Consider the following 95,209-nt stretch of genomic DNA (forward strand, 5'->3'; position numbering starts at 1 on the left):
ATACTATCAGAGCAAGGATTGCCTCAACTGTAAAATCAAGTTCATCTAACATATGGGTTCTTCCTCGCCTATTCTATTTTCCAACTGCTCTAAATTCAATTCTTATTAGGTTCATCTTTTGTGATGTCAACTTGACAGCCCTTGAACTGCCCAGAATGACTTCTTTCTTACTTGATCAATAAAAAGATTAAAAGGACGGCAACTAAGACCTGACTGACACCAATGGTTCCGCCAAGAGCCATCGCTTTTGGCCCCTCTTTGATTAAGTCTTTGAACTTAACCCGCATGCCAATGCCCGCTAACGCAATAATTTCAAACTGACCACTGACTTTTTTAGCCACGATCGGCACGATGTCTGGAATATTACCAAAAGAAATCACTAGACAAAAAATAAAGAAAACAGTGATGAACCACGGAATCCCCACTTTGGCTTTTTTTCTGTTAGCAGACTTACCAAACAAAGGCCCCTCTGATGTATTCATCTTTGAAAAACTTAAGGCGACTACTACTAATAAAACAATCCGTAAAATTTTAAAAATAGTTGCAAACTGGGTCACCTCTTCATTGACTAACTTACCAGAGGCAATCACCTGCCCGATTGATTGTAACACACCGCCGATCATCGCACTTGTCGGCAAGGTTTGATGCTGATACAATAAGCTAGTAATCAAAGGCAAGGCCACCATTAAGATCGTACCAGTCAAATTCACAATGGTAATTGAAATACCTTTATCTTTCTCGTCGGCTTCCAAAATGGGGCTGACGGTTCCAATGGCCGAAGACCCACATACAGCATTACCGGCACACATTAAGAGTGAAAATTTACGGCCGAACCCAAACCACTGTCCCAGCTTGTATGCGACAATCACGGTAAGAGTCATCTGAATCACAATAAAACTGATGCCACGCCAGCCAACACTCATAACATCAGTAATATTCAAGGTCAATCCTGTTAAGGCAATCGAATATTCCAATAATTTACTTTCAGAAAAGCGAACACCTTTTCCTAAACTCTCACGGTTTAAAAAAGTATTCCCACATAAAATGCCTAATAGTATGGCAAACAGTGCGCCTCCTATCTGTGGCACAAAACTGCCAATCACTTGGGCCACTAAAGCAATTAATAAACAGGCAGCAAACCCTTGCCAACGGTCTTTCACCCATGTTATTATTTTTTTCATCTACAACACTCCCTGAATCACGTTATTAAGCACTTCTCTTCAATGATTCTCAAAAACGACTCACCTAAAGCCTCGCTTTTACTACTAGAATAACATGAGACTGGAATAAAATAAAATTATCACTTATAATACGTCTATAATACCAGCTTATAAAGGAGACTATCATGTTAGATTATCGTTACCAGACCTTCCTCGTTCTCTGTGTCGAACGAAATTACACTAAAGCAGCTGAAAAATTGTATATCACTCAACCTGCAGTCACCCAGCACATTCAATGGCTCGAACAAAAATATCAGACAAAACTTGTCACCTATCAGAATAGAGAGATCCGCTTAACAGAAAAAGGCCAGCTCCTATACGATTATTTACAAAATCTACAAGCTCAAATCAAAAAAATCGAAAGTAATTTAGCCCACAAAGAAACGGCCAACAAAGATCTTAATTTTGCAACAACCCTTTCCATTGGTGATGATTTGCTACCGCGAATTATTCAAGCATTCGCTCAGTCTGATCCTCACCTAAACATTTCTTGTTTAGTTGAAAATACCCAGCAAATTTTACAACAATTACGGCGAGGTGACATCGATTTCGCTTTAGTAGAAGGTAACTTTCCCAAGCAAGAATTCGCTTATTACGAGCTGTCCTCTCAACCATTTATCGCAATTGCTTCAAATCACAGTCACTATCAAACAGGTCAGATCTATGCCTTGGCAGATTTGCTGTCAGAAACCTTGATCACACGAGAAAAAGGCTCAGGTTCACGAAAAATTCTCGATAATTTATTGGCTGAACAAAATTACGCTGTTGACGATTTTTCACGCTTATTAGAGTTAGGTAGCTTAAACAGCATTAAAGAATTGGTCAAAAATAATTTAGGCATTGCCTTTCTCTACGAAGAGGTTGTCAAAAAGGAATTGACCGGCCACGCTTACAAAAAGATTCAGATCGAACGTTTGGAAACATCTCACAGCTTCTATTTTATTTATTTAAAAGCTAGCCTGTTCGAAGGGGAATTCACCCGTATTTTTGAACTAATTAAAGCCTTAGACTAATTCAAACTATCTTTTTAGATTCTGTCTGCGTTATAATAATGTATATCGTATTGATTTATTAATTAGGAGGAATATCCATGACTGAACAAAAATCACCACTTGAAGTCCCTGAAATTATGACTGATTTAAGAAAAGATATTATAAAAGTCCCACCTGTTATCCGTCAGTGTAGCGGTATTCGCATTTTCGGCCGTCGGATTAAGTCCATCGTTTATTCCACTGATATTGCGATTATTCGCAATATTGATGCTGATGCCGTGATTGCAGTCTATCCCTTCACCCCCCATCCCACAATTACTAAAAGCATTACTGAGGCTGCCGATATTCCTGTTTTCTCTGGGGTTGGCGGTGGCTTAACACAAGGGAAACGATCCGTTCAAATGAGTATTTTCGCTGAATCCCAAGGCGCCATCGGTGTGGTTGTTAACGCTCCGACTCCTAAAGAAACCATTCAGGACATTGCAGAAGTAGTCGATATCCCTGTGGTCGGTACCATTACTTCCTTGTTCACCGATGTGGAAGAACGCCTAAAAGCTGGTGTTTCCATCCTCAACGTTAGCGGTGGCAAAGACACTGCTAGCATCGTTCGTAAAATTCGTGAAGATTACCCTAAGATCCCCATTATTGCCACAGGTGGCCCAACTGAGGAAGCAATCCTTGAAACCATCGAAGCTGGCGCCAACGCAATTACTTACACCCCCCCTTCCAACGGCCAGCTATTTAGTAAAAAAATGGATGTTTACCGAGATAAAGAAAAATCAGATGCCAAAAATAACTAAGTTGCCAACAATCTAATCAGCGAAAAAAAACAACCGACAAGGAGGATGCTGAAAAGTCCAAATTTTCTTAACCGAAAATTTGGACTTTTTATTTTTTCCCACTAGTATAGTAAATAATAATAAAATATGAAGGTTCATTTCCACTGGGAACGCTTATTTCAATCTATTTTGGAAACTGAATTTTCCTGATTTTTCTATTTTGTTATTTTATGAGTTTTTCAGCAGCCTCCCGACAAGTCGGTTGTTTTTTATTTAGTATAATCTACGAGTTTGTCTAAGGTATCTGAAATCGCCACAATTTCAATGGCTTCGTCCATCCGACCTAAATCTTTTAAGACAATCCCTTTTAGCATATATAGATCGCTCAAACGGTAATAACTCTTCTTTTTTTGACTCCATAAAACACCTTGTTCAATGTATTCTAAAGCCTCTGAGTATGTTTTTAAATCAACAAAACTGGCTGAAATATTATAAAAGACTTTAATTAAATCAACTTTATCTCGTTTATTAATATCACTGTAAAACTGAGCGATGCTACGCTTCATAAATGATACACCTAGTTCGAATTTACCTTGATTGTAATAAACCCGACCTATCTCACTCAATAGCATCACTTCTATATCAGTAGCATGTTGCTTTTTCCGATTATAAGTATAGTTCAAGCCATCTTGTAAAACAGTCAAGGCTTCAGTTGAACCTGGATTCAAGTAGCTTATGGCACAGCCTTTATAATAGGCGTATTCCTGTAATTCTAGCTTCGTTTTAAAGACAGAATTAGCTTTAGTTTCAATTTCATCGATAGTTTCTGTTAGTTCCGTCATTTTTTTACTGTGCTTGTATTGTTTTAACAATTCCAACCAATTATTGGCCGGTGCCTTAGCTGTTTCTTCACGAGTCAACACATAGTTGACGGAGACATTCAACCTTTCACATAACTTCTGCATAACAAGAACATTAGGCACGACATCATTGTTTTCAATCCGGCTTAACATGCCCTGAGAACAGATATCTTCTGCTAATTCACCTTGTGATAAAAATCGATTTGTCCGTAATTCTTTGATAACAGTTCCATAAGTAAGTGAGTTGTACATTGTTCCATCTCCTTTTTCTGTGTTGTTTTATTTATTACTTCTTACACAGTATAAAATGAAAACAGATGTAACTGGTCTCAGATTTTCAGAAAATAATCACATTTTTTGAGACAAATGCCTTATTTATCATGCTTTTACCAACTAATCGTTATACCTTTTACGAACAAAAATCAGTTAAAACCTTGCAGCTATTAATAGCTTAATTATTCTACACCTTCCGCAAAAAGATCTTTTTATATACAGGTTTATGCAGATATACATAAAAAAAGACGAAATAATCTCGTCTTTTTTTTACTAATTAACTTTCGGAGTAAATTTCGATAAAAATGTCAATTGAACCATCTACGTCATACTTTTCATAGTCCAATCTATAAGCCCGTTTTAACGCACCTTGTTCCTCTAATGCCCAAATAGCTTGCCATGTTTGGTAAACAGCCATCTCTTGAGTTCGATCCACTGGAAACACCCGATAGTTAGCCTTGTCATCAATGACTAGAGACCTGCCTTCAGCACTTCCACTGGCAATAGACAAGGTATAATCACCTTTATAATCACTTTCAAATTCATGATATACCCCATAAAGGTTGCCTTCCTCCCTTAGCTTTCTCTGTGCTTCCGTCCAAACTCGCTGAATCTTATCCACCATCTCTAGATCCTTAAAATTATTTGTACGAACTGCTGCTAATTCATAAATATTCATCTTAAATCACCCTTTCCTTTTCATTATAAAGAAACTAAGCTGACAACAACCTGTCAGCTTAGTCCAAATAATTGTTTGCCATCCGATCAATTGCTTGAATATGGGCTTGCCTTAAAATCTCTGGCGCTAGCACCTTGACAGACGGGCCAAACATCAATAAAAAGGGGACTAAATTTTTCTCTCGGTCTTCCTCAAAGGACACGAGAATGTCGCCGTTGGCTAACACCCTCATGTCCTCCTCTGTAAAGAAGTCAAAAAGTTTCCCAAGCTCTTGGGCTGAAAAAAGACAGACAACCTCCTGTTGGGCCAATTGCTCCACCCTCTGCTTCAAAGACGGAGCCAAACGCCGTTCATCCAAGGTCATTATGTCACGAATACGCGTTAGCTTAAAGGCCCTTTCTTCTTGCCGTAACTCGCAGTAGGCCAATAAATACCAGCTACCATTTGTTAGTCGCAATTGCCAAGGGTTGATGATTCGTGTGGTTTGTTGGCCATTTGCCGACACATAGGAAATACGAATCTTGCGCTCTTTTTCCATCAGTCTCTCCAATAAGCTAAGTTTTTCTTTTGCTTCATCTTCGATTTGTTTTCGGTGCAGGGTGCTCTGCTCTATACTAAGGTGAGGAGTCGCCGGTTCTGTGACTAACAGACGCAACTTATCGCTGATCCCCCGACCTACATCCGTTTCTGTCAACAGCTCCGTCTGTAGGTCCAAAGCTTTGATTAACCAAGCTTTTTCCTCTTCAGAGAAGGTGTAGCTATGAAGTTTAAAACCATCCATTAACTGATACCCACCCTCATTGCCATGAAGCGCAAAAATCGGAAATCCGGCATTTTCCAGAGTTATCATATCCCGATAAATGGTTCTCTTAGACACTTGAAAATGTTGGGCCATCTCCTTAGCTGTCACCTGTTTACGACTTAGAAGCAGTACTACTAAAGCTAATAAACGCTCCGTCTTCATTTCAGACCTCCATCATGTCACTCAACTAGATTCAAGCAAACTTTTCTGAACTTTTTCAGGTAATTTTGCAAAGACCAACTCATAAGAACGCCTTAAATAAGCCAACAATTCTTCTTTACCAAAGGTTGATTGAGCCAACATAATCGAATTCCAATGGGTTTTATTCGTGTAGTAACCTGGTACGATAAAATGATATTGCTCTCGCAGTTCTTCATTCTTTTCCGGATCCCCTTTAACCGTCATAACTACGTCCCCTGTTTTGGTTTCTCCAATCATACAAAAAAATTTATCAATCACCTCAAAGTATTCGCATTCCCAGGACTTTCGATAACTGGTTTTAACCCCGGGCCATTTTTGACTTTCGGCCTGTAAATAACTAATTAAATTTTCCATTAATCAGTCTCCAAATTCGCAAAAAGACTGAGTAAGTTTCCATCAAGGTCCTTAATAATTACATACCGTTGCCCCCAAAAGGCATCCCAAGGCTCTTTGAAAACCTCATAACCAGCCAATTTAATTGCGGCTGTCACTTCATTGACTTCTGCCGGCGTCTCACATAAAAAAGCCAGCTCAATTTTATCTCCTTGGCTTTCTGGTACAAATCCGTAAATGCCGGCAATCATGTCACGAGTATTTAATGAGATTCTAACACCTTGATTAGTTAATTCCACATAAGCCTGCTTCGGGTCACCGATTACCTTAAAACCTAATACCTCATAAAACTCAATCGCTTTTGCCATATCACTGACAACAATCCCTACCATATCTAATCTCATGTTTTCCACCTCTTTCATTATTATGACTATTCTACCTAATTAACTGATCTATGTCTTGGATAATTGCGACACCCTTAACGAATCTCTTTAGGCGTTAACCCACTGATTACCTTAAAACGGCGAGTAAAGTGAGATTGATCGTAATACCCATGGCTTAAGGCTATCTCACTTAAGCTTGTTTCCGGCTTCACCAGCAGACTTTTTAAACTTTTCTGAAACCGTAAGATATCGTGAACTTCATAAGGGGAAAGACCTGTCTCTTCGCGAAATACCCGCTGAATCGTACGTTCTGAATATACTTCTCTGCGAATGACATCTCGGTAATCAATTAATTCCATGCTATTATGAATGATATTTTTAATCAGATCAGATGAATGACTTGCCTTGGTAGTTGATAACTCTCTTAAAAAAAACTCATTGAAGCCACTGATCAGTTCTTCTATCGTAGGGTTCAACTCCATCACCGTCATTAGGTACTTGGAAAAATGCTCAAATCCGTCCCATCCTACTAATAATTGATCCTTTGTTTGACTCAAATTAATAGGCAACCAACTTCTCAATGCACTCAAATGGCATCTAATCCCTAAGATTAGTTCAGCCGATTGACTGACTGACATAAAATAACGGGTATTTGGTCCACTGTAAGCCAAGTTCTTAAGCCCCATATCCACACTAAAAGTCATAATAAAATCAGCACACAAATCAGGAATCACCCGGGATTGAACTTTACCAGTCTGAGGCAAACTCAACCAATAACAATCGATATAAGGTTGGAGCGCCAATGCTGGTTTTACTTCCTGATAATAACTTGCTCCTTCGTGCCAAATAATCGGTTTGAATTCCATCATCCTTCAGCCCCTCTTTTTATTATTATAAACGATATCTGTCTCCTATGCCTACTCAAACCACCTTAAATCTTGCATCTCTAGTTTTTAACTTAATCACCCTTTACGTTTGGCTAATCCCCTTATTTCAATAAAAAAATGAATAAATAACAATTTTTGCTAACATTTACCTTCAATTTAAGGTATGATTAAATTCGGAACAAATCGTGGAGGCTTTTTAGCTACACAATTAGTTCACAAAACGATTATTATTTTGGAGGAATTTATGAAAAAGAAAGCATATCGCAATTCACCAGCATTTATCTTCTTAAGTTGGGGGTCTTTTGCCTTTTTTGTGGCATTGATGATGATTGGTCTCTACACCTTAAAAGAACCATTAATGGTTAAAGGTTACTATTTAATGGGGTCTGTTGGTCTTATCTCCTCTTCTTTCACACTGGCAAAAGTCATTCGTGATAATCAAGAAGATGAAGACCGTTATAATAAGCTATTTCGTGCGACAACCGAAGATGAGGCAGATAAAAAATAAAAAAAAGAGGATTGTGTTCAATCCTCTTTTTTTATAGCATCAGTAAAAAGCCAATAAAATTATTTAACATATGAGCAAAGATGCTGGCTTCAATTCGTTTTGTTTTCCAGTAAATTGCCCCTAATCCCAAAGCCATTATAAAATAAACAAGAAAACTTAAAAGATCATTTGGCATGTGGCTTAAAGTAAACGCTACAGCGCAAACAAAAAAGCCTAACAGTTGAAACTTCTTAAAAATTAATGAAAACACACCTCGAAACATAACTTCTTCGGTGATTGGTGCTAAAATCACAATTGACATAAACATGGTAATTCGCGATGAATTAGCAAAAATCCCTTCCAAGGCTTCTTGGTTAGCAGTATTAAAATCTTGTACGAAATAACCAATAACTTGTTCAACGACGAGAGATATTCCCACTAAGGCAACTCCGTAGAAGACAATCTGAACGATCTCTCTTTTGCTAAAACCAGTAGAAAAGAATTGGACATTCTGGCGTTTAAACAACCACAAAATAAAAACAAAGACCAATGCCTGAAAAAGATTTATGTACCATGGATAATTCAGCTTCTTCATCAACTCATTAACCAGTTCATTTGGATTGATACTCGTTAAATTATCGCTTTCTCTTACTAAATTTTCCACCATTTGGGGAACAATGGCAATCGCTTGACCAACAAGATTTAAAATCCAATAAAGAATCAATAAAAAAATAGCATAGCCTGGTGATAGTTGTTTCATCTTTTGTTGGTTTTCTGGTAATTCTTGTAATAACATCACGTTCACCGTCCTTTACTAAATTATAACTCATTGTTTAGTTCAGAAACAACCGTAAAAAAAGCTACCCCATTACGAGGTAGCTTATTGAGACTATTACATCATACCGCCCATACCCATTCCTGGATCCATACCTGGCATTGCAGGTGCTGCTGGTTCTGGTTTATCAGCAATAACGGCTTCTGTTGTTAAAATTAATGCGGCAACACTTGCTGCATTTTGTAAAGCAGAGCGAGTTACTTTTGTCGGATCAACGATTCCTGCATCAATCATATTGACCCATTCATCTGTTGCAGCATTAAAGCCAATCCCGATTTCGGCTTGTTTTAATTTATCCACAACAACTGATCCTTCATGACCTGCATTGTCAGCAATCTGACGAATTGGTTCTTCCAGGGCACGCAAGACGATGTTGATTCCTGTTTGCTCATCACCTTCTGCTTTTAATTCAGCCACTTTGTGAGACACATTGACTAATGCTGTTCCACCACCAGAAACGATGCCTTCTTCAACAGCGGCACGAGTTGCATTTAGTGCATCTTCAATTCGTAATTTTAGTTCTTTTAATTCAGTTTCAGTAGCGGCACCGACTTTAATAACGGCAACACCACCTGATAATTTAGCTAAACGTTCTTGTAATTTTTCACGATCAAAATCAGAAGTTGTATCTGCGATTTGCGAACGAATTAAACCAACACGATCTTCAATGGCTTGTTTATCGCCAGCACCTTCAACGATAGTTGTATTATCTTTGTCCACAACGACTGTCCGAGCAGTTCCAAGAGCTTCAATTGTAGCATCTTTTAACTCTAGGCCCAAGTCTTCAGTGATTAATGTGCCACCAGTTAAGATTGCAATATCTTCCAACATAGCTTTACGACGATCGCCAAAGCCAGGTGCTTTAACAGCTGCAACGTTGAATGTTCCACGAATTTTATTTAAAACTAATGTTGGTAATGCTTCGCCATCAATATCATCAGCGATGATTAAAAGTGGTTTATTTTGTTGTAAAATTTGTTCTAACAAAGGTAAAATATCTTGAATGTTAGAGATTTTTTTATCAGTAATTAAGATATAAGGGTTGTCTAAAACAGCTTCCATCTTATCGTTATCAGTTACCATATATTGTGACAAGTAACCACGATCAAACTGCATGCCTTCCACTACATCTAATTCTGTTTCAATCCCTTTAGATTCTTCAATGGTAATAACCCCATCGTTGCCAACTTTATCCATTGCCGCAGAAACTAATTCACCAACTCGTTCATCACCAGAAGACACAGCTGCTACTTGAGCAATCGATTCTTTTGAATCAACTTTAACGGAAATAGCGTGCAACTCTTCCACGGCTGCTTTCGTGGCTTTTTCAATCCCACGACGAATGCCGATTGGGTTTGCCCCAGCAGTGACGTTTTTAATACCTTCACGAACGATTGCTTGAGTTAACAAGGTAGCAGTTGTCGTACCATCACCAGCGATATCGTTTGTTTTTGATGCAACCTCAGACACAAGTTTAGCACCCATATTTTCAAAATGATCTTCAAGTTCGATCTCTTTTGCAATGGTCACACCATCATTGGTAATAAGGGGTGAGCCATATGCTTTTTCTAACACAACGTTACGTCCTTTAGGTCCTAATGTTACTTTTACCACGTCAGCTAGTGTGTCTACACCTTTAACCATTGCTGCACGTGCATCTACTGAAAATTTAATATCTTTAGCCATTATTTCTTTCACCTCATCTAAAATTTTTGATTCATTGAAATGTGTTTAATGCTTACTCAACAATTGCCACGATATCTTTTTCGTGAACGATTAAATAGTCTTTGCCTTCGTATTTAACTTCTGACCCAGCGTATTTTTCAAACATCACTTTGTCACCGACTTTAACGGATAAGCTCATTCGTGTGCCATTCTCTAGCACATGACCTTCGCCAACAGCGATTACTTCACCTGTTTGTGGTTTTTCTTTAGCTGCCGAAGTCAATACTAAGCCACCTGCGGTTACTTCTTCTTCTTGACCTACTTCAATAACAACACGATCATTTAATGGTTTTAACACTGTAAATCCCTCCACTTTATCAAGTCTTTAGTTATTCAATTAGCATTTAGCACTCTTTTGTGCTAAGTGCTAACTCACTCTTATATAATACTCATTATTTGTCTTTTTTGCAAGAAATATGGTAACTTTTTCTCAAGAAAACTTCTTTTTCTTTATTGTGCTATACTTTATTTTAGTCAGAAGCACTGTCAGCGCTTCTTCCCTAGGAGGTAACTAGATGACAATCAAACACTATTTTTTTAGCCAGAGCTCGCTATATCTGATTATTTTCTTCAGCCCGCTCTTTTTAAAACCCTTTAATCCCAGCAACAATTTCAATATCACCTTCACCACCATCAGCTATCTAATTGGGGCCGGACTAATGATTTACTTTAGTCCCTCATTAAAGGAAGTGCCAGTTGTTGAGCAAAAAAGGGGGGCGTCGCGAAAAGATATCCTGATTTGGGGAATTTATGGCTTGTTTTTAGCCTTTCTAACTCAGTTTGTCGCCGGCTCAATCGATCGCTTTTTCTGGGAGAGCGGCCAATCACAAAATACTGCCAACATCGCCCAGTTAATTCGTAGCTCCCCTTTTTTCTTAATTGCTGTTTCAATTGCAGGACCCATTATGGAAGAATTTATTTTTCGCCGCAGTCTCATCGGTTTTTTAAGTCAGTATCTTCCAGCGATTATCGGTGCCCTGATCAGTTCAACACTCTTCGCCTTCGTTCATGCTGATGGCCACTTACTCGTTTATTTTTCCATGGGAATGGTTTTTTATTTCCTTTATCAAAAAACCGGCAGCATTTGGACCTCAATTATCGCCCATTGCGCCATGAATTTTTGTGTGATGTTATTGCAATTTACCATCTAAAAAACCACCTACTTGCAATTTCCATTAGCAAGTAGGTGGTTTAAGTTTATGCTTCGTCTTTTTTGGTGTAGTGATTCAAGAAATAAATCAGTGTTTGCAATTCATTGGTCAGATCAATACTTTGAACTTGAACGTCATTTGGTGTTGACAGACGAACAGGCGTAAAGTTCATGATTCCTTTGATACCCGCTTTGATCAACAAGTTAGCTGTATCTTGGGCTGCATTGGCAGGAATCGCCATAATTGCTATTTCAATTTGTTGCTGTTTAATTTGATCTTCCATGTCGCTCATTGGGTAAACAGGAATCCCGTCAACAATCCGTCCAACAAGTTCTTCTTTAACATCAAAGGCCGCACTGATGCGAATGTTGTTATTTTGATGAAAACCATAATTTAGCAACGCATTTCCCAAGTTACCAACACCAACTAAAACAACGTTGGTTAAGCGATCTTCACTCAATGTTTTAGCAAAGAAATCCAGTAAACTTTGGACATCATAACCATATCCGCGTTTGCCTAATTCACCAAAATAAGAAAAGTCACGACGGATAGTCGCGCTGTCTACTTTGACCGCTTCGCTTAGCTCAGTTGATGATACTTTCGTTTTACCTGAGTCTAACAATACTTTTAAATAACGATAATACAGCGGCAAACGCTTCGCTGTTGCTTTTGGTATCACTTGATTCTTCATTTTAATCCTCAATCCTCCTAATTAATTAGCCATTCTTAACAATACTTATGATAAATAAACTCTGACATATGCTAGTTCTTGACCACTACTAAACAAGGTACTCAATTAACAATAGTGGCTTTTACTATCGATTTCACATTATTATAATAACAGTATCTGGCAGGTAAAAGCAATTTTCTTGTTTGGTATTGTGAATAAAAGTTCTTGAGAATGACTTTCATTTCCATTATTTTTCACAAGAAAAGATAAGTATGATAGACTAGTACTATACTATGCAAGCGAGGAAAACAACATGATTTTATTACAAGCTAACCAAGTCGCCCGTCATTTCGGTGCTGACACATTGTTTAACCATATACATTTAGAAATCCAAGACCGCAGTCGCATCGCCTTAGTTGGCCGTAACGGTGCGGGAAAATCAACCTTATTAAAAATCATCGCTGGCATCGACGAACCTGATGAGGGGTCGATTTCAAAAACCAAGCAACTGACAATCGGTTACCTTGACCAGCACACCGGTTTCAAAAGCGACAAGCCTATTTGGGAGGAAATGTTGACGGCCTATGACGGTATCCGAGCGATGGAAGCCCGCCTACGTGAATTGGAACATCAGATAGGCCAACCCGAACAAATGGCCAATGAGGATAACTATCAACGTTTATTAAAAGAATACGATCAACTGCAGCATGATTTTAGCGAACAAAATGGCTATGGTTATGAAGCAGAGATGAAAGCTGTCTTAAACGGCTTTCAATTTGACGAAAGTTTTTACAGCCGACCAGTCAACAGTTTATCCGGTGGTCAAAAAACCCGTCTCGCTTTAGCCAAACTCTTACTTGAAAGCCCAGATTTACTAATCCTCGATGAACCTACTAACCATTTGGACATTGAAACACTGGCCTGGTTAGAAAATTATTTACAAAATTACCGGGGCTCGCTCTTAATCGTCTCACATGACCGCTACTTTCTCGATAAAATCGTCACAGAGGTCTACGACTTAAGCCGCCAGAAAATCACTCATTACAAGGGGAATTACACTCGTTATCTTATATTAAAAGAAGAACAACTCACTCAGGACTGGAAAGCATTTGAGAAACAGCAGACCGAAATAAATAAATTAGAAGACTTTGTCGCCCGCAACCTGGTTCGTGCCAGCACAACTAAAAGAGCCCAAAGTCGCCGCAAACAACTGGAAAAAATTGACCGTCTCGACAAACCCACAGGGGATGAAAAATCCGCTCGCTTTTTATTTGGTATTGAACGGGAATCTGGCAATGTGGTTCTTCACCTTGAACAAGGCGCAATTGGTTACGACCAGACCATTCTGTCAGAACCTGTGGACCTTGACATTCGCAAACGTGAAGCCATTGCTTTAGTCGGTCCTAACGGTGTTGGAAAATCCACCTTACTAAAATCGATTATTAAGGACATCCCCTTTATTAAAGGAGAAGCTCGCTTAGGAACCAACGTTTCCATTGGCTATTACGATCAAGAACAAGCCAATCTCCGATCAAATAAAACAGTCCTACAGGAACTCTGGGATGAGCATCCCACAACACCGGAAAAGGATATTCGCTCGGTCTTAGGAAGTTTTCTCTTTTCAGGTGAAGATGTTGAGAAGACTGTTCCCCTACTTAGTGGTGGTGAAAAAGCCAGATTAGCTTTAGCCAAGCTATCCATGAATAAAGAGAACTTTCTAGTACTAGATGAGCCGACCAATCACTTGGATATCGACAGCAAAGAAGTCTTGGAACAAGCCTTAATTGAATTCACTGGGACGATTCTCTTTGTCTCCCATGACCGCTATTTTATCAATCGAATTGCCACAAAAGTTGTGGAGCTGTCATCTGCTGGCAGCAAGCTTTATTTAGGCGATTACGATTATTATTTAGAGAAAAAATTGGAAGAAACAGAACTAACTGCACTAAAAGCCGCCGAAGCTAAAGGCCTAGGAAACCAACCAGAACTGCTAACAACCCGCAATCAATTCCAACAATCAAAAGATGAGCAGCGTGCGATTCGCAGCTTGACACGCAAAGTGGAGCAGCTTGAAGAAGAGCTCCTAAAAATTGATTCTCACATTGAATTGATTCACACTGACATGGCCAATCCTGAGTATTTTGAAGATCATCAAAAATTATTGGATCTTCAACATCAGATGACTGAACTGGAAAGTAAACAAGGAACACTGATGGACGAATGGGAAACCCTTAGCCTTGAATTGGAAGGCAAACAAACATAAAAACTTGGGGCTGATTCGATCACAGCCCCAAGTTTTTCTATTTATAGATCACAGACCCTCTAGGAGCCCTTCTGATGCTTTTTAAGCCGCTTTTCACGATCATTAAACTTACAGCAGCAAACTCTCTTAACATCGCGCTAGGGAGGTAATAGGCGGCTGTCTGAGAGCCGGTCCCTTTTGCCGATAATCCGACTTCCTTAGCAAATAATTGACTGCGAAAAACATGAAAGTTATTGCTGACAAAAATAGCTTGATATGCCAGAGATTCCTTTTCAATCAACTGTTTACTAAAGAGCATGTTTTCGTAAGTATTGACGGCACGATCTTCAAGGAAAACATCTGTCTCATCAACCCCTTCAAGTACCAGGTAATTCTTCATCGCCTCCGCCTCAGACAGTTTTTCATCGTGGCCTTGACCGCCTGTCACAACAAGCTTGCTTTTATAACCAAAAGCTGATTGCTGTTGATACAATTCAAGAGCACGATCGAGTCGACTCTTAAGTAAGGGCGTCACCTGATGATTGACAAGACCACAGCCTAGCACGATGATATAGTCAGCTTTTTCTGCCTTTGCCTTTCGCTGAGTCACATAAGCCATGATTAAAAAAATCAAAAAACCAATCAACAATATTAAAGCCAAAGTATTGGCAGCCACTGTTAAGATCTGCAAGGAGGCCAAGCCAGTACAGTGAGCCACAACATCACCTAAACTAACTCCCAACAAGCCAACCCCTAGGAGCAAGGCCAAACTATTGCCAAGGGAAACTGATTCACGATGGAACATGAAAGCACCATTAATGGTAAAGACGATTCCCGTGGAAAAAATAATGAATGGACCAAGGACAAAGATCATCACAATGCCGAAAGAAACAACTGTTAAACTGATCACAATCAGCACTGCCAAAAGGCCAAATAGCAACCAACTAGAAACAGTCCATTTTTTTTGATCCTTCATCACATTGTTGACCAAACCACCTGTCATCATTAGGTAAATCGTCCCAGTAATCATTAATCCCATCATTTTCTCCATCTCCTTTAGCTCTTTCCTAAAGTATAGACGAATGAGAAGCTCTTCAACATCGAATCAACTTTCACTTTGCCCGATTGACCTAACAAAATTGTCATGTGGTCTGTAAGTTAGTGTAAATTCACAATTGAATTAAAGCGCTTTATCAGCTAGAATTAACGTATCACTAATTGTGAATAATTGAGCGATCGCAACCTAAGAACTCACTAACAGAAAGAAGGAACCACGATGAAAAAAAGAACCTTATGGATTACTCAAACCGCCCTTTTATTAGCCTTATTAATCGTTGTTCAAGCCGTCACTGCCTCTTTTCGCAATCCTTTGATTACTGGCTCAATGGTCAACTTGTTGCTGATTCTTTCCTTAATGACAGGAGGTCTGAGCTGTGGCTTAACCGTTGCCTTCTTATCCCCAATGCTGGCCTTTCTGTTAAGTATCGGCCCTCCCTTTTGGCAAATTATCCCCCTTGTCGCCTTAGGTAATGGGACTCTAATCTTAGACTGGTACTTAATTGCCGGTAAGCAAACTGACCCCAATTATAAAGCTTACCTCCTTGCCACAATCAGCGCTGCTATCATAAAATTCGCTTTCTTATATATGACCATTGTAAAATTCGTGATGCCTCTATTACTTCAACTACCTGCCGCTAAAATAGCTCTGATTGGGGCGGCTTTTTCCTATCCCCAATTAATTACCGCTTTAATCGGCGGCGGTTTAGCCAGCTTATTGCTGCCAACCTTGAAAAAAGCACTCAAGACATAGTGAGATTAGCCCTCCACCCAGGAAATAGAGGGCTAATCTTGGATTAAAATTCAGATCGCTCTTGATAACTCGTATGCAAAATACGATGAGCTTTTGGACTACCAGGCTCACCTAAAAAATCATTGTAAACCAGCTGAACGATTGGACTGTCATTGGATTTTCGAATTTTTTTAACCTGATCCTCAGCGTAGAGTCCTGCTGCCCTTTTTCGTTTTAAGTCAATAAAATTCCGCACAGAGGCAGGCTGAACCGGTTGACCGCCACCATTAATACAGCCTCCGGGGCACCCCATCACCTCTACAAAGTGGTAAAGCTCCCCTTCCTGGATCCGCCTTAACAGCTTTTTAGCATTAGCCATACCAGAGACAGCCGCTACTCTAATCGAGGTGCCGCTTAAATCATAAGTCGCTTCTTTAATCCCCGCCATGCCTCGGACTTCCTTAAAATCAAAGTCAGTAGACTGACCTGCCAAAACATCACTAGCCGTCCTCAAAGCCGCCTCCATGACTCCTCCTGACGCGCCAAATATATACCCAGCACCAGTCGCTTCTCCAAAAGGATCATCAAAGGTTTGATCCTCCAGTTCCACAAAACGAATGCCTGCTTTTTCAATCATGCGAGCTAATTCTCTCGTCGTTAGGGCTACGTCCACGTCAGAGAAACCAGAGGCCGCTTCATCTTCACGACCTACTTCAAATTTTTTCGCCGTACATGGCATAATGCCCACTACATAAATGTCTTGAGGATCAACTCCAATTTTTTCAGCATACCACGTTTTCGCTAAGGCCCCAAACATCTGCTGAGGTGACTTACAACTGGAAAGATTGGGAATTAACTCAGGATAATAGGATTCACAATACTTTACCCAACCTGGCGAACAAGACGTAAACATTGGGAAAGGGCCTTGATTGTTTACTCGCTCGACAAACTCATTGGCTTCTTCCATAATCGTAAAGTCTGCTGCCACATTTGTATCAAATACTCGGTCAAATCCCAAGGTTCTTAAAGCTGCCACCATTTTCCCTTCGACATTGGTTCCGATTGGCACTCCGAAGGCTTCCCCTAATGTCACCCGAGTAGAGGGAGCCGTTTGAACGATTACATGCTTTCTTGGATCTGCTAAAACTTGCCACACCGACTCTGATTGATCTTTCTCAGTAATGGCACCTGTTGGACAAACCACAATGCACTGACCACAAGAAATACAAGCCACGTCTCCTAAATCCTTGTCAAACGCGCAGCCAATATGAGTCTTAAACCCTCGATTATTCGCCCCAATGACCCCAACATCCTGCCAATTAGAGCAAACAGCCACACAGCGACGACAGAGAATACACTTATTATTATTACGTGACATATGTACTGAACTGTCATCGAATTCATAATCATAGTTTTCACCATTATAATGGTCTTCATCTGCCACATTAAAAGTCTTACAGAGCCGCTGTAATTCACAATTACCACTGCGCGCACAGGACAGACAAGTCTTCTCATGTGTGGATAGGACCAGCTCTAAATTAGTTTTCCTTGACTGAAAAACCCGTTCTGAATTCGTCTCAATCTCCATACCTTCCTTAATCGGATAGACACAGGATGTCACCAAATTTTTAGCCCCGACCACATCGACGACGCACATGCGACAGGCACCTATTTCATTAATCTCTTTCAGATAACATAACGTTGGAATATCAATATCATTAGCACGTGCCGCCTCTAAAATCGTACTGCCTTCTGGCGCCCGGCACTCTTTCCCATTAATTAATACCGTAATCTGATTCACCTTTCTGCCTCCTTAAAACCTTGGATTTACCCCACATTGATTGCATTATAACGACACGTATCCAAACAAACACCACATTTTGTACAGAGTTGTTGGTCAATCAGATGGGGCTGTTTTCTTTCGCCACTAATAGCGGATACTGGACATTGTCTGGCACAAGCCATACAACCTGTGCAGTCTCCTGCCTTAATTTCATAGGAAACCAAATTTTTACAAACGCCAGCCGGACACTTCTTGTCCCGAACATGGGCAACATATTCATCTTTAAAATAACGATAGGTTGAAATAATCGGATTAGGCGCTGTCTGGCCAAGACCACACAATGAGTTTTCACTAACATGATGGCAAAGTTCTTCCAATTTATCTAAATCAGCCATAGTTCCTCTGCCCATGGTAATAGTCTCCAATAGTTCCAACAGACGTTTTGTCCCGACCCGACAAGGAATACATTTTCCACAGCTTTCTTCCACCGTAAACTCCAAGAAAAATTTAGCAATGTCAACCATACAATTTTTTTCATCCATAACGATTAAGCCACCGGAACCCATCATCGAACCAATTTCTATTAAGTTATCATAATCAATAGGCACATCGTAGTATTCAATCGGAATACAGCCTCCCGAAGGCCCACCAGTTTGTGCCGCTTTGAAGGTGCCACCATTAGAAATACCGCCACCGATTTCCTCTACGACTTCACGCAGGGTAGTTCCCATTGGTACTTCAACTAATCCTGTATGCTCGATTTTCCCTCCTAAAGCAAATACTTTAGTTCCTGTAGACCTTGCCGTCCCAATCTCTCCGAACCATTCTGATCCTTTTAAAATAATCTGGGGAATATTGGCATAGGTTTCCACATTATTAACGATGGTAGGTTGTCCAAAAAGACCTTTAGCCGCCGGAAAGGGCGGACGGGGGCGAGGTTCTCCCCGATGACCTTCGATGCTTTCCAACAAAGCCGTCTCTTCTCCGCAAACAAACGCACCCGCCCCTAATTTTAACTCAATATCAAAATTAAAAGGGGAACCCAGTATTCCCTTCCCTAACAAACTAGAATCTCTAGCTTGTTTCAGGGCAATACGCAGTCGAGCCACCGCAACCGGATACTCTGCACGAACATAAATATACCCTTGATCAGCCCCGATGGTATACCCAGCAATCGCCATTGCTTCAAAGACAGCATGAGGGTCTCCTTCCAAAACAGATCGATCCATAAAAGCACCTGGGTCCCCTTCATCAGCATTGCAGATCACATATTTCTGTTCCGCCTGACTTTCAGCGGCAAAGCTCCACTTCAAATAAGTGGGGAAGCCCGCACCACCTCTACCTCTTAGTCCTGATTCTTTCAACAGATTCAACACTTCTTGAGGAGCATACTGATTCAGGACCGTCGCCAGGGCTTGATACCCATCAAAGGCAATGTAATCCTCAATCTTTTCCGGATCAATTCGCCCGCAATTGCGCAACGCAACCCGTTTTTGCTTATGATAAAAAGGCGTATCCATCAAACGATTGAAGATTTCTCCCGTCTGATGATCATGATACAACAAGCGTTCCACCAATTCGCCCGCAATTAAATGTTTTTCGACGATCAACCTCGCCTCCTTTGGTTTGACCTGATGATAAAAAACCCCTTCTGGGTAGACGATCACAATAGGACCTTGAGCACATAAACCAAAACAGCCCGTTGAGACAATCCGAACCTGCTCGGTTAATTGATTTTTTGCCAGTTGCTCCTCTAAGGCTTCTATTAAGGCCTGGCTCTTAGAGGCAATACATCCAGTTCCTGCACACACTAAAATTTCTTTAGTGATGCCATGATCTGTCGTCACTTCATTTAAACGAATGCTGATATTTTTGCGATACTGCTCTTTCAGAGCCGTTAACTGACTCCATTTTTCCATGCTTTCAACTCCTGACTGTTCCATTCTCTTGGGGGGGTTAATCACTCAGCATTTGATAGGTGACTAGCACTTTGTCTCCCCGCTTTTTGTTCAGACGACCAAAGACTTCTTCATTAACTGTTAACACAGGGGCTAGCCCACAGGCGCCAATACAACGACAAGACTCCAGAGTAAACTTACGATCCGTCGTCGTTTCTCCTGAGACTATTTTCAGGGACTGACTGTAACTTTCTAAAATGTCCCCTGCCCCCTTTACATAGCAGGCCGTTCCCATACACACACTGATTGTATACCTTCCTTTTGGGACAAATGAAAATTGTGAATAAAAGGTAGCCGTACTGTAGAGCTGCTCCAAAGGAACCATAAACGCCTTTGCAACTCTTTCCAGCACTTCAATTGGCAAATAGCCGTAAATCCGTTGAGCGTCTTGTAACGCTGGCATACTTGCTCCTGGTTCTCCTTTGAGTTTAGCTAAACAGTCAGCAAATTCTTTTCGTTGGCTAACCGTCTCCACAAAATCAAAGTCCACTTTTAATTGACTCATTAAGGTTTTGCACATCCTTCCATTTTAAGTTAACGCTTACAATTATCATTATAGCAAAACAAAAAAAATTTCATACCTTATTGTGAAAATATTTCAATCTATTTTTTAAAAAAATACCAAATAGACGGTTCTGATCTTGGAAGCAACATCATATTGTGAAATATTCACATTGAAACTACGCTCATGATCAATTACAGAGCTAACAGCCCCTTTTGAAGAGAGTTTATCTCCCAGATTTTAGCAAAATAGAGGCTAGGACTTTGTCCTGGCCTCTATAATGTTTCAAATTAAAAAAATAACTCCCCAGAATTAAGCTTTACTGTTTTTAACAATTTTTTGAATTTCTTTATACATATCTGCCACTTCTGCTAAATCACGAGCATTTGCTCCACTGGCCAATGGATGACCACCACCGTTATGCTCTTTTGCCAATTGGTTAATCGCTGGCCCCTTTGAACGCAAACGTACACGGTAATAACCTTCTGGCTGCTCAACGAAAATCCCCCAAGCAATCACACTATCAACTTGGCCTGGTAATGGGATCAGCGCAGCTGTTTCGGCGTCAGTTACTCCGTACTCTTCTAAGATACTATAAGGAAGTAACACCATTCCAGCTCCATCTTCATCAAGCTCCATCTGTTGCAAGACATAACCAGACAGTTTTGCCACATTTAACGTCGTGTCATTTAAATAGCGATTCAATCGAGGCGCATCAAAATTAAAACGAGTTAACATCGCAACAACTTCAAAGGTATGGGACGTTGTCGCCGGGTACATAAAGCGACCGGTGTCACCCACAATTCCGCCGTACAATAATCGAGCCCCTTCATCTGTCAATGTCAATTCCGATTTAAACTCCTGATAAAAATCAGCAATCATCTCGCTGCAACTGCTTGCCTTTGTGTTAACCCAAGACAAATCCCCATAAGGTTCATCGTTAGGATGATGATCAACTTTAATCAACTTATCTCCTAGATGATATCGATCGTCACTAATCCGCGGCGCATTCGCCGTATCCGTCACAATCACCAGAGCGCCGACGTAACTCTCATCTGCCACCTCGTCCATTTCCGTCATATAACCCAGATCATCAATCGGACCACCTGCCTTAAAGACTTGCTTATCAGGAAAAGACGCCTTGATCATTTCCACTAACCCAGCTTGAGAGCCTAAGGCATCTGGATCTGGCCGCTGATGTCGATGAACGATAATCCGGTCATAGGCTTTGATCTCTGCTAAAATTTCTTGTGTAATAGTCACTTACTCTACCTCTTTTCCCTATGTTTTTTCCATTAACTGACAAATCACAATTGCCTTTGCCACTATCGCATTTTCTAAATACACCTCAATGTCCAATTTAGCGGAACGTCGACCTATTTCCAAAACACGTGGGCGAATATCCAATTCGCTTTCAATTTGAATCAAGCGGAAATAATGTAAATTAACTTGTTCAATCACCACATTTCGGCGCTGGTGGAGGTACATCGTCCGTTGTGAGACATTGCTGATAATCTCACTTAGAACACCAAAAGAAATCGTTCCAACCGTACTGACCATTTGCGGTGTCACAGTAAATGCAAAATGGGCCTCATCGTTTTTAGTCAAGCCTTCGATCGTTGTGATTTCCCCAGAAATCTGATCAGAGATTGTATTGGCAACTTGTGGTTGTCGCTGTGCCAATTGCATAGCCTTCATCACATCTTGTCGTGAAATAATACCAATCAACGACAAATCGTCTTCCACCACCGGCATCATCTCCAAGCCATCCCAAATCATTAAATGACCCACACTGGCGACACTCATATGTTTTTTGACATTATTTGGGTCTTTAGTCATGACTTTATCCAAGGTTTGACTGTCTTGCTTTCCAATTAAGTCCTTAGCCGTAATGATTCCTAGAACACGCTGACTTTTATTCACTACTGGAAAACGGGTGTGGTTAGTCCGGTCCGATAGTTCTCGGTAATCAGCCACCGTATCCGTTGTATACAAAAAGCTAGTCTTTTCTAGTGAGGTAAAAATATCCCCCACTAACATGATATCTTTTTTGATTAGTTGATCGCTCATTGCACGGTTAATCATCGTTGCCACTGTAAAGGTATCGTAAGATGTACTTAAAATGGGCAAACCGACCTCGTCTGCTAAGGCGATGATTTCATCTGTGGTTTCCAATCCACCTGTTATCAAGACTGCTGCCCCACGTTCCAAAGCCAACATTTGGACTTCTTCTCGATTGCCGACAATCATTAAAGAACCAGGCGTGATATAGCGCTCCATGGCATTTTCAGTCATAGCACCAATAATAAATTTCGAGAGAGCTTTCTCCAGCCCGTTACGCCCACCTAAAATATCTCCCTCAATGATTTTTACCACTTCACCAAAGGTTAGTTTTTCAAAATGACTTTTCATTTTCCGTTCAATTCGAATGGTTCCTACCCGTTGAATGGTAGAAACTAATCCGGTATTTTCCGCTTCTTTAATTGCCCGATAGGCTGTCCCTTCACTCACGCTTAGGGTTTTGGCAATGCTACGCACTGATATTCGTTCGCCAACGGGGAGGGTTTCAATATACGCTAAAATTTGATCATGTTTCGTAGCCATTCAATCTCGTCTCCTTTTCTGTGTCACTGTAAAGCTTACTGACTGACTCAGTAACAAAAAAATCTGTCTAATAGACCTATTATATACGTTAATGAGCAAAATAACAAAGACAATGCGCAAATAAGTATAACAGTTTCCTAATCAAGAGTAATACAGTTTTTCACAAAGCTACCCTCGATTGAGCTTGGTCACTTATTTCAGTATGTCATAAACCCACTGTGACTCATCCCTCCAGCCACTCCCTCTAACTCCATGTTTACACCATAATATGTAAAAAAGGAACATTTAACAGCAAAAACATCTATGGTCACTCTTTTAAGAATTGACCATAGATGTTTTTTAAGTACTATATTGTTTCTCTTAAATAATTTTATATACCTGTGACTATTTTACCTGAGGTTCCCGCCTTTTTTGTCTCCCCTTAATAAATCGCCAACCAGTCATAATCAAGGCAAGCAAACAAATCAGGAACGAGACAAAGTAGGTCACTCCCATGCCATAAATAAAGATATCGGGTCTATCGGCTAAATAGGTGGTAACTTTCTCACTCATTTTAGCGGACATGGCACTGTATAAGACCGTCGTAGATAAAGAAATTCCGACGACCATGCCAAAATTACGAGCCAGTGAATTCAGACTTCCGGCAATGCCTAAATCTTTCACTTCAACACTGCTCATGACAATCGTATTATTTGGCGCTTGAAATAAAGCATTACCTAATCCCATCAAAGCTGGAATAATCATAAATAAAAATAAAGGCGTATCGGAGCCAACTAGCATGTAACTAATCTGTGACACCGTCAGCAAGACTAGACCAATTAAACAAAGGATCATCGGTCCAACTTTATCTGACAAGGCCCCACTAATCGGGGCGCCCACTACCATTACCAGAGGAAAAACCATCATAATTAAGCCAGCTTTGCTCGGTGTAAACCCTCGTAAGTTTTGCAAGTAGAAAGGTAAAATCACATTGGCAAAAAAATTACTGACGAAAATCAAAGAAGCCGTCAACAAACTCATAGTAAACATTTTATTCTTAAAAATCGAAAAATGAACCAAGGGATTTTCTACCCTTTTTTCAATGCGATAGAATACCACTAAACTGATTAAGGCGACTACCATCAACCCTAAAATTAGCCCGTGATTGAAACCTATTTCCTGGCCAATAAAGACGCCACCGAAGAAACTCATAATAAAAACGCCAAAGGTCACAAAACCAGCAACATCAATCTTCTTACCAGAGCGAACCGTGTCTTTCGGTAAATAACGCTGACCGATTAAGATGGTGACCAGGCCTACCGGCACATTAATCCAAAATATATAAGACCAGTGTAGCTGATGTAAAATCAACCCGCCAACACCTGGTCCTGTAATGGAGCCTAAGGAGACGAAAGAACCCATTAACCCCAGAGCTTTCCCTCTTTCACTCATGGGAAAAACTTCTGTGATAATCCCTGTCCCTGTTGCCATAGTCATGCTAGCCCCAATAGCCTGAATGATTCTGGCCACTAATAACAAAGTAAGAGAGCCTGGAACGCCACATAAAAGGGATCCCAAAACAAACACCACTGTCCCCCACTTAAAGACAATTACTTTACCGAAGCTGTCGCCAATTTTACCAAACAACAAGAGGCAGGCACAAACTGTCATCAAGTATATAGACACCACCCATTCAGCCTGATTCATCTTGACTCCGATATCAGCTGAGATCGTTGGCAAGGCCACATTCACAATACTGCCATCTAATGTCGACATAAAGGTAAACAGACCAATTGCAATTAAAATAATCCACCGATGATGATAATGCTCATGCTGTGATTCTGGTGTTAATTTTTCCAAACTACCGCCTTCTTTCTTTTAAGTACTACCATGCAATAAATGTTACTGTTCCGACTTTCAGACGACTCAAAAAAAAACTTATTCTCTTCCGGTGGAAGAGAATAAGACTGGCATTATTTCTTGCGTTGACTCGTTTCCATAATCACGGGTAAAATCACTGGCCGGCGTTTTGTTTGTTCAAACAGATAACGGCTTAATTGCTCTCGAATATCCTGTTTCAACTTGCCCCATTCAAAATCATTATTCTTCAAATTTTCCTGAATAATGTCTTCAACAATCGTCGCACTTTCCTTCATCAAGTCTTTACTTTCTTTGACATAAACAAAACCTCTTGAGGTAATTTGCGGACGAGCCACAATCTTTTGTTGCTTACGGTTAATCGTCGTAACAGCGATAAAGACACCATCCTCAGAAAGAATACGGCGATCGCGCAACACAATATTACCAATATCTCCGACACCTAATCCATCAATTAAGACATTGTCAGCATCTGCGGTTCCTGCAATATGCATCCGACCATCTTTGTATTCCAACATATCGCCACGGCCAGTTAAATAAATGTTTTTATACGGAATCCCTAATTCATTCGCCAAATCAGCATGAGCCGCCAACACACGGTACTCACCTTGAATGGGAATAAAGAATTTCGGCTTCATCAGATTCAACATCAATTTCAAATCATTTGGATTAGCATGACCAGACACGCGGAAGTTATCCGAAATAGTCTTAACGGTTCCACCTGCACGGTAAATCATGTCTTCCGTTTTAGCAACGGTTGTTTCCATCGCGATAGACGGTGTGGTCGTGATGTAAACCAAGTCACCCTCTTGAATGTTAATCCCACGAGTACGGCTGCTTGCCATACGTTGAAGAGCTTTGATTGGCTCACCCATGCGACCCGTTTCCAAAATTAATAGTTCTTCTGGTTGATAGTTTTTCATGTCTTTTGCTTCAATAATTAAATCTTCACTGGCTAATGTTAATTTATCCAACTTAATAGCGGTCCGAATAATCCGTTCCAAATCTTCGCCAGTTAAGACAACTTTCCGTAAGGAGCGATGAGCGGCATCCAACACTTGCTGAACACGTTGGATATTACTTGCCACACTGGCCACAATAATCCGACCATCCCAATAACGTAAGGTGTCAAAGACCTCTTCTGAAATTTCACGTTCAGGCACCACTTGAGTGGGATTTTCGGCATTGGAAGAATCACTTAACAGAGCAAGGACACCTTCTTTACCAATTTCTGCTAAACGAGCAAAATCAGTTTGATACATTGGAATCGCGCTGTGATCAAACTTAAAATCACCTGTATAAACAATATTGCCCTCTTTGGTTTTCACTGAAACACCGACTGAATCCGGAATGGTATGAGTCGTTCTAAAGAAGCTAACCGTTCCAAACTCAAAATCAATTTCAGTAAACTCATTGATGACATGGAAATCTTTAAACTGTTTGGAACCTGGATAACTTTCCACGTTTAGCTTCGCTAACTCAATCGTTAACTCCGTTCCGAAAACTGGAACACTAATGCTTTCAAGTAAATACGGTAAGGCCCCGATTGCATCCGCATGGCCATGTGTTAAGAAAACACCCGCAATCTTGTCTTTATTTTCTACCAGATAAGAAAAATCGGGAATCACGACATCGATTCCTAACTGATCATTTTCTGGGTATTTTAGACCACAGTCTAAAATAAAAATCTCTTCTTCCACTTCTACGATGTACATGTTTTTTCCGTTCTCACGGACACCGCCTAGTGGAATAATTTTGATGTTACTCAAATCCTTCACCTCATATGTTCTTCCCAATGATTACTTATTCAGTATCATTAAAATATTTTCTTTTTCTACGGGAGTACAGGCAACCAGAGGTAAACGCAACCCACCAACATCAATGCCACGATGATTTAAGACGGCTTTTACAGGTGCCGGTGAGGGCACTGAAAAGACAGCTTGCATCTTAGGTAACAGTTGAGCGTGAATCCCACTGGCTTCCGCTAACTTCCCTTGCTCTATCAGCTGATACATGGCAAACATCTCATCCCCAATCACATGGCTGGCAACGGAGATAATCCCTTGAACACCCAATGTTTTGGCAGTAAAAGCCATGGCATCATCACCACTGAACAACAGAAAGTCGTCAGGGGATTCAGCTTTAATTAAGGCTAAGGCATCGGCACCGCTGCAATCTTTGGTCCCAATGACATTTGGTAAAGCGGCGAGGCGTAAAGTTGTGGCAACTTCCATGTTAACGCTGGTACGACTTGGCACATTGTATAACATGATAGGCAGCTCACTGGCTTCCGCTACGGCTTTGAAATGTTGGTAAAGTCCTTCTTGGTTGGGTTTGTTGTAGTACGGGACTACCACTAAACCGGCTGTAACTCCATCAATCTTTGCTACTTTTTTTACAAATTCACAGGTCACGTGAGTACTATTGCTACCGACTCCACAAATAATTGGGACACGACCAGCCACAATATTCACTGTTGCTGCAAATAATTCTAAAGCTTCTTCCTGACTCAAGGTTGGTGATTCACCAGTTGTCCCTGATACGACTAAGCCTTCCGTATGATGAGCAAGTAAATACTCAATCAAGTTCGGTAATTTTTTATAATCAACTGCCCCATGATCATCAAAAGGTGTCACCATTGCAGTTAAAATACTAGCTTGTCCTAAATCCATTTTAAGTCCCCCAGTCTTGATTTACGGCACGCGAACTAAATCCAATTGGTGCAGCGTCTCCGCAATTTGCACAGAGTTCCAAGCGGCACCCTTCAGTAAATTATCAGACACAATCCACATGTGGAATCCATTCTCCACATCCAAGTCACGACGGATACGACCGACGAAGGTTTCTTTTTTATCAATACTCGTCAAGGCTTGCGGGTATAGTTGATTGGCTGGGTCATCTTGTAAAACAACACCTGGCGCCTCATTCATAAGCCCCTGAATCGTGGTCACATCTGTCGGTTCTTTTACCTCGATGTAGACAGACTCTGAATGCCCTGATAAAACGGGAACACGCACACATGTGACGGATATTTTAATGCTGTCATCAGACATGATTTTTTTCGTCTCATTCACCATTTTCCACTCTTCGAGAGTGTAGCCAGCTTCACCAAACACGTCAATTTGTGGCAATGCGTTAAAGGCCAGTGGGTAATGTTTTTTGTCACCACCACAAGGTAAAATGTCCGCCCTTACTTCATCTGCTGACTTGCCAGTTAACATTCCAGTTAACTGAGTTTCCAGCTCTTTAATGGCAGACATACCTGCTCCACTAACCGCCTGATAGGTCGACACGATTAAACGATCAAGACCTACTTTTTGACGAATCGGTTCTAAGGCCACCATCATCTGAATGGTGGAACAATTTGGGTTAGCAATAATGCCTTGATGTTGATGTAAGGCCTCTGAATTGACTTCAGGTACAACTAATGGCGTACTTTGATCCATTCTAAAGGCACTCGTATTATCGATCACAACAACACCACGTTTAACGGCTTCTGGCGCGAAGGTTTTGGACAAATCGCCTCCAGCACTAAAAATCGCCAAATCAACACCGTCAAATTCTTCTGCAACTAACTCCCGAATGGTCACAGATTGATTTTTAAATGTCAGTTGTTTTCCAGCAGAACGCTTTGAAGCCAGAAACTTAATCTCCTTAATCGGCAATGAACTGCCTTCTAACATCTCAATAATTTTAGTTCCGACTGCGCCAGTCGCTCCAACAACTGCAACATGGTATTCTCTACTCATACTATAAACTCCTTCATTTTGACAATTTTTCCCGAAAAATCTCATTCTTTATTTTACCACAAAAATCAGGAAATATCTTTAATATTCTCCTTCCTTGCCTTTAAATAGTTCGTAGTATCCCCATCTTTATCCCTAAATCCCCTATTCAACTCAACTAAAGTGACTGATTTCAGCTTTTTTTCAGACCAGAAGCCCACTCAAAAAAAGATGACGAGACAACCCGTCATCTTTCCTTATTTATCACCATCAACCTCTTAACGTTGACTAAAAAATGAAGTATCCGTAAAATAGCGAATACTCATTTGTTCTAATTGACTGGCAGACTCCAAATTATACTGAGAGAGTTGCTGCAAGTCTTCTACCGTCGCACGAATTTTCCCACCAATCACAACCTCATGACTGTCATTGGTATTTGACCCATCACTTAGAATGTCGCCAGTTACTTGGCCAACATTGTTCACTAACTTTCCCACGGCTCACTCCTCCTAATTGAAATGCCTTTTGATAATAATATAACATCAAAAGACTTATATTCCAAAGAAGATGCACTGATAACAGGCTTTTTCGTTTTTTTTTAGTAAAATTGGATAACTAAAGTCATCAACAATTGATCTCTACTCTCTAAACTGAGCATCATACAAGTTTTTATACACATTGCCTAATGCCATTAAACTTTCATGTGTGCCTTCTTCCACAATTCCTTTTTCATTGACCACCACAATCCGTGTAGCATGTTTGATAGTTGCCAAACGATGCGCAATAATCAGCGTTGTACGGCCTTCTGATAAAGAAAATAAAGATTCTTGAATGACTTGTTCCGTTTCCGTATCCAAGGCCGATGTCGCTTCATCTAAAATTAGAATCGGCGGATTTTTTAAGAACATCCGAGCAATCGCCACTCGTTGTTTTTGGCCACCTGATAACTTGACGCCCCGCTCACCAACAATCGTGTCCAAGCCCTCTGGTAAATTATCAATGACTTTTTCCAGATGAGACAACTTGACAGCTTTTAAAATTTCACCCTCAGTGGCTTCCAGTTTTCCATATGCCACATTTTCTCTAAGAGTCCCTGGGAATAAAAAGACATCTTGCTGAACGATTCCAATTTGATCTCGTAAAGAATTTAAGGTCATATCCCGAATGTCAATTCCGTCAACCATAATTTTACCAGAAGTTACCTCATAGAAACGAGGCAATAAATTACATAGCGTCGTTTTTCCAGAACCACTTGGACCGACAAAAGCCACCGTTTCACCAGGGTTAATTTTTAAGGAGATATGACTTAAGACTTTCGTTGAATCTTCGTAAGCAAATGAAACGTCATCATAGACAATCGTTCCTTTTAAATCGTGAACAACTTGGGCATTCGGCCGATCTTGAATGGCTGGCACCTTATCGATTTCTTCAATAAATCGTTTAAATCCCGCAATTCCTTTAGGGTAGCTTTCAATCATGTTATTGACCTTCTCAATCGGTCGAACAAACACATTTGATAGCAAGATAAACGCAACAAATTGACCGTTAGTCAGCTCACCGTTTATAACGTAATAAGCCCCAAAGAAGAGCACGAAGAGATTAATCAAACGAATTAACAGATAATTATAGGCAGAACTTACACCCATGACATTATAGAACTTCAACTTTGATTGACGGTAATTCTGATTCAATGTTTCAAATCGCGATGCCTCATGTTCCTCATTAGCAAAGGCTTGAACCACACGAATGCCACTGACTGATGCTTCTATTCCCGCATTAAACTCACCTAAATTATGATAGATATCCGTATTAACACGGGTCATCTTCTTATTGAAGTAAATAAGGGCTACTGTAATAAAAGGAACCAAGATCGCCGTCGCAATAGCCAATTTCACGTGGGTGTTGAGCATGATCAAAAAGGCCCCGACAAGTGTCATTACCGTAATAAAAATATCCTCTGGTCCATGGTGAGCCACCTCAGATATCTCAAATAAATCTGTAGTCAAGCGACTCATTAATTTACCTGTCTTTTGATTGTCATAATAACCAAACGGCTGACGCTGTAAATGAGCATATAAGTCCCGACGCATATCCGTTTCCATATTTACTCCCAACATGTGACCAAACGTCACCACCACATATTGTAAAGCTGTGTTTACTCCATAAAAAAACAGTAAGGACAAACAAGCCGTTATAATCAAATTCCAATCATTTTTTGGCATGATCTTATCAATGACTTGATTGACGACGATTGGAAATGCCAACTCTAAGGCTCCCGCTACAATGGCACAACTAAAATCTAAAATAAACAACCCTTTATAAGGCCTGTAATAGCTAATAAATCTTTTTAACATTTAAACACTCCTCCCTCACTTAGTTAAACAAAAAACGAGGTCCTTGTAAAGCAAAATAAAAAGACACACAAAATGACCGTCCAATGAATGACCGATTCAATCCGAGTATCTTTCCTTTTCCTATGAATACCTTCAATAGCTATAAGCAGCTATTAATTCATCAAGGAAGGTATCACTATTTTGAATAACCCACTTATCTTTCTTATCTAAATCTACCATTAAGTCAAGATTAACTGTTATTGCATCAGTTTTAGCCTGCTGATTATTAATTAATCTAGTCACAGCTTCAAAACTTACATCATTGACCAACTGGTTAATTTGCTCCTCATTACTATCCGCCGTAAGCTCCGTCATTTTTTTCTGCAACTCTATCTCTAGGCTTTCACTTAGCTGTTTTTCAGACAGTTCTTCTAAACCAATAACCGTCAATTCTATCCTAGCTCTGGTTGTCGTTTCTTCCAAAACGTTTACTTTAAAGGAGGTCTTCTCCTTTAAATTGCTGGTTACTTTATCTCCTAGTTGCGCTAACTGTTGATCATACTCATCTCCTAACTCAAAACTTTCTTTTAAATCAGAGACATAATCGGACATTGGCTCAATATCAACTACTGAACCATCCAAAATAAAAATTTCGTTTAATTTTTCAACATCTTGATCATAAATTAGACTGTCGACTAATTCGAGAGCCGCATCTTTAGCAGCAACTGGTTTCACACATCCAACTAAAATAAATGATAAACTAATAATAATGCCTAATAGTATCTTCTTCATATCTACACTCCTGACTAGCGACGACCTTGATTATACTCTTTTTTTTCTTGAATAATCTGTTGACGTTCGCCTTGACTCAAATTAGGATCGCTAAGCTGCTGGCCGTATTCGCGATTGCGCTCCCCAATTTCACGGCCGCTCTGACTGGCACCTGATGTCACGTCGACTACTTCTGAAGTTTCCGCAGTCTCCACCGCCTGTCCCATTCCTATTGCGGATTGTGTAACGTATTCTGCCTGATCTTGCTCCACTGTAACGTGTTCTGCTTTCTCATTAATAACTTTTTGTTCTGCTAGTTTAGCTTCCTTAATTTGTATTTGTTCAGCCACTCTATTTCTAACTTCTTCACCTGCTTTCTGACGAATCACTTCTAACTTAAGCTGAATTTGATTCCGCCTTAGATCGTTTTTTATTTTAGAGATAGTCTCCTTTGAAACACCTTCACTGACTGAACCCATCATCAGCATTACAATGCTGACAACCAAGGCTCCTATTACAATACTCATTTTTTTCATCACATTCATCTCCTAATTTGAACACTAACTAAACAACTATTATCAATTAACCACTAGCCACCTATTAATCATAAAACAATAGCTGTGCAATATGTACTTTCTTCTAACTTTCTTACCGTATTCTCATTTAGACCTAAAAAATCCACTGATTGCATTTACTCAGTGGATTTTTCTTCTATTTTTATAAGTAATACAAATTTTCTGATGGGTAAATTGGATCACAAGTCACATCGATCCCCAGTTTACGTAAGGTTTGTTCATCGTCTTTGTTAAGCATCACAGTTGAGTGAGCTTGAACACCATCTAATTGCGATAACTGCTCATAGGCTAGCTGCGCCGTTGGATTTGTGACAGCGCTAATTGCTAATGCAATCAACACTTCGTTGGCATTTAAAGCTATTAAACGACTATTCAAATCGTTGACTTTTAACTTTTGAATCGTCTCAAGAATGACCGGCGACAATAATAAAATATCATCTGAGATATTAGCTAGGGTTTTGATTGAGTTTAAAATAGCAGCAGAACAAGAATCCATCAGATTACTGGTTCGGCCAGTAATAACTTGACCATCCATTAACTCAAAAGCTATGACGGCAGGTAAATCACTGTTATCTGTGACATCACGATGCTTTTCAGCATAGATACGCGCTGGAGAAACTGGCACACGGTCTTCTTGTTTTAACTCTAACTCTTCCATGATTAACTTCATGCGATTCAGAATTTCTTCTTCAACTACGCCCTTTTTAAAATCATTTTCCGTAGCAAAATAACGGCGGATAATCTCTTGCTTTGATGCCTCTTGGACAACCTCGTCGTCAATAATTCCAAAACCAACCCGATTGACGCCCATATCCGTCGGCGATTGGAAGACTGATTCTTTGCCAGTGATACGCTCGATAATCCGTTTAATAACTGGGAATGTTTCAATATCACGATTGTAATTCACCGCGACTTTTTTATACTTTTCATAGTGGAACGAATCGATCATGTTGACGTCTTTTAAATCGACTGTTGCCGCTTCATAAGCAATGTTTAATGGGTGTTTCAACGGGACATTCCAAACAGGGAATGTTTCGAATTTTGAATAATCAGCACTGCGCCCTTGTAAATTTTCATGATACAACTGATTTAAACAAGTGGCTAATTTTCCGCTACCAGCACCTGGTGCCGTTACGACTACAATTGGTTTTGTCGTCGGAATGTACTCATTGCGACCAAATCCTTCTGGACTGACAATTTTATCAATATTAGCTGGATAATCTTCAATTGCACTATGCTTGTAAACCTTAATATCCCGACGCTCTAATTTGTTAATGAAAAGTTTGGTCGACGGTTGACCGTTATAACGCGTAATAACGACACTGTTAACAGCCAGCTCATATTCTCTTAATTCATCAATCAAACGTAAAATCTCCATGTCATAAGTAATACCGTAGTCACCGCGGATTTTATTCCGTTCAATATCGCCAGCATACACACAGATGATGATTTCCGCTTGATCTTTCAATCGTTGCAGCAATTTAATTTTTGCATCCTCATCAAATCCTGGCAGAACACGCTTAGCATGTTTATCGCCAATTAATTTGCCGCCAAATTCAAGATACAATTTGTCGTAATCGTTCACTCGTTCAAGAATATACTTTGATTGCTCTTCAATATATATCTGTGGATCAAATCCAAGTTTCTTCATGTCAGGTCCTCCGATAAGTCTTCTTTTCATTTTTACCTTTATCTATTATAAACTATTCTGACCAATTGCCAACCTATTTTCCTTCGAATCTTTTTTCCCAGGCCCCACACCTATGTAAAAGACGGGAGCCTGTCAATAAAGAAAGCCTTTTTTTCCTTCAATTATTTTTCAACCATCGGCTTTAGCTGTGATATAATAAGCGCAAAATAGACTATTGGAGGAATGATATGACTATGACAGAAGGTTACATGCCCTATCTCGGGTACCAAACTTATTATCGGGTGATTGGTGACTTAAACAATGACCAAAAACCACTTGTCTTATTACACGGTGGCCCCGGTTCTGCTCACAATTATTTTGAATTGTTGGATTCATTAGCTAAAGAAGGACGAGCTTTGGTCATGTACGATCAGCTAGGATGCGGTCGTTCTGCCACCCCATCGCGACCTGATCTATGGAAGGCCGATACTTGGGTCAATGAGTTAATTGCTCTTAGAAAACATCTCGGCTTAGATGAAATCCACTTACTCGGTCAATCTTGGGGTGGGATGTTAGCCATTCAATATCTTAGTGATAAGCAACCTGAAGGAATTAACAGCCTGATACTATCTAGCACCCTGCCTTCTGCTGATTTATGGGCTCAGGAACAAATGCGTCTGATCAAGTTTTTACCAGAAGAGGAGCAGCAAGCCATTCATAACGCGATTGCCAGTGGCGATTTTAATCATCCGGACTATTTAGCCGCAAATGATCACTTGATGCTCCGTCATTCTGCCGACCCTGTGACAGAAGAGTCACCAGAACCATTACGACGTGCTAAGGCCTCTGGTCGCGAGTCCTACGTGACCGCTTGGGGGCCTAATGAATTTTACCCTAATGGCACCCTTAAGGGCTGGGATTACCGCCATAAATTACCGGAGCTGAAAATACCTACCCTGATTATAAGTGGTACGAATGACCTTTCGACACCTCTCATCGCTAAAACCATGCTGGATTTAATTCCCAAGGCTCAGTGGGAACTCTTTCCAAGTCGTCACATGCCTTTCGTTGAAGAAAATCAGGCCTACCTTGAGCTTTTAGAGAGTTGGTTGCCGACCTACGATTAAGCGGCTAAAAAAAAGTCACAGCAGAGATGAACAAAGTCAGTCAACAAATCACAGAGCATCCGTCTGGATTGTTGAGTGATTCTGTTTAAAGATTAATTAAATTCAGCTCTTCAACTAACTAATCTGGTCACAATATGTTAAAATCTAAGATGAAATCTTTTAGAACCTACTATGTAGAGTAGAAATAAATAATGAAAGTAGTGACGTTAATGAACATCGGAATTGATAAAATCAACTTTTTCACTCCCAGTCTTTTCGTGGATTTAGTGAAATTAGCCGATGCTAGAGGGATTGACCCGAATAAATTTACAGTTGGTATCGGTCAAAATAAGATGTCGATTAATCCAATTACTCAAGACACGGTTTCCATGGGCGCCAATGCGGCTTTGCCTTTAATCACAGCTGATGAAGCTGATACGATTGATTTAGTTATCTTAGGAACAGAGTCTGCTGTTGATTATTCAAAATCTGGGGCAGTAATCATCCACCAACTCTTAGGCATCCAGCCTTTCGCCCGCTCCATTGAGGTTAAACAAGCTTGCTACGGCGCTACGGCTGGCTTGATGATGGCCAAAGATTATATCAAAACCCATCCGGGACGAAAAGCCTTGGTTATTGGGTCGGATATCGCTCGTTATGGACTTAACACTGCTGGGGAGGTTACTCAAGGGGCTGGTGCTGTTGCAATGATTGTTAGTGAAAACCCGCGAATTCTCCTATTAGAAGACGAATCAGTGGCAATGAGTCAAGATATTTTTGATTTTTGGCGACCTACCTACTCCGATACAGCCATTGTCGACGGGAAGTTTTCAAACGAAGCCTATATCAATTTCTTCCAGCAAATTTGGCAAGAATACACAAAACGTACTGGACTAGGCTTAGACGACTTTACTGCCATAAGCTTCCACCTGCCCTATTCCAAAATGGGACGAAAAGCCCTTAACACGATTTTGGACAGTGCCTCTGAGTCGTCTCAAGAACGCCTGTTGGAAAACTATCAACACAGCATTACTTATACTAAAGATATTGGCAATATTTATACTGGGTCTCTTTTCCTAGGTCTCTGCTCGCTCTTAGATTTTCAGAAAAATCTAAAGGCTGGCGACCGCATCGGTTTGTTTAGTTATGGCTCTGGTGCCGTCGGCGAATTTTTCAGCGGTAAACTGGTGGAAAATTTTAGAGATCATCTCAATACTCAGGAACACACAGCCTTATTCGCTGATCGTCATGAATTAACGATTGCCGAATATGAAGAGGTTTTTAATGAGAGTTTACCTGTGGATGGCTCAAGCCAAACTTTTAGCAATCGCTTTGACCAAGCAGCCATTTATTTGGATGCCATTAGTAAGCACCAACGCCATTACCATAAAAACTAATAATTACAAACGAGAGCCTGACTTAATGTCACCTCTCGTTTTTACTAAGGACTATCAATGAGATGGAGGAATAATATGCGTGAAGTTGTTATTTTAAGTGCTGCCAGAACCCCGATTGGCAAGTTCCGAGGGGTCTTTAATCAAACCTCAGCTGTCGAGCTAGGGGTCGCTGCAGGCCAAGCGGCTATCGAGCGATCCGGTATCCTGTCAGAGCAGATTCAACAAGTTATTTTAGGGCAAGTCCTACAAGCTGGTAGTGGCCAAAACCCAGCTCGCCAAGTCGGCCTAAAACTGGGAGTTCCTCAAACTTCCCCTGCTATGACGATTAATGAAGTTTGTGGCTCAGGATTAAAATCTGTCATCTTAGGCGCTCAAGCCATTCAACTTGGGGGCGTCCAAACCGTCTTAGTTGGCGGTATTGAAAACATGTCCCAGTCTCCTCTATTGCATCAGCGTTTAGGACGTGATGAGGTGGTAGATCCAGAGTCATTGACTGACTCCATGTTTCACGACGGTTTAACCGATGCCTTTAGCCAATTGCCTATGGGCTCAACAGCAGAAGCTGTTGCTGAAAAATATCATATCTCCCGTGAAGCCCAGGATCAATATGCGCTGGCTTCTCAGCTAAAAGCCAGTGCGGCCCAAACTGCTGGACTCTTTGACAAAGAAATCATTCCCGTCACCTTAGCAGATGGGCAAATCGTCAGCCAAGACCAAGGAATTCGTGGCAACAGCACTTTAGAAGGGTTAGCTAAGTTAGCCACTGTTTTTCAGGCAGATGGAACGGTGACGGCTGGGAATGCCTCCACTATTAACGACGGCGCAGCTGCCTTGGTTTTAATGGCGAAAGAGGAGGCAGAAGCTCAAGGACTTCCTTATTTGGCCACTTTAGGAGAGTATAGCGAAATCGGCAATGACCCTACCTATATGGGGTATGCCCCTTATTACGCCATTAAAGAGCTCTTGAAAAAAATGAACCAAACCGTTGATGATATTGATTTATTTGAAATCAACGAAGCCTTTGCCTCTCAATCAATTGCAGTCGTCCGTGATTTACAATTAGATCCAGCTAAAGTTAACCTTACTGGAGGCGCAATTGCCCTTGGTCATCCCTTGGGAGCCTCAGGGGCACGGATTTTAACCACTCTTTTATACGCCTTGGAACGAGAGGATAAAGATCAAGGCATTGCCTCTCTCTGCGTTGGTGGCGGAATTGGTTTAGCCTTAAATATCACTAAGAAAAGATAATAGAGCCCTCACCGCTGGAAGGGTTCTACCGAAGAATTACCTTACCAGAATGACCGGTGAAGAGTTGGAGGAACAAGATGAGTTTTTCTAAATTTTATAATAAAACCCGAGAGGAACGTCTCAACATATTGACAGAAACTGGCTTTCTCTCAGAAGAAAGCAGCAAGCTATTTGCTAATAATTCTCCCTTGGATGAGGCGGTGGCCAATAGTTTAATTGAAAACCAACTGACTCAATTTCCCCTACCAATGGGGGTTGCCTTAAACTTTATTGTCGATGGCAAAGAGGTAGTTGTGCCAATGGTCGTGGAAGAACCCTCTGTGATTGCTGCGTGCAGTAACGGGGCTAAGTTTATGACTCCCAAAGGCTTTACCACGACGATTCACGAGCGGGCCTTAATCGGTCAATTGATTCTGACAGGCCTAGAGGATTTCCCTGCTGCAAAAAAAATAATCGAGGAGCATCAAAGTGAGCTAATTGCCCAAGCAGCACTTAGCCACCCTTCCATCGTTAAGCGAGGAGGCGGTGTCACATCGATTGAAACCCGTATCCTTAACAATCAACAGGGGCAGCCAGAATTTTTAACGATTCATCTAATAGTCGACGTTAAAGATGCCATGGGTGCCAATATTGTCAATACGATCTTAGAAGGCTGTCGTCCACTGGTTGAAAGCTGGATTGGGGGCAGCTGTTTGATGAGTATCTTAAGTAACTTTAATGACCACTCTTTAGTCACTGCCACTTGCGAGGTCGAAACGGAGCGCTTGACGACGGCAACCATGGATGGCCAGTTACTGGCCGAGCGGATTGTGGCAGCGACACGTTATGCCCATCTTGATCCTTATCGGGCAGCTACTCACAACAAAGGGATTATGAATGGGATTGACTCCGTCTTAATCGCCACAGGAAATGATGCACGGGCGATTGAAGCGGGTGCTCACGCTTACGCCAGTCGCCTCGGCCATTATGGCAGCATGTCCAACTGGCAACTTGATGGCACTCGCCTAATTGGCGAATTAACCCTCCCTATGCCTGTGGGAATCGTTGGAGGGGCCATTAGTGTACTACCCATGGCTAAAGCTAACCAAGAGCTCCTAAAGTGCCAATCAGCCGAAGATATAGCAAGAGTTATCCTATCCGTTGGTCTAGCTCAAAATTTTTCAGCCGTAAAAGCTTTGGTTAGTGATGGCATTCAAAAAGGGCATATGAGTCTCCATGCCAAATCATTGGCGATTCATGTTGGCGCCGTCGATCAAGAAATCGATCGCTTAGCAGCTTTATTACGACAAGAACCAACCATGAACTCCGTCGTTGCCAAAAACTTGCTAAAACAACTGAGAGACTAAAAAAACAACAATCGGCTACCACCGATTGTTGTTTTTTCTAATTAAAAGGAAAGCATCTAACGTTCTCTATATCATAGTTTGGCTCCAACTTCACGAGACGTTCAGCTTTTCTTATTAATATGCTTTAGTACGGTCTGCGATTCCTTCAAAATAAGTTACCTCAGAAAAACAAACACTGAAGTCCTCTCCTTGTGGACTACAAGAGTAAAACCCCACTTGCAAACCTCCTTCAAAATGACACATTCTTATAGGTGACCAGTTTTCACCGTCCAAGGACCAAGCGATATAGAGATCATCCTCTATCCGAATCATTCGGAAGTAAGACTGATTCCCCTCTTCAATCTCCTGAGTCGCCCAATCGGAAAAATTATCTTGAGTAACCACCGAGCCTAGTTTGTTTAGCCCATCTGGTATGTATTCGATGGAGGTTTTGACCCAATTGCTACTATCTCCTCGTAACATTAAGCCTGCCTGATCGTAGCGATTGGTAGGTGTCATGATTATTTTAGCCGATAAATAAAAATTGCCTCTAGGTTTTAGTCCGTAAAAATGACCATCATCCCGCTTAAACTGATAATGAGTTTGTTGCCAAAAGTCGGTATTTAGTTTGCTTTTCATGGTCAAGCTTTCCTGACTGGCACTGTAACTAGCTTCTTTCGGCGGGTTTAACCACTCCATTTGGTCGATTAATTGATTCAGTGTTTTCATTGACAGCCTCTTTTCTAAAATGTCTCTGATCCTCATTATAAGCGATTCAGCCCTAAGGTGCCATGAGATCTTTAAGCTAAAGGAGCTGCTTATCCAAATGAGGGGCGTATAAGATAACTTCCGGAACTCCGATAGAACTAATTTTGTTATTGTTAACTAAAGAAGTAAAGGCCCCTTTAGGAATAGCTACAACTAAACGACCAACCCTTACCCCATGCTCTTTAACATACCTCAAAGCACCTTCTGGTTGAAAGCCGTCGTCGGTTGGAAACTCATTTTCCTTATTTTTTGGTACATCAGACTGATGATCTACCAGATAGGTTAGCGCAGAGATAAAATGCTCTCTCACCATCTCTGGATCACTGCCTGAGCTAAGCAGCTTACTGCGAAATAAATTGGGATAGTCTTTATCCAACAACTTTTTTTCGGCATCCCCCAACCCTAAGTCCGTATTAATCATAGGACTACTAAAACGAAACCCAAAATTGGTCTGAGGGATTCCTTGCATGTCTTCAACTGTTTCAACCTTTGTATATAAAGGATGCACGATTTTCTCTTCCTGGATAAAGGCTAACATCTCCTCTATTGATAACGACTGACCAAAATTAATGTCCACCTTAATCCAAGCAGATTCTGGTAAGCCCTCGATCTGAGCGATTTTCCTCTCAACATAAACATTTTTTGGCCCAAAAAAATCGGTGTCCGTCGAAAACATGTCCAAGTCACCTAATTCAATAAAATGTCCCCTTGGACTTAGATTAGTAATTTGCTGACTAGCTTTGATCGTTGTCGTATCAAAGTGCGAGATGTGAGTGAATGAATTAATAGACGTGTTATGGATCTCATACTTACCAATACCTTTCGGCTCGATAAAAATCCCCGTCAGCACATCCCCAGTCGTGTAAACATAGTTATTGGCCCGCTGATAAAGCTCGTAATCACTGGGGCGATCGTTGGTTTTCCCAGCTAAAGGATTCAGATACAACTTATTAATTAAAGGTCCGCCAATCAGCACGATTATCAGCAAGACCACCAGTACAACCGCACCCATAAGAAACCCTTGCTTAATAAATCGCTGACTAACACTTTTTTGAATGGCTCGACTGTCAATCTCTTGACTGATTTCAAGCTCCAGATCTTCCTTGATTTCTTCCGCAAATAAATAATCTTGAATTGCCCTAGCCTTTTCAATATCGGCTTCAATTTCAGTCATCTCTTTTGGGGATAACCAGCCTAACTGATAAGCCTTCAGACGTTCTTCAAACTCCCTTTTTTCCATTTCCCTCCAACCTTTCTTTTAATAATAATCGACCACGGTACAATCGGGTTCTGACTTGACCTGCTGTCAATCTTAAATAGCTAGCGATTTCCTTGCCATCAAGCTCCAAAAAATAATAAAGAATCATCACTTCTCCGTATATCCCTGGCAACTGCTGAATGGCTTCCATCAGTTCCCGTCGCCTTTCCTCTTGGAGCACCTCTTCTAGCCCGTTGACTTCGTGAGCCGGTAGCCGATCAGCCTCATCATAAAAAGTTAGTTTTCGGTCTTTTCTAAACCGATCAATATAACTATTTTTCATGACTCGCATCAACCAAAATTTACAGCGATTGAGCTCAACACTCTCGATATTCAGTAGTAATTTATAAAAAGCATCACTAACCAGCTCTTCTGCTATTTTTTGATTTTTTGTTAGTCCCAGTCCATATAAAATCAAGTCCGAATAGTACCTTTCAAACAACTGACTAATGTGCTTCTCTTTCATTTCTCCCCTCCTTTATTCACAACTTGCTATCCTTTTCACTTACTATACGTTTAATCGGAGAGAATGTCACACCCACTCCAACCTTTCTTTTAACCAGACGTACAAACCTGCCAGAAGCAAAGTAAAAAAACAGCAATGAGATAAATTAATCTCATTGCTGTTGCTGATTATTTAATTTAATCCCGTAAAATAAAGTACAGCGCACCAAACAGTAGCAGGATAATCACTAGCGCCACAAGAGTTGGCAAGAGGATGAACAAGAGCAAAATAAACGCTACTAAAAATAATAACACACTGACTCCCTTCGCTAAGTTAGCTCGACGAACTCTTTTGCCATTAATTTTTTTCGGCAGAACATACAATAAGTGACCTCTAAAGAGCAGCAAGGCTACGCCGGCGATTAGTGCTACTACTGCTAGCATTATCCACTTAAAGGATTTCACCTCAGGTACAGTCTCTTCAGGGGCCGTCAATTCCGGCTCATCTAAAGAAACATTGTTTGCTTTTACCGTGCTCATAACCACGTTCATCAAGCGGTTAGAACTTTTGACAGCAGCATCTTGGGTCGGTGCCCAAATCATCACACCCAAGGCCCCTAAGTCAATCGTATCTTGGACCTTTTTTTGAACAGTGGCCTTACTGTTAAAGAAATAGGTTTCCCCTGCAATTTCAATGCTGTCGCTAGTTGGCACCGCCGGCGATTCTGCGACAATTTTACTGTAAGTCACCACTGCACCATTTTCAGCTTTCCCATAAAAAGGAATCCCACCAACTAATTTGCCCATCTGATCACCACCCATTAGGGTATTCCAGTAATTCAGGCTATTCTTTTGCAAGTCTGCTGGTGAATGATTAGGGGCCCCATCAACTTGAGCATCGTAAGCCATAATGTTGACCCAATCGGCTTCCCGTAAGGCTTCAGGCTTAAAGTGATTCTCCCATCGTCCCGTGGCTTGTCCGTTCGAGGCCACTCCAGTTGGAACACAAATAGATAGCTTAATGTCATCACCTAATGCTTTTTTTAAATTTTTAATAAATTCAACATATTGATCGGCCTGTTCTTCGGCTGGATATTCCCAATCAATGTCGACAGTATCTAATTTATATTTATTGGCAAAGTCTAAAATCTCCCCAATAAATTTACTCTGATTAGCCTCTGATGTGGCTTGAACAAAATAATCACTTAGCCCCCAACCACCAATGCTGACACCTACACGAACATTTGCTTTATGGGCTTCAGTCACGAGTGATTCCAATTGCTCAGAATTACCACTTTCCGTAAACTTCAGACTTCCGTTAGTTTGTGGCACAACCGCAAAGTAATTGACATCTGTTAACTGATTAAAATCAATGGTTGCTTCAATAAATTTAGTATCATAGTCTGGTAAATAACCAATGGTTCTGAAATTAGATTCCGCAGCTATAACTTGAATGGGCGTAGCTAAAAATAACAATTGTACGAAACTCATTATCAATAGCAGACACCACTTAATCCCCATGTGCTTTCTCTTCATACACTACCCCTTGTAAATCGCAAGATTTGCGATTCTTATGATGTAAATCTACACTTGTTCCAAGACATTGCCCAATAGCAATCGTTGTCCTCCTTACATAATATACAATTATCATCTTTTTATCAAAATTATCGCTCTTTGTTATCTTTAAAGCTTGAACAAAAGCAGATGAATCTGCCTAGACTATTTTGCTGGAAATACTAACATTATACTTCAGATTTCCCAACATTCATAGACAAAATCGTCGATAATTGATAACAAGTCGGAATTAACCTTAAAGCCCAGCTAAAAAAATTAGACAACAATCCTTCCGAGATGCTATGATAAGGAAAATAACACAAGCCAAAGACAATAGCCTCACAGACACTCCTATTAAATAACTATTGAATTTAATAGGAGTGTCAATATAGTTCCGATAACAGCAACTGACAGCCCCCGTTTTTATTGACGAACAGGTGTCTTAAATCGGTCTATGTAGTTTTTACGGGATGTCTATTTCTATTTCTGGAGGGAATTTTATGACAATTGGCACTCACTTACACACAATCCGAAATCAGTTTGGCTACACCCAAGAAGATGTCAGCCAATTACTGGGGATTTCGCCTGAAACCCTGAGTCAGTGGGAAGACGACAAACGACGTCCCACTGAAACAAGTCTTGTCACTTTGAGTAGACTCTATCATCTCAATAACCAAGAATTGCTTGACCTGGCATCAGAAGAGCCAAAAGAAAGAGCCTTTCAAAAAGCGTTCGACGTTGTTAATCGCGCCTTCAGCCACTTTTCAAAAGAACAGTCACCTTCACTTGCCAAAGATGACTTATCAAAGATTCTGCAAAAACAGGGCTTGATCGTCCTGCCATGCCTTGCTGAGACCCAGCTGACCAAAGATCTCTTGTCTTCTTTGAAGAACAATTTAAACCTCCGCTACTATTACAATGTCCAATGGCTCTCCCTTAACGCCTTAGAAGCAAGAGAAATTGTCGCCAAAGAAAACATCGACATAATGATTTTCACCCCTGTCACGACTATTTTCACCGAACAACTGGCACAGGCTGCTGATAATTCTCCAGCCTTAATCAGCTTATCAAAAGAGCTTTATCAAGAGCTGACAACAACTTAAAAAAGTGGTTACGACTTTCTGCCGTAACCACTTTTTTGGCTTATACTTCCTCTAAATGTCCCACACTTTCCAGCTGGTCCTTCTTCGGTGTGTGTAACAACAAACAAAAACCAGCTGCAATAAAGGTGATTATCGTAGCCCCGATATAGGCGACTTGGATGCCGTGGATCGTGGCTGCTTGAATACTCGCAGTTGGATTTGCTTGAGCAAATCCAAGTGTCCCGCGACTCATGACAGTCACTAAAACGGCTGTACCAATTGATCCCGCAATTTGACGAATGGTATTATACATGGCAGAACCATGGGCCATCACATCTAATGAAAGAGCATTTAGCGCCTCTGTTTGAAGGGGCATTAGAGCTAACGCCAAGCCAAAAGAACGAACTCCTTGCATGGTTGCCAAATAAACTAGACTAGTCTCCCCAGAAATAAAGGTAAACATAAAGGTTCCAAGGGCCAGTAAAATCAAGCCCACAAAACTTAGGTACTTAGCTCCCATGCGATCATAAAGTGCTCCTGTTATGGGTGACATAAAGGCTGTAATTAAAGCGCCAGGCAGTAAGACCATCCCCGATGTCATGGGAGACACTCCTTGAACGTTCTGTAAGAAAATCGGTAACAGGATCATCCCTCCGTATAAACCCATGATAACCACAAAGTTGGTAATGGTTGAAATGGTGAATAAGCGGTTGTTAAAGACTTTAAAATTTAATAACGGGCTCTCGGTATGTGACTGCTGGTAAACAAACATACCTGTCACTACAAGGCCAATAATAATGTAACCTGCTACGTCAAATGTTCCCCATGATTTATCCCCAGCATTGCTAAAGCCAAGTAATAAGGTACCTAAACCAATGGTGGATAAAATAATTCCAGTCACATTAAATTTTGGAAAGCGCTGGACGCCAAAATTTTTCAAAGCAAAAAAGGCCACAATCACGTTCAGGACGCCCAAAGGTAAAACAATAAAAAAGATTGAGCGCCAGCTGTAGGACTGAACAATCCAGCCAGAAAGAGTTGGCCCAATAGCCGGTGCGAAATTCATCGCCAAACCGATAAAGCCCATAGCCTTGCCTCGACTTTTTAAAGGAAACATGTTCATTACGACCACCGTCATTAAAGGACTGATTGGCCCTGCTCCCAGTGCTTGTATCATTCTACCAGCAATCAGCATCGGATAATTCAATGATAGTGATGCCAGCAAGGTCCCTGCTGTAAAGACGATCATCGATGTTAAATAGAGATGACGGGTTTTAAAACGATCAATCAGGAAAGCTGTGGCAGGTATCATCACCCCACTGATCAGCATGTACCCGTTTGATAGCCACTGGCCTTGAGCCGCCGTAATATCAAAATCCCTCATAATGCTCGGTAAAGCGACATTCATCAGGGTTTGATTTAAAAAACTTAAAAAGGTTCCGAATAATAAAATTACCAGAACCGTAATATCTTGTTTGCTCTGCTTATTTTTCCCCACTTGCTAATCTCCTCTGTTTCAATAAATGAATAATATCTTGTTGCGTCTCATAAAAGGCCAGCAAACGACTTTCTTCTATTTTCCCTAATACAGCAAAATCCTGAATATAACCAGAATAAGTATTGGTTAAGGTCTCTTTGCCACTGTCAGTTAGAGACAACTCCAAGGTTCTTCGACTCTTTTGACTTTGCTCACGTTTCAAATAACCTGCTTGGACCATTTTTTCCACCACTGCAGAGGTAGTGCTGGCACTTAAATTGACCATTTTAGCCACTTCATGAAGGGAAGCTTGGGGGTGCTTATCCAGCATGTCTAAAATAAATAATTGAGTTGTGGAAATATTATAGGTTTTTGACTGCTCTTCCAACAGAGCCTGTGTTTCTTTCCGCAATTCCCTTAGAGACAATAAAATATCTCGAGTTAATTTCTCATTCACGCGATCGTTCCTCCCTAGCCAACAATTCCTTAGCGAACACTTCGTTACCGAATTGTTATTTTAAAAATATACTGCATTTCACAAAAAATGTCAACAGTTGCCACCTACTCTTACCAACTCTGTGAATTTCCCTTTTCAATTAAAAAAACCGAAAAAAAACTCTCCGGTTAATCACTTATTTAAATAGTAGTGTGGCTGACACTGCCTTCTTCCAGCCATCATACAACTGGGTTCGCTCCTCCTGGGCCATTTGAGGATGATACTCTTGCTCTAACTGCCAATTTTTGCGAATATCAGCCATGTCTCTCCAATACCCCGTGGCTAAGCCTGCTAAATAAGCAGCCCCTAAGGCCGTTGTCTCATTTACCTTTGGTCGGCTAATATCGAGATTTAAAATATCACTTTGAAATTGCATCAAAAAATTATTTTTAGCCGCACCACCGTCTACCCTCATACTGGTAATTGGCAAACCAGAATCTTGGAGCATCGTTTCCATCACGTCTTTTGTTTGATAAGCAATTGCCTCTAAAGTAGCTCTAATCATCACTTCTTTTGAGGTACCACGGGTCAAGCCGAAAATCGCACCACGAGCGTCTGAATCCCAATGAGGGGCACCTAAGCCAACAAAAGCTGGCACGACATAGACCCCATCAGAAGATGCCACTTTCGTTGCATAACGTTCCGTGTCTGCTGCTTTTTCAAACATCCGCAAGCCATCACGCAACCATTGAACGGCTGAACCAGCTACGAAAACACTGCCTTCCAACGCATACTGGACTTCATCCCCGATGCTAGCAGCAATTGTCGTCACCAACCCGTGTTCCGAATGAACTGGTTGATTCCCTGTATTCATCAAAATAAAACAACCTGTTCCATAGGTATTTTTAATATTGCCCGCTTCAAAACAGTTTTGACCGAATAGTGCAGCCTGTTGGTCTCCAGCTGCGCCGGCAATCGGAATCTCTTGACCAAACATGTGATAACTTACTGTCGTCCCATAAATCTCTGAAGAAGGTCGAACCTCTGGTAAAATAGTCTCAGGAATATCCAATAGTTCTAAAAGCTCCTGATCCCACTTCAGTTCGTGAATATTATAAATCATCGTCCGAGAGGCATTGGTAAAATCAGTCACGTGAACAGCCCCACCAGTTAACTTCCAAATTAGCCAAGAATCGATTGTCCCAAACAATAATTCACTGTTTTGCGCCCGTTCCCGAGCCCCTTCCACATTATCCAGTAACCACTTGATTTTGGTCCCCGAAAAATAGGCGTCTACTCGCAAACCAGTCTTTTTACTGATAAGTTCTTCATATCCGTCTGCTATTAACTGATCGGCAATGTGACTCGTTTGACGTGATTGCCAAACTAGAGCGTGGTAGATCGGCACACTGGTTTCCTTATCCCAAATCACTGTCGTTTCCCGCTGATTGGTGATGCCAATTGCTTCAATTTGTTGAGGACGAGTGTTTGATTCAATCAAAACTGAGGCTATAACGGCTTGGACCGTTAGCCAGATTTCATTGGCATCATGCTCAACCCACCCTGGTTGTGGAAAATATTGGGTAAATTCTTTCTGGGCGGTATGGTGCACCTCCCCTTTTTTATTAAATAAAATGGCCCGTGTACTGGTAGTGCCCTGATCAATCGCTAATATAAAGCGCTCTTTCCTCATTGCTCAATGTTCCCCCTTCTAAATAATCTCAACGCTTTGTCAGAATCCATTATTAATCCCTATTAACTAAATGATACTATACTTGCCTCAATAAAAGTAATATTATCTGGCTGATTTTTCGATTATTAAATGGACAATAGCCTGTCCACTGAGATTAATTTTTGAGTGAATCCAAGCCATACTTAATTATTTAGTTTGAACTCTCCTGCAAACAATAGTAAAATTATATTGATTGGTCTTTTTAATATTTATTTATTATCCTCTATTAAGGACAGGCTACTCTCTCAGAGCCTAACAGATTGATTAGAAAAGGAGTAACTTCATGGCAAATAGTCGTATAAAAGATTGGGTTTTACGTTTCATCAAAGGGATGTTCATCGGTTCTGGTTTTATTTTACCTGGTATTAGCGGTGGTGCTTTAGCAGCCGTCTTTGGTATTTATGAGCGAATTATCACCTTTTTAGCACATATCACTAAGAATTTTAAAGAAAATGTCATTTTCTTTATTCCCGTTGGGTTAGGTGGTTTATCTGGAGTTTTTCTACTATCCTTTGCCGTTAGTTTCCTCTTGGGCAACTACGAAAGTATCATTCTCTGGTTCTTCGTTGGTTGTATCATTGGAACTGTTCCTGCCCTTTGGAAAGAAGCGGGTAAACATGGACGCAATAACATAGATGTCATTATTATGGCTGTTACCTTTGTCCTTGGTTTAATTTTCTTACTTTACGGAAAAAATTTATTCTCTGGAAGTGTTGAACAAAATTTCTTCACTTGGATGATTGCTGGTGCTTTAATCGGTCTTGGGATCATCGTTCCTGGTCTAAGCCCCTCTAATTTTTTAGTTTATATGGGCATGTACAAAGCCATGTCAGATGGCATAAAGAACGTTGATTTTGGCGTCATCATCCCCATTGGAATTGGCGGACTGATTTGTGTCCTAGCTTTATCAAAAGTAATGGATTACATTTTTAGCAAAGCTTACGCCAAACTATTCCACTTTATTTTAGGAATCGTCTTTGCTTCAACCATTATGATTATTCCTACAGATTACAGCAGCTTCACCCCAGCTAACTACGCCGCAAGCTTCGCCCTTTGTATCGCCGGTGCCGCCCTTGGTTGGTGGATGAGCCGCTTAGAAGATCAATATAAAAACGATTAATCATTTATTTTAATTTAGCGACATGACGATTTCCACTACCGCCATGTCGTTGTTTTTTCACAAATAACAGCCTTCCGCACAAGTCGAAAAGACGCCCAAAACCTACCTCCAGAACAAAATAACCAAGCTTATTTTTCGCTTTTCTGTGAAATAGGCGTTATAATATAATCCATAGTAAGCGCTACCCCCATTTTTTTAGCGTAAAAGAAAGGATGTTTCATATGGAAATTTTCATTGAACTTGCACCAATTGCTGAAGGATACCTTGCCGAAATAGATAAGTTGCCTGATTTTGAACTTCGTGGCAACAATCAAGATGACGTCTTAACCTCTCTACCAGACGCTTTGAGACATTTTATTTCTGAATGGGAAACAGAGACTGACCCTAAAACGCTTAAATATCAAAAGGAATTTCCAATTGTTCAACGAATTAAATCTCGTGGCTTTTATCAGTCAACGATCTATCGGATTAAAGATGTCTTAGAACAAAAACAGTTAGAACAAATCGATTTAGAATTAATACATTGCTTACAGCGGAAAGATTACGAAGCATTAATGGCATAAAAAAAGCAGTTGAGACGTGTCTCAACTGCTTTTTTTAGTTAGTATCAACCTTTGCAGAGATCACTGTCAAGTTACCATTTCTGATTCGAATCTCATCGATTAAGTTTTTTTCATTTTCGATATCTTTGAATTTTACGACATAAGCAAGTTCATAGAGGCTGCCCATATTCGTCGTTTTAACACTTTCCATCGTAAATTCCTGTAAATATTTTTTAAAAAGATCATCAAATAAATTCGGGTAATCCAGCGTTTCGGGAATCATGATTTTGATGACTCGTTTTGCTGTCCGACCACTACCACCAAAGGAAATCGACTGCATCAATAATAATAAAATACTCAAAACCAAGGAGAAGGTAATAACATAAATAATATAACCAAAACCTGTAGCTATGCCAATACCGATGGCCCAAAGAAGGCTCATGGTTTCACGAGATTCACCAGTTTCAACGCTAACTCGCATAATCCCAAAGACACCTAATAAAATAATCGCCCGTGCCACATCGTCCTGAATCAACATCATCATAAACTGAATCAGCGATGGCAACACTAACAGGGCCACAATAAAGTTTTTTCGATAAATGTTGCGATGCATGCATACTAAGGCTACCATTATGCCCAATGCAAATGAGGTCACGGTGCATAATCCTAATTGAATCATATTAATACTATCCGCTTTATCCGCCAACAAACTCACTAACATAATTTTTATTCTCCTTACTAAATAAATGTTCTTTATACGTCACCATCAAACTTGAAAATGAAGATTCATAAAGGCTTAACTCTTCTACTAATTCTCTAAACCACTGAGGATGGCTGCCCTCACTTTTAACCGTCATTAAGACATTTAATGTAGGGTCGACAAACTCGCCAATGTTGCCTTTTTTCAAATCAAAATTTACTGTGCGCCATCGAATATTAAAATCAAAATCCATTTCTAAGCGACCTTTTTTTGTACAAATAGCGCTGATGCGATCGGAGGAAATAACTACTTTAGGCACTAGATTTCTACCAGAAACAAGGTATTCAATCTCACGACTAATTTGTGCTTCTACCCCTTCTTTTAGTATGTATTTCCGATAATCACGCAAGAAACTCTGGGCATTCACATAAGGGATTAGAATATTACGTAGGGATTTGCGACCGTTGAACTCTTTAACTATCTCCATGGCCACCAATGATTCTTTCATCAAACTCTCACTGGTTCTCATTCGAAATAACTCCTGGTAAACTCCCCCATCTTGAACTTCACGCATTAGTTCAAAGTCAGGGGTGTCAAAATAAAGAGCGCTCCGCTCATGGATCCCTTTTTGTTCCTCGACAAGATAGGGATAATTCCGCTTACGTAGTTGACTGTATTGTGCATAACTTAATTTGTATGTTGTCACTACTTTAGGTAGCTTACTCGTTTCAACCGCCATTAGTACCTAGCCTCCTTCTCTCTAGTTCACTGCCCTAGTGCGTTATTCACGGCATTAATAGTATTTTGAATGTATCATCTAAAAATACTATAGCACAAAAACATCAAAAAACAATCGTTTATTGAATATAATAACTAAAATAAACCCATTACATCCCTTTTTGATGCAATAGATTTATCTTTTATTTCTCTCTTAATCGCTCAATAATGTCAATATATTACTAACCTTCCAAACCATATTAAAAAAAACGTCTAAATATTTTTGGCAACAACTGTTCATTAATCAAATTCAAGTGATACCTGATATATATCGTAATCGGATTCTCCGGCTTTAGTAGCTCCAAATCCCCCCTACACCCTGATGCAAAACAGGCAGATATATTTCCGACACTCTTTTGTGAGACATGATTACCTCGTGAAATAGCTGCTGGTAACCGCCTAAGCGAAGTGCTGTTTCCTTCACATCGTACGTTCCTTCATGGACACTGTGATAATAAACTTCTCCCTGGAACCCAGATTCTTCCAAATAGGCGAGACAGGTCAGTAAGTTCATCTGACAAAACATATCTTCGCCAAGCCAAAGAACCACACACTGACAAGTCTGATTAATTAAGAGATCAAGGGTTATCAGCACTACCTCTCGATAACTCTCCAGTGAGACACCATGTCCCGCCGCTCTCAGCCGATTAAACTGTTCACCAAAAATCGGCAGAGTCCCTTGATTGACACACATCGCCTCATTAAAAAGAACATAAGTTGCTGCCCTCATTAACTTGTGGAAGGCAAACTCCTGATACATCATTTGGCCGTTTAGCACATGGAGAACCCGGTTGTCATAAAATCGATTTACGCCTGCTTGTAACTTTTGTGAAATATCCGTCTCGTCCCTCCTCTCTTTCCTTTAAGGAAATTTTGATATAGGTTTGAAGTGGCCGTGGGCGTCCACGAAATGCCCACGGCGTGACACCTAAGACCTCCTTAAACCCTCGAGAAAGGGCAGATTGGGATGTATAACCTGCATGGAAGGCAATCTCAATAATCCGTTGATCCGTCTCTGCCAATCTCTCACTGGTGATATATAAGAGGCGATATCGTTTAATGCTAACACCCGTAATTTGATGAAATTTGAATGAGCAATAATAAGGTGACCCCCCCATACGTTGGGCCAATTTTTCTAAAGTAAAAGCTGTCTTCTAAATGGGTTTCGACCCACTCAATCACCCACTCTACTGATTCTCTATCCATCTCACGTCCTCCTTCTTTGGTTGTGCTTATCGCCACCAGCAATTTGTCTTCTTAATCCAATAGATCGATTGATCATAAGTGAAGAAGCACCTACTAAGACTGACTTAGTAGGTGCTTCTTCAACCTAAAATGATGAACCTGGCTCCTTTAAAAATGCAACTTCTTCATCTGTCGAGGGTCGACCAAGAATTTGATTTCGATGAGGGTATCGGCCAAAGCGCCTTAAAATATCACGATGCCTTTTTTCAAAGGCCAAATTATTTTCCATGCCCGGCTCTGCAAATCGTTTTAATGCTTCTTCGTGAATCATTAATGATTCTGAATGCATCAGTGGCATAAATAAAAATGAACGTTCAATTTGTGACAACTGATCTAATTTTCCTGTAGCTATAGCTTCTTGTGTTAAAACCAACGCCATGCCATCACAAGCAAATGACTGAGGACAATCTCGAAATAAATTTCGGGAAAATTGATCTAAGACGATAATTTCAGCCAAACGACCTTTGATAGACTGTCGCCAATCAACTAATTCCCCCTGGCTGGCTTGTTGATGGCACGTAGCAAATCCTTGACGAATCGTTTCATCAAAGTCTGAGTCCTTTGTAAACCACTGACTTTCTTTTGACTCTGTGAACCAAAATTTTAAGACCTCTTGATAATCCATTTATCAACACTCCTTTCTCTCTGCTCCTTTAGCAAGTGCTAGCTAACTTATTTTTAATCTACTACACCATCTGCAGCAATAATTGGCTGGGCCCCTTTATCACTGATAATCGCCACTAATAAATTATTCACCAGACGAATCTGCTGATCTTGAGATAAGGTCATTCCTTGTCCTGTTAAATGCTGAATCGCTGACTGGGTAATGTCAACAGCACCCTCTACAATTAACTTCCGTGCTTTTAAAATTGATTTCGCTTGTTGCCGTTGCAACATGGCACTGGCGATTTCCGTCGAATAAGCCAAATGAGTCAAGCGAGCCTCAATGACTTCCACTCCAGCAACTGACAAACGCTCCTGTAGTTCAACCGCCAATTCTTCGGAAATCTCTCCCACATTCCCTCTTAGAGAAATTTCACCATCATCTCCGTCATAGGAATATTTCGTCGCAACATGTCGAATGGCTGTCTCACTTTGTATTTCGATAAAATTGGCGTAGTAATCCACTTCGAATAAAGCTTTTGCCGTATCCACTACGCGATATACAACCACTGCCGCAATCTCAATGGGGTTACCATCTAAATCATTCACCTTCATCTTAGCGCTGTTGAAGTTATTAACTTTTAAAGAAACTGTAGTTTTTTTACTCAAGGGAACGGTCATAAACAATCCCCCTTGACGTATCGTTCCTACATATCTGCCAAAAAAGGTTAATACTTTAGAGGTATTGGGACTAATTATCGTTAAAGACGAAATGAAGAGATAGGATACTAGCAATAAAAATATCCCTCCAATTACTTTTCCAACATTCGGAACCTCATCAATCGTCACCAGTCCTCTGAACAATAGATAAATACCTGCTACAACCAAGCCAATCATCACGATTAACCCTAAATAACCATTAATTGCGAACGCCTTTTTTTCTTTCATTTCGCTATCCTTCTTTCTTACTTCATCGAACGGAATAATTTGCGCTTCTAAACTAAATTATAGTGCTTTCTAACTTAAGACACAACCTTAGTGATTGCCTTTAATAAATAGCTAATCCTCTAAATAAGATTAAAAAAACTCGGAAACAAGCTGTTCATCACCAGATTAAACGAACATGGACACATTGTTATAATGTGGGTTATTTCACAACTCATTTAAGATAAAGTTTTCTATTACCTGTGTTTTAGCTTTATTAATATGGTAGAATAAAGTCGTATCGTTATTTTAACCGTACATTATTAAAACGGTAGACATAACGCTACAATAGTTAATAAAGGAGGAAGAAAATGAAAAAAGTAACAAGCATGCTGTTTATTGCACTCTTAGCCATCGGCTTTGTGACAACAGAAACAGTATCAGCAGCGGGAGCAATTTCAGCTGCTGAACAAGGGATTTTAGATGAGTTAAATGCTGGCGTAACAGCTGGAGGCGGTACTTTCTACTTTGAAGCTTCTGATATTATACAAGCTGAAAATGAGTTAAAAGCCAACGATTACAACACTGCAACAACCCAAGTAGTAATCGGCCATATCCAAGCTGCACGTCAATTAGTACTTGACAATTCTAAAGGTATTACCGCAACAAGTTTGAATAATTTGTTAGCCCAACTACCTAAAACTGTTCGTGATCAGATTTGGAATCACATCATCGCAGCAGCAGACGCATTAGATATGGCGGTTGCATCAAATGGGACATTGGTTAACAAAGCTGGTAAAACAGTCATTATTCCTAACACAAAAAGTAATCCAGTTGTAAAAGCTACGGGTGCTGATTATACAACTAGTTTTGCTGTATTTGCATTACTTATGATTGCGGCACTTGGGGCTGCAGTTGTCGGTAAAAAATACGCGGCTGCTTAAGGTGTTATGAAGCGTAAAATGATATGGGCATATCTCTATATGCCCATTCTTTTTGTCATTGTTGGTTATGGTACACTCTATCTCGTTTTAGCACCCTTCTTAAATTTCGTCACTTCCTCTGTCGATTTAATCTTATTAAACGAGGCGCCAACATTTGATACAAAAAACAAGTCACTGTTTGACGGTGCTAAAGTGGCTCAATCGCCAACTGACGCGCCTCAATCAATTCCATCATCGACGATTGATTATCCGTCAATTGGCGATCAATATGGTCAATTATTAATTGACAAAGTAAAGATAAAATCCCCTTTAACCTTTGGGGACCGGCCAGAAGATTTGCGGACAGGTGTTGGCCATTTTAATGGCAGTGTATTTCCTGGCGAAGAGGGGACTAGTCTGATTGGTGGTCACAACACGACTGACTTGGGAACCATGGACCTTGTTGAGATTGGCGATGTAGTAACGATTCAGACCCATTACGGCACTTATCTTTATACAATTACCCAAAAGAAAGTGGCCCGTTTTGATGATCCAACTGCCATAACTAGTCTGGCAACCAGAGATGACGGACACCACTTAATTCTCTATACGTGTTACCCCGTTGATATGATTGGGCTAACTGATGATCGTTTATTTGTTTACGCTGATTTAACATCAGGGCCTCTGATTGATTCCACTAACTAGAGCAGAACATAGGCGATGACTTTAAACACAGTTAGTCCATCATTTGAGAAAGGAGACACACTATGAATCGAAATAAAAAAATCATTCGCAATCTAGCAGTCAGTTTTATCGCCTTTACGTGCACCACCTTGCTAGTAGGTTTAACGATGATTTTAATTGTCGAAAAAACCTTGTTTTCCGCTACTTTTTTAAATAAAGCAGCCCATCAATCTGATTATTATTCTGAATTAACCAAACAAATCAATACCCAAATCCAAGATTTTGGCCTTGGAAGTGGTATTCCCGCTGAGGTTTTAAAAGACAGTGTAAGTTCTCAACAAGTTCAAAAGGACTTTGAACAATACACGACTCAAGCCTATTACGGCAATACTTTAACCATTGAAAAAGAGCCTTTTCTAACACAGATTAAAGCACCTGTAATGGCTTATGCTAAAGATCAGAAACAAAGCCTAACCGCTGAGAGCGAAGTAGCCATCAGTAATTTTGCTGAACGTTCCTACGAGGCTTATAGCGACTTCATTAAACTACCTTTCTTACCAACACTGGGGCAGAAGATACAGTTATTTGCAAGTAACCTGACCTTATTTAAAGTAGTATTAGGCAGTAGTTTTGTCCTGCTACTGATGCTCATTATTTATTTGTTACATTGGTGGTGGCATCGGTTGATTCGTCATCTCTCCTTTGTTTTTGGCGGGGGTGGTTTGATGTTAATCATTATTCCTGCTCTAATTTTAGCCAGTGGCATGATTGACCGTATTTCCATTACGTCAAAGCCTCTCTATCAGTTATTAACGACTTATTTAACCAATAGTTTAATGGCTTTTATAGTGGTTGGCGGTGCTTTTTTGATGGCCTCGGCTCTTTCTGCCATCTTCTCGCAAATCCGACGAAAATTCAGTTGACTAAAAATGGCCTGAGACAATTGTCCCAGACCATTTTTTTATCCTTGATAGTTCGCTACATACTCAACAATTTCTTGTAAATAACCGGCTTTTTTCTCTGGCTCTAACCAACTTATCTTAAATGAATTTTCTGCTAACAAGACCACATCGGCTGGTGTCATCTCATAGTTTTCACTTAAGGCGACGATATCATCTGAGATATAACTTTGGAAATAGGCAGGATCATCAGAGTTAACCGTTACTTGGACGCCTTCTCTCAATAAGCTCAGAATCTCTTTGCCCTTCATATCATCCACAACAAAACCATTGGAAACGGGGCAACAAGTTAGCCCAATCCCCTTCTCTTTTACATACGTCACTAATTCACGGTCTTCCACTATGTTGGTTCCGTGATCCAAGCGCTCCACTTGAATGTCCATTAAAGCTTCACGAATATTCCCAATGGAGTTATCCTGATCGATGTCGCAATGCATGGTAACATGGAAGCCCGCTTCCTTCCCTTGTTTAAAAACTTCTTTAAATTTACCAGGAGGGTTACCCTGCTCATCAGAATCCAAGCCAATCCCTAAAATTTTATCTTTATAAAGCAATGCCTGCCGCAAGGTTTCAGCAGCCGATTCAGCTGACATGTCTCGTAAGAAACACATGATTAAGGCTGTCTCAATCCCTAAAGTCTGACTTTCTGTAACCGCTCGGTAATAACCATTAATCACCGTTTCAAAGGGAATGCCACGACTTGTATGGGCTTGAGGGTCAAAAAACAATTCAGCATAACGAACGTTGTGCTCCTTAACTTTTTCTAAGTAGGCCATGGCCAATTGATAAAAATCCTCTTCATCTTGTAAAACATTCATGGCTGGGTAGTAAATAGCAAGAAATGAGGGTAAAGAATCAAATTGATAACTTTTTTCGATTTCAGCAATCGTTGTTTGACCGATATCGATGTTATTTTTTTTGGCTAACGCTAATTTTAAATCCGGTTCTAATGTACCTTCTAGATGAAGGTGTAACTCTGCTTTGGGCATTCCTTTAATAAATTCGTTTGTAATCGTTGTTGGCAACATTTTTTCAGACTCCTTTTCTGATTGACACGTTTAAGTTAATAATGACATAAACGAACGTTCGAGTCAACAAATAACTAATCATTCGTTATTTTAAATATAAATCGGTTATTTCAAGAAAAAAAGACATCTATAACCATAAAAAACTAATAGAAATATTTCACCCTTCAGTTTTTTAAAATTAAATGATAAGGTTAAAAAATCAATGCTGAAAGAGTTCCTCCGACAATTGGGACCCAAGCATAAGCCTATCAGCAAAGCTGTGCTGTGAAATCGAGAAGACTGATACTCTCCTGTTTTCATTCCTAGCTCCATGACCTAACAAAACTGTCACATTATGTAAGGCCCTTGTTCGTGTTATTAATATCACCCTAGGCTATACTCAAAAAGGTTAAGACATTTATCTAGGAGGACAATTATGCAAAAAGGATTAACTGCGTTTCAATTAAAAATACTGGGAATTACCCTAATGGTTTGTGACCATATTCATCAAATGTTTGCCTTAGAAGGAGCCCCTATCTGGCTCACTATGATCGGTCGAATTGTTGCTCCGGTCTTTCTCTTTTTAAGTGCCGAAGGGTTCCACTACACACGAAATAAGCTTGCTTATTTGCGCAACTTATTAGTTGGTTTCTGGATCATGTCAGTGATTCAACAAGTACTGTCACGATTAGTGCCTAACGATGAGATTGTCTTGATGAATAATATCTTTGGCACCCTCTTCATTGCTGTCTTATTAATGTATGCTGTGGACCTGTTAAAAACAGGTCTGGCGACTAAAAGTACTAAAAAATGGATCTCTGGTTTAGCCATTATTTTAGGCGTCATCGGTTATGGTTTCGGTTTACTGTTGCTTTTCGAAAATTCCGATTTAGTGATGATTGCAGTCTATGGATCAATGATTATTCCGAATATTGTGTTTGTTGAAGGCGGCTTTCTGATGGTGCTACTGGCCCTTTTCTTCTATCTATTCCGTGGAAAAAAAAGCCTGCAACTTTTGGCCTTAGCTATTGTCGCCTTAATTTCAACAGGATTTTCGTTTCAAGATCTTTTTCTCAGTAACTTCCAATGGATGATGCTCTTTGCAGCTATCCCCCTTTACTTTTACAACGGTCAGGAAGGCCGTAAGATGAAATGGTTTTTCTATTTCTTTTACCCAGCTCATTTGGTGATTCTATACTTACTGGCCACCTGGCTTTAACTTAAAAAAACGGCCAAGGAATTTCCTTGATCGTTTTTTTATTCACCAAATAAATTGGGGAGTCGTTTTCGCAAGATTTTGACTAAGGGATATCCCATTGTGACTCCAACAAGGGTACTGATGAAAAAACTACCTAATACTAAACCTAAAGGCAATCCAATGCCCAAAACATATCTAGCCAATAAATATGAGACACACCCGCCTATGAGTCCTGTTCCAATAATTTCAACTAGTCCAGCCATCATTAACTTACTTGTTCGCCGATAAACAATTCCGATTAAGAATGCCCCAATCATACTGCCGGGAAATGCCAACAGTGTCCCCGTGCCGCTGATGTTTCGTAAAACTGAGGCAATAAAAGCTTGACTCACACCGTACCAGGGTCCCAAAGCGACACCAGTCAGTAAATTAATCAGATGCTGCATCGGTGCTACTCTAACAACTCCAATAGAAACATGAAATAAACTGCCTCCAACAAAAGCCAATGCCGCTAAACTAGCTGTATACGCGATTTTCTTAGCCTTGAAAGCTACCATTAGTTAAGAGCCTCAAACTGCCAGGTCTCCCTTGTGTAGGACATTTCCCAGAAAGCCAGTTCGTACTGACTACTGATTAAGAACGCTTCCTTCATCGCCAGACGCTCATCCTCATCCGCCAGTTCTGACAGTTGATTCAGCAAAGAAATTTGCTGCCTTGTACTCTCTGCAAACTCTGGGCTATCATAGGTGTTGATCCAGTCCTGATACAACGGATTAGGAGATGCTACTTGACTAAATCGCTGGCCTATTTCAAGATACAGCCAATAACAAGGCAAAAGGGCCGCCAGTGAAGTCCCCACTGTTCCAGTTGCTAATTGTCGATAAAGATGATTGACGTACTCATAAGCACTTGGTGCCACAACCGTCTTTTGGTACTCTTCCTTAGTAATTCCCAGCCACTTAAAATAGCGCTCGCGAACAGCAATTTCCCCTTCCTCCATGCCTTTTTGTAAGGCCAATTGACTAGCCCTGATCTCTTCGTCAGCCGTTTTAGCAGCCAATAATCCATGAGCTTCTGAAAAGTGAATTAAATAATAACAATCTTGTAGTAAATAATAGCGGAACCCTTGCTCATCTAAGGTTCCAGCAACTAACTCCTGGATAAAGTCATGGTCAAAACTAGCTTGCCATAATGCAGCAGCCTCTTCCCGTAATTCTTCTGAAAACATCTAGTCCACCTCACTCATCTATTTTATTGCCAGAGAGCTATCCAATTCTCACACCAAAAAGACCACCTCCTAATCATTAGGAAGTAGCCTGAAATAGCCAAATAAACAATCAGAACGAGCCCTCGTCAGATAGTTTTTTCTAAGCTTTCCCTTCGCGAGTCCTAACTCTCAGGTTCAGAGGGTCCGTTGATTTCATCAACATCTCAGTCTTTTTGAAAGACACCCCTAGCAATTATTTTGAGTATACCACAACACCTTGCTTTCCGTCTATTCGCTCTGTGATTTGCTCATTAAATACTGGTAAACCTCATGAGGCTCTCGACTAGTATCCAATAACTCAAAAAAAGCTTGATCATCCAGTAATTCAACCAATTCTGCCATGGCATTTAAATGTCGATTATTGGCTGTGGCCGCTAGACAAAAGATATACTTAACTGGGTCATTCTCTTTACTTCCGAATTCAATAGGATAACTGAGACTGGTAATGCTAATTCCCAATTTCTCCACCCCATCTACTGGGCGAGCATGAGGCAAGGCAATCTGTTTGGCAATCACCATATATGGCCCTTCCAGCTTAGTATTGGCAACTATTGTGTCGATGTACCCACGAGTGATATACCCTTGTTTTAAAAGAGGAGCCCCTGCTACACGAATCACTTCTTCCCAATCTCGGGCTGTCACTCTCAATTGAATCAAGTCTGGATTGGTAATCTCATATAACGCTGGTTCAGTCACCTCTGATTCAGTGTTTTCATTTTTAGGAATCAAACTGTCATAGAGTTCTTTTTCCAAAGCTCCAACATTTAAAATAGTGGCATGCTTTTCCACCACTTCCAAAATTGATTTGACACTAGGTAATTGAAAGCCTAAATTACCTAATTGAGAATAAACATCACTAATCAAACGGTACTTTTCTGCCGTATTCATAATTGGACTGACCACGTAAACAGGTTTTTTAGTGTAAAACAAGCGAATATTCGGCACTGTTGAAAAGATTAAATCGTACGAGTCAGCTAAATGTTCAATCCCATTGGTTTCCATAGGGCCAATAAAGGATAGTTCTGGAAAAAGGGTTTTTAATTCTGTGTAGACAATTGAAGAACTACCAATCCCATTTGGACAGACAATTAAAGCAACTTTTTGCGGTTGCTTAGCTTCTTTTAAGCTAGCACTCAAGGAAGCGAAATGCATGGTCAAAAAGGCAACCTCTTCTTCAGGTATGGCGTGCTCAAATAAAGAGGCGATAGGTTTTAGGGCTTCTTCCACAATATTAAAAAGCTCACTGTATTCTTTTTTTATCTTGCCGTGGAGGGGATTAACAATTGGTAATTTAAAATACAAACGATAATAGGCCGGGCGTAGATGTGAGTATAGCTGGTTAATCACCATTTCCTGATGATTAAAGCGAATCCCCGACAAGGCCTCAAAACGCATGATGATTCGTTTAACCAGTTCCATAATAATCTCATAGTCTTTAGTCGTTGAATCGGGATTGCCTACCGATAACCCCAAAATCCAAGCCCCTAAATAGAGGGCTGAAAAATCATCATGATTATCAGTTAAGGCCAGTATTCGTGTAGCAAACTGGTATTCTTTCATGGCAACAACTGCAGGTAAACGAAATTTTTCTGATCCTGCCTTTACCTTTAATCCCAGTCGCTTTTCTAAAAATATCAAAGTGTAAATAAACTCTTTTAAGCGATTTTCTACAAAGGAAATCTGGTACTCAACTAAATGAGGCGCGATTGCCTCTTTTAGTTGATCGACATTCGGCAACTGATTTTTTTCGATAAAATAATCATAGATAAACATGGTATTGTGCTCGGTGGAATCCCAAATAAGCATTTTCATCAGATGATACCGAATGTCGAACTCATTACCAACTAACTGATACCCCTCTTTTCGCGAATAAACGATGGCGATATCTTCTTTCTCTAACAGGGCATTAAGATTCTTTAAATCTGTTAATATCGTGGTTTTACCGACACCGAATTCCGTCATAAAGTGATTGATTGAGAAATAATCATCAACAAAATAAAATAAGAGCAAAAACAGATAATTTCCACGTTCAACCCCATTCATAACATACTCATCAGCATAGGAATCATCCACCAAAACAGCCAATAACTGCTCTTTCATTTCCAATGACACCGTAATGCGATTATTTTCTAACACAATGGTTTGTTGATAGGTCTCCAAAAGAATGGCATTGATTTTTTCCAGTGTGTATTCCAGTTGACGTCTAGTTAGTCCTGTTTGATTTTCCAATTCAGCCAATTCATAGCGTTGTCTCTCAACTAGTATTTTCATTAATTTCCGCGAACGTTCATCAGTCATTTCTGTTCCCCCTTGTCAATCGCCATTCCCAACGATCCCCTTCAGATGAGCTTTTAATCAAAAGTTTGGGCTTACCTTCCAGGACTTCTTTGGTAACTGCCACAAATCTTGCTGATTCCCCACAAATCAGCAAGATCACTTTCTCTATGCTTTTGTTAAATCGGACACCACTAATCAGCTCCGATTAAATAGCTGATGCTTAAGCTAATGTCTATAGCTCCATTAGTAATTGGCCTGACGAAAGTCAATCACAGCTTGTCTCAAAGCTAGGGCATTCTTAGCAATGTCTTGAGTACTGCCTTTAGTTAATAAACTGCCGACCCCCATACACTCTACCCCTGTTGCTAGCCACTCCGAAATATTTTCCACCGTCACGCCACCAGAAGACATGATCGGCATATAAGGTGTTGGCGTTTTAAAAGTGCTGACTAAGCTACTACCATAAAAGTTAGAGATTGGAAAAGCTTTAACCATGGCGGCTCCCGCCTCCATAGCCGTCAACATTTCGGTTACACTAGTGCACCCTGGCATGTAAGGAATCTGATAACGATTCGCCAAACGACAGACGCTCTCCTGATAATTAGGGGCAATGATAAATTTAGCCCCTGCTAAAATAGCCAAGCGAGCCGTTTCCGAATCAAGTACAGTTCCCGCCCCAATTAGCAAGCGATCTCCATATCGTTTTGTTAAAAAGCTAATAATTTCTCCAGCATTTGGCAAGGTGTAACTAATTTCCAAACAGTCAACCCCTCCTGCTAAACAGCCTTCAGCAATCTCAATGGCCCGCTCCTCGGTTTCAACCCGAACAATTGCCATAATAGCCGTTTCCTCTATTCGTGATAATATCTGGTTACGATACATCTCAAATTCCCCCTTTCTCGTAGTTAGCCATAACACGAACCACTTCCCTTCGCTGCTCCACCCCTATCGGCAAGACTGGTAATCGTGGAAGTCCAACCTCAATTCCTTGAATTGAAATAGCCACTTTTAAAACAGAAGGTAAGGTGCCAAATTTCAAAACTCGTCGAAATTCTTCAATACTTTCCTGCCTCTCTTGGGCTGCAACCAAGTCCCCAGCCAACCAGTGGTTATAAATCGCCACGTCATTAGCAGTTAAAACATTGGAAGTGGCTGCAACAGCCCCTGTGGCCCCTATTTCCAAGGCCTTTAGAATAAGGGAATCTGAACCAGACAAAACATCAAACTGCTGACCTTTTGCTGCCGCTATATAATGACTCATGTTGTCCAAGCTACCACTGCTGTCTTTGATGCCAATAATATTAGGATGGCTACTTAAAATTGAGACCACTTCCGGACTGATGTTCATTCCCGTATTTTTAGGAATATTATACAAAATAATTGGAATACTTACTTCATCGGCAATCTTTGTATAATGATTAACTAATTCAGCTTCAGTTAGTCCGACAAAGAAAGGGGAAATAACTGATAAGGCATCTGCTCCCATAGCCGCCATCTCTTTTGACAAGTTGATGACTTCCTCTGTGCTATTGCCACCAGTTCCGACATAAACCGGCACACGACCAGCTGTTGCCTCAATCACTATTTTAGCAAAATGTTTTTTTTCAAGCTGATTCATCACATGAAATTCACCATTGGTTCCAAGAATAAACAGACCTGCTACGCCTTTATTAATCAGCCGATTAACTAAGGCTACAGTTCCTTCTTCATTAATTGTTTGATCAGCTTTAAATGGTGTCACCATGGCCGTGATAATCCCTTTTAGTTCCATCTACTGGTCACTTCCTTCCATTTGTTTGGCAGCAGCTTGTCCCAATGCTCCGCCTGGATGCCATTTAACGTATTCCCTTGCGGTTAGGCCTTTCCCTTCTTGCAGTAAGACACTCAAAGCTTGCAATACGGTTACTTCCACAATAATCGAGGCCCTTGGTGGCTTATTCAAAGGGTCTCCCTCATGATCCACACTAGCCAGCAAGGTGCAATCACTCTGTTTGGACAACCAGGATTCCTTGCCTCCTGTTACGGAAATAATCTGGGCACCATTTTTCTTTAAGGTCGTCACTGTCTGCTTTAATTCCTCTGTCTCACCACTATTCGATATCGAAATCACCACATCCCCCGGTCGCACTTGTCCGGCAGAGCCGTGAATAGTTTCTGTTGCATCTAAAAAATAAGCTGGCGTCCCCGTAGAGGACAGCAAGGAAGCCACATAATCTGCCACGTGCCCCGGTTTGCCAATGCCTGTCACATGAACCCGGCCACCTTGAGCCTCAGCCTCTAAGATGATGTCTCGAGCCGCTGCCAAGGTTGTCAGGGATAAGTCATTGATAAACTTATTTAACTCCTCTGATAAATTCACTAAAAATTGCTCCAAAACCTGACTTTCTTTAATACTCATCCCTTTATCCTCCACACTCCCTGATTGAAGGAGCAAAGCCAACCGCTCTGCTCCCTAGGGTTTAATTAAATATACTTAATATTTTTTCTAGTAAGATCCCAATCACATTGTAATCAATATTTGGGAAAGTAGACCCCTCTAGTCCCATGCTGCCATAGATGGGATAGAGTACCGTTGGCAAGAAAGCTAACAGCAAGCCAATGATAAAGGAGCCGACAACAGCCCCACGCCAGCCCCCAGTTGAATTTCCAAAGACCCCTGCGGTTCCCCCAGAGAAGAAACAGATATGTGCAGCTGGAATAATCACCACTGGAAACTTAAAGATAACCATGACGAAGACGCCGATTAAGCCGGCTGCATAGGCTGATAAAAAGCCAACAATAACCGCTGTTGGTGCATAAGGGAAAACAGTTGGAACGTCCAATGCTGGACGGGAATTTGGAATAAACCGTTCAGAAATTGAGACAAAGGCTGCCGTAATTTCCGCTAAGAACATCCGCACGCCCGTCATTAGAATCGACATACCTGCCGTAAAAGTAAAGGCTTGAACCATTGGGAAGACTAACCAATGGGTCGTGCCAGCTAGTTCTTGTGTCACATCACGCCCTGCTTTTAATGCCGAAAGATAGAAAAGACCCAACATAATTACCGCAACGCCCATTAAGAAGTCTCTAAAAAAAGACAACCATTTTGGAAAATTAATGTCTTCCGTGCTTTTATTTTCGTATTTACTAAAGAGCTTGCCGATATAACCAGACAACGCATAACCGATCATATTGAAGTGGCCAATGGCCGTTTCATCACTACCAGTAATTTTGCGCATAAAAGGTTGACATAATTGCGGTAAGGCCGCTGAACAGAAACCTAAAATTGTTCCACCAAGTATAATCGCCATAATATCAGAAATGCCAAAAGATTTAATAATCAATGACAACACACAAGCAAAGAATAAACTATGGCCAGTTGTAAAGAATATATTTTTCATCGGCGTAATCCGTGCAAAAACCAAGTTCATGACAAATCCTAAAATCAATGTACAAGATGTTACTAAGGCATACTCCGTTTGTGCCATGGCAGTGGCGGCTTCAGGTGAAGCCACCACTCCGACAATATTAAAACCAGTTTGAAATAACTTATTAAAGTTTTGTAAGGCTCCGGTCATCAAGCCACCACCTGCACTGAAGACCATAAAACCGATAATCGTTTTAAATGTTCCCGTTAATACTTCTGTTCCCGTTTTTTTCTGAGCAACTAATCCAACAAATGCAACAATCCCCAGCAAAACAGCTGGTGTGCTTAAAAAGCTAATGGTAAAATTCATTTATCTAATCTCCTACTCCTATTGATTTAAAAAGGCTTTAAGCTTGGTGGCGATTTCATTTTTATCAACAATGTTGTTAATGCCAATCACCGTCTGCTTTAATTTCTTAGTGCTTAGCTCCTCAGCCACATCTGATAATGTTATCAATAAATCCCCATCAAAACCTGATACCCCATCTAATGATGAGTGCTCCACTGTAATTGGAAACCCTTGTTCTTTGATAACTTGCTCCGTTTTAATTTTTAACATTAAACTTGACCCAACTCCTGCGCGACACGCTACTAATGCTTTATGCATACTTTTTCCTCTTTCCTTGTTTAAGATGATGCCTGAGATTACTCAAGGCCCCTCTTGTTTTTAATTTGTCTCCTTAGCTGAAATATAAGCTAAAATTTCTTTTGCCGATTTGGCAGTATCAAGCATCCTATAAAACTCGTCATTGCTTAACAACTCAACTAGCTCTGCCATCCCTTGAAGATGTGACTCACTGTCCTTAGCACTCATACAAAAGAGATACTTAACAGGATCATTGGTTTGGTTTCCTGAAACCACCGGTGTTTTCAAGGTTGTAATTCCCATGGCTGGAGCTAATGCCCCGTTTTCAACAGGCGCATGAGGCAGTGCTACATGTTTAGTAATCACAATATAAGGCCCAATAGTCCGTGAAATCTCAATGATTTTTTCAATGTACTCTGCTGTAATTTTGTTACCTGTAAGTAGAGGGGTTGCTGATTGTCTAATAGCCTCTTCCCAATCTGTTACCTCAATATTCAATTGTATAAATTCTTCTTTAATCATTTTACTTAACAATTTGCAACACCTCATTAATTTTTTCAAGCGTACGACTTGATAGCCTTCTTACACTCTCAATATAACGTTAATAGGGAGTCAATTCAAACAGTTTTGGTACCTTCTTTTGTCACGCATCCACACAAAAAGCGTGCTTAGATAGCAAGAGCAGCTTACCAGATAACAGATTATGGCTCTTTTCGAAGCTAGTTAGTCTTTATCTGGTGGCTCTTCACCATTTGTTCATTCTATAACAAGGGGTAGAGTTCAGTCTGGGTGACTCCCCAACTACATAACTCGTGCTTAAGCTAATACTTTTTCATGAAAATTTCACCCTAAACAGAAATTCCCATGAATCCTTTCAAAGAACCTTAAGAACTGGACTTTTGCAACAAAAAAAGGACCCACTCATTTCCTCAGTGGTCCTGATTTCCCTTACAAAAACTCGTCTTGATGGTTTGCGAAAAACTGTTGATACGTCCGAATATTTTCTAATTCTGTCCAAGCCTTAGTAGGCATCCCCACTTGGTCCAAATTATAGATGGTTCCTTCCAGTGACCCCAATAAAAATGGCGAGTGACTGGCAATCACGAATTGACACTTCAAAAAACGAGCTGCCTCAGTGATTAGTGCTGCTAGTTTAAGTTGATTAGCTGGTGATAATGAGGCTTCTGGCTCATCCAATAGATACAAACCCTCTGGTTGCAGGTAATCCTCATAGATTTGCATGGCCGTTTCACCATTGGAATATTTTTCTTGAGCAAATTGCCGTCGTTCAATTTGTTGGTCCATCTTAAAGGAGGCCTTATGAATTAGTAATTGATCCTTAGTCATTCCAAGTTGTTTCCGCTCATAAAGATAGCCTTCCCTTAAAATGGCTTCTTGTTGAATCTTTTTGATTTCATAAAGAATATCTTCGCTCTTAAGGTAACGACTATTCTCTGGCACAATCCGATCTCGCCCGAGATCATCCTCTTCAAAACTAAGAGAGCTTTCAACCGTATATTGAGCAAAATAATCAGTTTGCCCCCAAACCTTTGGTGGCTCCGCACCAGGAATCTCTAATTTACTTGCCAATAAATTTAATAAAGTTGATTTCCCTGACCCATTACTTCCGTATAACAAAGTAATCCCATCAAATACGATAACTTCACCTGAGTACTGTTTTAAACTATTGTAAGGATAAATATTCGGATTTTTCAGTTCCATCGGTGACAGTTGGAAACTTCTAATATAGCGCATCTTCAAACTCCTTTTTTCTTGTTATAACTATTATAACCATCATTTTGTCATTAACAACCTCAAAATCAAACTTTAACACGCCCCCTTCGTTAGGATTTGCCTAACAGCCCACAGGCAAATCGCAAAAAAAAAAGAGACCAATATCTTTGGCCTCTCCCTTGTTTAGATAAAATTAACTGTTTCAATGACTTCAATTGCCGGATCAAGAGATTGCATCACTGGACAATTTTTAGCGATTAATTTAATGCCACGAGTGGCACGGTCTTGTAATTCTGGTGCTACCTTCACATCAAAGACCATTTCAATTTTTTTGACTGGTTCACTTTGGCGATCAGCATCACGGGTATACTCAATCATCACTTTTTCAAATGTGTGAGGTACTTTGGAATTCGTTAAAATAGATTGATAGACGTATGCCCCGCATGCGCCAACTGCTGCTACTAAACTTTGAACAGGTGAGTAACCGTAGTCTTTCAACAGCACCCAGTTACCCGTTTCTAAAGGCAATTCCATGCCCTTTTCTCCTTGGATTAATTCAATTTGATTGTTACTCATTGGTTGTTTTCTCCTTCGCTACAAAATGATCGGTCTCGACTTCCACCCAAGCTAAATCCTTTGAGGTATCAATTGGCTCAAGGGCCATGACACTTTCAGCACTATAAGCCTGTCGGGCTTTAATAGGATCAGCAATTGGAATCGCCGCTAATAAGCGCTTCGTATAAGCGTGTTGAGGGTTATTAAAAATAGCTTCAGTTGGTCCCAGTTCTACTAGTTTGCCCAAATACATCACCGCAATTCGATCTGAAATATAACGAACCATGGATAAATCATGGGAAATAAACAAGTAGGTTAAGGACCATTCTTTTTGTAAATCCATCAACAAATTTATGATTTGCGCCTGAATCGACACATCTAAAGCCGAAATGGGTTCATCACAGAGGATAAACTCTGGATTAACTGCCACCGCTCTCGCAATCCCAATCCGTTGCCGTTGCCCCCCACTAAACTCCCTTGGGTATTTATGAATAGCCGCTCCCGTTAACCCAACTTGAGCCAGCATCGCTTCAGCTTTTTTAAGAGCTTCTTCTTTTCCGTACAATAAACTTAAGGGTTCAAGAACCTGTTCCAGAGCTGTCATCCGCGGGTTTAAAGACGAATAAGGGTCCTGAAAGATAATTTGCATCCGTTGGTGAATCACTTGCCTTTCATTTTTTGACATCCCGCGAATAGACTGATTATCAAAATAAATTTGACCATCATCCACTTCTTCTAGCTGTAAAATGCTGCGACCTAGGGTAGTCTTACCACTACCAGACTCACCGACTAGCCCTAAGGTTTCACCTTTTCGAATCGTCAGGGAAACATCGTCAATCGCTTTAACAATCGTCTCCGTTTGGCCAAAGGCATTCTTTACTGGAAAATATTTTTTAACGTTTTCCACTCTTACTAAATCAGTCATCGGTCCCTCCTTTCCGCAATACTCGGTGAGTAGCCGTTAGATTAACCATCTGCCCCTTTTCAAGGGTTTCCTGATCGGAATGGTGGTTGCCCAGTGAATACAGACGCTCCCCTTTATCGCCCGTTGGAATAGCTTTTAACAGCTCTTTCGTATAGGCATGTTGAGGATTATAAAAAATCTCATCTGTCGTCCCTTCCTCCACAATCTCACCGTTATACATCACTTTAATGCTCTGGCACATTCCAGCCACAATACCAAAATCATGGGTAACCAGCACCACTGAAAGATCTTCTTCTTTTTGCAAGTAACGAATCAAGTTTAAAATCTGCGCTTGAATCGTCACATCTAAAGCCGTTGTTGGTTCATCAGCAATCAGCAGTTTCGGCTTAGCCAAAAGGGCCATGGCAATCATAATCCGTTGGCGCATCCCTCCTGACAGTTCATGAGGATACTGGGTCATTCGTTTTTCCGGCAATAAAATGCCCACCTTATTCAATTCAGCAATGGCGGCTGCTTCTGCCACCTTCTTTGAAACCTTACTTTGACGCTGAATGACTTCGACTAAATGGTAGCCAATGGTTCGCAAAGGATTTAATGCCGTCATCGGGTCCTGAAAAATCATCGCTGCTGGTAATCGTTCTTCCTTACGGGTCCCGCGAGAGACACCATCAAAACTAAATTGATCATAACTTAATACTGCATTATCTGGTAAAATATTCATGATACCTTTCATGGAAATACTTTTACCACTGCCTGATTCGCCGACAATTCCGACAATTTCTCCCTTAGGAATCCTCAGGTCAATGCCATGAATAATCTCTTGGGTCGGCTCATCTTTTTTCTCAAAGCTAACAGTTAAATTATCAATTGCTAATATTGTGTTTGTCATCATTATCCCTCCACCAGCGTCACATCACGCAAGAAATTACCTAAGCTATTAAATGAATAGACCGTCAAGATAATAAATAATCCCGGTAAAATGGCCATGTAAGGGGCTTGTTGTAAACTGCTTTGAGCATTTTGCAATAAACTCCCCCACGAAGCAACTGGCGGTTGAATACCAATTCCTAAGAAACTTAAGGCTGATTCAGTCATAATCGCACCAGAAATACTGCCCGTTGCCGCAACAATCAAAGTTGACAATACTGCGGGGAATATATGACGCCGAATGATTTTACTGTGTTTTTCGCCAATAAATTGAGCATAGACGACATACTCTCGTTCTTTCGCCGACAAGGTCTCAGCCCGAATCAGGCGGGCAATGTTCATCCATGAAAAACAACCAATGACAAAAATAATCGTGACTAATCCCGGTTTTAACAGGACACTTAATACAATAACCAAGACTAACCAAGGTATCGACGATAAAATATCCACAAAACGCATCAGAACGTTGTCGACCCAGCCACCAAAGTAGCCAGATATCAGACCGACTAAGGTGCCAATAATCGTGGAAGCCAGCATCGCTAGCACCCCAACCATCAAGGAAATCCGACCACCATAAACCACACGAATAAAGTAGTCCCGACCGATTTCATCGGTGCCAAAAATATGTTGAAGACTAGGACCGGCTGACATATTCGCTACATCGGTTTGATTAGGGTCAATTGGAATCAGTGGCGCAAACAGTGCTAATAGAATTAACAAACTAAGAAAAATGATTGCAATCCAATAACGAGGTTGACGACGCAGTACTTTCTGCCATTTTTCACTTAGTTTCATTTGGCACCTCCTTGTCTGATGCGAGGATCAACTATCGTATACAAGACATCTGACAGCAGGTTCCCTAAAATCACCAAGGTAGCCGAAAGCAACATGACCGCCATAATAACCGGATAATCCAAACTCTTTGTGGCAGACATTAGAAAAGGCCCAATTCCAGGCCAGCCGAAAATGCTTTCCGTAATAATCGCTCCAGTCACCAACATTGGTAAAGCTAAACCAATTTGCGTCACTACTGGCAATAGGACATTTTTACTGACATGTTTGAAAAAAATCTCTTTCTTCGTGGCACCAAAAGACTTTTGAACGGTCACATAATCTTCCGATAATTGGAGCAATGTCGAAGAACGGACATATCGAGCTAAGTCTGGGAAGAACGCCACTACCAGCACAATGTACGGCATAATAAAATGTTGCAAAAAGTCAACAAAGGAGCCTTCTTGCCCAACTGTATGCATGCCAATAATCGGTAATAAATCAAAACGATAACCTAATAAGTAAATCAAAATCATCGCAAACCAAAAGGTCGGCATTGAAATGCCCACTGAACAAATACCGTCGATTAAACGGTCTAAAAACTTGCCTTTATTAGCACCCGCTACTAAGCCCAGAACAATGGCAATCCCTAGGGCGGTGATATAGGCTGGTAAAATCAATTTAATCGTATTGGGAATTCGTGTCGCCAATTCGCTGCCAATACTTGCCTGACTAACTAGGGAATGACCAAAATCCCCACTAATAATTTGTTTTAGCCACAACAGATATTGCACTAAAAAAGGTTGGTCCAAGCCATAACGGGCTCGCATAATATCGATTGTTTCCTGAGACATATTAGGTGTCGTAATCGCATCAATCGCGTCATAAGGCGCCAGATGAATCATTGAAAAGACAATAAACGATACAACAAGTAATAGGGGAATAACTTGTAGCATTCGTTTTAAAATATACTTAGCCAAATTTACACATCCTTTATGAAAAACTAGATACCTCTTTAAAATAAACCTCAGATCCAGTTCCTCATGACCTTCCTTATTTTGAGATAAGATAACAGGTAAGAGGAACAGCGGGACTGCTTCTTGCAGTAGCAGATCATTTGTTCAAAAAAAGCTTCACAAGTTGCTGCATTCTGAGTAGACACGAAGTCTGGATCTCAGCGCTTTACGGCCCACTTGTGAAGCTTTTAAACTTTATTTAATCGTTAATTTAGATAAATCTTCGAACGTGTAAATCGGCACTAAACCAGCCTCTTCCACATTGCCAACCGCTTTATTAACGGCTAAAACTTTGCGGTTATCCACAATCGGATAAAAGGTTGCGTCATCTGCGATTTGTTGTTGAAGTTCTACATAAATGTCTTTACGTTTGCCTTCATCTAATTCAATAGCTCCATCATTAAACAATTTATCAGTTGCTTCACTCTTGTATTGGAAGTAATTTGCAGAACCATCTGAAGCGAATAATGATGAGTATAAATCAGGATCATTGCCCATGATATAACCACCCATAAAGAGATCATATTTAGTTGAACCTGGTTTTTTCAATTCAGCAAAAATCGCTGCTCCGTCACCACCTGCTAATTCAACGGTAATCCCTGCTTTTTGCAGTTGTTGTTGAATTAGCGTTGCTTGAATCGTTTGAACAGGGTCTTCAGATGAGAATGCTAAGTTAAGTTTAACAGAATCAAGGCCTGCTTCTTTTAGTAAACTCTTTGATTTTTCAACGTCGGTTGCATATTTTTCCACGTCATCCGTTGCAAATGGATTAGCTGGTGGTAAAATTGAATAAACATTTTCATAGTACTTATCAGATAAATAGCCTGCTTTGTTCAATTCATCTTTATCTAATGCGTATAAAACAGCTTGGCGAACCTTAACGTCCTTAAGGGCTTCTGAACTGTTGTTTAAGCCCATGTAACCCACACGGTTTTCACTATATTCATACGTATCCAACTCAGCTTTTTCCAACTCTTTAATATCATTAGGTAAAACGAAAGAGGCATCTACTTCACCTTTTTGTAAGGCTAATTTAGTTGTATCAGCATTTCCAATGATGCGCAAGGTTACCTTTGGCACAGATGGCTTACCACCGTAATAGGAATCATTTGCTTCAAATTGCAGATATTCTCCACGTTTGTAATTAACTAATTTGTAAGGTCCAGTTCCCACTGGTTCAGCTTTTAATTCATTTCCAGCAAAATCTGCTTCGTCTTTGAAGACATGTTCTGGAATAATATAAGTTTCAGTTGCAATATTATTAATGGCTGCAGCACTAACAGAAGGTAGATTAAACTTAACCGTTGTATCATCCACTTTTTCTACTGCAATTGGTTGGTCACCAACCCATAAACTGTCGGAGTTGCCATTTTCTTTTTTAACTTTTTGTTCGTAAGTAAACACCACATCGTCTGCAGTAAAAGCTTCACCATCAGACCATTTCACATCTTCTTTCAATTTAACCGTTAAAGACTTACCATCAGCCGCTGGCTCAAGGCTTTCAGCTAACTCCATCTTTTGGGTACCGTCTCCTTCAATTCTAACAAGGGGTGAATAAACCATATTGGTCGCTGTTAATCCCCAGCGATCACTTACCGTAATCGGATTTAGCGAAGTTGGATCACCATTAATCGCGTAAGTAAAGGTATCCTTGTCTTTCTTTTCCTTCGTTGTTGCTGCTTTGTCTGTGTCAGAACCTGTCCCACAACTGGCTAGAACCAATCCTGTCACTGCTAGTGCTCCGAAAAGCCATTTTTTTTCCATCAAATCTCTCCTTTTTGAGATGATTAATTGATTTAAAGGATCTTTTAATCATTTATTTAATAATGGCTTTCAGTATAGCCAATAATGTAGGCATTCGTCAATTAAATTCTCCTATTTTTGGTGATTAATTGTAAGTAATTATTTTCAACGATAATTTCCTCCTTGTGAAAAGGGTTCAGCACACCCTAATTTGTCCATTTTTCTCTCTCCCAAAGACTAAAACCGCTAACGTCTTCATCCTATCTTCACAAAGATAAAGAAACGTTAACGGTTCTATTTAAAGCCTCAGCCATCTGTCACTTATTGTCGGGATAATCGGTCAAATTTACTACTATCCGCTAGCAATTAAATCCCTTTTGGGGACTCAACTTCTTCCATCTGCCCATCACGAATCTTGATAACTCGATCGCAATAAGTTAACAGACGCTCATCATGGGTAACCATTACAATCCCTTTATTTTTAGCTTTAGCTTCATTAGCCAACAATTCCACTACTTCAAAAGCTTTTTCAGAATCTAAACTGGCCGTTGGTTCATCGGCTAAAATAACGGCTGGATCATGGTATAACGCACAAGCGATTGCCACTCGCTGGCGTTCACCACCAGACAAATCACGGGGGTATTTATTGCGTAACTCATAGATACCTAAGGTCTTCATCAGTTCTTCCCGCTTCGCCAAATTCTTTTTGCTTTTGTCGACTTTTTCAATCAGTTTAAATTGATCTACCACTTTTAAAAAGGGAACTAGGTTGGAACTTTGTAAAATAAAACCAATCTGCTTAAAACGTAAATCCAATAGCTCTTTTTTGCTGAGATTTTTCAGGTTTTTTTGAGCGATTGACACATCTCCTGTCGTTGGTTCTTGTAACCCTGCTGCAATTGTCAGAAAGGTACTTTTACCTGAACCTGAAGGACCAATTACCGCTACAAATTCCCCTTCGTTAATGGCGATGGTTGACTCATTCAAAGCAGTAACTTCCGTATGGCCACTGCCAAATTTTTTCTTAACATTTACTAATTCTAATACTTTTGACATCTGTCTAACCTCCTATGGCAACTAATGGGTCAATTTTAGCGACGGTACGAATGGAAAATGCCCCACCTAAGATAGCCGCCACAATCAATAATCCACTAAAAATAGCAATTCTCGGATAATTTGTCGCATAAGGCATTGAATCTGGTAAAAATAACACAGTGATTACTGTCAATGCCAAACCGACCCCAACGCCAATTACCGCTAAGACTGTCGTCTGTAATAACACCGACTTAGCTAAATAACTCGTCGGTACGCCTTGAACTTTTAAAACACCAAACATGGCCGTCTTTTGTAACGTCATGACAAAGATGAAAATTCCCAGAATAAAGGCTGAGATCACAATCAAAAAGTAAATCATCCCATCTAAGGTTAGGTTTTGGGCGCTATAGCCTGGCAACTTTTGAATGAAGTCTTCTATCTTGATAGCCTGACTATCCTTATTGCTTGTGGTTATCTTTTGATTGTCTTTTGCTTTTACCACAAACCCATTAACAAGTTCGCTTGAACCTGGGTTGTCTCCATACTTAATGGCCCGCCATGTTTCAAGGTTAGCATAAATCACCGGCACAATATTAAAACTGCTTTCTTTTGTCCAACCAACCAGTTCCAGCTCTTCATCATACTTTCCTGCTGTCAACTTATCACCAAGTTTGTAGCCTTGATTTTTTAAAGCGTCCGATCCTAAGACTTGATTTCTTTCTAGTTTGTCTGATCCGTCGATGACTTCTGGCATCAAAAAGCCTGAAGTATCAATCCCAAAAAGACTTACATTAGTTAAGTCAGCCTTCCCTTGATTCTTTTCGCGGATGGCTAATGACAATTGGCCAATTGGCTCTGCCTCGCCACCTTTAATTGAGTCCAGCACACTTTCGTTTAAAGTCGACGCATTAAGATTACTGTTAGCCTCCTCTGCCAATACCACAGCATCCGCTTGCCACTGATCCACAGCTAATCGATTTCCTTGAGCTAGACCATTGGCTAAACCAGATAAGATAAAAATCAGCCAAGCCACCAAGGCCATAACCAAAATCACTAATACATATTTACCTTTAGAATATTTAATTTCGTTAATTCCTAAAAACATCAGCACTCACATCTTTCATTTTTGAATACACTTAATATATCATTTATCAATTGATAAGTGAAGTGTTTTGCTTATCAATTGATAAATAAAAAATGTGACTCAAAAAAAAAGCCCTACCTTTCGGCAACGCTTTAGCTGGTAATACCATGGAGCATAAAATCTATAAACAAGCTAATATCCTCGTGACGGGAAGTTTTTTGATAAGTTTGTTGAATGCTTAGCATGGAACTAACATTATATAGAACAAAGCGAGCCGCATCATCAACGGTGACCCCTTCACGCAAGGCTTTCCGATTGGTTTCCTGTTTAAATACAGCCGCAAAGTTATCACTGTAAGTTCCTTTAAAAATCAGATAGAGCTCGCCATGGGACCCTGGATCCATTTCGACAAACATATCGTTTAACATTAGAAATAAGTTCGTTGGATGTTTCTCAATCAACAAGACAATCATCTTAAATAATTTCTGATCCAACTCTAATTCACTGTTAACGATCACTTCTAAATCAGCTCGCACATTATCTGTTAGCTGGGTAATCACTGCCAGATACAAGTCTTTTTTATTTTTAAAATGATGATAGAGATTCGGTTGTGTAATTTGAACCTGCTCTGCGATTTCCCGAGTTGAGGTATGCTTAAATCCCTTGCTCATAAAAAGTTCTGAGGCCACAGTTAGGATGGCCTGACGGGTCTTTTCCAATTCTAATTTACGGGTATTCACTTTTCCCATCAGACAACACTCCTTTCATTAAAGACTGAATCCGTTATCCAACTTTCAGTCAGTCTTATTCTAGCACAATTTTGCCACTATTTGGCAAAAAAAGGTCTAAAATTATCATTTTACTTGAATTTGGCTACCTTTAAACTCTCAAGTTTTTCTCCCCAAAATGAAGCGCTTCATGGTATAATTATTAAAAGAACCCGTTACTTTTTAAGGAGGAGCTTTGATGCAGGAATCATTAATCACAAAAAAAGTCATCGCTTACTCCCTAAAACAATTAATGGAAGAGGCTCCTTTTCAAAAAATATCTATTAGACAAATTATGGAACATGCCGAAATTCGCCGGCAAACATTTTACGATCATTTTCAAGATAAATACGAATTATTAGCTTGGATTTACCGTCAGGATATCAGTGAAAACATCAGCGATTTTTTAGACTATGAAGAGTGGCATAAAGTTATCTTTCGTATCTTAGATTATTTTTATCATCATCAGGTATTTTACTGTAACGCACTGGGCGTCTCGGAACAAAATTCCTTTGATCATTATTTTCTTGAACATACCCAAGGACTGTTAAAAACCATTATCACAGATGTGGCGGCCAAACAAGTTTTTGCCGTTTCCATAAAGAGTCTTGACTTTAGTGCTGAATTACTCAGCCATGCCTTCGTCGGTTTAACAAAAGAGTGGTTAATGAATGGTTGCCAGCGTCCCGTCCAAGACTTAGCAACGGATATTGCTGAGAATCTTGAGAAGGCTATCACTGGCATCATCGAGTAATCTAAAACATACACGAAAACAAAGCATCTTGTTAATAAATCAATTACCGTTCATCCCTGATGATTGGGTCTAATAAAGAAAAAGCCATATCACCGAGGCGATATGGCTTTTTTTATTACCAGCCATAAGCATCGGTTGGCAACATTAGGTAGTGCAACCATTTATCCTCCTTTAACTCCAGAAAGGTCAAGGAAACTCCGGCCATGTTTAAAGAGGTCATAAAATTACCCATCTTCTTAAATTTAATCTGGATGCCTTCCAGTTCCAGCAAGCGCCGAACATCATTGCTAAAAATAGCCAACTCCATATAAGGGGTGCTCCCCAAACCATTAACTAATATCGCCAACTGACTACCTCGAGTTAGCCGATATTGAGTTTTCAACTTATTTACTAGTTCGTTGGCAAGTTTTTCAGAAGATTCCAGAGGTTCTTCCCGATAGCCTGCCTCACCATGAATCCCGATTCCAAATGAAATTTCATTTTGGGCCAGCTGAAACTGACTATTTTCCGTCCCAGGCAAGGTTCCTGGTGCTAAAGCCACCCCTAGGGTATTCAAAGAAGCCACAACCTCTTCAGCTAGTCTAGCCAAGTCATCTAGAGTCATCCCTTCAGCAGCTGCCCCTGCTACTATTTTATGGACAAAGATCGTTCCAGCCACACCACGACGCCGTTTTTTAAAATTAGCTTTTTCGATGGAGCAGTCATCATTAACAATCACATGCTTCACTGAAATCCCTCTCTTAATGGCCTCTTCTTCTGCCTCTAAAAAATTAGTTACGTCTGCTTCAAAGTTTTTAATGACTAAGAAAACACCTTGTCCTTGATTGGCCTCTTCAATGCCCATTAGTATCTCTTCCCTTGTCGGTGGAGTAAAAATTGGTCCATTGATACTGGCTGCCAGTAAATTCTCCCCTACATAGCCAGAGTGAGCAGGTTCATGCCCTGTGCCACCACCGCTAATTACGGCTACTTGATCGGCGACTCGCTGACGACGGACTATGATTCCCGTTTTTGGCAGGCGCTCCAAGATATCCTCGTGAGCAAATACTATCCCTGACAATAATTGGGTCACCACATCTTTCGATTTGTTCATCATTTTTTTCATCATCCACACCTCTACTATCAATCTACTGGCTACTTGGACACCTTCTACGTTAAAACCAAGGACTTTCAGGAAGACCTTGATTACCTGAGGCGGTTGCCTTAGAAAATGTCGATAGCTCAGAAATAAGTTCTACTTATCAGTTTACCATATTAACAGTCCAATAAGATGATCAACAGACAACAAGAGGCCCGGAATTAGTTTCGGGGCCTCTGATTGTTATTCTCTTAATTAAGGAGCTGCTTGCGATACTCACTACCGATTTTATCTGCCGCGATAATAGCTGAAGCCACTGCCTCTACTTCAATTGGGAAAGGCATGGAATGAATTGACTCTTCAGGAATACAGGCCTTTTCAGCCACTTTCAAAGCTTCTTCAAAACTAATACTTTCAACCCCAATGTCTGCCAGACAAACCGGTAATCCGATTGATAAAGAAAAGTCCAAGACTTCATAAAGTTCTTCTGTATCAGCGTTCTCCAAAACTAATTGACAAATCGTACTGAAGGCAACTTTTTCACCGTGGAAGAAGTGGTGTGTCCCTGGCAAGACCGTTAATCCATCGTGAATCGCATGGATTGCTGCTAAACCGCTACTTTCAAAGCCTAAACCCGATAGGAGAATATTAGCTTCGATAATATTCTCTAAGGCCGGTGTTACCAAATTATTGTCACAGGCAATTTTAGCATGGTAACCATCCTCTAACAGAGTATCATAACAAACTTTGGCCATCGTATAGGCCGCAATCGTGTGTTTGGCTGGTTTTGTTTCCTTCGTAAGGTAGCCACAGGGCAGTCCTGCGTTAACATTTGAATAAGAATTAGCCGTTGCCCGAGCCTCAAATAATGTGGATAACGCATCTCCCATGCCAGCAACTAAGAAACGTGTCGGTGCCTTAGCGATAATTTTAGTATCAACTAACACCACACTAGGGCTTTGCTTAAAGTAGGCATAGTCGTCAAACTCTCCTTCTGGTGTATATAAAACAGCAGAATGGCTAGTGGGAGCATCTGTGGCCGCAATGGTGGGCACAATGATTAACCCTTCCCCTTCTGCCACACATTTAGAGGTGTCAATCGCTTTTCCGCCACCAAGGCCAATCACACAATCCGTGGCATTTTCCTGCGCCAAGGCTTGTAAACGAGCCACTTCCTGACGTGAACACTCTCCGTTAAAACTACTTGAAATAATCTTCACGCCAAAGGTCTCAGCTGTTTCTTTCAATTCAGCTTGAACTCGATTGATATCGTCTTGATGGGCAATTAACAGGGCAGACTCACCAAAGGTCTTAATAAAGTAACCCAAATTTAATAATTCATCTTCACCTTGAACATACTTAGTTGGACTAATAAACGCTTTTCTCATTTCTTCTTACCTCCGATTTTAGTCTAATTATTGCTTCCGAAATGTATCCTATTTAATCTTTAAAGGTGCTAATTGTTCTTCAATTGCAGAAAAATCCGCTCCTGCTTGAATTAACGCTGCTGCCGTATAACTCCCCTCAATTAATGCCACATCGTAGAGATGAACCTCTTTATCCGTTAATTCCATGACCATCTCCAAGTTCATTTTGGCGCTGCCCAAATCGTAAAAAGCCATTATTTTATCTGCTTTATTCTCATCAAAAGCCAGCTGAATTTTGTCAAAACTAGTGCCGATTTCATTGTCATCCGTCCCTCCAGCAAAGGTGATGGCCACATCTTTCGCCACTTCTTTCATCAGCTTAACGACGCCTGCCGCAATTTCCGGAACATGAGACACTACTACAACACCAAACTCACTCATGAGGTCACCCCCGCTTCCAACATGGTTTCAAATAAGTAACGACTTGAGATTGTCCCTGGATCTAGATGACCGATTGAACGTTCGCCTAAATAAGAAGCACGTCCCTTGGTCGCAATTTTATCCTTGCTGCCTTCGCTGATTTCCACAATCCGCTCTGCCAACTGCTGGTTTTCAAGAGCTTCAATTGCTCCCGCCCACATATCAACCATGGTTTTTTCGCCTACTTCGGCTTTCCCACGTTTTTGAATGCCTTCTAGGCCAGCCTTTAAGATCGTCACTAACTCGTCTGAACTCATGGCCGCTTTGGCCATGCCAATAAACGCTGAGCCATATAAGGGACCTGACGCTCCCCCTACTTTACTGACCAATGTCATGCCTGCCAACTTAAAGACATCCACTACGGTTTGAGGGTCTTTCTCCCTTAAAGCCACCATCATTTCGGTGGTACCACGAGCCATGTTCATGCCGTGATCGCCATCACCAATCGCACTATCTAAATCACTTAAATACGCTTTTTCCTCATTGATTTTTATGGTAAATAAATCTAGCCAGTTTTTCACTTGTATTACATCCATCTACAAACATCCTCTCATTTTTGACATCTTACCAAGCAATTGTCTGAACTGGATAATTCAAATATTCCAGCCATTCCGGCTCATCTAACTTAACCATGGTTAAGGATAGACCTGCCATATCGATAGCCGTCATATAATCTCCCACTTTTTTAAAACTAATCTCTAGCTCATCGGCTGCTAAAAGTTCCTTAACATCGTTCATAAAAATGTATTGCTCCATTAGAGGCGTGCTGCCTAAACCATTAACCAATAACCCAAATTTATCACCAACTTGCCACTGAAAAGCGGCCTTTAACTTGCCGACAATTTCCTTAGCTAATTCTTTTGATGACATAATTTTTTCTTTTCGATATCCTGGCTCGCCATGAATTCCAACACCAAATTCCAACTCATCTTCTGCTAAAGTAAATCCGGGGTGCCCGACTTCTGGTGCCGTAGCCCCAGTTAGGGCAACTCCTAGGGTCTTAATATTAGGCACAACTTTATCAGCCAATGACTTAATCTCACTTAAGCTGGCGCCTTGATCTGCTGCCCCACCTAAAATCTTATGAACCAAGACTGTGCCAGCTACCCCCCGCTTGCCAGCCGTATATGTACTGTCTTCAACGGCAATATCATCATCCACAATAACCGTTTGTACTTGAATATCTTCCATCTCGGCTAACTCTTGAGCCATCTCGAAGTTCATCACATCACCAGAATAATTTTTAATAATCAAGAAAACCCCTGCCCCTTGCTCCGTGGCCTGAATGGCTTCCAAAACTTGATCTGGTGTCGGCGAAGTAAAGACTGGCCCACAAACAGCAGCACTCAACATTCCTTTACCAACAAAGCCTGCATGGGCTGGTTCGTGACCACTCCCACCACCTGACACCAGCCCTACTTTATTTTTCTGTAACTGGTTCCCTAACATCACACCGCTTCCATTTAAGCGCTTTAGAATATCTCCATGAGTAAACACTAAACCATCCAACATTTCATCGACAACTGCTTCTGGTTGATTAATAATCTTTTTCATCCTGTCACTTCCTTTTTTTATCTAAATTCATCTTACAATGAAAAGGGTTTCCTGAGAACGGACAAAAAAACGAATTTGTCCAACGTCGATCATTAATTCTGGGAATACGGGGCTCTATCCTTTATTTTATTTTAAAAATAGATTATGATTTATCTCTTAAGCCCTCATTTACTTAAGAGAAAGAAGGTTTGATATGCCTAAAACAAGAGTCGAAGCCTTTACCGATGCGGTAATTGCCATTGTTATGACCTTAATGGTTCTTGAATTACATATTCCTGTGACAGATGGCTGGGATGCCCTACTTAGCCAAAGTCACAAACTCATCATCTATTTGATCAGCTTTATTAATTTGGCGATTTACTGGAATAATCATCATCACATGTTTCAACTAGCTAAAACTGTTAACGGTTCGATTTTATGGCTCAATAACTGGTTTATTTTCGCTATTTCTTTATTCCCCTTTGCCACTTCCTGGCTCAGTGAGTTCCCTACCAGTCAGGCACCGGAAATGACTTATGGCACCATTGTTCTATTCGCTAATTTGGCCTATCTCTTTCTGGCTAAAGGCTTAATTAAAGGCAATGGCCCTCATTCATTAATTGCTCAACGTCTCAAAGATAATTGGAAGCCTATCGCCTCTGTTAGCTTAAATGTCTTTGCCCTTATACTGGGTTACTTCCTTGCCCCAATTGCGGTATTAATTATCAATATTTTGATTCTGATCATGTGGATTGTGCCAGAGAAAAAAGTAGAGGAGCATTATCAACACACTTAAAACCATCATGTTACGTGAGAACGTGACATGATGGTTTTCTAATTAGTTTTTTTCTTTAGCCAAAGGCCCGCCTGACCTAATCGGTAAATCTCTAAATGAAAGGGACCGTAGCGGGGCTTTTCAACAGGGCTTATTCGACCTTCCAAACGAGCCAGACAAAGGGTCTTCATATCCTTTAATGTCTCATAGGAAATCAACGGATTTAGCTCTTGATCTGCCAATCGTTGCTGAGGGCGATGACCACCAATAAAGGTGTAGTCAGCATAAGGGCTTAATTTTTCCAATAAGCCTTCAATCATCTGCAAATAATTTGATAAACTTCCACTACTAGGCAACCAAAGCCAGGTATTGGCATAAAACGCATCGCCAACAAAAATAAGTTTCTCTGCCTGATAAACAAAAAGACTTGACCCTGGTGAATGCCCGGGAGCCTCAATCACTTCCAAGCTCCTTGTGGAATCAAGGTCAAACGCTTGCTCTTCTTCAAAGGCAAGATATCTTGAAACGTCATAGTTTTTCGGCCATTCTTTAAAGATCAATGTCGCGAACCAGGCTTCTTTTTTCAAATTCCCCCAAGCCTTTAAATCTTTCTTTGGCACATAAACCGTGTCAAACTCATCTGCATGATACATGTGGTCACAATGCATATGCGTCACCAATAGCACCAATGGCTTGTCCGTCCAAGTCTCCAACATGGGACGAATGGCTGCCGATTCCATTGCCGTATCAATCACATAGGCCACGGATTCGCCTTCAATTAAATAAAACACATGATTTCGCCGACTAGTAAAACTAGTGACACTGGTACTTATTTTGTCGATAAAATACTCAGTCACATCGGTTCACCCACTTATTTTTCCCTAATTGTAACATAATATCAAATAAAATAGTTGTTAGGTCATCACTTATGTGACACCCTAACAACTGCCAAACTATTTTTTCCCTACTTCTTGACCTGCTATTCGGCCAAAGACAATAATATCTGTAATGGCATTGCCTCCTAGGCGGTTACTGCCGTGAATCACACCTGTTAACTCACCGGCAGCATAAAGCCCAGGAATAACCCCACCGTCTTCTTTTAACACTTCAGTTTTATCATTGATGACTAAGCCCCCCATAGTATGGTGAACAGAAGGTGCTGCCTTTTCAATGTAATAAGGCCCTTTATCAAGGGAAACCAACCCACCACGGTGATTAAAGTCTTTGTCTTTGCCTTCTTTTGCATATTGATTCACTTTTTTCACCGTTTCTTTTAGTTCCTTAATATCAATATCAAAGAAGTCTGCCGCTTCTTCTAAGGTATCAGCTTTGACGATTAATTTTTGTTTCAATAACTCATCATATTCCCCTTCATGGGCTTCCATGGTTTTGGAAATTTTATTAATATCATCGTTCCACAGCTGATACGTATAAGAGCCTGTCTGAGCCAATATCGCATTCGAAATAACATCACGTCGCTCCAACTCTTCCACAAAACGCTGGCCCTCTTGATTGATTAAGATCGCCCCATCAAAACGGGTATCTGCCAATAACGAGATAACTCCCGTTTCAATATTACAAACTGGGTATGTTTGAATGCTTTCCATATTAGTCAGGCCTGCGCCTATTTTTTCAGCCATGACAATTCCGTCTCCTGTAGATCCTTCTGTCACCGTAGACATATAACTTTCGTCCATCTTCGAATTATATTTTTTACGCATGTCAATATTAGAACCAAAGCCCCCTGTAGTTAAAACCACGCCATCCTTAGCTAAATAAGAAATGGTTTGACCTTCACGGTTTGTGGCTTCCACACCTGTCACACTACCATCCTTGTCTTGAATCAAGGCCTCAGCTTTCGTATTTAATTTAATTGGAATCTTTAGTTCTTTCGCTTTTTTACGGAATTTTTGAATCACTTCTGCGCCAGTGTGGCCAACAGGAATCAAGGCTCGTTTATAAGAATGTCCCCCAAATTGAAATAACTGATCCTCAATAAACTTGACTTTAATATCATCTCTCAGCCATTCTGCCGCCTCTAGGGCGTGCTCCGTCATGACTTTAACCATATGTGGGTCTCCTACGTTATCGCCCCCTTTTAAGGTGTCAGCTGCCATAATTTCTGGCGAATCTCCTTTAATGCTCAGTTTTTTTTGAACCCAGTTATTAGGTACATTCATTTCCGCCCCTGAGATTAAGGTATTGCCACCAACAGCAGGCATTTTTTCGATTAAAAGCACTGATTTCCCTGCTTCTTTGGCTTCAATCGCCGCACTAAAGCCTGCACCACCTGAACCGACTACTACTACATCATAAGTTTGTTCCCCTTCTTCTTTGGTTTGCGTCTTATCTTTTTTCGAGCCAGCTACCAGTGTGATACCCGATTTCTTAATGGCGTCCTTAACCGCAGCTATATAGCCATCACTCGTTGCAGTTGAGCCAGTCACAACATCCACATCAGGAGAATTAGTTTCTACAATCGTCTCCTGTAACTCATCGTAGACCGGTTCAGCCAACACCTCATTTTCAGAGTGCTTGACCACTTTAATCCCATCAATCTGCTTATCTTTAACCGTCACTTCCACCTTAATATCCCCATGTTTGCCATCCCCTGTGCCCTCAAAGGTGCCATCTCCAATAGCCTCATTTTGGCAACCTGCTAAGACCAACATCGCTAAAAGGATGCCTAACCGATGCAGCTTTTTCATCTTGTTTCCCCCTTAAATTAAATGCTTTAACTGATTCACCTTGCAATCACCTAGGAATTCTGACCACTTACTAAGTGCAAATTCTTTAATTAGTTTATTTCTCAAAATTGCCTTAGAAAGCCAGCCTGATTAATGTTATACTATTGATGTTCTCTCTAGCTCACTAGTGAGCATGATAAAAAATCAGTCAACACTTCACATTATAGGAGACTATTTACTGACTGTATTTAGACAAATCCGTCTCAACGTGCACTTTTCAGACCAGTTGAGAGAGACCAACCAAAAAGGAAGACCTACTATGATGTCACTTAAAAGAAAATTGCTTTTTAGCACAAGTTTGCTTTTTTTACTCTTGTTTCTCGGTTTATTTATTGGAATTAACCGAGAAATCACCCTGACCACGTTACCTCTAAACAATCAGGCCACTCAGCAATTGGTCACCAGCAAAAGCAAACAAATAAACGATTGGTTCAGTGAGCGAATTAGCGAAGTTGCCACCTTAGCCGAATTTTCCAGTCGTCATAACTTGACTACCTCAGAGCTTTTTGAGGAAACGAAAGCCGTCGAAGAACGGCAGCAAAACATCTACGAATCCATCCGCTTAGTAGATGCTAAAGGCGTCTCTAAATCTTGGATTGCCCCTAGTTTTACCATTCGCGATCGTCACTATTACCAGCGTCTGATCGCCAGCGACTTACCTTATACTGTCAGCAATGCCATTCATTCGAAAGAAGGCACCCATGATATAGTGATTGTTTTGTACCGGTTACCAAAACCGACAAGTGAGGAAATCAACTATATTGCTGCTGCGGTTAATGTTGAAAAAATGGAGCAAATGGCTGAAGAGTTAACCATTTACGATGGTGTTGGAGAACTGGTCACTAAACAGTCTACTCAACATTCAACACCACTAGTCGATTCAAAGGAAACATGGTTAACCTTTAACGGTCACATCGAACTTTTACCCGAATGGGAGATTAATTATACCGTCAGCCAAACAGAGTTGTTACAAACAGGGTTACGCATTCGCAGCATCACCATTGGGTTAGCTGCCATCTTATTTGTGGTCTTTATAAGTTTGCTAGTCTTTCTCTTACAAGCCTTCGTCAAACCGATTGAAAACCTGAATCAAACCATGACAGCTGTTCAAGCTGGCAACCAGGAAGCACGAGCCTCCATTACCTCAAAAGATGAAATTGGTCAGTTGGGCCTTCAGTTCAATGCCATGCTCGATCAAGTGTACGTTGCCCAGCAAGAAAATATCAAAGGACAAATCCGGTTATTGCAAGAACAAGTCAAACCACATTTTTTATATAACACACTAGATACTATTCAATGGCTAGCTGCCGAAGGGGATAGTCTTGGGGTTGAAAAAGTTGTCCAATCTCTCAGTGACTACTTTAGAGTTGGTCTAAATAATGGTTCGGAAATGACTACCCTTGAAAAAGAATTGCAGCATGTGTCCAGTTATTTAACCATTCAGGAAATCCGTTATGAAAAAAAAATCGCTTATGCCACTGTTTTAGAGGAGGAGTTGGGCCAGGCTATCGTCCCCCATTTCTTGCTACAACCCTTAATTGAAAATGCTCTTTATCACGGCATCCGCCCTCTTGCTGCCAAAGGTCAGACTCTCATAATCAAGGCGGAAGCCACTCATAAGAGACTACGCCTAAGTGTCATCAATACTGGATTGATGCCTTCAGCAGAAAAACAACAAGCTCTTCAAGCCTTTTTAGCAAGCGACTTATCTCAGCGGGAAGCAGTCGGTTTTGGCCTCTACAGTATTGCTTACCGATTGCGGTTGACTTATCATCAACAATCTACTATCACCACTGATGTTCAGGAGGAGCACTTTATCATCACGATAGAGCTGCCTCTTGCCTATAATTTGAAAGGAGAAGATTTATGAGTTTATTAATCATTGACGATGAACCCATTATTAGACGAGGGCTTAGGAGAATGGTCACACAAGTCGATCATCATTTTAACCATATTTTACAAGCGGAAAATGCTCAGGAAGCATTGACTATTATTGAAAAACAACCAAGGATCAGAGCCATTTTTGCTGATATTAACTTACCCGATATGAACGGGCTAGATTTGGTGGCCGCGATTAAAGAACGCTGTCCAGACACTTTAGTCGTGATGATTAGCGGATATGATGAGTTCACTTATGCCCGTCAAGCCATTCACCTTGGGGTTTTTGATTATTTGTTAAAACCCGTTGCCCAGTCAGATATGAGAGCCTTGATAAGAAGACTTACCAATGAATTAACGCAAGACGGCTCAACAAGGAAGACAGAACTCTATTCACCTAATGACCTTTGTAATCGTGCCGCCGATTATCTGTCTCAGCACTACGGAAAAAAGAACCTGTCATTGCCAATGGTGGCCACTGCTCTTTTTGTTGATTCTTCCTATTTAAGCAAACAAATGAAACTACATCTGGGCAAGTCTTTTAATGACTATTTGGCCACTTTGAGAATAGCTAAAGCCAAAGAGCTGTTGTTACAAAACTATCAGTATTCCATCCAAGAGATTGGCGAAAAAATTGGTTATCCTGATCAGCATTATTTCAGCCGTGTCTTTAAACAACACACGGGTTTTAGTCCCAGACAGTATCGGCAGCAGTAAAAAAGCTTTTCGCTTGTATGGGCGAAAAGCTTTTCTTATAACCTAACCAAAAAAACGGTTAATTTCAGTTTCAGCTGCTTCTGGTGAGTCAGAGGCATGAATAATATTTTGATAGCTAGTGGCACCGTAATCCCCACGAATTGTCCCTGGGTCTGCCTCAAGGGGATTGGTAATTCCAATCATCTTGCGGACTGTTTTAATTACATCAGTTCCATTCAAGATTAAGTACACCACTTCAGATGAGGTCATATACCTTATCATATCTTCAAAAAAATCACGGCCTTTAATGTGAGCATAGTGCTCCTCTGCCAGATCACGTGACATTTTAGCTACTTTCAACTGGCTAAGAGTCAACTGTTTCCGCTCAAACCGTTGAATAATCTCGCCAACTAATTTTCGTTCAACACCATCTGGTTTAATAATCACTAATGTTTGTTCCATCGTCACACTCTCCTTTCAAACGTCCTAAAACCTGAAAACGCTTTACACAAGAATATCATTGTTCCCCAAAGCTGTCTAGTCTATCAGATACAAAAAGCACGTCAAAAATTATCCACAGTGGCCAACATTCCATTATAAGCCAGATGTTGACAGCAAAAAGGATGAGCCTTTTGCCCCACCCTTTGCTGATTCTCACTGTTACTTATTGATATTAATATCCGCATTCGTCGTTTGCAAAACTAAGTCCAATTTAGTGGCTGAGTCATTGTAATGAACCGTCTTGCCATCCAAATAACCTTTATCACTGGCAATTACTAGTAGTTCACTGCCAGTTGTCCGAATTCTCCCACGCTTAGTATTGGCATTAATTTTGTAGGGTAAATCTTCTGTATAAGGAAGTAAAACATCAATATTTCCATTAGTCGTCTGACCGTCAATCATATACTGGACATCAGCATCCGCATCTAACGTCGTTAAATCTAACCAAATATTCGCATTTTTAGTTCGTAAATTCGTTGCCATTATTTGATTACAATCCGATACTACTGAGGCGTTCGTTGTAAATAATTCAGCATAGTTCGCTTTAACATTTCTAACATTAATTTCAGCATTAGTCGTGCCTAATTCAATTTTAGTTGCTTCGGCTTCATTCAATTCAATATTACCATTTTTGGTTGAGGCCACAACTACCTCGCTTTGAATACTACGAAGCTTAAGCCCAGCATTTTTAGTTGCCACATTAAGCTCGGTAGTGGCAACCCCAGCAAGAGTAATTTCAGCATTACTATTTTCCACGTAAAACCATCTAATCAAATTTTCAGGTACGCTCACATCAAAGCCCATATAACTAACGGCATGATAATTGTAATTCAATGCATAGCTGCCACCTTGTTCTTCAAAACGAATCATCGGATCGCCATTACGAACCGGTTTATACCGTCCTTCTATTAAAATCGTTGAATGTTGATGGGTTCGAATCGAAATCTTGCTGTTTTTCCCTACTAGCTTAAGTGTTTCAATCACATCTGTATATACATCGGCAGAAGCCGAAAAGGTCTGATGACTCCCGCCCATAAAGTCAATCGGGGACTCTGGTATTGTTAACTTAATCGGCTCATGCTCCGGTGGCTGGCGACGGACCTCAGGTTTAGCTGGGGGTGGCGGAGTCGGCGATGTCCCTTTTTTAGCAGTCATCTCTGCTCCAATTAATTCCAATAACTCTAAGGCTTCACTTTGTGAGATCGTTCCTTCTTGCAACATGTTTAGAACTTTTAACTTCTGTTCATTCGCATCCATCTAAATCCTCCTCTAATAAAACTAGTTGTTGGCGCTGTTTTTCTGTAAAAAATGTGAGATAATTTTCTAATAAACTAACATCTAAACCACCTTGATTAGCATAATCGATAATTAGTTGTTTCTGGCTCTGGTTGAGAAAGGGTAGTAGTTCTTCCAAAAAATCAACCGCCTCCTTGGCCAAGGTTATTTCCAAGGCTTTTGTTCTGACTGATTTCGTCATCATTGGAATCAATAATTCAAGAGCTAGATAACGTTCAGCCACTAATAAAGCCAGCACAACCTGTTCTTTTTGACGGCTTGATAAATAATAGTAAAATTCTTCGACTACATAATCAGAACCAGATATCCTCAGCACCGCAGATACGATTGCCTCTTTTTGACTATCATTTAACAGTAAAAAGAAATCAAAGCGAATAACTATGGTTTTAATATCAGTAACCGCCTCTAATTCTGCTAAAACATCTTTAAACAGCCCATCACTAACAACAGAATGTGTCAGTTCGTTCAGTTGAGCCAGTGAACTATTAGGATAGTCTAAAATTGACTCTTCCCACAAAGTAGAAATCGACACATCAAAAAGTTGAGCTAATTTAGGAACCAAAGAAATATCCGGTAACGACTCCCCCCGCTCCCACTTCGAAACAGCCTGAGGTGTGACAAACAGAGCCCCTGCCATTTGCTGCTGGGTTATCCCCTTTTTCTTACGCAATACTTTAAGGTTCTGACTAATATACGACTCCACTGCCACTCCTCCCTACTAATTTAATATACCTAAATCATAACAGCTATCTTAAATCTGTACAAACAACTACCAGTTGAAAACGATTAATTTTTAGATCCCACTCATTAAGATAAACCTAGCCAGACAAAAAAAGCCCCGTTTTAACCAAACTAACAAAAGAAACTAATTCCCATAATCGTTAAGGATTTGCCTTGGGGTTCACAGGAAAATCAAAAAAAGCCATAGAAACCTTTCATACGTTTCCACAGCTTAATATCTAACCTAACGTAATCCTAACTAAAGCAAAACTACAAAAGAGCGACATCCCCAATAAAAGCCATTCAAACCAAAAATCTTTAATTTTGGCCTTTTCAGATGCCTTCGGGACTTGTCGAATGGTCATAATCCCTAAGCCAGCCCCTACTATATTTCCCACCAAGACAGAGGCTAAAAGATAAATCATCAAACTTTTTCTTAAATCACCTCCCTGATTACCTTCTCCGTAGTGGCGTTGATAAAGCAAATACCAAAAAAGAGATAGACAGGAAACTAACAACATAACCGTTGCTGCAGGTTGGGTCCCAATATAAGTCATCAGTGACAGGTTGGCCTTTAAAGCACTTAGTGACGCATAAGCCCCATAAAAAACAGGAATCACAAGTAGCATCACTTTTAAATAAGTAAAATAATTGAATGAACGAATCAGTTGAAGCATGGCTATTCCTCCAGTTTAAATGATTTAGTTGTGGCAGATTGACGAACAGTCTTACAGTTGATATTGAATGATTTTTCGGAAAAAGGAATCCATCACTAAATGCATGGTAACGAAACTAATAAATTCTTTGCCTTGTACATCTTCTCTCGATGCTTGAAAGTATAAATTAAACGTGGATAATGCCGATAGATAATTATTTGATAGTTCCGTGATGGAAATAGTCTTAACCCCAGTTACTAGGGCATAGGTCAGTTCGGATTCAATCCGCGTAATGTCCCCACTAAGTGAGACCACGATGATCACATCATCACTGGTTACATCCTGCTTAATCGTTTTCCGAAATTCAAAGGTCGATTTAACTTCAATTGGAAAGACCCCAATCGACTGCATGTTGCGAATAAAATCACTAATAACGTTCCGTTGTCCCCAGCCTGTGCCAAAACAAAAAATGCGCTTAGCACCAAATATGGCCTGGATACTCTCCTCATTATACATTTGGCTGAATAATTTGTGAGTTGTTTGGATATCCGTTAACTGATTATTCGTTAACTCTAGATCAATCATAAAAGGAGAGACTTGCTCAGCTTCTTTGGCATTAGTATCTTGAAGTCGGTATTTAAATTCCGTAAAGCCAGAAAAACCTAATTTCTGAGCTAACCGAGAAATAGTGGACTTAGAGGTTAGGGTGGCTTTCGCCAGTTGAACAATTGTTAAATGCCCACTGGTTTCTTTGTTTCTCAAAACATATTCCAGTATCTGTAAATCGGTTTCATTTAATTTTGAATAATGGGTATTAATCAGCGTTTCTAAATTCAATAGAAAACAACTCCTCGTTAGATTGAAAGTGCGTTTGGTTAACGCACTTTCATCATAACATAATTTTCTAAATAGTTAGCGCAGTTCTGGCCAATACGCCTTGTTTACCTCAACTAAATCGTCTAAAATTTGTTTGGCTACTCTGGCATTGGGTACAATTTTACTAACTGTCAAAGCTTGCCATAATTTCTGATACGACCCTTCCTCCCAAGCTTCCACTACTAATTTTTCAACAGCAACTTGTTGTTCCATCAATCCTTTTTGGAAACGAGGAATGGCGCCTTGAACCAGTGGCTCTGGGCCATTTGATCCCACGATACAAGGAATTTCAACCATGGCTGTTGGATCGAAGTTAACCAGTGCTCCATTATTCGGCACAATCAGCAACATCCGTTCCTTGGTGTTATAGGCAATCGCTCGAGCCAAATCAACGATGTAAGAGGCGTGGTCATCTGCTTCTAACTCAACCCCCTTGGCTGTTCCTAGTTTGGTAACACGATTACATTCACTAAAGACCATTTTTTCTCGGTGATCCATCACTTCATTTGCCCGAGTATAGTCGGGATTAGCACTGGCTGCTTCGTCCTGTGAATAAAAATAATATTTTAAATAGGTATTTGGTAACGTCGTTGGGTCTAGTTCAAAGACTTCCCGTGCTTTTTCATAGGTATGCATCCAGCTCGGCTCAATCGCTTCCCCTTCACTTCCTTTTAACTCTCGAGGCGTCACGTAACCATGTTTGGCCACATGTTCTTTAATGGTTGGCATCAAGTCATTGCCATCCTTATCGCGAATATCGGTCCACCAGCCAAAGTGATTCAATCCATAATATCGAACTGACATCTCTTTCCGTTCCAGACCTAGAACTTCTGCCATCCGGTGTTCAATCCCTACTGGCATGTCACAAATATTGATAATTTTACTTGTTGGACGTAGTTTGCGAGTCGCTTCTGCCACAATCGCCGCTGGATTTGAATAATTCAACATCCAAGCATTAGGTGAATACTGCTCCATATAATCCACCAGTTGCAAAACGCCGCCAATTGAGCGCATGCCGTAAGCAATCCCACCAGGACCACAGGTTTCTTGACCTATCACGCCATACTTCAGAGGAATCTTCTCATCTTTTTCACGCATGGCATATTTCCCTACACGGATATGAGCCATAACAAAATCAATATCTGTAAAGGCTGTTTCAGGATCACAGGTCGCTAGAAACGTGATCTCTGGTGCCTTTTCTTTTAATAAAATCTCACAGGCATCTGCGATTTGTTTTTGACGAGCCTCATCATTATCATAAAATTTAATTTGGCGAATTGGAAATTTATCCAAGTTGTCCAATAACATCATAATAATTCCCGGCGTAAACGTACTACCGCCACCCGCTACTAAAATAGATTGTTCTTTTAATCTCATTTTCATTCCTCTTTCTAATCCTTAATATTTAATAAGCGATCCACAGATGCTCGCACCTGAGGAACATCCAAACCGACAATCACTTGAAAAGCATTGCCTTTTCTCACCACACCATGAGCGCCAATTTGTTTAAAGGCCCCATCTCCTTCAACTAAACCTTCATCAACCACCGTCACTCGTAAACGAGTCGCACAGTTGTTAACATCTTGAATGTTGTCGCTGCCTCCCAGTGCTTCGATATACATAGCCGCTGCTTCGTCATAAGGAGATGTTCCCTCTTGATCATTACCAGCTTGACGACTGCGATACTCTTTTTTCGTGTACATCTTAACTTCTTCAGTGTCTTCACGACCTGGGGTTTTGAAGTTCATCTTTAAAATTAAGAAACGGAAGACAATAAAATAGATGCCACTGAAAGCAAAACCAATCACAAACAATAAAATAACTGTTCCAACATGATTAATCGACATTGGCACAATATACTGAGTGGCCATCGTAATAATTCCACTGCCGATATCACCTACCACCCCAAAGGCATAGAGCGTTGCGCCAAGGGTACCTGCCAGCAAAGCATGGACAAAGAACAACGGCGGGGCGATGAATAGGAAGGTAAACTCAAAGGGTTCGGTAATTCCAGCTAATATAGCCGTTAAAACCGTCGGAATCAACAACGCTAAGGTCATCTTGCGTTTTTCTGGTTTCGCCGTACTATAAAAAGCGGCGGCAATCCCTATTGGCGCAAAAATCTTAGAGGCGTTGTGAAGGCCAAATCCCCCTTCTGGGAAGAGTGTTTTGATTGGCACCTTGCTTGTGGCAAATTCATTCATATGTTGCAACCAATAAGCGGTAATCCCACCTTCAACCACAGCCGGTCCGTAAATAAAAGGTTGATAGATAAAGTGATGCAAACCTGTGGGAATCAAGATTCGTTCAAGGAAAACATAAAGCCAAACCCCCACAATCCCAGATGATTTCATAAATACCTGCAGAGAACTAATACCTGACTGAATCACAGGCCAGACTAAGCAAATAATAAAAGCCAATGGCAACATCACAAAAAATGATATCATGACCACCATTGATGACCCTTGAAAAATCCCCAGAAAGTCAGGTAATTTCTTCTCAAAATAACGATTGTGGATAAACACAACAATCGCCGCAATTAAGATTGCCCCAATTAAGTTCGTATCTAACGTTTTAATTCCAGCAATCATTTTCAGACCACTATCGCCACCGACCTCTTGGCTAAAATCAACATTAAAAAATGACCCTCGGAGCGTCAACATCGCATTAACGAAATAGTTAAATGTCAAGTACGTAACCAATGATTCCAACGCAGCCCGTCCACTGGTCATTTTTGCCAACCCTAAAGGCAGACCAATCACAAACAGCAGCTCAATTTGATTAAAAACCGTCCAAGCACCACTTTCAACAATGGACCAGATATCTTTCCAAAGCGTTCCATCTGAAGCAATATTGCCAACAATCAACGTATTTTGCATCATGATCGACAGTGATAAAATAATACCAGCAAAAGCAAAAAGTAATACTGGGGTAAACATGGCGCCACCAAAGCGCTGAAGTTTTTGCATCATTTATTTCCCAACCTCCATTTTCATGATTTATTTGTAAACGGTTACCGTGATTTCAATATACCGTCTACAACATTCAATAACAAGAGACTCAAGGTCTTTAGGTCCAATATTTTCATTTGACAACCTTTCCCAAAAGGTGGGACAGTTCCCAACACCTTCAGATAATCCCCAAATAGAGGCTGAGACAAAACTCCCTTAAAACAGAAAAATATCTTGGTGACTATCAGAA

95 protein-coding genes and 1 riboswitch are annotated in these 95,209 nt (G+C 40.5%); of the genes, 21 read left to right on the forward strand and 74 right to left on the reverse strand.

All coding sequences use genetic code 11. The features are described from left to right. Positions 1 to 167: 167 nt before the first annotated feature. Positions 168 to 1,181, reverse strand: a complete 1,014-nt coding sequence (locus RWN13_RS06745) for a putative sulfate exporter family transporter (RefSeq protein WP_314061712.1) — start codon at positions 1,179 to 1,181, stop codon at positions 168 to 170. 164 nt (positions 1,182 to 1,345) lie between these two features. Between RWN13_RS06745 and RWN13_RS06750 the strand changes: the two genes are divergently transcribed. Next, the gene (locus RWN13_RS06750; RefSeq protein ID WP_314061713.1) at positions 1,346 to 2,233 is read left to right on the forward strand and encodes a LysR family transcriptional regulator; all 888 of its coding nucleotides are present in this window, start codon (positions 1,346 to 1,348) and stop codon (positions 2,231 to 2,233) included. Positions 2,234 to 2,310: 77 nt separating this feature from the next. Then, positions 2,311 to 3,012, forward strand: coding sequence for a hydrolase (locus tag RWN13_RS06755; RefSeq protein ID WP_314061714.1), 702 nt, complete (start codon positions 2,311 to 2,313; stop codon positions 3,010 to 3,012). Between the two features lie 248 nt (positions 3,013 to 3,260). On the opposite strand, the gene RWN13_RS06760 is transcribed toward RWN13_RS06755, so the two are convergent. The 6 genes from RWN13_RS06760 to RWN13_RS06785 form a co-directional block, all read right to left on the reverse strand. After that, positions 3,261 to 4,103, reverse strand: a complete 843-nt coding sequence (locus RWN13_RS06760; RefSeq protein ID WP_314061715.1) for a helix-turn-helix domain-containing protein — start codon at positions 4,101 to 4,103, stop codon at positions 3,261 to 3,263. A gap of 298 nt (positions 4,104 to 4,401) precedes the next feature. After that, positions 4,402 to 4,803: an effector binding domain-containing protein gene (locus RWN13_RS06765; RefSeq protein WP_314061716.1), complete on the reverse strand. Its 402-nt coding sequence runs from the start codon at positions 4,801 to 4,803 to the stop codon at positions 4,402 to 4,404. Positions 4,804 to 4,861: 58 nt separating this feature from the next. Next, positions 4,862 to 5,767, reverse strand: a complete 906-nt coding sequence (locus RWN13_RS06770; protein WP_314061717.1) for a YafY family protein — start codon at positions 5,765 to 5,767, stop codon at positions 4,862 to 4,864. Positions 5,768 to 5,788: 21 nt separating this feature from the next. Continuing rightward, entirely contained in the window at positions 5,789 to 6,160 is a 372-nt protein-coding gene (locus tag RWN13_RS06775) for an MmcQ/YjbR family DNA-binding protein (protein ID WP_314061718.1), read from the reverse strand. Beyond that, positions 6,160 to 6,543 carry a VOC family protein gene (locus RWN13_RS06780; RefSeq protein ID WP_314061719.1) on the reverse strand — a complete coding sequence of 128 codons (384 nt, stop codon included), beginning with the start codon at positions 6,541 to 6,543 and terminating at the stop codon, positions 6,160 to 6,162. The genes RWN13_RS06775 and RWN13_RS06780 overlap by 1 nt, the downstream gene beginning before the upstream one ends. 74 nt (positions 6,544 to 6,617) lie before the next feature. Further along, the gene (locus tag RWN13_RS06785) at positions 6,618 to 7,391 is read right to left on the reverse strand and encodes a helix-turn-helix domain-containing protein (RefSeq protein WP_314061720.1); all 774 of its coding nucleotides are present in this window, start codon (positions 7,389 to 7,391) and stop codon (positions 6,618 to 6,620) included. A gap of 262 nt (positions 7,392 to 7,653) precedes the next feature. On the opposite strand from RWN13_RS06785, the gene RWN13_RS06790 reads away from it, so the two are divergent. Beyond that, a complete protein-coding gene (locus RWN13_RS06790) occupies positions 7,654 to 7,917 on the forward strand; it encodes a YiaA/YiaB family inner membrane protein (RefSeq protein ID WP_314061721.1) in 264 nt (87 codons plus the stop codon). A 31-nt stretch (positions 7,918 to 7,948) separates the two neighbouring features. Here the strand turns inward: RWN13_RS06790 and RWN13_RS06795 are convergent, their stop codons facing one another. The 3 genes from RWN13_RS06795 to groES form a co-directional block, all read right to left on the reverse strand. After that, positions 7,949 to 8,692, reverse strand: a complete 744-nt coding sequence (locus RWN13_RS06795) for a type II CAAX endopeptidase family protein (protein WP_314061806.1) — start codon at positions 8,690 to 8,692, stop codon at positions 7,949 to 7,951. Between the two features lie 96 nt (positions 8,693 to 8,788). After that, positions 8,789 to 10,417, reverse strand: coding sequence for a chaperonin GroEL (gene groL, locus RWN13_RS06800; protein ID WP_314061722.1), 1,629 nt, complete (start codon positions 10,415 to 10,417; stop codon positions 8,789 to 8,791). Between the two features lie 52 nt (positions 10,418 to 10,469). Continuing rightward, entirely contained in the window at positions 10,470 to 10,754 is a 285-nt protein-coding gene (gene groES, locus RWN13_RS06805; protein WP_209524708.1) for a co-chaperone GroES, read from the reverse strand. 217 nt (positions 10,755 to 10,971) lie between these two features. On the opposite strand from groES, the gene RWN13_RS06810 reads away from it, so the two are divergent. After that, on the forward strand, positions 10,972 to 11,607 hold the full coding sequence (locus RWN13_RS06810; protein ID WP_314061723.1) for a type II CAAX endopeptidase family protein: 636 nt from the start codon (positions 10,972 to 10,974) through the stop codon (positions 11,605 to 11,607). A gap of 46 nt (positions 11,608 to 11,653) precedes the next feature. On the opposite strand, the gene RWN13_RS06815 is transcribed toward RWN13_RS06810, so the two are convergent. Next, positions 11,654 to 12,298, reverse strand: a complete 645-nt coding sequence (locus RWN13_RS06815; protein ID WP_314061724.1) for a redox-sensing transcriptional repressor Rex — start codon at positions 12,296 to 12,298, stop codon at positions 11,654 to 11,656. Positions 12,299 to 12,590: 292 nt separating this feature from the next. Here RWN13_RS06815 and RWN13_RS06820 point away from each other — a divergent pair, with 292 nt between their 5' ends. Then, positions 12,591 to 14,540 carry an ABC-F family ATP-binding cassette domain-containing protein gene (locus RWN13_RS06820; protein ID WP_314061725.1) on the forward strand — a complete coding sequence of 650 codons (1,950 nt, stop codon included), beginning with the start codon at positions 12,591 to 12,593 and terminating at the stop codon, positions 14,538 to 14,540. Positions 14,541 to 14,577: 37 nt separating this feature from the next. Here the strand turns inward: RWN13_RS06820 and RWN13_RS06825 are convergent, their stop codons facing one another. Then, the gene (locus RWN13_RS06825) at positions 14,578 to 15,561 is read right to left on the reverse strand and encodes a YdcF family protein (protein ID WP_314061726.1); all 984 of its coding nucleotides are present in this window, start codon (positions 15,559 to 15,561) and stop codon (positions 14,578 to 14,580) included. A gap of 234 nt (positions 15,562 to 15,795) precedes the next feature. Here RWN13_RS06825 and RWN13_RS06830 point away from each other — a divergent pair, with 234 nt between their 5' ends. After that, complete coding sequence (locus RWN13_RS06830; RefSeq protein ID WP_314061727.1) at positions 15,796 to 16,329, forward strand: ECF transporter S component; 534 nt, start codon at positions 15,796 to 15,798, stop codon at positions 16,327 to 16,329. 43 nt (positions 16,330 to 16,372) lie between these two features. On the opposite strand, the gene RWN13_RS06835 is transcribed toward RWN13_RS06830, so the two are convergent. From RWN13_RS06835 to RWN13_RS06900, 14 genes are all read right to left on the reverse strand, one after another. After that, positions 16,373 to 18,109 carry an NADH-dependent [FeFe] hydrogenase, group A6 gene (locus tag RWN13_RS06835; protein ID WP_314061728.1) on the reverse strand — a complete coding sequence of 579 codons (1,737 nt, stop codon included), beginning with the start codon at positions 18,107 to 18,109 and terminating at the stop codon, positions 16,373 to 16,375. Positions 18,110 to 18,135: 26 nt separating this feature from the next. Next, positions 18,136 to 20,010, reverse strand: a complete 1,875-nt coding sequence (locus RWN13_RS06840; protein WP_314061729.1) for an NADH-quinone oxidoreductase subunit NuoF — start codon at positions 20,008 to 20,010, stop codon at positions 18,136 to 18,138. Positions 20,011 to 20,047: 37 nt separating this feature from the next. Next, complete coding sequence (locus RWN13_RS06845; RefSeq protein ID WP_314061730.1) at positions 20,048 to 20,554, reverse strand: NAD(P)H-dependent oxidoreductase subunit E; 507 nt, start codon at positions 20,552 to 20,554, stop codon at positions 20,048 to 20,050. A gap of 309 nt (positions 20,555 to 20,863) precedes the next feature. Continuing rightward, a complete protein-coding gene (locus RWN13_RS06850) occupies positions 20,864 to 21,814 on the reverse strand; it encodes a bifunctional oligoribonuclease/PAP phosphatase NrnA (RefSeq protein ID WP_314061731.1) in 951 nt (316 codons plus the stop codon). Positions 21,815 to 21,832: 18 nt separating this feature from the next. Next, positions 21,833 to 23,155 carry a DRTGG domain-containing protein gene (locus RWN13_RS06855; RefSeq protein WP_314061732.1) on the reverse strand — a complete coding sequence of 441 codons (1,323 nt, stop codon included), beginning with the start codon at positions 23,153 to 23,155 and terminating at the stop codon, positions 21,833 to 21,835. 384 nt (positions 23,156 to 23,539) lie between these two features. Next, positions 23,540 to 24,994: an MFS transporter gene (locus tag RWN13_RS06860; RefSeq protein WP_314061733.1), complete on the reverse strand. Its 1,455-nt coding sequence runs from the start codon at positions 24,992 to 24,994 to the stop codon at positions 23,540 to 23,542. A gap of 113 nt (positions 24,995 to 25,107) precedes the next feature. After that, on the reverse strand, positions 25,108 to 26,781 hold the full coding sequence (locus tag RWN13_RS06865) for a ribonuclease J (protein ID WP_314061734.1): 1,674 nt from the start codon (positions 26,779 to 26,781) through the stop codon (positions 25,108 to 25,110). A gap of 30 nt (positions 26,782 to 26,811) precedes the next feature. Continuing rightward, positions 26,812 to 27,684 (reverse strand): 4-hydroxy-tetrahydrodipicolinate synthase, encoded by an 873-nt coding sequence (gene dapA, locus RWN13_RS06870; protein WP_314061735.1) that lies wholly within the window; start codon positions 27,682 to 27,684, stop codon positions 26,812 to 26,814. Between the two features lie 21 nt (positions 27,685 to 27,705). Further along, a complete protein-coding gene (locus RWN13_RS06875; protein WP_314061736.1) occupies positions 27,706 to 28,761 on the reverse strand; it encodes an aspartate-semialdehyde dehydrogenase in 1,056 nt (351 codons plus the stop codon). Between the two features lie 254 nt (positions 28,762 to 29,015). Further along, the gene (locus tag RWN13_RS06880; protein WP_314061737.1) at positions 29,016 to 29,234 is read right to left on the reverse strand and encodes a hypothetical protein; all 219 of its coding nucleotides are present in this window, start codon (positions 29,232 to 29,234) and stop codon (positions 29,016 to 29,018) included. A gap of 141 nt (positions 29,235 to 29,375) precedes the next feature. Next, the gene (locus RWN13_RS06885; RefSeq protein ID WP_314061738.1) at positions 29,376 to 31,091 is read right to left on the reverse strand and encodes an ABC transporter ATP-binding protein; all 1,716 of its coding nucleotides are present in this window, start codon (positions 31,089 to 31,091) and stop codon (positions 29,376 to 29,378) included. 132 nt (positions 31,092 to 31,223) lie between these two features. Then, positions 31,224 to 31,862, reverse strand: coding sequence for a DUF5105 domain-containing protein (locus tag RWN13_RS06890; RefSeq protein ID WP_314061739.1), 639 nt, complete (start codon positions 31,860 to 31,862; stop codon positions 31,224 to 31,226). A 14-nt stretch (positions 31,863 to 31,876) separates the two neighbouring features. Beyond that, entirely contained in the window at positions 31,877 to 32,377 is a 501-nt protein-coding gene (locus RWN13_RS06895; RefSeq protein ID WP_314061740.1) for a hypothetical protein, read from the reverse strand. 181 nt (positions 32,378 to 32,558) lie between these two features. Continuing rightward, positions 32,559 to 34,067, reverse strand: coding sequence for a DUF1846 domain-containing protein (locus tag RWN13_RS06900; protein ID WP_314061741.1), 1,509 nt, complete (start codon positions 34,065 to 34,067; stop codon positions 32,559 to 32,561). 227 nt (positions 34,068 to 34,294) lie between these two features. On the opposite strand from RWN13_RS06900, the gene pepI reads away from it, so the two are divergent. The 4 genes from pepI to RWN13_RS06920 all read left to right on the forward strand — a co-directional run bounded on the left by pepI (position 34,295) and on the right by RWN13_RS06920 (position 39,143). Next, the gene (pepI, locus tag RWN13_RS06905) at positions 34,295 to 35,173 is read left to right on the forward strand and encodes a proline iminopeptidase (RefSeq protein WP_314061742.1); all 879 of its coding nucleotides are present in this window, start codon (positions 34,295 to 34,297) and stop codon (positions 35,171 to 35,173) included. A 209-nt stretch (positions 35,174 to 35,382) separates the two neighbouring features. Next, positions 35,383 to 36,549: a hydroxymethylglutaryl-CoA synthase gene (locus tag RWN13_RS06910; protein WP_314061807.1), complete on the forward strand. Its 1,167-nt coding sequence runs from the start codon at positions 35,383 to 35,385 to the stop codon at positions 36,547 to 36,549. 75 nt (positions 36,550 to 36,624) lie between these two features. Next, complete coding sequence (locus RWN13_RS06915) at positions 36,625 to 37,797, forward strand: acetyl-CoA C-acetyltransferase (protein ID WP_314061743.1); 1,173 nt, start codon at positions 36,625 to 36,627, stop codon at positions 37,795 to 37,797. Positions 37,798 to 37,874: 77 nt separating this feature from the next. Further along, positions 37,875 to 39,143 (forward strand): hydroxymethylglutaryl-CoA reductase, degradative, encoded by a 1,269-nt coding sequence (locus RWN13_RS06920; protein WP_314061744.1) that lies wholly within the window; start codon positions 37,875 to 37,877, stop codon positions 39,141 to 39,143. Between the two features lie 114 nt (positions 39,144 to 39,257). On the opposite strand, the gene RWN13_RS06925 is transcribed toward RWN13_RS06920, so the two are convergent. From RWN13_RS06925 to RWN13_RS06940, 4 genes are all read right to left on the reverse strand, one after another. Beyond that, complete coding sequence (locus RWN13_RS06925) at positions 39,258 to 39,851, reverse strand: DUF1349 domain-containing protein (protein WP_314061745.1); 594 nt, start codon at positions 39,849 to 39,851, stop codon at positions 39,258 to 39,260. 76 nt (positions 39,852 to 39,927) lie between these two features. Beyond that, the gene (locus RWN13_RS06930) at positions 39,928 to 41,130 is read right to left on the reverse strand and encodes an anti sigma factor C-terminal domain-containing protein (protein WP_314061746.1); all 1,203 of its coding nucleotides are present in this window, start codon (positions 41,128 to 41,130) and stop codon (positions 39,928 to 39,930) included. Further along, positions 41,111 to 41,614, reverse strand: coding sequence for a sigma-70 family RNA polymerase sigma factor (locus RWN13_RS06935; RefSeq protein WP_314061747.1), 504 nt, complete (start codon positions 41,612 to 41,614; stop codon positions 41,111 to 41,113). Before RWN13_RS06935 ends, RWN13_RS06930 begins: the two co-directional genes overlap by 20 nt. A 176-nt stretch (positions 41,615 to 41,790) precedes the next feature. Continuing rightward, positions 41,791 to 43,128: a glycoside hydrolase family 18 protein gene (locus RWN13_RS06940; protein ID WP_314061748.1), complete on the reverse strand. Its 1,338-nt coding sequence runs from the start codon at positions 43,126 to 43,128 to the stop codon at positions 41,791 to 41,793. A gap of 518 nt (positions 43,129 to 43,646) precedes the next feature. Here RWN13_RS06940 and RWN13_RS06945 point away from each other — a divergent pair. Further along, positions 43,647 to 44,249 carry a helix-turn-helix transcriptional regulator gene (locus RWN13_RS06945; protein WP_314061749.1) on the forward strand — a complete coding sequence of 201 codons (603 nt, stop codon included), beginning with the start codon at positions 43,647 to 43,649 and terminating at the stop codon, positions 44,247 to 44,249. A gap of 40 nt (positions 44,250 to 44,289) precedes the next feature. Here the strand turns inward: RWN13_RS06945 and RWN13_RS06950 are convergent, their stop codons facing one another. The 3 genes from RWN13_RS06950 to glpK form a co-directional block, all read right to left on the reverse strand. Next, positions 44,290 to 45,726, reverse strand: a complete 1,437-nt coding sequence (locus RWN13_RS06950; protein ID WP_314061750.1) for an MDR family MFS transporter — start codon at positions 45,724 to 45,726, stop codon at positions 44,290 to 44,292. Continuing rightward, positions 45,713 to 46,162, reverse strand: a complete 450-nt coding sequence (locus RWN13_RS06955) for a MarR family transcriptional regulator (RefSeq protein WP_314061751.1) — start codon at positions 46,160 to 46,162, stop codon at positions 45,713 to 45,715. The genes RWN13_RS06950 and RWN13_RS06955 overlap by 14 nt, the downstream gene beginning before the upstream one ends. Positions 46,163 to 46,337: 175 nt before the next feature. Then, on the reverse strand, positions 46,338 to 47,834 hold the full coding sequence (gene glpK, locus RWN13_RS06960; RefSeq protein WP_314061752.1) for a glycerol kinase GlpK: 1,497 nt from the start codon (positions 47,832 to 47,834) through the stop codon (positions 46,338 to 46,340). Between the two features lie 322 nt (positions 47,835 to 48,156). Here glpK and RWN13_RS06965 point away from each other — a divergent pair, with 322 nt between their 5' ends. Both RWN13_RS06965 and RWN13_RS06970 read left to right on the forward strand, forming a co-directional pair. Continuing rightward, positions 48,157 to 48,993 carry an undecaprenyl phosphate translocase family protein gene (locus RWN13_RS06965; RefSeq protein ID WP_314061753.1) on the forward strand — a complete coding sequence of 279 codons (837 nt, stop codon included), beginning with the start codon at positions 48,157 to 48,159 and terminating at the stop codon, positions 48,991 to 48,993. Positions 48,994 to 49,214: 221 nt separating this feature from the next. Then, positions 49,215 to 49,556: a hypothetical protein gene (locus tag RWN13_RS06970; RefSeq protein WP_314061754.1), complete on the forward strand. Its 342-nt coding sequence runs from the start codon at positions 49,215 to 49,217 to the stop codon at positions 49,554 to 49,556. 34 nt (positions 49,557 to 49,590) lie between these two features. Here RWN13_RS06970 and RWN13_RS06975 read toward each other — a convergent pair whose 3' ends face one another. From RWN13_RS06975 to RWN13_RS07000, 7 genes are all read right to left on the reverse strand, one after another. Beyond that, positions 49,591 to 50,256 (reverse strand): DUF4956 domain-containing protein, encoded by a 666-nt coding sequence (locus RWN13_RS06975; protein WP_314061755.1) that lies wholly within the window; start codon positions 50,254 to 50,256, stop codon positions 49,591 to 49,593. Continuing rightward, positions 50,231 to 50,974: a VTC domain-containing protein gene (locus RWN13_RS06980; RefSeq protein WP_314061756.1), complete on the reverse strand. Its 744-nt coding sequence runs from the start codon at positions 50,972 to 50,974 to the stop codon at positions 50,231 to 50,233. Before RWN13_RS06980 ends, RWN13_RS06975 begins: the two co-directional genes overlap by 26 nt. Before the next feature lie 330 nt (positions 50,975 to 51,304). Beyond that, the gene (locus RWN13_RS06985) at positions 51,305 to 51,790 is read right to left on the reverse strand and encodes a hypothetical protein (RefSeq protein ID WP_314061757.1); all 486 of its coding nucleotides are present in this window, start codon (positions 51,788 to 51,790) and stop codon (positions 51,305 to 51,307) included. 16 nt (positions 51,791 to 51,806) lie between these two features. Next, positions 51,807 to 52,130: a helix-turn-helix domain-containing protein gene (locus tag RWN13_RS23620; RefSeq protein ID WP_399553641.1), complete on the reverse strand. Its 324-nt coding sequence runs from the start codon at positions 52,128 to 52,130 to the stop codon at positions 51,807 to 51,809. After that, positions 52,075 to 52,218, reverse strand: coding sequence for a hypothetical protein (locus tag RWN13_RS06990; protein ID WP_314061758.1), 144 nt, complete (start codon positions 52,216 to 52,218; stop codon positions 52,075 to 52,077). Before RWN13_RS06990 ends, RWN13_RS23620 begins: the two co-directional genes overlap by 56 nt. Positions 52,219 to 52,342: 124 nt before the next feature. Next, on the reverse strand, positions 52,343 to 52,882 hold the full coding sequence (locus tag RWN13_RS06995; RefSeq protein ID WP_314061759.1) for a DUF924 family protein: 540 nt from the start codon (positions 52,880 to 52,882) through the stop codon (positions 52,343 to 52,345). 53 nt (positions 52,883 to 52,935) lie between these two features. After that, the gene (locus tag RWN13_RS07000) at positions 52,936 to 53,808 is read right to left on the reverse strand and encodes an SPFH domain-containing protein (RefSeq protein ID WP_314061760.1); all 873 of its coding nucleotides are present in this window, start codon (positions 53,806 to 53,808) and stop codon (positions 52,936 to 52,938) included. A gap of 347 nt (positions 53,809 to 54,155) precedes the next feature. On the opposite strand from RWN13_RS07000, the gene RWN13_RS07005 reads away from it, so the two are divergent. The 3 genes from RWN13_RS07005 to RWN13_RS07015 all read left to right on the forward strand — a co-directional run bounded on the left by RWN13_RS07005 (position 54,156) and on the right by RWN13_RS07015 (position 56,314). Beyond that, positions 54,156 to 54,728, forward strand: coding sequence for a hypothetical protein (locus tag RWN13_RS07005; RefSeq protein WP_314061761.1), 573 nt, complete (start codon positions 54,156 to 54,158; stop codon positions 54,726 to 54,728). Between the two features lie 18 nt (positions 54,729 to 54,746). After that, complete coding sequence (locus RWN13_RS07010) at positions 54,747 to 55,412, forward strand: class D sortase (RefSeq protein WP_314061762.1); 666 nt, start codon at positions 54,747 to 54,749, stop codon at positions 55,410 to 55,412. Between the two features lie 62 nt (positions 55,413 to 55,474). Beyond that, the gene (locus RWN13_RS07015) at positions 55,475 to 56,314 is read left to right on the forward strand and encodes a hypothetical protein (RefSeq protein ID WP_314061763.1); all 840 of its coding nucleotides are present in this window, start codon (positions 55,475 to 55,477) and stop codon (positions 56,312 to 56,314) included. Positions 56,315 to 56,352: 38 nt separating this feature from the next. Here the strand turns inward: RWN13_RS07015 and add are convergent, their stop codons facing one another. Continuing rightward, on the reverse strand, positions 56,353 to 57,378 hold the full coding sequence (gene add / locus RWN13_RS07020) for an adenosine deaminase (RefSeq protein WP_314061764.1): 1,026 nt from the start codon (positions 57,376 to 57,378) through the stop codon (positions 56,353 to 56,355). 415 nt (positions 57,379 to 57,793) lie between these two features. Between add and RWN13_RS07025 the strand changes: the two genes are divergently transcribed. Beyond that, entirely contained in the window at positions 57,794 to 58,576 is a 783-nt protein-coding gene (locus RWN13_RS07025) for a TraX family protein (protein ID WP_314061765.1), read from the forward strand. A 38-nt stretch (positions 58,577 to 58,614) separates the two neighbouring features. Here RWN13_RS07025 and thiW read toward each other — a convergent pair whose 3' ends face one another. From thiW to RWN13_RS07120, 19 genes are all read right to left on the reverse strand, one after another. After that, positions 58,615 to 59,112: an energy coupling factor transporter S component ThiW gene (gene thiW, locus RWN13_RS07030; RefSeq protein WP_314061766.1), complete on the reverse strand. Its 498-nt coding sequence runs from the start codon at positions 59,110 to 59,112 to the stop codon at positions 58,615 to 58,617. Then, positions 59,112 to 59,783, reverse strand: coding sequence for a thiaminase II (gene tenA, locus RWN13_RS07035; protein ID WP_314061767.1), 672 nt, complete (start codon positions 59,781 to 59,783; stop codon positions 59,112 to 59,114). The genes thiW and tenA overlap by 1 nt, the downstream gene beginning before the upstream one ends. 129 nt (positions 59,784 to 59,912) lie before the next feature. After that, positions 59,913 to 60,020: riboswitch (TPP riboswitch) on the reverse strand. 30 nt (positions 60,021 to 60,050) lie between these two features. Next, positions 60,051 to 62,120 carry a BglG family transcription antiterminator gene (locus RWN13_RS07040; RefSeq protein WP_314061768.1) on the reverse strand — a complete coding sequence of 690 codons (2,070 nt, stop codon included), beginning with the start codon at positions 62,118 to 62,120 and terminating at the stop codon, positions 60,051 to 60,053. Positions 62,121 to 62,342: 222 nt separating this feature from the next. Then, positions 62,343 to 62,981 (reverse strand): ketohydroxyglutarate aldolase, encoded by a 639-nt coding sequence (locus RWN13_RS07045; RefSeq protein ID WP_314061769.1) that lies wholly within the window; start codon positions 62,979 to 62,981, stop codon positions 62,343 to 62,345. Between the two features lies 1 nt (position 62,982). Next, on the reverse strand, positions 62,983 to 63,870 hold the full coding sequence (gene dapA, locus RWN13_RS07050) for a 4-hydroxy-tetrahydrodipicolinate synthase (RefSeq protein ID WP_314061770.1): 888 nt from the start codon (positions 63,868 to 63,870) through the stop codon (positions 62,983 to 62,985). Further along, entirely contained in the window at positions 63,871 to 64,497 is a 627-nt protein-coding gene (locus RWN13_RS07055; RefSeq protein ID WP_314061771.1) for an SIS domain-containing protein, read from the reverse strand. Positions 64,498 to 64,558: 61 nt separating this feature from the next. Then, positions 64,559 to 65,818: a PTS ascorbate transporter subunit IIC gene (locus RWN13_RS07060; RefSeq protein ID WP_314061772.1), complete on the reverse strand. Its 1,260-nt coding sequence runs from the start codon at positions 65,816 to 65,818 to the stop codon at positions 64,559 to 64,561. An 18-nt stretch (positions 65,819 to 65,836) separates the two neighbouring features. After that, complete coding sequence (locus tag RWN13_RS07065) at positions 65,837 to 66,115, reverse strand: PTS sugar transporter subunit IIB (protein ID WP_209524663.1); 279 nt, start codon at positions 66,113 to 66,115, stop codon at positions 65,837 to 65,839. Positions 66,116 to 66,175: 60 nt separating this feature from the next. Next, on the reverse strand, positions 66,176 to 66,628 hold the full coding sequence (locus RWN13_RS07070) for a PTS sugar transporter subunit IIA (RefSeq protein ID WP_314061773.1): 453 nt from the start codon (positions 66,626 to 66,628) through the stop codon (positions 66,176 to 66,178). A gap of 414 nt (positions 66,629 to 67,042) precedes the next feature. Continuing rightward, positions 67,043 to 67,849, reverse strand: coding sequence for an AAA family ATPase (locus tag RWN13_RS07075; RefSeq protein WP_314061774.1), 807 nt, complete (start codon positions 67,847 to 67,849; stop codon positions 67,043 to 67,045). Positions 67,850 to 68,011: 162 nt separating this feature from the next. Then, positions 68,012 to 68,404 (reverse strand): OsmC family protein, encoded by a 393-nt coding sequence (locus RWN13_RS07080; protein WP_314061775.1) that lies wholly within the window; start codon positions 68,402 to 68,404, stop codon positions 68,012 to 68,014. Beyond that, positions 68,397 to 69,308, reverse strand: coding sequence for an ATP-binding cassette domain-containing protein (locus RWN13_RS07085; protein WP_314061776.1), 912 nt, complete (start codon positions 69,306 to 69,308; stop codon positions 68,397 to 68,399). Before RWN13_RS07085 ends, RWN13_RS07080 begins: the two co-directional genes overlap by 8 nt. Beyond that, positions 69,301 to 70,197 (reverse strand): ABC transporter ATP-binding protein, encoded by an 897-nt coding sequence (locus RWN13_RS07090; RefSeq protein WP_314061777.1) that lies wholly within the window; start codon positions 70,195 to 70,197, stop codon positions 69,301 to 69,303. The genes RWN13_RS07085 and RWN13_RS07090 overlap by 8 nt, the downstream gene beginning before the upstream one ends. Before the next feature lie 2 nt (positions 70,198 to 70,199). Beyond that, entirely contained in the window at positions 70,200 to 71,030 is an 831-nt protein-coding gene (locus RWN13_RS07095) for an ABC transporter permease (protein ID WP_314061778.1), read from the reverse strand. After that, positions 71,027 to 71,986 carry an ABC transporter permease gene (locus RWN13_RS07100; RefSeq protein ID WP_314061779.1) on the reverse strand — a complete coding sequence of 320 codons (960 nt, stop codon included), beginning with the start codon at positions 71,984 to 71,986 and terminating at the stop codon, positions 71,027 to 71,029. The genes RWN13_RS07095 and RWN13_RS07100 overlap by 4 nt, the downstream gene beginning before the upstream one ends. A 231-nt stretch (positions 71,987 to 72,217) precedes the next feature. Further along, positions 72,218 to 73,789, reverse strand: coding sequence for an ABC transporter substrate-binding protein (locus tag RWN13_RS07105; protein ID WP_399553642.1), 1,572 nt, complete (start codon positions 73,787 to 73,789; stop codon positions 72,218 to 72,220). A gap of 342 nt (positions 73,790 to 74,131) precedes the next feature. Beyond that, the gene (locus RWN13_RS07110) at positions 74,132 to 74,821 is read right to left on the reverse strand and encodes an ABC transporter ATP-binding protein (protein WP_314061781.1); all 690 of its coding nucleotides are present in this window, start codon (positions 74,819 to 74,821) and stop codon (positions 74,132 to 74,134) included. Between the two features lie 4 nt (positions 74,822 to 74,825). After that, positions 74,826 to 75,905 carry an FtsX-like permease family protein gene (locus tag RWN13_RS07115; protein ID WP_314061782.1) on the reverse strand — a complete coding sequence of 360 codons (1,080 nt, stop codon included), beginning with the start codon at positions 75,903 to 75,905 and terminating at the stop codon, positions 74,826 to 74,828. 131 nt (positions 75,906 to 76,036) lie between these two features. After that, entirely contained in the window at positions 76,037 to 76,633 is a 597-nt protein-coding gene (locus RWN13_RS07120; RefSeq protein WP_314061783.1) for a TetR/AcrR family transcriptional regulator, read from the reverse strand. Positions 76,634 to 76,850: 217 nt separating this feature from the next. Between RWN13_RS07120 and dhaS the strand changes: the two genes are divergently transcribed. Next, on the forward strand, positions 76,851 to 77,405 hold the full coding sequence (gene dhaS, locus RWN13_RS07125) for a dihydroxyacetone kinase transcriptional activator DhaS (protein ID WP_314061784.1): 555 nt from the start codon (positions 76,851 to 76,853) through the stop codon (positions 77,403 to 77,405). 115 nt (positions 77,406 to 77,520) lie between these two features. On the opposite strand, the gene dhaQ is transcribed toward dhaS, so the two are convergent. The 5 genes from dhaQ to dhaK form a co-directional block, all read right to left on the reverse strand. Next, on the reverse strand, positions 77,521 to 78,513 hold the full coding sequence (gene dhaQ / locus RWN13_RS07130; protein WP_314061785.1) for a DhaKLM operon coactivator DhaQ: 993 nt from the start codon (positions 78,511 to 78,513) through the stop codon (positions 77,521 to 77,523). 221 nt (positions 78,514 to 78,734) lie between these two features. Next, the gene (locus tag RWN13_RS07135) at positions 78,735 to 79,871 is read right to left on the reverse strand and encodes a glycerol dehydrogenase (protein ID WP_314061786.1); all 1,137 of its coding nucleotides are present in this window, start codon (positions 79,869 to 79,871) and stop codon (positions 78,735 to 78,737) included. A 48-nt stretch (positions 79,872 to 79,919) separates the two neighbouring features. Next, positions 79,920 to 80,291, reverse strand: a complete 372-nt coding sequence (dhaM, locus tag RWN13_RS07140; RefSeq protein ID WP_314061787.1) for a dihydroxyacetone kinase phosphoryl donor subunit DhaM — start codon at positions 80,289 to 80,291, stop codon at positions 79,920 to 79,922. Then, a complete protein-coding gene (gene dhaL, locus RWN13_RS07145) occupies positions 80,288 to 80,866 on the reverse strand; it encodes a dihydroxyacetone kinase subunit DhaL (RefSeq protein ID WP_314061788.1) in 579 nt (192 codons plus the stop codon). Before dhaL ends, dhaM begins: the two co-directional genes overlap by 4 nt. Before the next feature lie 28 nt (positions 80,867 to 80,894). Beyond that, positions 80,895 to 81,884 (reverse strand): dihydroxyacetone kinase subunit DhaK, encoded by a 990-nt coding sequence (gene dhaK, locus RWN13_RS07150; RefSeq protein ID WP_314061789.1) that lies wholly within the window; start codon positions 81,882 to 81,884, stop codon positions 80,895 to 80,897. 193 nt (positions 81,885 to 82,077) lie between these two features. Here dhaK and RWN13_RS07155 point away from each other — a divergent pair, with 193 nt between their 5' ends. Further along, complete coding sequence (locus tag RWN13_RS07155; protein ID WP_314061790.1) at positions 82,078 to 82,659, forward strand: TMEM175 family protein; 582 nt, start codon at positions 82,078 to 82,080, stop codon at positions 82,657 to 82,659. Between the two features lie 38 nt (positions 82,660 to 82,697). On the opposite strand, the gene RWN13_RS07160 is transcribed toward RWN13_RS07155, so the two are convergent. Beyond that, a complete protein-coding gene (locus tag RWN13_RS07160; RefSeq protein ID WP_314061791.1) occupies positions 82,698 to 83,495 on the reverse strand; it encodes an MBL fold metallo-hydrolase in 798 nt (265 codons plus the stop codon). A 96-nt stretch (positions 83,496 to 83,591) separates the two neighbouring features. Continuing rightward, positions 83,592 to 85,346 carry a flavocytochrome c gene (locus RWN13_RS07165; RefSeq protein WP_314061792.1) on the reverse strand — a complete coding sequence of 585 codons (1,755 nt, stop codon included), beginning with the start codon at positions 85,344 to 85,346 and terminating at the stop codon, positions 83,592 to 83,594. Between the two features lie 298 nt (positions 85,347 to 85,644). Here RWN13_RS07165 and RWN13_RS07170 point away from each other — a divergent pair, with 298 nt between their 5' ends. Beyond that, the gene (locus tag RWN13_RS07170; protein ID WP_314061793.1) at positions 85,645 to 87,255 is read left to right on the forward strand and encodes a histidine kinase; all 1,611 of its coding nucleotides are present in this window, start codon (positions 85,645 to 85,647) and stop codon (positions 87,253 to 87,255) included. After that, entirely contained in the window at positions 87,252 to 87,980 is a 729-nt protein-coding gene (locus RWN13_RS07175; RefSeq protein ID WP_314061794.1) for a response regulator, read from the forward strand. The genes RWN13_RS07170 and RWN13_RS07175 overlap by 4 nt, the downstream gene beginning before the upstream one ends. A gap of 42 nt (positions 87,981 to 88,022) precedes the next feature. Here RWN13_RS07175 and ndk read toward each other — a convergent pair whose 3' ends face one another. The 7 genes from ndk to RWN13_RS07210 form a co-directional block, all read right to left on the reverse strand. After that, a complete protein-coding gene (ndk, locus tag RWN13_RS07180; protein WP_314061795.1) occupies positions 88,023 to 88,421 on the reverse strand; it encodes a nucleoside-diphosphate kinase in 399 nt (132 codons plus the stop codon). A gap of 198 nt (positions 88,422 to 88,619) precedes the next feature. Beyond that, entirely contained in the window at positions 88,620 to 89,717 is a 1,098-nt protein-coding gene (locus RWN13_RS07185; RefSeq protein WP_314061796.1) for a DUF4097 family beta strand repeat-containing protein, read from the reverse strand. Further along, positions 89,704 to 90,459 carry a helix-turn-helix transcriptional regulator gene (locus RWN13_RS07190; protein WP_314061797.1) on the reverse strand — a complete coding sequence of 252 codons (756 nt, stop codon included), beginning with the start codon at positions 90,457 to 90,459 and terminating at the stop codon, positions 89,704 to 89,706. The genes RWN13_RS07185 and RWN13_RS07190 overlap by 14 nt, the downstream gene beginning before the upstream one ends. A 256-nt stretch (positions 90,460 to 90,715) precedes the next feature. Further along, the gene (locus RWN13_RS07195) at positions 90,716 to 91,153 is read right to left on the reverse strand and encodes a hypothetical protein (protein ID WP_314061798.1); all 438 of its coding nucleotides are present in this window, start codon (positions 91,151 to 91,153) and stop codon (positions 90,716 to 90,718) included. Between the two features lie 51 nt (positions 91,154 to 91,204). Beyond that, entirely contained in the window at positions 91,205 to 91,969 is a 765-nt protein-coding gene (locus RWN13_RS07200; protein ID WP_314061799.1) for a MurR/RpiR family transcriptional regulator, read from the reverse strand. 75 nt (positions 91,970 to 92,044) lie between these two features. After that, positions 92,045 to 93,385 (reverse strand): 6-phospho-alpha-glucosidase, encoded by a 1,341-nt coding sequence (locus RWN13_RS07205; RefSeq protein ID WP_314061800.1) that lies wholly within the window; start codon positions 93,383 to 93,385, stop codon positions 92,045 to 92,047. A 14-nt stretch (positions 93,386 to 93,399) separates the two neighbouring features. Continuing rightward, positions 93,400 to 94,980: an alpha-glucoside-specific PTS transporter subunit IIBC gene (locus tag RWN13_RS07210; RefSeq protein ID WP_314061801.1), complete on the reverse strand. Its 1,581-nt coding sequence runs from the start codon at positions 94,978 to 94,980 to the stop codon at positions 93,400 to 93,402. Between the last annotated feature and the right edge of the window lie 229 nt (positions 94,981 to 95,209).

Origin of the sequence: uncultured Vagococcus sp. (assembly GCF_963518325.1) — a bacterium.
Lineage (GTDB): Bacteria > Bacillota > Bacilli > Lactobacillales > Vagococcaceae > Vagococcus_D.

Coding starts and splice junctions, on each gene's coding strand:
- RWN13_RS06745 (WP_314061712.1), bottom strand. CDS start 1,181: ATGAAAAAAATAATAACATGGGTGAAAGACCGTTGGCAAGGGTTTGCT.
- RWN13_RS06750 (WP_314061713.1), top strand. CDS start 1,346: ATGTTAGATTATCGTTACCAGACCTTCCTCGTTCTCTGTGTCGAACGA.
- RWN13_RS06755 (WP_314061714.1), top strand. CDS start 2,311: ATGACTGAACAAAAATCACCACTTGAAGTCCCTGAAATTATGACTGAT.
- RWN13_RS06760 (WP_314061715.1), bottom strand. CDS start 4,103: ATGTACAACTCACTTACTTATGGAACTGTTATCAAAGAATTACGGACA.
- RWN13_RS06765 (WP_314061716.1), bottom strand. CDS start 4,803: ATGAATATTTATGAATTAGCAGCAGTTCGTACAAATAATTTTAAGGAT.
- RWN13_RS06770 (WP_314061717.1), bottom strand. CDS start 5,767: ATGAAGACGGAGCGTTTATTAGCTTTAGTAGTACTGCTTCTAAGTCGT.
- RWN13_RS06775 (WP_314061718.1), bottom strand. CDS start 6,160: ATGGAAAATTTAATTAGTTATTTACAGGCCGAAAGTCAAAAATGGCCC.
- RWN13_RS06780 (WP_314061719.1), bottom strand. CDS start 6,543: ATGAGATTAGATATGGTAGGGATTGTTGTCAGTGATATGGCAAAAGCG.
- RWN13_RS06785 (WP_314061720.1), bottom strand. CDS start 7,391: ATGATGGAATTCAAACCGATTATTTGGCACGAAGGAGCAAGTTATTAT.
- RWN13_RS06790 (WP_314061721.1), top strand. CDS start 7,654: ATGAAAAAGAAAGCATATCGCAATTCACCAGCATTTATCTTCTTAAGT.
- RWN13_RS06795 (WP_314061806.1), bottom strand. CDS start 8,692: ATGTTATTACAAGAATTACCAGAAAACCAACAAAAGATGAAACAACTA.
- groL (WP_314061722.1), bottom strand. CDS start 10,417: ATGGCTAAAGATATTAAATTTTCAGTAGATGCACGTGCAGCAATGGTT.
- RWN13_RS06810 (WP_314061723.1), top strand. CDS start 10,972: ATGACAATCAAACACTATTTTTTTAGCCAGAGCTCGCTATATCTGATT.
- RWN13_RS06815 (WP_314061724.1), bottom strand. CDS start 12,298: ATGAAGAATCAAGTGATACCAAAAGCAACAGCGAAGCGTTTGCCGCTG.
- RWN13_RS06820 (WP_314061725.1), top strand. CDS start 12,591: ATGATTTTATTACAAGCTAACCAAGTCGCCCGTCATTTCGGTGCTGAC.
- RWN13_RS06825 (WP_314061726.1), bottom strand. CDS start 15,561: ATGATGGGATTAATGATTACTGGGACGATTTACCTAATGATGACAGGT.
- RWN13_RS06830 (WP_314061727.1), top strand. CDS start 15,796: ATGAAAAAAAGAACCTTATGGATTACTCAAACCGCCCTTTTATTAGCC.
- RWN13_RS06840 (WP_314061729.1), bottom strand. CDS start 20,010: ATGGAAAAATGGAGTCAGTTAACGGCTCTGAAAGAGCAGTATCGCAAA.
- RWN13_RS06845 (WP_314061730.1), bottom strand. CDS start 20,554: ATGAGTCAATTAAAAGTGGACTTTGATTTTGTGGAGACGGTTAGCCAA.
- RWN13_RS06855 (WP_314061732.1), bottom strand. CDS start 23,155: ATGGCTACGAAACATGATCAAATTTTAGCGTATATTGAAACCCTCCCC.
- dapA (WP_314061735.1), bottom strand. CDS start 27,684: ATGGATTTAGGACAAGCTAGTATTTTAACTGCAATGGTGACACCTTTT.
- RWN13_RS06875 (WP_314061736.1), bottom strand. CDS start 28,761: ATGAGTAGAGAATACCATGTTGCAGTTGTTGGAGCGACTGGCGCAGTC.
- RWN13_RS06885 (WP_314061738.1), bottom strand. CDS start 31,091: ATGTTAAAAAGATTTATTAGCTATTACAGGCCTTATAAAGGGTTGTTT.
- RWN13_RS06890 (WP_314061739.1), bottom strand. CDS start 31,862: ATGAAGAAGATACTATTAGGCATTATTATTAGTTTATCATTTATTTTA.
- RWN13_RS06895 (WP_314061740.1), bottom strand. CDS start 32,377: ATGAAAAAAATGAGTATTGTAATAGGAGCCTTGGTTGTCAGCATTGTA.
- RWN13_RS06900 (WP_314061741.1), bottom strand. CDS start 34,067: ATGAAGAAACTTGGATTTGATCCACAGATATATATTGAAGAGCAATCA.
- pepI (WP_314061742.1), top strand. CDS start 34,295: ATGACTATGACAGAAGGTTACATGCCCTATCTCGGGTACCAAACTTAT.
- RWN13_RS06910 (WP_314061807.1), top strand. CDS start 35,383: ATGAACATCGGAATTGATAAAATCAACTTTTTCACTCCCAGTCTTTTC.
- RWN13_RS06915 (WP_314061743.1), top strand. CDS start 36,625: ATGCGTGAAGTTGTTATTTTAAGTGCTGCCAGAACCCCGATTGGCAAG.
- RWN13_RS06920 (WP_314061744.1), top strand. CDS start 37,875: ATGAGTTTTTCTAAATTTTATAATAAAACCCGAGAGGAACGTCTCAAC.
- RWN13_RS06925 (WP_314061745.1), bottom strand. CDS start 39,851: ATGAAAACACTGAATCAATTAATCGACCAAATGGAGTGGTTAAACCCG.
- RWN13_RS06930 (WP_314061746.1), bottom strand. CDS start 41,130: ATGGAAAAAAGGGAGTTTGAAGAACGTCTGAAGGCTTATCAGTTAGGC.
- RWN13_RS06935 (WP_314061747.1), bottom strand. CDS start 41,614: ATGAAAGAGAAGCACATTAGTCAGTTGTTTGAAAGGTACTATTCGGAC.
- RWN13_RS06940 (WP_314061748.1), bottom strand. CDS start 43,128: ATGAAGAGAAAGCACATGGGGATTAAGTGGTGTCTGCTATTGATAATG.
- RWN13_RS06945 (WP_314061749.1), top strand. CDS start 43,647: ATGACAATTGGCACTCACTTACACACAATCCGAAATCAGTTTGGCTAC.
- glpK (WP_314061752.1), bottom strand. CDS start 47,834: ATGAGGAAAGAGCGCTTTATATTAGCGATTGATCAGGGCACTACCAGT.
- RWN13_RS06965 (WP_314061753.1), top strand. CDS start 48,157: ATGGCAAATAGTCGTATAAAAGATTGGGTTTTACGTTTCATCAAAGGG.
- RWN13_RS06970 (WP_314061754.1), top strand. CDS start 49,215: ATGGAAATTTTCATTGAACTTGCACCAATTGCTGAAGGATACCTTGCC.
- RWN13_RS06975 (WP_314061755.1), bottom strand. CDS start 50,256: ATGTTAGTGAGTTTGTTGGCGGATAAAGCGGATAGTATTAATATGATT.
- RWN13_RS06980 (WP_314061756.1), bottom strand. CDS start 50,974: ATGGCGGTTGAAACGAGTAAGCTACCTAAAGTAGTGACAACATACAAA.
- RWN13_RS23620 (WP_399553641.1), bottom strand. CDS start 52,130: ATGGGGGGGTCACCTTATTATTGCTCATTCAAATTTCATCAAATTACG.
- RWN13_RS06990 (WP_314061758.1), bottom strand. CDS start 52,218: ATGGATAGAGAATCAGTAGAGTGGGTGATTGAGTGGGTCGAAACCCAT.
- RWN13_RS06995 (WP_314061759.1), bottom strand. CDS start 52,882: ATGGATTATCAAGAGGTCTTAAAATTTTGGTTCACAGAGTCAAAAGAA.
- RWN13_RS07000 (WP_314061760.1), bottom strand. CDS start 53,808: ATGAAAGAAAAAAAGGCGTTCGCAATTAATGGTTATTTAGGGTTAATC.
- RWN13_RS07005 (WP_314061761.1), top strand. CDS start 54,156: ATGAAAAAAGTAACAAGCATGCTGTTTATTGCACTCTTAGCCATCGGC.
- RWN13_RS07010 (WP_314061762.1), top strand. CDS start 54,747: ATGATATGGGCATATCTCTATATGCCCATTCTTTTTGTCATTGTTGGT.
- RWN13_RS07015 (WP_314061763.1), top strand. CDS start 55,475: ATGAATCGAAATAAAAAAATCATTCGCAATCTAGCAGTCAGTTTTATC.
- add (WP_314061764.1), bottom strand. CDS start 57,378: ATGTTGCCAACAACGATTACAAACGAATTTATTAAAGGAATGCCCAAA.
- RWN13_RS07025 (WP_314061765.1), top strand. CDS start 57,794: ATGCAAAAAGGATTAACTGCGTTTCAATTAAAAATACTGGGAATTACC.
- thiW (WP_314061766.1), bottom strand. CDS start 59,112: ATGGTAGCTTTCAAGGCTAAGAAAATCGCGTATACAGCTAGTTTAGCG.
- tenA (WP_314061767.1), bottom strand. CDS start 59,783: ATGTTTTCAGAAGAATTACGGGAAGAGGCTGCTGCATTATGGCAAGCT.
- RWN13_RS07040 (WP_314061768.1), bottom strand. CDS start 62,120: ATGACTGATGAACGTTCGCGGAAATTAATGAAAATACTAGTTGAGAGA.
- RWN13_RS07045 (WP_314061769.1), bottom strand. CDS start 62,981: ATGTATCGTAACCAGATATTATCACGAATAGAGGAAACGGCTATTATG.
- dapA (WP_314061770.1), bottom strand. CDS start 63,870: ATGGAACTAAAAGGGATTATCACGGCCATGGTGACACCATTTAAAGCT.
- RWN13_RS07055 (WP_314061771.1), bottom strand. CDS start 64,497: ATGAGTATTAAAGAAAGTCAGGTTTTGGAGCAATTTTTAGTGAATTTA.
- RWN13_RS07060 (WP_314061772.1), bottom strand. CDS start 65,818: ATGAATTTTACCATTAGCTTTTTAAGCACACCAGCTGTTTTGCTGGGG.
- RWN13_RS07065 (WP_209524663.1), bottom strand. CDS start 66,115: ATGCATAAAGCATTAGTAGCGTGTCGCGCAGGAGTTGGGTCAAGTTTA.
- RWN13_RS07075 (WP_314061774.1), bottom strand. CDS start 67,849: ATGCGCTATATTAGAAGTTTCCAACTGTCACCGATGGAACTGAAAAAT.
- RWN13_RS07080 (WP_314061775.1), bottom strand. CDS start 68,404: ATGAGTAACAATCAAATTGAATTAATCCAAGGAGAAAAGGGCATGGAA.
- RWN13_RS07085 (WP_314061776.1), bottom strand. CDS start 69,308: ATGACTGATTTAGTAAGAGTGGAAAACGTTAAAAAATATTTTCCAGTA.
- RWN13_RS07090 (WP_314061777.1), bottom strand. CDS start 70,197: ATGACAAACACAATATTAGCAATTGATAATTTAACTGTTAGCTTTGAG.
- RWN13_RS07095 (WP_314061778.1), bottom strand. CDS start 71,030: ATGAAACTAAGTGAAAAATGGCAGAAAGTACTGCGTCGTCAACCTCGT.
- RWN13_RS07110 (WP_314061781.1), bottom strand. CDS start 74,821: ATGTCAAAAGTATTAGAATTAGTAAATGTTAAGAAAAAATTTGGCAGT.
- RWN13_RS07115 (WP_314061782.1), bottom strand. CDS start 75,905: ATGTTTTTAGGAATTAACGAAATTAAATATTCTAAAGGTAAATATGTA.
- RWN13_RS07120 (WP_314061783.1), bottom strand. CDS start 76,633: ATGGGAAAAGTGAATACCCGTAAATTAGAATTGGAAAAGACCCGTCAG.
- dhaS (WP_314061784.1), top strand. CDS start 76,851: ATGCAGGAATCATTAATCACAAAAAAAGTCATCGCTTACTCCCTAAAA.
- dhaQ (WP_314061785.1), bottom strand. CDS start 78,513: ATGATGAAAAAAATGATGAACAAATCGAAAGATGTGGTGACCCAATTA.
- RWN13_RS07135 (WP_314061786.1), bottom strand. CDS start 79,871: ATGAGAAAAGCGTTTATTAGTCCAACTAAGTATGTTCAAGGTGAAGAT.
- dhaM (WP_314061787.1), bottom strand. CDS start 80,291: ATGAGTGAGTTTGGTGTTGTAGTAGTGTCTCATGTTCCGGAAATTGCG.
- dhaL (WP_314061788.1), bottom strand. CDS start 80,866: ATGGATGTAATACAAGTGAAAAACTGGCTAGATTTATTTACCATAAAA.
- dhaK (WP_314061789.1), bottom strand. CDS start 81,884: ATGAAAAAGATTATTAATCAACCAGAAGCAGTTGTCGATGAAATGTTG.
- RWN13_RS07155 (WP_314061790.1), top strand. CDS start 82,078: ATGCCTAAAACAAGAGTCGAAGCCTTTACCGATGCGGTAATTGCCATT.
- RWN13_RS07165 (WP_314061792.1), bottom strand. CDS start 85,346: ATGAAAAAGCTGCATCGGTTAGGCATCCTTTTAGCGATGTTGGTCTTA.
- RWN13_RS07170 (WP_314061793.1), top strand. CDS start 85,645: ATGATGTCACTTAAAAGAAAATTGCTTTTTAGCACAAGTTTGCTTTTT.
- RWN13_RS07175 (WP_314061794.1), top strand. CDS start 87,252: ATGAGTTTATTAATCATTGACGATGAACCCATTATTAGACGAGGGCTT.
- ndk (WP_314061795.1), bottom strand. CDS start 88,421: ATGGAACAAACATTAGTGATTATTAAACCAGATGGTGTTGAACGAAAA.
- RWN13_RS07185 (WP_314061796.1), bottom strand. CDS start 89,717: ATGGATGCGAATGAACAGAAGTTAAAAGTTCTAAACATGTTGCAAGAA.
- RWN13_RS07195 (WP_314061798.1), bottom strand. CDS start 91,153: ATGCTTCAACTGATTCGTTCATTCAATTATTTTACTTATTTAAAAGTG.
- RWN13_RS07205 (WP_314061800.1), bottom strand. CDS start 93,385: ATGAGATTAAAAGAACAATCTATTTTAGTAGCGGGTGGCGGTAGTACG.
- RWN13_RS07210 (WP_314061801.1), bottom strand. CDS start 94,980: ATGATGCAAAAACTTCAGCGCTTTGGTGGCGCCATGTTTACCCCAGTA.